The organism is Altererythrobacter sp. KTW20L (genome assembly GCF_023501975.1).
Classification (GTDB): Bacteria; Pseudomonadota; Alphaproteobacteria; order Sphingomonadales; family Sphingomonadaceae; genus Alteraurantiacibacter.
Window position 1 is genome coordinate 1 of sequence record NZ_JAMFLH010000002.1, and the last position, 112,760, is coordinate 112,760.

Here is a 112,760-nt window from a genome sequence, read left to right on the forward strand (position 1 = left end):
CTGATATCGCGCTTGGCAGTGCCGGAGAGCAGGACCGCAAAGCCGAGCGGCCAGAGCGAGCCAGGCCCAGCATCATCCACATTACCGGCGCGGGGCGCTTGCGGTTAGAAACTTCCGACCAGAGAAATTGGCGAAGTTGGGGCCCGCAAAACGTCTCGCAGATCCTTCTCTGCCCGCAGGCTTGAAGAGTTGGCCCCCGAAAGCCCGCAGAACTGCGCCATTCTTCCCCGAAGGGAGTGTTAAGTCATTGTTTCTGAAGGACTTTTAACTGTTTGGTGCGGTCGAGAAGACTCGAACTTCCACGGCCTTTCGGCCACAACGACCTCAACGTTGCGCGTCTACCAGTTCCGCCACGACCGCACATCGCACAAAGGGCGGCACGAAGCCGCCCCGGCAGGTAGGAGGGCGCCCTTAGCAAAGGCCCCCAGCCCCTGCAAGCGCGCTTGCTGCTTCTTTTGAAATGAGTGGCGCTATTGCGCCTTCCAGCCGATCTCGGCCACGCGGGCCGAGCGCGGGACATCGAGCACGGCGCGGGTGACCGCGACGCTTTCACCCGGCGCCAGGGTGGACTGCTCGGCGACGATTTCCAGCTCGAAAACCTTGCGCTCGCGCGCATCGCGCAGGATCACCAGGATCGGCGGCACGGGGCGCGCGGTGCTGCCGATATTGGTGATCGAGCCGTTGACTGCGAAATATTCCTGCCCGCCCGGCATCTCGCGCTTTTCCTGCTGGTCGAGCGGAAAATCGAGCTGCAGGTCGGGCTCGCCAACGGCGAAATCGGGGCGGGTAACAGGTACCCAGTCGGGCAGGCCCCAATAGCTGACGGCAAAGATGATGGCCGCGGCAAACACGGCGAAGATACCCGCCGCCCAGGTCCAGACCTTGAGCCAGTTGCGCCGCGGGCGAAACGGCGGCCCGGCATCGAACGGCGACTGGTCGGGCAGTTCTGGTTCCGGGGGGCGAGTGCGGTCGAACACCGGTGGCGGGGGCGGAAGGTCGGGATCGGCGGCCACCGGATCAGGTTGCGCTGGCGCAGGTGGCGGCGGCGGAGGTGGTGGCGGGGGTGGCGGCGCGGCTACCGGGGCCGCAGCGGCTTCCTGCGCCGGGGAAAGCTCCAGTTCGGCCGCTTCCTGGAACCAGTTGTGCCGGCATTTTGCGCAGCGCACCGTGCGACCGTCTGCCCCGATGGCGCTGTCGGGGACCACATATCGCGTTGCGCAGGCGGGGCACTGGATAATCATGCTATCGGGAGACCCTAGATACCCGCGAGAGGCGCAACAAGCTGTGGAGCAAGTTAGTTGCGACCGTCCGTGGCTTTTTTCCACATCGAACACTCGCTATAGCCCGCGCACGATGTGCATTTCGTCCCGTCTTCCGGCCCCCGAGCGCCTTTGGTCGAGGCGCCTGCGCTTCGGGCTGTCGCCCACATGAGCGGCGCGGGAGGGGGGATCGTCCAGTTCGACAATGTCGGCCTGCGCTATGGCAGCGACCGCGAGGTGCTGAGCGACGTGTCGTTTACGCTCTACCCCGGCAGCTTCTATTTCCTCACCGGGGCGAGCGGTGCGGGCAAGACCAGCCTGCTGCGCCTGCTCTACCTTGCCCAGCGGCCCAGCCGGGGGATGATTTCCATGTTCGGGCAGGACGTGATCACCCTGCCGCGCGCGCGCCTGCCCGGCTTCCGCCGCCGGATCGGCACGGTGTTCCAGGATTTCCGGCTGGTGCAGCACCTGTCCGCCTTCGACAACGTGGCCCTGCCCTTGCGCATTTCGGGCATGAGCGAGGATGCGATCAGGAAGCCGGTATCCGACATGCTCGAATGGGTCGGCCTCGATCACCGGGCCGAAGCACGGCCTGAAACGCTGTCGGGCGGCGAACAGCAGCGCGTGGCCATCGCCCGCGCGGTGATCGCCCGGCCCGAAGTGTTGGTGGCCGACGAGCCGACCGGCAACGTCGATCCCGACATGGCGCTGAAACTGCTGCGCCTGTTCGATTCGCTCAACCGGCTGGGCACCACGGTGGTGGTGGCGACCCACGATGTCCACCTGCTGCGCAAGGTGCCCGATTCGCTGATCATGCGGCTCGACAAGGGGCGGCTGTCGGATCCCACCGGCGCGCTCAAGTATCCGCCGCGGCGCGGGGGACCGAACACGTGAAGCCCCGGTGGCAGAGACCCCATGCGCGGATGACTGCACGGCTGGGCGGAGACGCCTCGCGCATCCTGCCCCAGGCGCGCCTGTCCGGCCCGATGCCCTGGGTCATCGCCATCATGACCGCGCTGACGGTTATCGCGCTGGCAGGCGGACTGGCGCTGGCCAACCTGGCCGACAATGCCCGCGCCGAAATATCCGGCGGCCTCACTGTCCAGGTGGTCGAGGCCGAACCTGCCGCACGGGACCGCCAGGCAGAAAATGCCGTCGCCCTGCTCAACAACCGCGACGACGTGGCCGAAGTGCGCCGGGTGCCGGAAGAAGAACTCGCCGCGCTGATCGAACCCTGGCTCGGCGCCGCTGGCACAGGCAGCACAAGCACTATCCCCACCCCTGCGCTGATCGACGTGAAACTGCGCGGTGCGGTGACCGATGCGCGGCTGGCCGACCTTGGCGCGGCGCTGGCCAGGGTGGCTCCGGCGGCGCGGGTCGATGCCCAGGCGAGCTGGCTGGCACCGGTATTCGGTGCGATCTCGTCATTGCAATTCCTTGCGCTGGGACTTGTGCTGCTGCTGGCGGCGACCAGTGCGGCGGCCGTGTGGCTGGCGGCCCGCAGCGCGCTGGGGGCCAACCGCGATACCATCGAGGTGATCCACCACCTTGGCGGGACAGACGGCCAGATCGCCAGCATCTTCCAGCGCTCGATCGCCATGGATGCGCTGGCAGGTGGGGCTGCGGGACTGCTGATGGCCCTGGCTGCGATCCTGCTTCTCGGTCAGCAGTTTGCCGGGCTGGGATCGGGGCTGGTGGCGGGCGGCGGACTGGACCCGATGGACTGGATCGTGATTGCTGCCGTGCCCTTTGCCGGCGTAATTCTCGCCATGCTGACCGCGCGGCTGACAGTGGTTGCGGCGCTGAGGAAAATGCTGTGAGAAATGCTGTGAGCTGGCAGCCATGATCGGACGGATCGCCTCATTGCTGGTCATCGCCTGGGCGCTTGGTTTCGTGTGGTTCGCCATGGCCCTGCCCCAGCCCGCCGGCTTGACCCATACCGATGCCATTGTCGTGCCGACCGGCGGCAATGGCCGGATCCAGCGCGGACTCGAACTGCTGAATGCCGGCGCAGCCGACCGGATGCTGGTGACCGGCGTCGATATCGACGTGCGCCCCCGCGAATTCATGGCGGAATACCAGGTCGACGATGCCACGATGGAATGCTGCATCACACTGGGCTTCTCCGCGCTCGATACCCGCGGCAATGCTCGTGAGACGGCCGAATGGATCGCCCGGCAGGAATTCACCTCGCTGCGGCTGGTCACGTCCGACTGGCACATGCGGCGCACGGCGATCGAACTGGCCGACCGTCTGCCCGATGGCGTGACCGTGCTGCGCGATGCCGTGCCGACCCAGCCCAGCTTCATCACCCTGTTCCGCGAATACCATAAGCTGCTGGCCGCCTGGCTGCTATCCCTGGCCTAGGAGCCCCTGATTGATGCACGTCCTGCGCAGCCTGCTGTTCTATCTTGCCTTCTATTTCGGGTCGATATTCTATGTCCTGGCGGCCTGGGCTTCGATCTGGCTGGTACCCCGCTGGGTCCAGCCGATCTGCAACGCCTGGTCAGGCTGGCACCATTGGTGCGTCGAGCATATCCTGCGCATCCGCATCGAGATTACCGGCCAGCGGCCCGATCATCCGGCGCTTTACGCGGTCAAGCACGAAAGCATGTTCGAAGCGATCGAGATGCCGCACCTGTTCCGGCACCTTTCGGGCTTTGCCAAGCAGGAGCTGTTCGACATTCCCGGCTGGGGCAAGGCGGCGAAGGCCTATGGTCTGGTGGCAGTGGCGCGCGACCAGGGGGCAACGGCGCTGCGTACGATGTTACGCGAGGTGCGCCCCTATATCGAGGAAGGGCGCCCGATCATCATCTTCCCCGAAGGCACGCGGGTAAAGCGCGGCCACCAGCCGCAGCTGCAATCGGGCTTTGCCGCGCTGTACAAGCTGCTTGGCCTGCCGGTGGTGCCGGTGGCGGTGGACAGCCGCCCGCAATATGCCCCGCGCTGGAAGCACAAGGGCACCATCCGCATCCATTTCGGCGAAGAAATCCCCACCGGCCTTTCGCGGGAGGAGATCGAGGCGCGGGTCCACGCCGCGATCAACCTGCTCGCCGGCCCGGCAGACGCAGTTTAGTCCATCAGAGCGAGCATGCGGTGCGCCCAGGTGTGGGCCTCCTCGTCATCTCCTGCATGGGCGACGAATTCCTGCCCCCGCGCCACGCTTTGCAGCAGGCCCCCGCCCTTCCAGCGTGCCGGACTAGCATGGAACGACAACCCGCTGCGCTCCATCCACTGCGGCACACGCCACAGGCTGGATCTTGCGCCTTCCACGGTCAGCCGCAGGTCTGGATGAGCAGTCCGCGCCAGTCCGCCCGGCCCGCACCACACGGCATCGTTGCGCCCGTGCGGCTCCACTGCGTGCGGATGACCGAGCCGGGCGAGTGCCGCCATGGCCGGATCGCCGGTGCGGACCAGTTCCTCCACCCACAGCCAGCCGAAGATCCGGTGATGGGCAGGCTCGCTCCCCTGGCAGAAGAGGCCGAAGAACAGGAACAGATCGCCCGGCCCCACACCCTGGTTTTGGAGATGGCTTTGCGCCGCGTGGCATTGCCCGAACAGGCAGCGGCCATCGGGCGTGAACAGCGGATCGTGATGGGCCAGCGCATCGGGTGCGATCCGCCCCCGGCTCGCCGTCGCCACATGGTCGCCCAGCCCCAGTGCTGCATAGCTTGTGCCCGGACGTCCGGCGCTGGCGGGAATCGGCAGACTGACCGGCACGCCATCGACAATGGGCGACGGCCCGCCGCCGCTGGTGGAATCGAAACCCTTGCGACTCAACACGATCTTCATCGTCGTAGAGCCTAGCGCAGGCGGATGTAGCGCACTAGGCTGACCGAAAAACGGGAGAGAACAATGCAGCCGATCCAGCTTGGCCGGATGACGATCCACAAGGTCGTCGAGATGGAATCGCCCACCCCGATGACGATGAACCTGCCCGGCGTGACATCGGCGGACCTCGCCCGGCTGATGCGCTGGTACGATCCCGGCGATGGCGAAATCACGCTCGACCCAGAAACCTCGCAGATGACCTTCTCGGTCCATTCGTTCGTGATCGAGGTGGATGGCCAGACGATCCTGGTGGACACCTGCGACGGCAATCACAAGAACCGCATGGTCGAGGCGGTCCACCAGCTCGATACCGACTACCTTGGCAACCTGCGCCGCGCGGGGTTCGAACCATCGGATATTGACTTGGTGATGTGTACCCACCTGCATTTCGACCATGTCGGCTGGAACACGCAGCTGGTGAACGGCAAATGGGAGCCGACCTTCGCCAATGCCAAATACCTGTTCGGCAGGCGCGACTACGAATACTTCAAATCCGGTCCGGCAGGCGAGGAACCGCACCACGAAAGCTTCGCCGATTCCATCGTGCCGGTGATGGAGGCCGGCCAGGGCATCATCGTGGAAGAGGACCATGTCGCCCACCGCGAGATCGGCAACGGCGTATGGCTGGAACCCGCCTTCGGCCATTCCCCCGGCTGCTGCACGATCCACGGTCGCGCGGGCGGCGAGGAAGCGATCTTCTGGGGCGATGTGATCCACCACCCGGTTCAGATGATCCGCTATGACCTGCCCTTCGCTTTCGATGCCGACCCCGCCACGGCCAGCATCACACGGCAGCGGGTGATGGAGAAGGCGGCGGAGGAAGACTTGCTGTGCTTCCCCGCCCACTTCCGCAAGACCTCCGCGGGCAAGGTGCGGATGGATGGCGACGCCTACCGTTATGAGTGGGTGCCGGAATAAGGGGATAAACCCCCTGCCCACTTGCCCCGCGCGGCTGCATCGGGAATCCCCGTTTCATGGCAATTCTCAGTGACAAATGGATTCGCGACCAGGCGCAGAACCACGGCATGATCGAGCCGTTCGTGGAAGCCCAGCGGCGCGACGGGTGCATTTCCTATGGCCTGTCGAGCTATGGCTACGATGCGCGGGTGGCGCCCGAATTCAAGATCTTCACCAACGTGAATTCAACCACGGTTGATCCCAAGCTGTTCGATCCCGACAGCTTCGTCGATCGCGAAACCGACGTGTGCATCATTCCGCCCAATTCCTTCGCGCTGGCCCGCACGGTGGAATATTTCCGCGTGCCGAGCGACGTGCTGGTGATCTGCCTGGGCAAGAGCACCTATGCCCGCTGCGGGATCATTGTGAATGTCACCCCGCTGGAACCCGGCTGGGAAGGCCACGTGACGCTGGAATTTTCCAACACCACGCCGCTGCCGGCCAAGATCTACGCCAACGAAGGAGCCTGCCAGTTCCTGTTCCTGCAGGGGAACGAACAGTGCGAGACGACCTATGCCGACCGCGCGGGCAAATACATGGGCCAGCGCGGGGTTACCCTGCCCAAGTTATAGGGTCCAAACTCCAGGGAGAAGCCGGATGCCGACAACCGAAGAACTGCTCGCAAGGATCGAGCGGCTCGAAGCCCGCGCGCAGGGTGCTGAAGATTACCGCGACCTCGTCAACCTGCAGGGTGCCTATGGCTACTATGTGGACAAGGGCCTGTGGGACAAGGCGGCAGACCTGTTCGCCACCGAAGGCACGCTGGAGATTGCCGGACGCGGGGTCTATGTCGGGCGCGAGCGGGTGCGGGCCTACCTGCGCCACCTGCCGCCCTATGGCCACGGCACGCTCTACAACCACATGCAATTGCAGCCGGTGCTGCACATCGACAGCGAAGCGGGCACGGCGCGGGGCCGCTGGCGCACGCTGATGATGGTCGGCTGGCTGGGCAAGGAAGGCCGCTGGGGCGAGGCGACCTACGAGAATTCCTATGTTCGCGAGAACGGCAAATGGCGCATCGCCAGCCTGCACGGGGTGATCAACTTCTACTGCGAATACGATGAAGGCTGGCACCGCGGCGGGGTCAAGCTCCTGCGCTCGATCGACGGGCTGGCGCCGGACCGCCCGCCGTCGATCGAATACGAAGCCTTCCCCGAGCCGGTGATCGCTCCGTTCCATTACGACGAGGTGTAGCTCCTCCCCGGCGCGGGGAGGAGCTGACCCGTCAGAACCGCGTGCGCAGGCTCGCCTTGAAGTTTCGACCGGCCAGCGGCACGAAATCCTTGGTATAGCTGGCGTGGCGACGGCCTTCGACATCGAACACGTTGTTGGCCTGCAGCATCAGGCTGATCCGCTGGTCGGAGAAGGGCCGGATGGTGGCCGACAGGTTGACATGGGTGAAGCCGTCGGTGGTGGTTTCGCCGGGCGAAACGCGGTTCTGTGCCGCGAACCGCTCCACCTCGCCGCGCAGGTCAAGCGCCTCGCCCTGCCATTCCAGCGCGCCCAGGACCGTCAGCGGCGGGATGCGCGGCACGGCTGAGTCATCGTCCAGCGTGGCGCGGATGTAGGAGCCGCGCAGATCGCCAACCAGGGTGCCGCCGACCAGGCGGGCCAGTGGGAAGCTCGCTTCACCTTCCACTCCGAACCAGTCGGTGTCCTGCTGCATGTACTGGAAGACCGGCAGTTCGTCTTCCTCGGCGCCGGTTTCGGACAGGTAGATATAGTCGTCGAACCAGTTCTGGTAGACCGCCAGCCTGAGGTCTGCACCGCCGAGTGTGGCGCGGACATAGGCTTCGGCGCCCCAGGCACCTTCCTTCGTAAGGAACGGATCACCCACTTCATACTGGCTGGTGGCCAGGTGCGGGCCATTGGCGAACAGTTCCTCGGTTGCCGGCGCGCGCTCGGCACGGCTGAGGTTGAGGCCGGCGCGCACGCCCTCATCGAAGCTCCACGACAGACCGAGAGCGCCAGAGAAGGTGTCGAACGTGCGCGACAAGGCGCGGGTATCCAGCTCCTGCTGGGTGCTTTCATAGCGCGCGCCCATTTCCACTTCGAATGGCCCCGAACGGACTTCCTGTAAGGTGAACAGGGCTACCGACTCGGTGAAATTTGCAGGCACGAAGGCTTCGGCGCCGATGGCGTCGAAATCGCGACGGAAGAACTGGAGGCCGAACGATCCGCGCAAGGTGGCATCGCCGCCCAGCTGCTGCTGGCCCTGGATCAGTTCGATCCGGCCTTCCACACCCGACACGTTGAACACCGTGCCCACTTCGTCGCCTTCCAGCTCGGTATGGGTGTAGTCGGAGTAGCCGATGCGGGTGACCAGGTCGTGGAAGAACCCGTCCGAGATGTGGAACTCGCCGCGCAGGTCGGCGCGGAACTGTTCCAGGGCGATCGAGACCGGCTCATCGCCGTGTTCGTGGCCATGGTCGTCGTGGTCATCATCATGATCATCGTGATCGTCGTCGTTATCCTCGTCCTCGTGGTGGCCATGACCGCCGGGACCGATCGGCACCCCATAGCGTGTATCGTAATAGCCCACCGATACACCGAAGCTGTTCAGGCCGGAAAACCAGGTAAGGCCGGTGCCGAGCGAATAGGTCCGCGTGTCGCTGTCCGGCAGGATGCCGCGCACATTGGCGCGTTCGATCAGTTCTTCGGCTTCTTCGTCGTGTCCTTCCTCGAACTCCTCGGCGGCATCGGCCAGGAGGTCGGCCCGCAGGTCGTCGCTCAGGGCAAAACCGGCGATCTCGAGGTTGTCCGTCTTGGTGAAGGAGCCATCGACATGCCACACGAAATTCGGTCCGACCGACAGGTCGAGCGATGCGCCGCCCTGGCGCAGGTTGCTGGCAGTATCGCCGGCCAGCAAGGCATCAAACCGCATGCCTCCCTCGGGCTTTACATGCGGGATACGGCGGTCGATCACATTGACCGCGCCGCCGATGGCCGAGGAACCATAGAGCAGGACGGCAGGGCCGCGCAGCACTTCGACGCTTTCGGCCGTCAGCGGATCGATGGTCACCGCGTGGTCGGCGCTGGTGTTGGATGCGTCGATAGAGCCGATCCCGTCCACCAGCACGCGCACCCGCTCGCCCTGGAAGCCGCGCAGGACCGGGCGGCTGGCGCCGGGGGCGAAGCCGGTGGCCGAAACGCCGGGCAGCTTCACCAGCACATCGCCGATCTGGCCGGCCATGTTGCGTTGAAGTTCGTCCTGCTCGACCACCGTGGCACCAGCCAGCATGTCCAGCCGCTCCAGCCCGCCCGCAGTGACGACGATCGTATCGCGCCCATGGGGATCATGGCTATGCGGGACCGGTCCTTCGACCTGCTGCTGGGCAAGCGCGGGTACGGCAGTGACCAAGGTGAGGGCAGAAGCCGACAGGGCCAGAATAGACAAGGCAGGGCGGCGGGCATTGGTAATCATGGGTGCAGGCATTCCCGTAGTTGGATATGAATGAAACGATGTAATGGTATAACATCAGCCTATAGCCACACAAGACGGCCTGCCAAGCCGGAAAGCGAGCACGCACGACCTGTCACTGCGCGGGTGTTGCGCGGATGGCACGGTCTGGATGTGGCGGGCGTCAACCGGTGGCGGCGTTTTCCAGCCGGGCGCGGGCTTCGGCAGCACCGATGAGGGGCAGCAGGCTTGGCATGTCGGGGCCATGGTCCATGCCGGTCAGCGCCTGCCGCAAGGGTAGGAACAGCACCTTGCCCTTGCGGCCCGTTGTTTCCTTCAGGGCGGAGGTTAGTGCCTGCCAGTCGGTGCCGGTCGCCTCGATTACCCGTGCCGCTTCGCCAAGGTAGGCCCGGTCCTCGGCCGTGATCGCGGGTGCGGAAATCGGACCCTTGATGACCGCCCACCAGCTTTCAACATCAGCCAGTCGCTCAAGGTTCGGCCGGATCGCCACCCAGGCGCCCTCATCCATCCCGGCAGGCAGGCGATCGGCCACCTCGGCATAGGGCAAGGCGTGGAGCAGCGCAGCGTTGATCCGGCCAAGTTCGTCCTCGTCGAACCGCGCAGGCGCACGGCCGAAGGTCGCAAGATCGAAGCTGGCGGCCAACACATCCCGGTCGGCAATGGGTTCGACCGGCAGCGATGTGCCCAGCCGTGCCAGCAGCGCCACCAGCGCCTGCGGCTCGATCCCCGCCTCGCGGAAATGGTCACAGCCGAGCGACCCCAGCCGCTTGGACAGCTTGCCTTCTGATCCTACCAGCAGGGCTTCGTGCGAGAACCGGGGAGGTGCAGCATCAAGTGCGGTAAACATCTGTATTTGCACGGCAGTATTGGAAACGTGATCCTCTCCCCGCAGCACGTCCGTCACGCCCATGTCCACATCATCGATCACGCTGGGCAGCATGTAGAGCCACGATCCGTCGGCCCGCCGCACCACCGGGTCGCTGAGCTGCGCAGCGTCGAACTTCTGCACCCCGCGCACGCCATCGACCCATACAATGGGTTCTGCATGGTCGAGCAGGAAGCGCCAGTGCGGCGCCTCACCCGCCGCCGCGCGTGCAGCATGGTCGGCTTCGGTAAGGGCCAAGGCCGCGCGATCATAAACCGGCGGCAACCCGCGCCCCAGGGCAACCTTGCGCTTGAGATCCAGTTCCTGCGCGGTTTCATAGCAGCGATAGACCCGGCCAGCGGCGCACAGCTTGTCGAACGCCTGCTCATAAATCGCCAATCGTGCCGACTGCCGCTCCTCGCCATCGGGATGAAGCCCGAGCCATGCCAGATCGGCGCGGATCGCCTCGACATATTCCTCGCGGCTGCGGGCCTGATCGGTATCGTCGATTCGCAACAGGAAGCGACCACTAGACCTCTTGGCAAGCAGCCAGTTGTGGAGCGCGGTACGCACGTTGCCGACATGCAGCGTGCCGGTGGGCGAAGGGGCAAAACGGGTGACAGTCATCGCCGCCCCGTTAGCCCAACCTGGGCTGGCAGGCCAGAGATCAGTCTAGCGTGGCGAGCGCAGCGGGATCGAAATCCTCGATCCTGCCCGCGTCCGATCCGGCCACCTTGGCCGCCCAGTTGGCGTCGGACAGCAGCGCTCGGCCGACCGCGATCAGGTCGAACTCGCCCTTCTCCATCCGCGCCACCAGCTTCTCGAGGCCGGCGGCCTCGGAGGCCTTGCCCTGGAAAGCCCCGAAGAAATCGCCCGACAGGCCGACCGAGCCGACGCTGATGGTCGGCAGGCCGGTGATCTTTTTGGCCCAGCCGGCAAAGTTCAATCCATCCTCGCCATCAACCTCGGGGAACTCGGGCTCCCAGAAGCGGCGCTGCGAGCAATGGAAAATGTCCACGCCTGCTGCGGCCAGCGGGGCAAGCCATTGCTCCATCTCGGCAGGAGTGGAGGCGAGGCGGGCCGCATAGTCCTGCTGCTTCCACTGGCTGAGCCTGAGGATGACCGGATAGTCCGCACCAACCTCGGCGCGGATCGCGGCCACGACCTCGGCGGCAAAGCGGCTGCGCTCGCCGATAGTGGCCCCGCCCCAGCGATCCTCGCGCCGGTTGGAGCCGTCCCAGAAGAACTGGTCGATCAGGTAGCCATGCGCGCCGTGGATCTCCACCGTATCGAAGCCCAGCGCCTGCGCATCCCTGGCCGCACGGGCAAAGGCATGGACGGTATCGGCAATGTCCTCCTCGCTCATCGGTGCGCCCACCGGTTCGCCCGGCTTGTTCAGCCCGCTGGGGGTGTCTAGCGCGCCGCGTTCGTAAGACGGGTCGGCCGAAGTACCGCCGGTGTGCCATATCTGCGGCCCCATCTTGCCGCCCGCATCGTGCACCGCGTCGATCACGCCTTTCCAACCCGCCAGCGCCGCATCGCCATGGAACAGCGGGATGTGCGGCAGGTTGCGGCTGGTGGGGCGATCCACCACAGTGCCTTCTGACAGGATCAGGCCCACCTGGCCTTCCGCCCGGCGGCGGTAGTATTCTGCATTGGCTGCGCCCGGCACGCCATCGGGCGACATGTTGCGCGTCATCGGGGGCATGACCACGCGGTTCTTGAGGGTCAGCTTGGGCGAGGTGAAGGGCTGGAAGAGGATCGAGGTGTCGGTCATGGTGCTGCGCTTTCGTTAGGCTTGACACCACAAGTGGGCCGACCAGGCGCTGCGCTCAAGGGGCGTTGGGGCGCCTAAAGAAAGCCTATTGGCTGAACAGGGTGACCGAGTGACCGCCACCGGTAAACTCGATGCCGTTGGCCGGAGTGCGCACCGCTCGGTCAACCACGTCGAACGCCGTCGCGAGCTCGTAGAAAGCGGGAGTGACAGCGGGCTGGCAGACGACAACGGTGCCATCGGGCCTGGGCTCAGGCTGGTAATCAAGGTGGCGCGCGATTTCGAGCAGACCGCGCTCACCGTCGGCCAGGGTCCAGACGAAACCCAGGCACTGTGGCTCGTAGGAAATGACCCCGTCGGCGATGGTGAGGCCGATACCCATGTCGCCTTCCACCTCGCCGCCATCGATCCCGGCTACCCGGTATTCGCCCGCAAGCTCCGTGGCAGACAGCGTCACTGTCTCCATTGGCGGTAGAGTCGCGGTGGGTGCGGTTGAGTCCGGCACAAGGGGCGGAGTTACATCCTCGCCACAAGCAGAGAGGAGCAACAGGCAGGGCAGGAAGGATCTCATCACGACCTGTAATAGATTGCCCGGCATCCTGTTCCGCAAGCACAAATGAAAAGCCCCGCCGGATCTCTCCGGCGGGGCTGTTTCATCGGCTGGGCATGAGCGGCTTATTCGCCGTCCTTCGCCTCGCCCTCGTCAGCCGCAGCGTCGAGCGCCTCTTCCGCCACGCTGCCATCATGGTCGGCCGCTTCGGGGTTGAGGTATTCGCCGGCATCGGCATCGGTGCCGTGGGTTTCGCCTTCGACCGCTGCCAGGGGATCGTCACCCATGGCGGCTTCGGCGCCGCGAGCCAGTTCGGCCTCGTGCTCCTCGGCTGCGGTGTTTGCTGTCGCCACTGCAGAGGCCGCCGCGATCGCATCGTTCATCTTGCGATACTGGGCGCGGAGCGCGGCATCGCGGCTGTTGGCGGTGACGCGCAGGCGGTTGAGCCCGGCGCCGGTGCCAGCCGGGATGAGCCGGCCCACGATGACGTTTTCCTTCAGACCGATCAGCGAGTCCTTCTTTCCTTCGACCGCCGCCTGCGTCAGCACGCGGGTGGTTTCCTGGAACGAGGCCGCCGAGATGAAGCTGCGGGTCTGCAGCGACGCCTTGGTGATGCCGAGCAGCACCGGGTTGCCGGCAGCCGGGCGTGCGCCCTTGGCCTGCTTGGCGTTGTATTCATCCATCTCGGCCCGATCGACCTGCTCGCCCGGCAGCAGCGTGGTATCGCCGCCATCGGTGATCTCGACCTTCTGCAGCATCTGGCGAACGATCACCTCGATGTGCTTGTCGTTGATCTTCACGCCCTGCAGACGATAGACCTCCTGGATTTCGGCCACGATGTATTCGGCCAGCGCCGCCACACCAAGCACTTCGAGGATGTCGTGTGGGTTGGGCGAGCCCGAGATGAGCGTATCGCCCTTCTTGACGAAGTCGCCTTCCTGCACGTCGATCACCTTGGTCTTGGGGATCAGGTATTCCACCGGATCGCCCTCTTCCGGGATGATCGCGATCTTGCGCTTGGCCTTGTAGTCGCGGACGAATTCGATGCGGCCGCTGATCTTGGCGATCACCGCTACGTCCTTCGGCACGCGGGCTTCGAACAGCTCGGCAACACGCGGCAGACCGCCGGTGATGTCGCGCGTCTTCGATGCCTCGCGGCTGGCACGGGCAAGGATGTCGCCCGCTTCCACTTCCTGGCCATCCTCGACCGACAAGGTGGTACCGGGGGCGAGCATGTAGCGCGCAGCTTCGGTATCATCGCCCTTCTTTGCGGCTTCATCACCCAAGAGGGTCATGCGCGGACGCAGGTCTTCCTTCTTGGAACGGCCGGCGGCACGATATTCGGTGACCACGCGCTGGGCGATACCGGTGGCATCATCCATGCGTTCTTCCAGCGTCTTGCCTTCGACCAGGTCCTGATAGCGCACGATACCGGCGGTTTCGGTGATGATCGGCAGGGAGAACGGATCCCATTCTGCCAGGCGATCACCTTCCTTAACCGAAGCACCGTCCTCGACCTTCAGCATGGTGCCGTAAGGCACGCGGTGGATGGCGCGTTCGCGACCCTCGGCATCGACGATCACCATTTCACCGGTGCGAGCCAGCGACAGCCGGCGGCCGTTCTTGTCCACGATGGTCGGCATGTCGCGGAACACGACCTTGCCGTCCGAGATGGCTTCGAGGTGGCTGGTTTCGTTGACCTGTGCCGCACCGCCGATGTGGAAGGTACGCATGGTCAGCTGGGTGCCGGGCTCACCGATCGACTGGGCGGCGATAACGCCGACAGCTTCACCGATGTTGACCGGGGTACCGCGTGCCAGGTCACGGCCGTAGCAGGTGCCGCAAACGCCCATTTCGGCTTCGCAAACCAGCGGCGAACGGATCTTGGCGACCTGAACTTCGGCCTCCTCGATCGCTTTCACCATCGGCTCGTCGACCAGGGTGCCGACCTTGACGATCACTTCACCGGTGGCGGCGTTGATGATGTCTTCGGCCACGGTGCGGCCAAGGATACGCTCGCCCAGTGAGGCAATCACGCTGCCGCCCTGGATGATGGCGCGCATTTCCAGCGCGTTCTCGGTGCCGCAATCCTCTTCGACAATGACGCAATCCTGCGACACGTCGACCAGGCGGCGGGTCAGGTAGCCCGAGTTCGCCGTCTTCAACGCCGTATCCGCGAGACCCTTACGAGCACCGTGGGTGGAGTTGAAGTATTCAAGGACGGTCAGGCCTTCCTTGAAGTTGGAAATGATCGGCGTCTCGATGATCTCGCCCGAAGGCTTGGCCATCAGGCCGCGCATACCGGCGAGCTGCTTCATCTGCGCGGGGGAACCACGCGCACCGGAGTGGCTCATCATGTAGATCGAGTTGATCGGCTTCTGCCGGCCGTGCTCGTCCTTGGGCTGGGCGCGGATCTTGTCCATCATAACGTTCGCCACCTGGTCGCCGCAACGGCTCCAGGCATCGATCACCTTGTTGTACTTTTCCTGCTGGGTGATGAAACCGTCCTGGTACTGCTGCTCGTAATCGGCAACCAGCGCCTTGGTTTCCTCGATCAGGCCTTCCTTTTCCTCCGGAATGATCATGTCATCCTTGCCGAAGGAAATGCCGGCCTTGCAGGCGTGCTTGAAGCCCAGCGCCATGATGGCGTCGGCGAACAGCACGGTGTCCTTCTGGCCGGTGTGGCGATAGACCTCGTCGATCACGTCGCCGATGTCCTTCTTGGTGAGCAGGCGGTTGACCGTTTCGAACGGCACCTTGTGGCTCTTGGGAAGGCATTCGGCGATCAGCATGCGGCCCGGGGTCGTTTCCACCCGGCGCATCACCTGCTTGCCCTGCTCGTCCGTCTGCGGAACGCGGGTGGTGATCTTGGAGTGCAAGGTCACCGCGCCCACGTGCAGCGCCTGGTGCACTTCGTTGATATCGCCCAGTATCTTGCCTTCGCCCGGCTCGCCTTCGCGGTCCATCGACAGGTAGTACAGGCCCAGCACCATGTCCTGCGAAGGCACGATGATCGGCTTGCCGTTGGCCGGCGACAGGATGTTGTTGGTGGACATCATCAGCACGCGCGCTTCGAGCTGGGCTTCCAGCGAAAGCGGCACGTGGACGGCCATCTGGTCACCGTCGAAGTCGGCGTTGAAGGCCGAGCAGACGAGCGGGTGCAGCTGGATTGCCTTGCCTTCGATCAGCACGGGCTCGAACGCCTGGATGCCGAGGCGGTGAAGCGTGGGTGCGCGGTTCAGCAGCACGGGGTGTTCGCGGATCACTTCGTCCAGGATGTCCCAGACTTCCTTGCGTTCCTTCTCGACCCACTTCTTGGCCTGCTTCAGGGTCATCGACAGACCCTTGGCATCGAGCCGCGCGTAGATGAACGGCTTGAACAGTTCGAGCGCCATCTTCTTGGGCAGGCCGCACTGGTGCAGCTTCAATTCCGGCCCGGTCACGATGACCGAACGGCCCGAATAGTCCACGCGCTTGCCGAGCAGGTTCTGGCGGAAGCGGCCCTGCTTGCCCTTGAGCATGTCGGACAGCGACTTGAGTGGACGCTTGTTGGCACCGGTGATTACGCGGCCACGGCGGCCGTTGTCGAACAGGGCGTCAACGGCTTCCTGCAGCATGCGCTTTTCGTTGCGCACGATAATGTCCGGCGCGCGCAATTCCATCAGCCGCTTGAGGCGATTGTTGCGGTTGATCACGCGGCGGTAGAGATCGTTGAGGTCGGACGTGGCGAAGCGGCCGCCATCCAGCGGCACCAGCGGGCGCAGTTCCGGCGGGATGACCGGCACGACATCGAGGATCATCCATTCCGGCTTGTTGCCCGAATCGATGAAGCTTTCGACGACCTTCAGGCGCTTGATGATCTTCTTGGGCTTGAGCAGCGACTTGGTGGTGGCGAGTTCCTCCATCAGGTCGTCGCGCTCACGCACGAGGTCGAGGTCCATCAGCATGGTCTTGACTGCCGCAGCGCCGATATCGGCGGTGAAGGCATCTTCTCCATACTCGTCCTGGGCTTCGAGCATCTCGTCTTCGGTCAGAAGCTGGAACTTCTCGAGCGGGGTCAGGCCCGGCTCGATCACCACATAGCTTTCGAAGTAGAGCACGCGCTCAAGCTGCTTCAACTGCATGTCGAGCAGCAGGCCGATGCGCGACGGCAGCGACTTCAGGAACCAGATGTGCGCGACGGGCGCTGCCAGTTCGATGTGGCCCATGCGTTCGCGGCGGACCTTGGTCACGGTCACTTCAACGCCGCACTTTTCGCAGACGACGCCCTTGTACTTCATGCGCTTGTACTTGCCGCACAGGCACTCGTAGTCCTTCACCGGGCCGAAGATGCGGGCGCAGAACAGGCCGTCGCGCTCCGGCTTGAAGGTCCGGTAGTTGATGGTCTCGGGCTTCTTGATCTCGCCGAACGACCACGAACGGATGCGCTCGGGCGAGGCAATGCCGATCTGGATCTGGTCGAAAGTCTCCGGCTTGGAGATCTGGTTGGTGAATTTCGAAAGTTCGTTCATTTCTTAAATCCCTTGGGGAGGGTTCAACAGGGGGTTTGGGGCAGTGGGGTGAGCCCGCAGGCTCACCCGCATCCCCTGTTATTCAGCAGCAATCTGCAATCCGTCGTCGTCCGCATCCTCGTCGCCGATGGATGACAGGTCGACGTTGAGGCCGAGGCTGCGCATTTCCTTGACCAGCACGTTGAAGCTTTCCGGAATGCCCGCCTCGAAGGTGTCGTCACCCTTGACGATCGCTTCGTAGACCTTGGTGCGGCCGACCACGTCATCGGACTTCACCGTGAGCATTTCCTGCAAGGTGTAGGCAGCGCCGTATGCCTGCAACGCCCAGACTTCCATTTCGCCGAAGCGCTGGCCGCCGAACTGCGCCTTGCCGCCCAGCGGCTGCTGGGTGACGAGGCTGTACGGCCCGATCGAACGCGCGTGGATCTTGTCGTCCACAAGGTGGTGCAGCTTGAGCATGTAGATGATGCCCACGGTCACCTTGCGGTCGAACATGTCGCCGGTCCGGCCATCATACAGCCACGACTGGCCCGAGCTGTCGATGCCGGCCTTGACCAGCATGTCCGACACGTCCTGCTCGCGCGCACCGTCGAACACCGGAGTGCCCATCGGAACGCCCGCGCGGATGTTCTCGACCAGTTCGCAGACCTCTTCGGTCGTGCGGCTGTCGATATCCTCGTGGTAGTTCTCGCCGTAGATGTCCTTCAGCTTCTCGACCACGGCGGCAGGCGGGGGGCCGGCCTCGGGGTTGGGATTGGCCAGGCGCCATTCGTCCAGAGCGCCGGCGACCTGGTGACCCAGGGCACGGGCGGCAAAGCCGAGGTGCGTCTCGAAGATCTGCCCGACGTTCATGCGCGACGGCACGCCCAGCGGGTTCAGCACCAAGTCGACCGGAGTACCATCCTCCAGGAAGGGCATGTCCTCGATCGGCAGGATGCGCGAAATCACACCCTTGTTGCCGTGGCGGCCGGCCATCTTGTCGCCCGGCTGCAGCTTGCGCTTCACCGCCACGAAGACCTTGACCATCTTGAGCACGCCGGGAGCCAGTTCGTCGCCCCGTTCGAGCTTCTCCTTGCGGTCCTCGAACTTGTCGCGGATCGCCTTGATCGCTTCGTCGTACTGGGTTTTCACGGCTTCCAGCTGGACCTGCATCCGGTCATCCGCGACGGCGAACTTGAACCACTCGTGGCGGTCAACCTCTTCCAGCGCGGCTTCATCGATGACAGAGCCCTTCTTGGCACCCTTGGGCGCAGCTGAAGCGGTCTGGCCGATCAGCATGTCCTTCAGGCGGTTGTAGGTGGCGCGGTTGAGGATGGCGCGTTCGTCCTCGCTATCCTTCTTGAGGCGTTCGATTTCCTCGTTCTGGATGGCGCGGGTACGGTCATCGATCTCGATGCCGTGGCGGTTGAACACGCGCACTTCCACGATCGTGCCAGCCACGCCCGGCGGCAGGCGGAGCGAGGTATCGCGCACGTCCGACGCCTTTTCGCCGAAGATGGCGCGCAGCAGCTTTTCTTCCGGCGTCATCGGGCTTTCGCCCTTGGGCGTGATCTTGCCCACCAGGATATCGCCCGGATGCACTTCGGCACCGATATAGACGATGCCCGCCTCGTCGAGGTTGCGCAGCGCTTCCTCGCCCACGTTGGGAATGTCGCGGGTGATGTCTTCCGGACCCAGCTTGGTGTCGCGGGCCATCACTTCGAATTCCTCGATGTGGATCGAGGTGAACACGTCGTCCTTCACGATGCGTTCGGAGATGAGGATACTGTCCTCGTAGTTGTAGCCGTTCCACGGCATGAAGGCGACGAGGCTGTTCTTGCCCAGTGCCAGCTCGCCCAGATCGGTCGAGGGGCCGTCGGCGATGATATCGCCCTTTTCGACCACATCGCCCACCTGGACCAGCGGACGCTGGTTGATGCAGGTGTTCTGGTTGGAGCGCTGGAACTTCTGCAGCGTGTAGATATCGACGCCCGACTGGCCGGGTTCGATCTCGCCGCTGGCGCGGATCACGATACGCGCGGCATCGACCTGGTCGACCACGCCGGCGCGCGATGCACCGATCGCCGCACCCGAATCGCGGGCCACGGTCTCTTCCATGCCGGTGCCGACCCAGGGCGCTTCGGCCTTGACCAGCGGCACGGCCTGGCGCTGCATGTTGGAACCCATCAGCGCGCGGTTGGCGTCATCGTTTTCCAGGAACGGAATGAGCGATGCGGCGACCGAAACGAGCTGCTTGGGCGACACGTCCATCAGCGTGACCTGCGCCGAGGGGCTCATCACGAATTCGCCATTCTGGCGGGCCGAGATCAGCTCTTCCACGAAGGTGCCGGCTTCGTCGAGCTCGGCCGAGGCCTGGGCAACGGTATGCTTCTGCTCTTCCATGGCCGACAGGTACTGCACCTCGCCGGTCACCTTGCCTTCCACGACCTTGCGGTACGGGGTTTCGATGAAGCCGTACTTGTTGACGCGGGCGAAGGTGGACAGCGAGTTGATCAGGCCGATGTTCGGGCCTTCCGGCGTTTCAATCGGGCAGATGCGGCCATAGTGCGTGGGGTGGACGTCGCGGACTTCGAAGCCCGCACGCTCACGCGTCAGACCGCCCGGTCCGAGGGCCGAAACGCGGCGCTTGTGGGTGACTTCCGACAGCGGGTTGGTCTGGTCCATGAACTGCGACAGCTGGCTGGAACCGAAGAACTCGCGCACCGCGGCCACGGCCGGCTTGGCGTTGATCAGGTCGTTCGGCATGACGGTGGACACGTCAACCGACGACATGCGCTCCTTCACCGCGCGTTCCATGCGAAGCAGGCCGACGCGGTACTGGTTTTCCAGCAGCTCGCCCACCGAACGGACGCGGCGGTTGCCGAGGTTGTCGATATCATCGACTTCGCCCTTGCCGTCCTTCAGGTCCACCAGTTCCTTCACCACGGCGAGGATATCTTCCTTGCGCAGCGTGGTGACGGTGTCCTCGGCATCGAGGCCGAGGCGCATGTTGAGCTTGACGCGGCCAACGGCCGACAGGTCATAGCGCTCGGCATCGAAGAACAGGCCTTCGAACAGGGCTTCTGCGGTTTCCTTGGTCGGCGGTTCGCCGGGACGCATGACCTTGTAGATCGATTCCAGGCCCTCGTCGCGGTTCTCGGCCTTGTCGACTTCCAGCGTGTTGCGGATCCACGGGCCGGTGTTGACGTGATCGATGTCGAGCAGCTGGAGCTGGTCGATCCCGGCGGCGTCGAGCTTGTCGAGGTTTTCCGGCGACACTTCGTCACCCGCTTCGATGTAGATGCGGCCGGTGCTCTCGTCGATCAGGTCGTTGGCGGCATAGCGGCCGAAGATTTCCTCGGTCGGGATCAGCAGGGTCTTGAGGCCGTCCTTTTCCGCCTTGTTGGCGGCGCGGGGCGAGACCTTCTGGCCGGCGGGGAACACTTCCTCGCCGGTGTCGGCATTGACCAGCGCGAAGCTGGGCTTGGACCCGCGCCACGATTCGGCGGTGTAGGGGATCTGCCAGCCGCCCTGGCCGCGCTTCCAGGTTACCGTCTCGTAGAAATGCGAGAGGATGTCCTCGGCCGTCAGGCCCAGAGCAAAGAGCAGCGAGGTAACCGGCAGCTTGCGCTTGCGGTCGATGCGGACGTTGACGATGTCCTTGGCGTCGAATTCGAAATCGAGCCACGAGCCGCGGTACGGGATCACCCGGGCTGCGAACAGGAACTTGCCCGAAGAGTGGGTCTTGCCGCGGTCATGGTCGAACAGCACACCCGGCGAACGGTGCATCTGCGACACGATCACGCGCTCGGTACCGTTGATGAAGAAGGTGCCGTTCTCCGTCATCAGGGGCATGTCGCCCATGTAGACGTCCTGCTCCTTGATATCGAGAACCGAGCGGGTTTCGGTTTCGCTGTCCACTTCGAACACGATCAGCCGCAGCGTGACCTTCATCGGGGCAGAGAAGGTAATGCCGCGCTGGCGGCATTCGGTCACGTCGAACTTGGGGTCTTCCAGTTCGTAATGGACGAAATCCAATTCGGCGGTGCCGGCAAAGTCGCGGATCGGGAAAACCGAGCGCAGGGTCTTTTCCAGGCCCGAGACATAGCCGGTGGCGCGGTCCGAGCGGAGGAACTGCTCGTAGCTTTCGCGCTGCACCTCGATCAGGTTGGGCATCTGCACCACTTCGTGGATGTCACCGAAGATCTTGCGGATGCGCTTCTGCTTGGTGCCGCCGTGCGCAGCTGCCTGCGGAGCCTTGGACTTGCTTGCCATGAAGGGAACGTGCCTCTTGCCAATAAGGCCGGCACTGATGAGCGCCGGCGGGATAAATCTGCTGGCGGTATGGTCCGCGAGACGCGAAAAGCCTGCACGGGTCGCGGCACCAGGGGCACCGGACGGCAGGTCTATCGTCATCTCGCAGGAGCCGCAGCTTCCATCCTGTGGCACACCCCCGCGATAAGGTGCGCCTTGCTCGAAGCAGTCGGCTGGGCGTGCATATAGGTGCGCAGGCACCTTGAGTCAAACACGCAAGGACGCCCGACACCTCCCAAACCCGCAGAATCCTGCCACTTTCGACAAACGATAAGGGCCATATTGTTTTTCGATATTATCGTTTGACAATATGCACGACTCGCCTTATTGATTTTCGATATCGGACGCATCGTGAACCGATAAGACACTTTTTAGGAGACCGACCAATGACCCGTATTGCAGACCACGCGCTGGCCCTCGCCGCCGCCATTCTCATCACCGCCACCGCCTTCCACCAGGCCACCGTGGTACCCGCCCACACCCCCGCCATGGCCCAGGGCTTCGACACGGTCCTGGCTGCTTGAGGCGGCCGTCAACGCAACGCTTGAAATAAGGACAGGCCAATGCAGTCTGCAGCCAAGGATCCCCTGCTGATGATCGCCAAGATCGGCACCATCATCGTGCGGATACTCCTGGTGATCGGCCAGATCGGCCTCGGCATTGCCATCGCCATGATGTTGCTCGGCACCTTGGGCTATCTGCCCGACGAGGTGACCGTCGTGCCAGATTCCGATCTCAGCAGTCTGGGTCTGTGGCTAGGCGTTCTGGCAATGATCGCGCTGATCGTTTCCTTGGGCCTGATGTACGATTTCGTCCGGCTGCTGGCCCGCATGATCGACACCGTAGCTGATGGCGATCCGTTCGTGATGGCCAATGCCGCGCGGCTGACCCGCATGGCCTGGCTTTCGCTGGGGGCCTGGCTGGTCGGCTGGGTCGCCAACGCCCTGGGCAAGTGGGGCGAGGCCCATCGCCCGCCGAGCGAATTCCGGCTCGACGTGGAATTCTCGCTCACCGGAGTGGGCATCGCTATCCTGCTGTTCATCCTGGCTCGTGTGTTTCGCGAAGGCGCCAAAATGCGAGAAGAGCTGGAAGGAACGGTGTAATGCCAAAGGACGATATACCGGAGACAGACACTACCCGCATCGTCGTCAAGCTCGACGACCTGCTCCACGAACGCCGCATGACGCTCACCGAACTGGCCGAACGGGTGGACCTGACGCTGGCCAACCTGTCGATCCTCAAGACCGGCAAGGCCCGCGCGATCCGCTTCTCCACGCTGGAGGCGATCTGCCGCGAACTGGACTGCCAGCCGGGCGATCTGCTGGGGTATCAGCCCGACTAGAGCGCTTGAACAAACAAAAGGGCGGCATCTCTTGTGCGAGATGCCGCCCTTTTGCTTGAATAGTGGCCGGGTCAGAACAGGAAGGCGACCACCAGCAACAGGACGATGAGGGTGCCAAGCCCGATGGTAAGGGGTCTGCCCATGAGGTAATTCCTTTGTGATTGCGATATGTGCTGGTCCAGCGAATGGCGGCGTGATGTGTTCCCGCAGTTGACTCCTGCCACGCATCGGCTAGATGGCCGCCCTGACCACGGGCCGGTGAACAAGCCTGCCTGCGGTCATCCGTCCGAGACAGCTGCCGGGGGTTTCCCCCTTAATCTGCAGCCTAGGCGGGGACAGAGATTTTTCGGCACCGGCTTTTGTCCGTGCCAACCGCGCTCCAATCAATCGGGCGCAGCTCCTTCCCCAACAACGGACTCGCCCGTGCCCTCATCCGGCATGGACAAACGTAGCCGTCCGCGCCGGTTCGCCGGGGCGGATAATGTGAAGGAGTAAGCATGGATCGTTCGCAGAAAGCCGATGCGGTCGCAGCTCTGAACGCAACCTTCAACCAGGTTGGCGTGGTGGTCGTCACCCGCAACCTGGGCATGACCGTGGAACAGACCACGGCCCTGCGTGTGAAGATGCTGGAAGCAGGTGCGTCGTTCAAGGTTTCCAAGAACAGTCTTGCCAAGCTGGCCATCGCCGACACTGACTATGCTGCGATCGACGACCTGCTCGTCGGTCCGGTTGCCCTGGGGACTTCGGTCGATCCGGTAGCCGCGGCAAAGATCATTGTTGAATTCGCCAAGACCAACGACAAGCTCGAAGTGGTCGGCGGCGCGATGGGTTCGCAGGTACTCGATGCCGACGGGATCAAGGCACTCGCCTCGATGCCTTCGCTCGACGAACTGCGCGCCAAGCTTATCGGCCTCGTCCAGGCACCGGCGACCAAGATCGCCCAGGTTGTCGTGGCACCGGCTGGCAAGCTCGCCCGCGTCTTTGGGGCCTATGCCACCAAGGAAGCTGCATAAGACTTTTCTACCGATCATGCCCGGTTTCACCGGGTGCCCTAATCTTGTGAATGGAGTGAATTATCATGGCTGACATTGCCAAGCTCGTTGAAGAACTGTCGAAGCTGACCGTCCTCGAAGCCGCCGACCTCGCCAAGGCCCTGGAAGAAGCATGGGGCGTTTCGGCCGCTGCTGCCGTTGCCGTTGCCGGCCCGGCCGCCGCTGCTGGCCCGGCTGCTGAAGAGCAGACCGAATTCGACGTCATCCTGACCGGTGACGGCGGCAAGAAGATCCAGGTCATCAAGGAAGTCCGCGCCATCACCGCGCTGGGCCTGACCGAAGCCAAGACCCTCGTTGAATCGGCTCCCAAGGCCATCAAGGAAGGCGTCAACAAGGCCGAAGCCGAAGAGATCAAGGCCAAGATCGAAGCCGCTGGCGGCACGGTCGAAGTCAAGTAAGCTTCAACAAACCAGTTTCGCGGGTGTCTTGAAGCGCCTGCGGATGGGAGGGCGGTACCGCAAGGTGCCGCCCTTTCTCGAGGCTCCGACTTTGGGCCACCGTTCTGGCTTGCCCGATTTGCTCTTGCTGCATCGCAGCATCGCTGCGATAAATGGATCTAGGTGTTCTCTCTGGCTGAGGATACCTGCTCGGGTTAGCCATGTGGGGCCTTGATCTATGCAAATGTTGCGCGCTCCCGATGAAACATTCGGATCCCATCGCATCGCCGCCGCCCCTGGCACCCACGCCATACTGGCCGAAATCGTCTCGGCAAAGGTCGAAGCGAAGGACAGCAAGATCCTGGACATGGGGGCCTATACCGGCGCGCTCATTTCCCGCCTGCGCGCCCATGGCTACGAGAACCTTCTGGCAGCGGATTTGTCCAACCATCTGACCGAAAAGGTCGAGAAGGTGTGGGCCTGCGACTTCAATGGTGATTTCCCCAGTGTCATCGCCGAGCGTGACTTCGATTGCATCATCGCCAGCGAGGTGATTGAGCACCTAGACGATCCCCGCGCGTTCATGCGCCGCTGCCGCAGCATGTTGCGGCCTGGCGGCGTGCTGATTATTTCGACACCGAATATCGCCTTCTTCGAGGGGCGGATAAAGTTCGCGCTGACAGGCGAAATCTGGGCGTTTGGCGCCAAGAACTACAAGAGCATCCGCCACATCACGCCGATATCGGCCCGCCATTTACCGATGATGATGGCAGAATGCGGTTTGCGGTGCGATCTGGTCGAGACGGGTGCATCCTATGCGTCTACCCTGCGCAAGATACTCACCGCTCCCATCTGGTTACCGATGCGCCTGGCGTTCGGAGAGTCCACCCTTGGCGAGACCCTTTTCGCAGTAGGCATTGCCGATGTCGTCAGCGGAAACGTAGGCCTGGAATCGTGGGAAAGCCAGACTGCCGCACAAGCCTGAGCTCCGCTAATCTGCGGTATTTTGAACGGCCCTGAAGCCGTTCCACGCAGGTTTCCAGCCCTACAGCGTCTTCATGTAGGCGATGATCGCGGCGCGCTGGGTGGCGTCGAGCGGGCCGATGGCCATGGTCGTGCCGGGCACGGTGCCCTGCGGATCGGTCAGGTAGCGGTTGAGGTTGGCATCGTTCCAGGTGAGGCCGGAATTCTTCATGCCGTCGGTATAGGTGAAGCCTGCGACCTGTCCTGCGCGGTTGCCGTGGATGCCCGCGAGCGAGGGGCCGATGCCGTTCTGGCCCGGCGCGACGGCGTGGCACACGCGGCACTGGTTGAAAGCGGCCGGCGGGGCCATGGCGACAGGCGTGGCGACAGGCGCTGCCGCAGGCGCCGCACTGGCCGTGGCGGTGGGGGTCGGCGTCGGGCTGGCTCCATCCGCCGGGGTTTCTTCGGCTGCCGGGGTTTCCTCGCCCGCTTCGGCCAAGGGATCGACGGTCTCTGCCGTATCGACCACTACATCGTCGGCGGCCAAATCGGCCTCGTCCAGTTCAGGCTCTTCCGCCGGACCGCAGGCGGCAAGGGCAAGGACGAAGGCCGAAACGGCGGCGAAACGGACGGTATGGCGCATGGAACTGGGTTTCCCTCAGGCGTGAATCTCGCTTGGCTCCTAGCTTCAAGTGCGGCGAAGGGGAAGTGCCTGTAACCGCCTTGCCATAGTGGCGCGGCAAATTTCATCTGCAACCAATCCGCCCTTCCCCGTGCCGCCCCGCGCGGCTAACCGGGCCGGCTGTTTTGACCACATCCGCAATACGCCATTCGACCACCATCCAACCACCATGCAACCCGTAGCCCATCCCCAACCGCTCGGCTGGAAAGCTGAAAGCTCCGAGACCCTGCGGCTGGCGGGGCCGCTGGCGCTCGCCAACCTGCTGCAGATGATGACCTATGCGGTGGACGTGATCTTCATCGCGCGGCTGGGCACGGCGGAACTAGCTGCATCGGCGCTGGCCGTGGCGATATTCGGCGTGCTGATTTCGGCCATGGCCGGGCTGGCGAGCGCGGTATCCCCCATGGTGGCGGCAGAGCTTGGCGCGCGGGCCCCGGCCCTGCGACCCATTCGCCGCACGGTGCGCATGGCGCTGTGGATGGCGCTGGGCGCAGGGCTGATCGGCATGGCGATCTGCACCCAGGCTGCCCCCATCATGCTGGCGCTGGGGCAGGATCCGGAGATTACTGCGCTCGCCGCCAGCTACATGGACGTGCTGCTGTTCAGCCTGCCGCCGATGGTCATGGCCATCGTGCTGCGGCACTTCGTGGCGACGCTGGGCCGCCCGGTCTTTGCGACAGCAATCACCGGGGCCGGCGTGCTGGTGAATGCGCTGGCGAACTACGCCTTCATCTTCGGTAACCTCGGCGCGCCGGCCCTCGGCCTGCCGGGCGCGGCGATTGCCACGATCATCTCCACCCTGTTCAGCCTGGGCGCCTATGCCCTGGTGATCCGACTCGACAAGCGATTGAACCGCTATCACGTGTTCGGCCGCGTGTGGCGGCCCGACTGGCAGCGCCTCATGTCGCTGCTGCGCATCGGCACACCGATTGGCCTGACCGTGATGGCAGAGGCCGGCGTGTTCGGCGCGGCGGCATTCCTGATGGGCCTGATCGGGCCGGAGGAGCTGGCGGCGCACACCCTGGCAATCCAGGTGGCGGCGATCGCCTTCATGGTGCCGATGGGCGTGGCCCAGGCGGGCACGATCCGCGTCGGCTATTTCTTCGGCGCGCGCGAGGCCCTAGGCGTCCACCGCGCGGGCTGGACCGCCATTGTCCTGGGAACGGTCTTCATGGTGCTGACCGCCAGCGCGATGGTGCTGGTGCCCGAATGGCTGCTGTGGCCGTACCTCGACCCCTGGGCGCCGGAAAACGCCACGGTGATCGGCCTTGCCCTCACCTACCTCACGGTCTGCGCCGCATTCCAGCTGTTCGACGGGCTGCAGGTGGTCGCCGCCGGAGCCCTGCGCGGCCTGCAGGACACCCGCGTACCGATGTGGATCGCGATCTTCTCCTACTGGGTGCCGGGCTTCGGTCTGGCCGCCGGGCTTGGCTTGGCGACCCGGCTGGAGGGCCTTGGCGTGTGGATGGGGCTGGCCGCGGGGCTGGTCTTCGCCTCGGTCCTCCTGCTGCGCCGCTGGCACCGGCGCGAGGGGCTGGGGCTGGTGGCAAGGGTTGTCGTGCGGGATTGAGTGACCGCTATCCCGTTTTTGCGGGCAGAAGCCGTCTGTCAGCAAGCGACCCCATAGCGGACCTTAGCGATCAACTCGCCTGTAGCTGATCCTAACGCCTAAAACTCGCTCGTCCTGTTCGAAGATGCGGGAGTTTGCAGCGTAGCGCACCAATAGATGATCGCTCGCGATCCAGACGATTTCAGCCCACGGGCCGCCCCAGTCGCCTGCAGTTGCAGCACCGTGATCGGTGTCAGCAACGAAAGCGTTACCACCACCGGAAAGCTCCTCGCCCGCCGTCAACACCGATGCTTGGGTTGAGAAGCCACTGGTCGCGCCGCAATCACGTTGAAACAGGATCGCCGTGTGAAGGCCGTCGGGGGCTTCGAGCATAGTGACGGGCGTATTGCTACAAGCATCGGAACATCCGGCCAAAAGCAACAATCCGACGACAGCTACGGTCCCGCTTCGCATGAGTGATGCTAACCTGCGCGCAAGTTCGGGGTCAATGACAGCTTTCCACCCTCAAATCGGAAATGGCGCAGTTCCACTGACCCGCCCAACAGCGGACTGAACGGACAGGCCATCCGAAAGACCTACCAGCTCATCCCGGCAAAAAAATTTTTCCCAGCGCGAATCCTTGACGCTTGGCAACCCCCGGACCATATGCCGCCTCGTTGGCACTCTCGTGAGGGGAGTGCCAAGCCCATCAACCGTTATAACTGGAAGAGGTCATCATCATGACATTCCGTCCGCTGCACGACCGCGTTGTGGTCCGTCGCATCGAAGCCGAGGAAAAGACCGCCGGCGGCATCATCATTCCCGACAGCGCCAAGGAAAAGCCTTCCGAAGGTGAAGTCATCGCCGTGGGTGAAGGCGCCCGTGACGACAGCGGCGCGCGCGTCACGCCCGACGTCAAGGTCGGTGATCGCGTGCTGTTCGGCAAGTGGTCCGGCACCGAAGTGAAGATCGATGGCGAAGACCTGATCATCATGAAGGAAAGCGACATCATGGGCGTGCTGGGCTGAACGCTCGCACCCCCTGAACGCATTTCCCCCTAAGAAAATTCGCAAAAGGAACTGAACAATGGCTGCCAAGGACGTGAAATTTTCGCGTGACGCACGCGAACGCATCCTGAAGGGCGTCGATACGCTCGCCAATGCGGTGAAGGTTACCCTGGGCCCCAAGGGCCGCAACGTGGTGATCGACAAGAGCTTCGGTGCGCCCCGCATCACCAAGGACGGCGTCACCGTCGCCAAGGAAATCGAACTGAAGGACAAGTTCGAGAACATGGGCGCGCAGATGCTGCGCGAAGTCGCTTCGAAGACCAACGACATTGCCGGCGATGGCACCACCACCGCCACCGTGCTGGCCCAGGCCATCGTGCGCGAAGGCATGACTTCGGTCGCCGCCGGCATGAACCCGATGGACCTGAAGCGCGGCATCGATCTGGCCGTGACCGCCGTGGTTGCCGATCTGGTCGCCCGTTCGAAGCCCGTTTCCGGCACCCAGGAAATCGCCCAGGTCGGGATCATCTCGGCCAATGGCGACCGTGAAGTCGGCGAGAAGATCGCCGAAGCCATGGAAAAGGTCGGCAAGGAAGGCGTGATCACCGTGGAAGAGGCCAAGGGCCTCGAATTCGAACTCGATGTCGTCGAAGGCATGCAGTTCGACCGCGGCTACCTGTCGCCCTACTTCGTGACGAACCCCGAAAAGATGATCGTCGAGCTGGATAACCCCTACATCCTGATCCACGAGAAGAAGCTGTCGTCGCTCCAGGCGATGCTGCCGATCCTCGAAGCCGTGGTGCAGTCGGGCCGTCCGCTGCTGATCATCGCCGAGGATATTGAAGGCGAGGCCCTCGCCACCCTGGTGGTCAACAAGCTGCGTGGCGGCCTGAAGATCGCTGCCGTCAAGGCTCCGGGCTTCGGCGATCGCCGCAAGGCGATGCTGCAGGACATCTCGATCCTGACTTCGGGCGAGATGATTTCCGAAGACCTCGGCATCAAGCTGGAATCGGTGACCCTGGGCATGCTGGGCGAAGCCAAGCGCGTCACCATCGACAAGGACAACACCACCATCGTCGATGGTGCCGGTGCGGCCGATGACATCAAGGCCCGGGTCGAACAGATCCGCGCCCAGGTCGAATCGACCACCAGCGACTATGACCGCGAGAAGCTGCAGGAACGCCTGGCCAAGCTCGCCGGCGGTGTTGCCGTGATCAAGGTCGGCGGCGCTTCGGAAGTCGAAGTGAAGGAACGCAAGGACCGCGTCGATGATGCGCTCCACGCGACCCGCGCTGCGGTTGAAGAAGGCATCGTCCCCGGCGGCGGTACCGCTCTCCTCTATGCCACCAAGGCACTGGAAGGCATGAAGGGCGCGAACGACGACCAGACCAAGGGCATCGATATCGTCCGCAAGGCGATTACCGCTCCGGTCAAGCAGATCGCGCAGAACGCGGGCCACGATGGCGCCGTGGTTTCGGGCAACCTTCTGCGTGAAGGTGACGAGACCCAGGGCTTCAACGCCGCAACCGACACCTACGAAAACCTCGTGGCTGCCGGCGTGATCGACCCGACCAAGGTGGTGCGCACTGCACTGCAGGACGCAGCTTCGGTTGCCGGCCTGCTGATCACCACTGAGGCTGCCATTGCCGATGCGCCCGAAGACAAGGCTGCTCCGGGCGGCGGCATGCCCGATATGGGCGGCATGGGCGGTATGGGCGGCATGGGCTTCTAAGCCTTACCCCCATCATCGAACACCTGAAGGGGCCGGGGGAGCAATCCTCCGGCCTTTTTGCTTTGTCGCTGGTGCTAGGCTGCCGCCTGCCTGCGCGGGAAGATCATGGCCGAACCCTGCGCCTCGCCGGTTTCATAGCACAACAGGTCACGGCCCGAATTCTTGGCCTTGTAGAGCGCGCGATCGGCGGCGCGATAGGCCGCCACCACGCCATCGGCCCCGATCCGCGCCAGCCCGCCGCTGAGCGACAGGGGTTCCGCCATGACGGCAACGGCGGACTGCACTGTTGCGCCCAATTCATGCCGCAGCCGGTTGACCGCCAGCGCTGCCTCGTCACTCGATTGGGCCTTGACCAGCACGGCGAATTCCTCGCCTCCCAGCCGGAAGGCAGCAAGGAACGGGCCAGGCTCGGCGACGACGCGCGCCAGGTGGCCGCCGATCGCGCGCAGCACCTCGTCGCCCGCCTGGTGTCCGAGGCGATCGTTGATGCGCTTGAAATGATCGGCATCGATGATCGCCAGGTAATCGCCCTCGCGCCATTCGCGAGTGTCGAAGGCGCGACGGTTGGGCACGCCGGTGAGGCCATCGGTCAGGGCCAGTTCTCCCAGAGCCTGTTCCTGCGCCCGCGCCAGGTCGCGCTCGCTCCTGATCTGGCCGATCCGCCAGGTGATCGCGGCGGCCATGACCACCGCTTGCCAGGCCATCGAGGCATAGAAGGCAAAGTCCCATTCGGTCGGCAGGACATAGAGGTTGAGGCCGCGCGCGGTCCGGTCGATCCCGACCAGAACCGGCATCGACCAGGCCAGCGCCACCATGCCGATCGTCTTGCTGCCGCGATACCATGCCAGCGGACAGAAAATGGCGAAGCTCAGCAGCGCCGGAATGAAGCTCGCATGATACAGCGGCCGCGCCAGGAAGGGGAGCTGGTGGGCCAGCAGGACAAAGCCGATCCCGCCCGCGGCAATCAGCAGGCTTGCCCCTATCATTGTCCGCCTGGCCCAGCGCGGCAGGGCGAAGGGTTCAAGGAAAGTCAGGAAGAACGGCGTCACCAGCGACATCGACAGCGCCAGCAGCAAGTAGGACCCTGCGGAGCGCTGCCACAGCGTCAGGTCGGGCAGGACCATGAACACCAATGAACTGGCACAGACCGTATAGCCAAGGAACAGCGAGACCAGCAGCCCGTGCCACAGGGCAAAGCCGCTGCGCAGCGTGATCGACAGCGACAGCGAATAGATCACCACCACCAGCAACATGCCGACAAACAGCGCGAAGGCCGCCATGCCGTAAAGCTTCTGGACATCGTCGTCGGCCACGGTGACGATGCTGGCGAGGGTGGCCGTATTGCGATCGAGCGGCTTATCGATCCGCACCCATACCCGGTCTGCCCGTTCGCCCGCATAGAGCAGTGGCACGGCAATCCGCGTGCCAAGCGTCCAGTACTGGCCAAGGCCTTCGCCGCCATAGCCGAGCATCCGCTGGCGCCCGTCGGCCAGTTCGGTGACTGTGGTCAGTTGCCCGAAGCCGAGCGAATCGGTGCGCAGCAACAGGTCCTCGCCCGGCGCGATCCGGTCGCCTTCGACCCTCAGCCAGACATGGTCGAATGCAGTGTCCTCGGCAGTCGGGTTGCAGTTCCAGCCCGTTGCCTCGCGTGCATCGTCATAGGAAAGCGGATGTTCCGTCACCAGCAGACAGGCGTGGGGCAGCAGCATCTGGGTGGCGGCAGCGGGCACGGCCCACAGGCTTGCGAGCATGGCAAGCAGCAGCGCCCCAAGCGCTTTGAAGAGAGGCCGCGTCATGCCCGCAGGCATAGGCCGCGGCATATTGCGATCGCGTAAATGCCCAAATAGCGCCTTGTCAGCTGGCGGGTCGGGCTGCCCCGATGCGGGTGACCACCTCTGCTTGCCCGGCATTTGGCCCAGCATTTGGCCAGGTGACGGGGAACTGGGTCTGCGGGTTGAAGCTGCCGCCCTGGTCCGCCGCTTCGGCAGCAGCAATTTCATCTGCCGTCAGGAACTCGCTCGGTTCCAGCGCAAATACGTCGAGCCCGCGGGTGCTCTCGGTTGCGTAGATGCGGCCCTGGTACCAATAGGCCGACCAGTACCCCCCGAACACCAGCTGCTCGTCATCGATCGGGCCGCGGTCGAAATAGGCGATCTCGAACGGGTTGGCGGCATCGGTGAAATCCATCACCGAAATCCCGCCCTGATACCACGCCTGGACAAAGATATCGCGGCCCGGAACCGGAATGATCGAGCCGTTGTGGGCCACGCAGTTTTCCTTGTCCCCCTGCGGTGCGGGGAGCTTGTAATGGCTGCGGAATTCCAGCTTGCCATCGACAATCTCGTAGATCGCATTGGCGCCCCAGTGGCGCGGATCGGTGGCCTGGCAACGCGGCCGCCCGCCGCCGCCCCATTCGTCGGTGAACAGCACCTTGGTGCCATCGTTGCTGAACGTGGCCGAGTGCCAGTAGGCAAAACCGGTATCGATCACTTCGTCGATCCGCACCGGATTGAACGGATCGGCAATATCGAACAGGATGCCATTGCCCGAACAGGCGCCGGCCGCGATCTGCAGGGTGGGGAACACGGTGATGTCGTGGCAGTGGTCAGTCGCATCGGCGGCCTGCGTGCCGTCACCGTGATCGCCGCCTTGCCACAGACCGGCCAGCCGCCCGGTAGCCGGATCGGCAAAGACCGCCGGGCTCGAGGTGATGCGCGCGGCGGCAGGATCGGCCAGCGGGATCTCGATCACGTCGATCCGGAACAGGGCAGTGCGGTCATCGCCGGGGTTTTCGCCCACACATCCGGCCAGCTCCTCGCCCTCGCGTATGCGGCTGGTCCCCGAGTTGTAAACCACCAGGCTAGTGTCCGTCTGGGCGACCACCGAATGGGTGTGCGAACCACGACAGGTCTGCACCTGGCCGACCTGGACCGGGCGGGTGATGTCGGAAATGTCGAAGATGCGCAGGCCGCGGAACCGCTCCTCGCTCACCCGCTGTGTCACACCTTCGCGCCCGCAATCGACCCGGCCGCGGGTTTCCTCCACGCTCATCAGCAGCAGGTTGCCGACGATTGACACATCGCCCTGCCCGCCCGGACAGACCACCGAGGCGATGAGCTGCGGCATGCCATCGTCACCCAGCCGATAGGCGTTGAAACCGTGATAGTTGCCCGCCACCAGCACGTCGCCGGCGAAGGCCAGGTCGGTATTGGCAAAATCGAGCAGGCCCGACCGTTCGGCAAAGCGCGGCTCTGCGGGTTCAACCGGCTCTGCCGGATCGGCGGCGGCCATATGCCCGGCGTGATCTGCGTGACCGGAATGGGCATCGGCCACCCCCTCCTCCGCCTCTTCGGGCGGCAGCTTGGGCAGCATCCCCGAAGGATTGGCCGGATCGAAGAACCCGGCGGGCTTTTGCAGGAAAGCCACGTGGCGCATGTTGCTGATCGCCTCGCCGGCATCAAGGAAGCCGGCCATAAGCGTGGCGCGCGGATCGTCCGACAGGCTGGCGAGCGCGGCATTCATCCGCTCGATCTCGGCGGTCTGGTCGTTGGTGATTTCGGTGGTGAAGTCATAAAGTACGGGATCGGCTGCCGTGCCGCCCAGTTCGAGCAGGTCATCGACCATGGTGATCGCGCCCTGGTGGTGCGCGACCATCAGTTCGAGGAACAGGCGGTCGAAATTGGTGCCCCGTGCACCGCGCAGCCGCTCCAGCTGTTCGGGCGAGGCCATGCCCTCCATGCCGGTATGATGCGCGTGGCCCATCGCGGGCATCTCGGTCGGCTCGCCGCGTTCGGTGAGCCACTGCTGCATCATGCTGATCTCGTCGGCCTGCGAGGCGGTGATGCGCCCGGCCACCGCCACGATCACGGGGTCGTTGGTGCGGTCTGCCACCAGCGCGGCCATCTCCACCGCTTGCTGGTGGTGCACGATCATGCCTTGCATGAAGGCCACATCCGCCGGCGAATAGCTGTTGCGGGCGAGCGCAATCGCTTCTTCCTCGGTCAGCACGCGGGCAGGCTGCCCGGGCGCTCCCGGCTGCACGATGGAGACCGGCTGGGCCAGGGCCGCGTTCGGAGCCAGGGCCGATCCCGCAAGCAGCATGGCCGCGAGTGAAATGGAGGCCAATGGCCGGGTGGAAAAGGCGCGGTTCGGCGTCATGTCAGTTGTGATTCCATCTGGTTACAGCTGCGACCAATCCGGCCAACCACCCTTGCGGTCAAGCCCGGCAAAAGGGATAAGTGCGGCAAGAAGCAAAAAATGAGGGGGAGAATCGACCATGCGCCTGTTCCTTGCCGCACTGCTGGCCGCCACTGCACTGGCCGGATGCAACCAGGCCGAAACGCCTGCCGCCGAACCGCAAGCCACCTATTCCGCCAGCGCCTACAGCGCCGCGATAAACGACATCGCCCGTCCCGAAGCAGACCGCGCGGCCGATGCCACCCGCCTGCCCGGCGACCTCCTCGCCTTCGCCCAGATCGACGAGGGCGACGTGGTGGGCGATTACATCATGGGCGGCGGCTATGTGACGCGGCTGCTCGCCATGGCAGTGGGATCCAGCGGCAGGGTCTATGCGGTCCAGCCCGACGAATTCATCGCCTTCCGCGCCGAATATGGCACCGAACAGGCCGATGCCGTGGCCCCCTATGCCGACAATGACGGCAATCCGGTGCGGGTCTTCCCGCTCAACGGATCGATCACCGCCCCGCCCTTTCCCGAACCGCTCGACACGATCATCACGGTGATGAACCTGCACGATCTCTATCTGGGCGCGATGCCGGAAGGCACGGCCGACAGCGCCATCGCCGCGCTTTATGCCGCGCTCAAACCGGGCGGTTCGCTGTTGGTGGTCGATCACCGCGCCGCGCCGGGCAGCGGGGCCGGGGCGGCGGACACCCTGCACCGGATGGACGAGGAACTGGCGCTTGCCGCGCTGACCGCCGCCGGCTTCGTGCTGGAGGAGGAAAGCGAGCTCTACGCCCGTCCCTCAGACCCGCGCACCGCCAACGTGTTCGACGAAGCGATTCGCGGGCAAACCGACCAGTTCATGTGGCGCCTGCGCAAACCGGCAGATGTCGTTGCAGGCGGATAGGTGCGGGAAATGGCCGATTCCTAGGTAAATTTCCTCAGGTGAGCGCCCTGACGAGTCCGTTCATCGCGCAAGCAATTGCCAGCGGACGGCGTCTTGTTAAGTTTTCCACAAGCATAATCCAGATAGCAGGGGGGTCATGAAAACCCGAATCGTCACAAGGCTCATTGCCGCAGTCGCAGCCCTCGCGCTGGTCCCTGCCACGCCTGTCATGGCGAACGACGATCTGGGACTCGAAACCGCGTTCGACAGTTATTTCGGCACCGAAGTCCGCGCGCCGGTCAATTACAACCCGACCTATTCCACCCCGCTTGAACAACTGGTGGCGCAGGTGGCCGACGGCCGCCAAGGCCGCATCGGCGTAGCCGCGATCGACCTGTCCACCGGGGAGTCGGTCTCGATCCTGGGCGACCAGGCCTTTCCCATGGCCAGCACCAGCAAGATCGCCATTGCCGCCACCTACCTCGAAATGGTGGACCAGGGCCGCGCCAGCCTGACCAGCGAATATCCGCTGTTGATGCCGCTCCGCTCCGCACGCTTTTCCTCGCCCGCTGCCCCGGTGCGTGAAGGCGAATACATGACCGCGGCGGAACTGATCGACATCATGATTACCCGCAGCTCCAACCCGGCGACCGATGCCATGCTGGCCGCTGTCGGCGGGGTCTCGGCGGTCAATGACTGGGCCCGGCGCGCCGGGATCAGCAATTTCAACCTCACCCGCGACATTGCCACCCTGGTGCGCGACGATGGCGAGTTCGATCCGGCGGTGCACGTGGACCTGCGCGACAGCTCCACCCCGCGCGCCATGGTCGAACTCCTCGCCGGAATCTACCAGGGCCGCTGGCTGTCGCCCGCCAGCCGTTCGCTGATGATCTCGACGATGGAGCGGACCCGTACCGGTGCCCGCCGCATTCGCGGGCTGATGCCGGGCGACGTGACCGTGGCGCACAAGACCGGGTCGCTTAACAATACCTCCAGCGATATCGGCATCATCACTGCGCCTGATGGGAGGTCAATCGCCGTGGCGATCTATGTCACCGGCCAGGGCACCCGCGCCAACCGCGAAGCGCGCATCGCGTCGATCGCCCGGGCAATCTACGATGGCTATACTGCGCGGGCGAACGATGGCCGGGTCTATGCCAGCGCGGAGTATCCCGTCGCCGGATCCTGATTTGCTGCTGAACCTGGCGATCCGTCGCCACGTGAAGTGCAGGCAAAAGAAAAGGGCGCGGCCGGATGGCCACGCCCTTTCTTGTTGCGAAAAGCGCGAAGCTTATTCGGCAGCAGCTTCGACTTCGTCGGCAGCGGCTTCGAGGTCTTCGATCGCACCGTCAACCGAAGCTTCGGCATCGGCCACAGCGGCGTCAACGCCATCAACGGCGGTGTCCATGGCGGCATCGGCATTGGCTTCGGCATCGGCCATCGCGCCTTCGGCGGCGGCGTCAGCGGATTCTTCGGTGCCTTCCGAGCAGGCAACCAGGGTCAGAGCGGCGCCAGCAGCGGCAGCGGCGAGAATGATCTTGCGCATGAAACAATTCCTTACACATCAAAGTGATGGACCTTGGCGATGTGCCGCGGGCCAAAGCTGGCCTTCAGGGCCTGCTTGCCGCCTAATTACTGCCACAATTGAAGCCGCGCAAGCGAAATATGGCGAGAATGCGGCGAGCTGAAGCACAGTCCCGGGCACAACTGCCCCAATTCTGCCCGCACATCGCCGATGACCGCGCTGCGCAACACTGCTAGCACGCCCCATATGAGCGAAAAGCAGCATCTCTACCTGGTCGATGGATCATCCTACATCTTTCGCGCCTATCACCGCCTCCCGCCGCTGACCAATCCGGAAGGCACGCCGGTAGGCGCGGTCTATGGCTATACGACCATGCTGTGGAAGCTGGCGACCGATCTCGACAAGGCCGAAGGGCCAACGCACCTGGCGGTCATCCTCGACAAGGCGAGCCATTCGTTCCGCAATGATATCTACGACCAGTACAAGGCCAACCGCCCACCCCCGCCCGAAGACCTGGTGCCGCAGTTCCCGCTGATCCGCGATGCCACCCGCGCCTTTTCGCTGCCCTGCATCGAGGAAGAGGGGCTGGAAGCGGACGACCTGATCGCCTCCTATGCCCGCGCCGCCACCCGCAAGGGCTGGGACGTGACAATTGTGTCCAGCGACAAGGACCTGATGCAGCTGGTCGGCAAATGTGCCGAGCCGGATGACGGAGTCGAAGGCGGCTGCATCGACATGCTCGACACGATGAAAAACCAGCGGATCGACATTCCCGAAGTGGTCGAGAAGTTCGGCGTGGGGCCGGAGCTGGTGGGCGACGTGCTGGCGCTGATGGGCGATTCGGTGGACAATGTGCCCGGCATCTTCGGCATCGGCCCCAAGACCGCCACCAAGCTGATTCAGGACCACGGGAGCCTGACAGCCGCTCTCGATGCCGCGCAAGCCATGAAGCCATCGAAGCTGCGCGAACGGCTGATCGAGCACCGCGCCGATGCAGAGATGAGCCGTATCCTCGTGCAGCTGAAGGAAGACGCGCCCCTTCCCCAGCCATTGGACGAATTCAAGCTGGACGGCGTGCCGCCCGAACCGCTGGCTGCGTTCCTTTCCCGCCACGGTTTCACCAGCCTGTTGAAGCGGCTCGATGCTGGCGCGGGCAGCCCGTCGCGAACGACCGACCTCAATCCGGCCAGGCAGGATTTGGCAGGTGCGCCGGTCTCGCCCGCGGGCAACCGCCAACCGATGCCCGAATGGCCGGCCATCGACCTTTCCGCCTATGAATGCGTGCAGACGATGGAGCGGCTGGAACACTGGATCGCGCGGGCCTTTGCCGCGCGTGTGGTTGCGGTCGATACGGAAACCAGCGCGCTCGATGCCATGTCCGCCCGGCTGGTGGGCATCAGCATGGCACTGGGGCCGAACGATGCCTGCTATATTCCGCTGGGCCACGGCGGGACCGACATGTTCGCCGAAAAGCCGGAACAGGTGCCGCTGGACCAGGCGATTGCCGCGCTCAAGCCCTTGCTGGAAAGCGATGCGGTGCTGAAGGTCGGGCAGAACATCAAGTATGACTTGAACGTGCTCGCCCGCCACGGGATCGCGGTGGCGCCGATAGACGATACGATGCTGCTCAGCTTCGATCTCGATGCAGGGCGCTCGGAAGATGGCATTGGCGGCGGCCATGGCATGGACGAGCTGGCGCAGCGCCACCTCGGCCACACCTGCATCGCCTTCAAGGACCTGTGCGGTACGGGCCAGAAACAGATCTCCTTCGCCGAAGTGCCGCTGGAAAAGGCCACGCCCTATGCGGCGGAGGATGCCGAGGTGACCTGGCGACTGTACAAGCTGCTCAAACCGCGCCTCGCACTGGAAGGGTCGACGCGGGTTTACGAGCGGGTCGACCGCCCGCTGATCCCGGTGGTTGCCCGCATGGAGCGCGAAGGCATCAAAGTTGATCGCGCGGCACTGGCCCGCCTGTCCGAACAGTTCGCCACGCGCATTGCCGGGGTAGAGGGCGAAATCCACGAAATCGCGGGCGAACCTTTCACCATCGGCAGCCCCAAGCAGCTGGGCGACGTGCTGTTCGACAAGCTTGGCTACAAGGGCGGGCGCAAGGGCAAGAGCGGGCAGTATTCGACCGACCAGACGATCCTCGAAGGGCTCGCTGCGCAGGGTGCCCCTATCGCCGACAAGGTGCTGGAATACCGCCAGCTGTCGAAGCTGAAGAGCACCTATACCGATGCGCTGCAGGCGGCGATCAACCCCGCCACGGGCCGCGTCCACACCTCCTATTCCCTCTGCGGGGCGCAGACCGGGCGGCTGTCCTCCACCGATCCCAACCTGCAGAACATCCCCATCCGCACCGAAATCGGGCGCGAAATCCGCAAGGCCTTCGTGGCCGAGGAAGGATGCGTGCTGCTGGCGGCCGACTATTCGCAGATCGAACTCAGGCTGGCGGCCCACATGGCCGATGTCGATACATTGAAAGAAGCCTTTGCCGCCGGCGAGGACATCCACGCCCGCACCGCGCGCGAAATGTATGGCGATGTCACCCGCGATACGCGTGCGGCGGCCAAGACCATCAACTTCGCCATCCTCTACGGCATCTCGCGCTGGGGGCTGGCCGGGCGGCTGGGGGTCGAGGCGGACGAGGCCCAGGCCATGATCGACCGCTATTTCCAGCGCTTTCCCGGCATCCAGCGCTATATCGTCAGCACGCTGGAGCAGGTGCGCGAGCAGGGCTATTCGCAGACGCTGTTCGGCCGCAAGACCTGGTTCCCGCGCATCAAGAGCGCCAACCAGGCCGAACGGCAGGGTAGCGAACGCGCCGCGATCAATGCGCCGATCCAGGGCACCAGCGCCGACATCATCAAGCGTGCCATGGCCCGGATGTTGCCTGCCCTCGCCGATGCCGGCCTGCCGCAGGTGCGCATGCTGCTGCAGGTGCACGATGAACTGGTGTTCGAATGCCCGGCGGGCGATGTTGCTGCCGCCAGCCCGGTCATCCAGCGGGTCATGGCCGACGCCGCCTTGCCTGCGGTAAAGCTGGACGTGCCGCTGGGGGTAGAGATCGGCCACGGAACAAGCTGGGACGACGCGCACTGATGCCAGAGCCAATGCAAAACCTGATCGACCGCCTGCCCGCGTGGTTCCCCGATGTGGCCTTTGCCCTGCTGCTGGTCGGCTTGGGCGTGTTCGCGGCGCTGCTGGTCCACCGCATTGCCTTCAGAATCCTCGACCGGATCACCGGCGAGAGCGAGACCAGTTCGGACGGCATCGTCGTCGCCCATATCCGCCGCCCCGCCCGCTGGGCGCTGGTGGCGCTGGGCATAGTGCTGGCCGCGCGCGAGACTGCGCTGGTGGACGATGCCTGGCACAAGGTCGCGGGCTTCGTGATGCCTGCGCTGGTCGGCTGGATGGCGCTGTCGATCATGAAGGCGCTGGTCGAGGCGGCCGTCCTCAAGGCCGATATCACCGTGTCCAACAACCTCGAGGCACGACGCAAGCGCACCCGGCTGGCGATTTTCAGCCGCATCGGCGCCTTCCTCATCATCTTCGTGACCGTCGGCCTGATGCTGCTGTCGATCCCCGGCGTGCGCGATGTGGGCGTGACCTTGATGGCTTCGGCGGGCCTTGCCGGCCTGGCAGTTGGCGCGGCGGCGCAACCGGCGCTCAAGTCCCTCATATCGGGCCTGCAGATGGCGCTGACCGAACCGATCCGCATCGACGACGTGGTTATCGTCGATGGCCAGTGGGGTCGCATCGAGGATATCCGCACGACCTATGTCGTGGTGAAGATCTGGGACGAGCGGCGGCTGATCGTGCCGTCCAATTTCTTCCTCGAACAGACATTCCAGAACTGGACCCGCCACGGCGCCGAACTGCTCGGCACGGTGTTCCTGCACCTCGATCCGCTGGCCGAGATTGCCCCCCTGCGGGCTGCTTTCGAGGACATGGTGGAGAACCATCCGCTGTGGGACGGGCGCGCCAAGGCCATGCAGGTGACCGAAACCGGCCCCAGCTCGATCGAGGTGCGCCTGCTGATGAGCGCGGCCAATTCGGCCAATGCCTTCGACCTGCGCTGCGCGGTGCGCGAAGGCATGCTCGAATGGATCCGCGTCAACCAGCCGCGCGCCATCGCCCGCCAGCGGGTGGATGCGCCCGATGCAGCGGGGCTCGAGATGGATGCCGCCCCGCCGATCGAACCGGCGGGGTGAAGATGATGCCACCGCTTCAAGCCCAGTAGCAAACCTCCGTTCGCCTCGAGCGAAGTCGAGAGGCCGGGCGCGGTGTCTCGACTTCGGAGCCTTCAGCTCCGAAGTTTATCCTGAGCGAAGTCGATGGGCTCGACACGAACGGGATCAGCCAACGAGTTTGCCTCTCAGTGCTTGGAATCGCGGGTCGATTCCACCATGCCTTCCCACAGGAAGCCGATGGGCTTCACTTCCAGCGCTTTGCGCTTCAGTTCGCCCTTCATCTTGGCATATTCGGCTTCCATCTGCTCGGTCACCGTGGCGCGGCTGTCGGCCAGGGCCTCGGTGAAATCGGCGGCGGTCACGTTGTCTGGCGCTTCCTTGCTGCGGCGGATGGCGTTGAGGCCCGCTCGGCGGACCACATCCTCCAGGTCCGCGCCGGTATAGCGCACCGTGTCCGCTGCGATCTTTGCCAGGTCCACGTCGTCTGCCAGCGGCATGGCCTTGGTATGGATCTTGAGGATATGCTCGCGCCCGCCCTGGTCCGGCGGGCCGACATAGATCAGTTCATCGAACCGGCCGGGACGCAGCAAGGCCGGATCGATCAGCGCCGGGCGGTTGGTCGCCGCGATCACTACGATGGAGTTCAACTCCTCCATCCCGTCCATTTCGGCCAGGATCGTGTTGACCACGCGGGCGGTCACTTGCGGCTCCCCGCCGCCAGACCCACGCGCCGGAACCAGCGAATCGATCTCGTCGATGAAGATCACGCAAGGGGCCACGGCTCGGGCGCGGGCGAACATGCGGGCAATCTGCTGCTCGCTTTCGCCGTACCATTTGCTGAGGAGGTCGGAGCTTTTCATCGAGATGAAATTGGCTTCCGATTCCTTGGCCACGGCCTTGGCCAGCAGGGTCTTGCCGGTGCCGGGCGGGCCATAGAGCAGGAAGCCCTTGGCCGGACGGATGCCCAGCCGCTCGAAGGCAGCGGGGTTCTTCAAGGGCAGTTCCACCCCTTCACGCAGCCGTTCTTCCGCCTCGCCCACGCCGCCGATGTCCGACCAGCCGACCTTGGGGGCCTGGACCATGACTTCGCGCATGGCCGATGGCTGGACGCGCTTCAGCGCCTCGCGGAAATCGTCCTTTTCCACGCAGAGGTCTTCGAGCACGTCAGCCGGAATCTCGCGCGCGTCAAAATCGATGCGTGGCATGATCCGGCGCACGGCCTCGATAGCGGCTTCCCGCGCCAGGGCGGCAAGATCGGCGCCGACGAAGCCATGGGTGCTGCGGGCCATTTCAGCGAGGTCCACCCCGGTCCCCAGCGGCATTCCACGGGTGTGGATGGCGAGGATCTCGCGCCGCCCGCTTTCGTCGGGCACGCCGACCACGATCTCGCGATCGAACCGGCCGGGGCGGCGCAGCGCCTCGTCAATCGCGTCCGGGCGATTGGTGGCGGCGATGACCACGATGTTGGATTTGGACAGCCCGTCCATCAGGGTAAGCAATTGTGCCACCAGCCGCTTTTCCGCCTCGCCCGAAACGTTCTGCCGCTTGGGCGCGATGGAATCGATCTCGTCGATGAACACGATGGCCGGCGCGGCGCGCTCGGCCTGCTCGAACACTTCGCGCAGCCGCTTCTCGCTCTCGCCATAGGCCGAGCCCATGATTTCCGGGCCGTTGATGGTGAAGAATTCGGCGTCGCTTTCGTTCGCCACGGCCTGGGCCAGCCGGGTCTTGCCGGTGCCGGGCGGGCCGTGCAGCAGCACGCCCTTGGGCGGATCGACCCCCAGACGGGTGAACAGTTCAGGGTAGCGCAGCGGCAGTTCGACCATTTCGCGCAACTGGCGGATGGTGTCCTCCATCCCGCCGACATCGTCATAGTTGACCGTGCCGCGTCCGCCCTGCGGTTCCTCGAACTCGGCGCGCAATTCCACCACGGTGTCCTCGTCGATCTGGACGATCCCCTTGGGCACGGTGGACACCACCTGCAGGCGGATTTCGGTGAGGGCATAGGCAGGCGCGTTGAACAGGCGGCGTACTTCGGGCGGCATGTTCTGCACCGGCTGCTGGCCGTGGGTGGCGACAAGGTCGCCCGCGCTCAAGGGATGCTTGAAAAACACGCGCTTCAGTGCCTCGGTCGGGCCCTGCAGGCGCATTTCGGGGCGCGCCGGGGCGAAGACCACGCGGGTGGCCGGCTTGGGGCTGGCCCGGCGCACGATCACGTGTTCACCGGAGGATGTGCCCGCATTGCCGCGCTGCAAGCCATCCAGCCGGACGACTTCGAGCGCCTCGTCCTCGGGATAGGCAGGCAGGGCAATAGCGGCAGAGGCGCGCTTGCCGGTGATCTCTACCGGATCGCCTTCGGTAATGCCCAGCGCCTGGAAGGCGGAACGCGGCAGGCGGGCCACGCCACGGCCCGATTCTTCCTGGCGGGCGGCGGCCACCTGCAACCTGACCGTGCCTGCTTCCAGCTCGCCCGCACCTGCATCTGCCATCCAAAGCTGTCCTGTCCTGCTAACTTGTCAGCAGAAGCTAGGAAGCGGCAGGACTGAATGCAAACCGCCATTGCGGTCGCCGGCCAGCGGCGGGGCAAAAAGAGAGGCCCGGTTGTTGCCAACCGGGCCTTGGAAAGTTTTGGGAGAGGATGCCTGAAAGGCCCGATCTTTATGCGCAAATCGCATTCTTCTCGCAAGTGCGAAATATGCAACGTCAGTTGATATTTTTGCAATCCAATGTAAATGCCCGTGTTTTAAGGTATTATGTTCCAACCGGGGGTCAGAATAGTTACATCCGCCCCCGGATTGGGCGGCGCGAACCCTGGAAATGGTGCAGCGCAACATATCGGGAGCGGGGTGACAAACCCCGGTCGACCGCCTATTCCCGCATGAACAATATCCCAGCGAAAGACCGGCCGCTTATGAAGAAGCTTTATCCCGATGCAGTCAGCGCGCTCGATGGCCTGCTGTCCGACGGGATGACCATCGCCAGCGGCGGGTTCGGCCTTTGCGGTATTCCCGAACGGCTGCTCACCGCAATCCGCGATTCCGGGGTGAAGAACCTGACCTTTGCCAGCAACAATGCCGGGGTTGATGGTGAAGGCATCGGCATGCTGCTGCGCACGCGGCAGGTGGCGAAGATGATCTCCTCCTATGTGGGCGAGAACAAGGAGTTCGAGCGGCAGTATCTGGCAGGCGAGCTGGAAGTGGAGTTCTGCCCGCAGGGCACCCTGGCCGAACGCATGCGCGCCGGCGGCGCGGGTATTCCGGGGTTCTACACCAAGACCGGCGTCGGCACCCAGGTAGCCGAGGGCAAAGAGGTGAAGGTGTTCGATGGAGAGGACTATATCCTCGAACGCGGGATCTTTGCCGACCTTGCCATCGTCAAGGCATGGAAGGCGGATGAGACCGGCAACTGCGTGTTCCGCAAGACCGCGCGCAATTTCAACCTGCCCGCCGCCACCTGCGGCAAGACCTGCGTGGTCGAGGTGGAGGAAATTGTGCCCGCTGGATCGCTCGACCCCGACTGCATCCACCTGCCCGGCGTCTATGTGCAGCGGATGATCGTCGGCGCGCCCTATGACAAGAAGATCGAGTTCGTGACGACGCGGGCCAGAGAGGCGGAGAAGGAGCAGGCCTGATGCTTGAAGGGGGACACCGGGGGCTTCGGCTGGTAGCAGCGCTGCTGGCAGCCAGCGCGCTGCAGGCCTGTGCCAACAACCCGCTGGCCATGATCGACGGGCCGTTCATTCCCGCCTTGGAGCGCGCCGCCGCAGCGGCAGCAGCGGCGGCCGAGCAGCAGGCAAGCGCGGCACCTGAAGCTGCACCGGTGATCGCGGCCGCTGAACCGGTGCAGGTCGCTGCCCCCGCGCCCCGGCCTGTTGCCCCCGCTCCGATCGAGCGTCCCTTGGCCGAACAGGTCCCGCCCGAGGATCTTGCCTATCCCGACCAGGCTTTCGTCGGCCCGGTTCTGACCGCGCCAGAGATGGCTGCGCTGACGGCGAGCACCGATGCTGCACCCGCCGGGGACCTGCCCGATGCCGTCGATGCGGACTTCCTGCCTCCCCAGCACGAACCCCTGCCCGCGCCACCTGTGCGGACAGTCGCCGCAGCGCCCTCCGCCAGTGGCCTGGTCGGCCCTGCCTCCGGCCCCGCCGAGCCGCCGGTGGAACTCGCCACCCGCCTGCCTTCCGCCTTCGACTTCGCCCCCGAACCGCCGCCCCGCGTGAGTGCTCCGCGCCCTGATGGCGCAGCCGCACCCATGGCTTCCGGCTTTGCCGCGTTCCACAATTTCGCCGTCGCCCGCCTCGCCGCGCCCGCGCCGCGCGGTGGCCGGGAATCGATGCTGCTGGCCGATCCGCCCAGCCTCGACCCGGCGCTGGTGACCTGCGCCAACCGCCCGCCCGCCGTGCTGCTCGACCTTGACCCCGCCAATGCCCTGGCCCCGCTGGTCGAGGGCGGCGCCACGCCGAACAGCATCGAACTGGGATCCTACCTTGCCGACCTGCGGCAGCGCGGGGTGACGGTGTACTGGATTACCGGCCACGGCCCCGATGCGGCCAGCGCAATCCGCCGCAGGCTGGTGGCCAGCGGCCTCGATTCCACCGGTCGCGACCCGCTGATCGTCACGCGGTTTGCCGGCGAGAGCAAGCAGGCCCGCCGACGGGCCCTGGGCGAAACCCACTGCCTTCTGGCCATCGCGGGCGACCAGCGCGCCGATTTCGACGAGCTGTACGATTTCCTGCTCGACCCAGCAGCAGCAGCCCAGCTGGAACGGCATGTCGACAACGGCTGGTTCCTCACCCCTCCCCCGCTCGATTGAAGGAGCAACCATTTCGATGACCACGCAAGACGGGCTAACCGCCGGCTGGACCCGTGAGCAGATGGCGCAGCGCGCCGCGCGCGAATTGCAGGACGGCTTCTACGTCAACCTCGGCATCGGCATCCCTACGCTGGTGGCCAACCACATTCCGCCGGGTGTGGAGGTGACGTTGCAGAGCGAGAACGGCATGCTCGGCATCGGCCCTTTCCCCTATGCGGATGAAGTCGATGCGGACCTGATCAATGCCGGCAAGCAGACCATCAGCGAACTGCCGCACTCTGCCTATTTCGACAGCGCGGCCAGCTTCGCCATGATCCGCGGCGGGCATATCGACCTCACCGTACTGGGCGCGATGGAAGTGAGCGAGGGCGGCGACATCGCCAACTGGATGATCCCCGGCAAGATGGTCAAGGGCATGGGCGGCGCGATGGACCTGGTCGCGGGCGTGAAGAAGATAATCGTGGTGATGGAACACACCAGCAAGCACGGCGAACCCAAGTTCATCCCCCGGTGCACCCTGCCGCTGACTGGGCGCAACGTGGTGGACATGATCATCACCGACCTGTGCGTATTCCAGCGGCCCGACCACGCCAGCCCGTTCCGCCTGGTCGAACTGGCACCGGGTGTCTCAGCCGAGGATGTGGCGGCGAAGACCAGCGCGCACTATGTGAGCTGAGGGCATGGCCCTCACCCTCCTCACCGCCAACCGCAACTATTCGAGCTGGAGCCTCAGGCCCTGGCTGCTGATGAAGGTCCTGGGCATTCCGTTCGAGGACCGTATCGAGCTGTTCGCCAAGCCCGCCAACTGGGCCGAGTTCCGCGCCTTCTCGCCCACCGGACAGGTGCCGGTGCTGATCGATGAGGACGCGCAAGGGGACCGCACCGTGTGGGATTCGCTCGGCATCGTGCTCTACCTGGCCGACCGCGACGACAGCATCTGGCCGCAGGACGAGGACGCCCGCGCCTTTGCCATGTGTGCGGTGACAGAGATGCACGGCGGGTTTGCGGCCCTGCGCAACCAGTGCACGATGAATGTCGGCGTGCGGGTCAGGATGGCACCGCACGACGCCGCCCTGGCGCGCGACGTGGCGCGTATCCGCGAGCTGTTCGAGGAAGGGCTGGACCGTTTCGGCGGGCCGTGGCTGGCCGGGCCGGACTTCACCGCAGTGGACGCCTTCTATGCACCGGTTGCCTTCCGGGTGCGGACCTATGGCCTCGATGTCGGACGCGGGCAGGCCTGGGTCGATCACGTGCTCGCTCACCCGGCCATGCTGGAATGGGAAGCGGCGGCCTTGCAGGAGCCGTGGCGCGAGGAAAGCCACGAGGCGGAACTGGCGGCGGCGGGTTCGATTGTGGCGGATTACCGGATGGGAAGCAAAACATGACCGAAGATCGCAAGTCCCACTGGGAAGATGTCTACACCACCAAGGCCGATGACAGTGTGAGCTGGTTCGAGGATAGCCCGGCCCTGTCGGTCAGTCTGATCACCCGGGCAGCGCCAGCACGCGGAGCGGCGATCGATATCGGCGGCGGTGGATCGCGCATGCCCGAAGCCTTGCTGGACCTGGGCTTTACTGATGTTGCCTGCCTCGACCTGTCAGCCGCCGCGCTTGATGTGGCGCGGCAACGGATGGGTGAAGCGGCAGGACGGGTGCGCTGGATCGTGGCGGATATCGCCGCCTGGCAGCCCGATCGCCAATACGACCTATGGCACGATCGCGCGGTGTTCCATTTCCTCACCCGGCCCGAGGACCAGGCGCACTATGCCGCAGCAGTCGCCAAGGGTCTTGCGCCCGGCGGCATTGCCATCATCGGCACTTTCGCCCCGGACGGGCTGGAGCGGTGTTCGGGCCTGCCGGTCATGCGGCACGACGGGCATAGCCTGTCAGCCATCCTCGGCCCCGGCTTCACCCTGCTGTCCGAATTGCGACATGACCATGTGACACCCGGCGGCATGGTCCAGAAATTCCAGTTCAGTACCTTTCGCAAGGACTAAGCCGAGCCGCTTGACAGTCGTGCTTCCACCGCTTATTTCTGAAATTACAGAAATAGGATAAACGATGCGACTCACCGATATCCCCGAGGCCCAGGCCTTCATCCTCCACTGGGGAGAGATGGGTAGCCATTGGGGAGTGAACCGCTCGGTCAGCCAGGTCCATGCCCTGCTCTACCTGTCGGATCGCCCGCTCCATGCCGAGGAGATCTGCGATACGCTGGGCCTCGCCCGCTCCAATGTCTCGACTGCGCTCAAGGAATTGCAGGGTTATGGCATCGTCCGCCGCCAGCACGTGGCAGGCGACCGGCGCGACCATTTCGTTGCCGAACTGGACCTGTGGGACATGCTGATGCGCATCAGCGCCGAGCGCAAGAAGCGCGAGATCGATCCGACCATCGCCGTCCTGGCCGAGCTGGCCGCCAAGCTGGAGCAGCGCGACGACGTGCCTGCCCATGTGAAGGAACGGATCGGCCGGATGCACCAGTTCATCGGCACGCTGGCCCACTGGTACGACGATGTCCGCCGCCTGCCCAAATCTACCCTCGTCACCCTGATGAAGCTGGGCGGCCGCGTGGCGCGCCTGATCCCAGGCAAGGGTAACCCCAACTAGCAGCCGCAAAGGAGACAACCCCGCCAAGGCACACCCGCGACCATGAGTTTCTGTTTTTACCGAAATAACAGGAGGACACGATGCTGATCGAACTGAGCTATGCCACCTATCTCGCCGCAGCCCTGGGCATGACCGTGTGGGTTGCCCGCACGCTGCGCACCAATGGCGAGATCTTCCTGATCGACTGCTTCGGCCATGACGAGAAGCTGGCGCGCAGCACCAACCACCTGCTGGTGACGGGGTTCTACCTCGTCAACATCGGCTTCATCCTGCTGGCGCTGCAACTGGGCCGCGAACCGCAAACCGCGCCCGAAGCAATCCGCTTCGTTGCCACCAAGGTCGGCCTTGCCGTGCTGGTGCTGGGCCTGTGGCACTTCTTCAACATGCACCTGATCGCGAAGTTCGGCCGCAAGGTGGGCCGCTGGCTGCGCGAGGCTGCGGTGCTGAACGGATAGGCTTGGCAGCGCAGGGGGCGGGCTGCGGCTCGCCCGATGCGCGAATGATGGAAGTTCCAATGGAAGACAACAGAGACGGACTGGCAAGCGCAATCCTGTGGGGCGGCCTCGCCACTGCGGGTTGCTACATGGCAATGCTGTTTTTCCCGTTGGTGGTGGACGAGCTGCTTCTGGCCGTCACCGCTGCCGGGTTCGTTGGCCTTATTGCGTGGATCATCGGGACCATCTGCGTCGCCATCGGAATGGTTGTGATCGGCTTGCCGACAAGCTTCATCCTCCGCAAACTCGAATGCGAAGACCCCCTGGTCTATGGCCTCGCGGGCGCACTCGCCGGATTCCTCGTGCCTTGCCTGCTGGGTTTCATCCTTGAAAGAACCATCAGCGAAGGAACCCTGTTCTTCGCCTTTCCCGGCCTTGTCGCCGGTGGAACTGCGGGCTTCGTCTGGGGCCGCGGGCTTCAACGGGCGGCTGATGAGGCCGAAGATGTTGAAGAGCTGATCGCGCATGATCGCGGGGAGCGCTGGCTGAGGTAAGCAAGGCCCTTCTTTCCTTCGCGCCTTCGCGCCTTTGCGTGACCAATAATCTCGCGCAAAGGCGCAAAGGCGCGAAGAGGTGAGCCAACGCCCTTCCCAGACTTCAACCTCACCCCTTCCCCTGTCACCCCGGCCTTGTGCCGTGGCGAGGCGTGATCCCGTTTGCCTATAGAGAAGCTCCGTCATCCTGAACTCGTTTCAGGATCCATCGGGCAGCAGGCGCAGCGTTGGCAAACGGCAGGTCACCGTGCGGCACCGTTGGCGTCCTAGCCCCCGCTCCGTGCGGGCGGAGGAATGGATCCTGAAACAAGTTCAGGATGACGTATTGGGTTGGGGCACGCCCAAACACCTTTCCTACAACCCGCCCGTCATGGCAGGCCCGATCCCCAACCCGTCAAAGGACCACCCATGCGCCCGCCAGCCACCTGCAAGCCGGCGATTTCTCCCGGACCCCTGTCACTTTGTCCGCTCGCCGCCATCCATATGAATAACAACACAAACATACCCCCAAACGAAAGTGATACCCTGTCACTTGTGTCACCTTTGTCCGCCACTCCCCCCGCTGTTTTCGCTTCCACCCGCCGCGATGTTGCGCTCTAACCTGCAGCCTGGGAGTGGAGAGCCTCACAACAATGGACATGCGCAAGAGTTCGCCGTGGTTCGCGCTGATCGTGCTGGCCATGATCAGCACCGTCGGCTTCATCGACCGGATCGTGGTCAACGTACTGGTCGAGCCGATCAAGACCGAATTCGGCCTGTCGGACAGCCAGGTTTCGCTGATGGGCGTGGCGTTCACCGTGCTCAATATCGGGCTGGCGCTGGTGGTGGCGCGGCAGGCGGAGCGGGTGCGGCGGCTGTCGTTGATCTCGTTCGGCACGCTGGCGTGGTCCGTCGCCACAGCGCTATGCGGCTGGGCGGGAAGCTGGATCCAGTTGCTGGTTGCCCGCATGGGCGTGGGCGTGGGCGAGGCGATCGGCCTGCCCAGCCTGCAATCGGTGATCTCCGACTATTTCCCCGCCAACAAACGCGGCATGGCGATCTCGGTTCTGATGCTGGCACCGGCCATGGGGGCGCTGATCGGCTTCATGGGGGGCGGCTGGATCGCGCAGGAATTCGGCTGGCGCGAGACCTTCCTGGTCGCCGCCGTGCCCGGCATTGTGCTCGCCGTGGTCGCCTGGTTGTGGGTGGCAGAACCCCGGCGCGGGGCGCACGATGCCGTGGCCGCCGATGACGAAACCGTGCCGCCGGTCAGCGCGGTGCTGAAGCGCCTGTTCGCCCTGCCCTCGGCGCGCCAGTTCGTGATCGCTTCGGCCTTTGCCGCCATGCTGGGCTTCGGGGTGAATTACTTCTTCACCTCGCTGATGATCCGCAAGTTCGACCTGGGGCTGGGCGAGGCCGGGATGTATGCCGGGCTGATCGCCAGCGCGCCTGCCGCCCTGTCGGTCATCATGCAGGGCATGCTGGGGGACAGGCTGGGCGAGAAGAACCCCGCCGCCTATGGCCTGATCCCGGCGGTCTGCCTGCTGATCGGCGGGCCGCTCTATGTCGTGGCGATCATGCAGGACGATCTGGTGCCGCTGCTGGTGCTGGTGAGCGTGGCGACCTTTTTGAACTTCGGCTACCTCGGCATCACCTATGCCGCGCTGCAGAACCTGATGCATCCGCGCATGCGGGCGACCTGTTCGGCCGTGCTCAACGTGGTCTATGGCGTGGCAAGCGCGCTGGGGCCGATCCTGGTTGGCCTGTTGAGCGACAGCTTCGCAGAGAGCCGGGGCGAAGTGGGCGGGCTGGCCATAGCCATGGCGATTACCGGCGCGCTCTATTTCTGGGCCGGGGTGCACTACCTGCTGGCAGCGCGGCGCTATGGCGCCGACCTGGCTTCCACCCGGTCGGCGCCTGTGCAGGTTACTTCAGGGCAGCCTTGAGGTCGTCCACCAGGTCGGTCTTTTCCCACGGGAAGTGATCGCCTTCGGCCTTGCGGCCAAAGTGGCCGTAGGCGGCGCTCTTGCGGTAGATCGGCTTGTTGAGGCCCAGGTGCGTGCGGATGGCGCGCGGGGTCAGGCCGCCCAGCTTGGCGATGCCCATGATCGCGGCTTCGATCGCGTCGTCGCCCACGGTGCCGGTGTCATGCGTATCGACATAGAGCGACAGCGGCTTGGACACGCCGATGGCATAGGCCAGCTGGATGGTGCAGCGGGTGGCAAGGCCGGCCGCGACAATGTTCTTGGCGAGGTAGCGGGTGATATAGGCCGCGCTGCGGTCCACCTTCGTCGGGTCCTTGCCGCTGAAGGCACCGCCGCCGTGAGGCGCGGCACCGCCATAGGTATCGACGATGATCTTGCGGCCGGTCAGGCCCGCGTCGCCATCGGGTCCGCCGATCTCGAAGGAGCCGGTGGGGTTGATGTGATACTCGGTCTCGCGCAGCAGGACCGGGGGGATCACGTCGGCCACCACGGCCTTCACATAGGCGTGGAGTTCGGCCTGCTTGTCGCCCTCGTCATAGCCCGGCGCGTGCTGGGTGGAGACGACCACCGCAGTGCAGGCTACCGGCAGGCTGCCTTCGTACTTCAGGGTCACCTGGCTCTTGCTGTCAGGCTCGAGGAAGGGGGCCTTGCCCGAGTGGCGGTCGGCCGCCATCCGCTCGAGTATCTTGTGGCTGTAGTACAGCGTGGCCGGCATCAGGTCGGGCGTCTCGTCGGTGGCATAGCCGAACATGATGCCCTGGTCGCCCGCGCCTTCATCCTTGTTGCTGCCCGCATCGACGCCTTGGGCGATGTGCGCCGACTGGCCGTGGAGGCGGTTGATGAATTCGAACTTGTCCCAGTGGAAGCCGTCCTGCTCGTAGCCGATTTCCTTGACCGTCTTGCGCACGGTCGCCTCGATCTCGGCCTGGGCGCCATCGGCCCAGGCGCCGTTCTCGTAGACGCCCTTGCAGCGGATTTCGCCCGCCAGCACCACCAGCTGCGTGGTCGTCAGCGTTTCGCAAGCGATGCGCGCTTCGGGATCTTTCGACAGGAACAGGTCGACGATGGCATCGGAAATCTGGTCCGAAACCTTGTCGGGATGGCCTTCGGAAACGCTCTCGGACGTGAAGAGATAGGATTCGCGCATGGTGGTCGGCTGCCCCCTTGGGAGTGTTGAGGTAAACTGCGTAGTGGGTCTATCGACGACTTTGCCGCATTGCAACAAAAGCGAGAAGCAGGAACAGGAAAGCCCAGCCAAGGGCAAGTGCATTGCCGGTGCGGGCAAACAGCGTCGAAGGCGCGGCTGGCGGCACGACTGCATCGATGCGGCCCGCCTCGTGCATCGGCAGCATGTGCCGGACCACGCCGCGCGCGTCGATGATGCCGGATATGCCGGTGGTGGTGGAGCGCAGGACCGGCAGCCCTTCCTCGATTGCCCGCATCCGGCTTTGGGCGAAATGCTGCGGTGGCCCTGCCGCGCCGAACCAGCCATCGTTCGACCCGGTGTAGATATAGTCGGGCCGCGCAGCCCGGTCGGTCACCTGGCCGGAGAAGATGATCTCGTAGCACACCTGGATCCCCGCCTGGCCATAGTCCCCCAGGTCGAGCGTCTGCGGTCCCGGCCCCGGCAGGAAATCTACGGCGCCCGGCACCAGCCGGCTGAGGCCCAGCGGTTCGAGCAGCCAGCGCATCGGCAGGTATTCGCCGTAAGGCACCAGATGCGCCTTGGAATAGATCGCGCGGATTTCGCCATCGTCGCCCAGCGCCAACACTGAATTGTAAGCGCCCGCCAACCGACCCTCGTCATTGATCTCCAGCCGCTGGCCACCGGTCAGCAGCAGGCTGTCCGGGCCAATGGTGCGGGCCAGCAGTGCGCGGGCAAAGGCCGGGCTGCCGAGCGTTGTGGTGCGATCATAATAGCGTTGCGGATAGCCGTCCTCGAGGTAGTCGGCCATGCCCGACTCTGGCCACAACACCAGCCGCGGCCCCTCCTGCCCTGCCAGCCGATGCGAACGTTGCAGCAGGCGCACGAGGTTGGCCTCGTAGAACAGCGGATCGTTGATGCGCGGCTGGCGGATATCGGGCTGGACCAGCGTGACCGCCAGCGTCCCATCCTCGCCCTCGCCCGCAGGCCAGTGCATTCCGGCGACCAGCAGCAGGCCGCCAAGCACGCCCGCCACCACCCGCCGTTCTAGCAGGGCGGCGACCCAACCTGCGGCAAGCAGCACGGCAAGGCCCGACAGGGCATAGGTTCCCATCCATGGCGCCAGCGCAGCAAGGCCGGGCCGGTCCATCGGGCCCAGCAGGACCATTCCAAAGGGGTTCCACGAATAGCCGGTGAAGACCCAGCTCCGCAGCCATTCGGCCACGATCCACATGGCGGCAAAGGCCAGCGCCATCGCTGTTCCGCGAACCCCTCGGGTAACTGCTCGCGCGGCCCCGGCGGCCAGCGCGGGATAGATGCCGAGATAGACCGCGATCAGCGGCACCGCCGCCCAGCCGAGCACGGCGGGCATGTTCGCCTGGTAGGTGAAGGCCGTCGCGATCCAGCTGTTGCCGAGGGTGAAATGACCGAGGCCAAACAGCCAGCCGAGCCATAGCGCCTGCTTCCAGCTGCGGGTGGCGGGGAGCAGGGCGGCAAACAGTCCCATCGCCAGCAGGGCAAGCGGCCACAGACCGATGGGCTGGAATCCGGTAGCGGCAACCACGCCCAGGCCGAGGGAGGCCAGCGCGGCGCGGCGCGGCATCGTGGCCGGATCGGGCAGCAGCGCTCTTATCGCGGCAGGGCGGATGGCAACGGGGCTGGCGGAAGGAAGTGCGGCCATCGCGCGCTATGCGATCAATCGACCGCTGCGAGTTCCTCTTCATCGCCCGAGCGGGCGCGCGGCATCTTCAGCCGGCGGCGTGGCTTTTCGGCGCTATCGTCCGATGCCTCATCACCACGCGGAGCGGGTGCATCTTCCGCAGGCTCGCTCTTGCTGCGGGCAATCGAGGGCGGGAGCAGCGAGGGATTGAAGCCCGCGTCGCCGCTGTCTGCTGTATCGTCATCAACCGGCTTGCGGGCGCGGGTCTTGCGGCGCGGCTTGCCCGAGAACGGGTTGTCGCCCTGGTCCTCGTCACCCTCGGCACCGGGCCGAACCTCGAACACGGCTTCGGCGGGAGGAGTATCGGCGCGTTGTTCGGCCTGCTGGTCATTGCGCGTGTCCTTGCGCGGACGGCGTTCCGGACGGCGTTCGCTGCGGGGCTCGCGCTGTTCGGAGCGGTTCTCGCTCTCGCCGCGATTATCACCCCTGCTCTCGCCCCGATCCTCGCCATCATCGTCCGAAGTTTCGTTGCGACGCGGCTGCTGTTGCTGGCGGTTCCGCCCCTCATCGCGACGCGGCTCGTCACGGCGGGATTCTTCCCGGCGACTCTCGCCCTGCTGCTGGTCTTCGCGATCATCGTCGTCGTCGCCATCATAGCCACTCTGTTCGCGGCCCTGCTGCGGGCGGCCATCGTCCTTGGTGGCGCGGCCATCGGCGATGACGCGGAAGTAGTGATCGGCGAACTGCAGGTAATATTCGGTCTGCACCCGGTCATCGTTGAGCTGGGCTTCCTGCGCCAGCTTGCGATATTTCTCCAGCATCTGCGGCGCATTGCCGCGCGCGCGGCTGTCGATCCGGTTGCCCTGGTTCCCGCCGCCGCTGTTGCCGCTACGATTGTTACCGCGGCCACGCCGACGGTTGTTGTTGTTATTGCGTTGGTTGTTCAAAGGAAATCCGTTTCCTTGATTGGGACCGGCAAGGCATTGTCGCCCCGGTCGCATGACCCCTCGTCACAGCGCGTCTTGCGCTTGTGGCTTCTCCGATCTGTGCCAAGCAAAGGACGTTGATCGCCACTTACAGAGCAAATTTAGGAGTTAGACCGCTGTGCCGGCAAAGTGCCTTGCGCCGCTGGTCTGGATTTGAGGTAGCTACTCGAAAAAGGTTTGCCAAGTGCTAATGTCATTATTGCCGCAGGATCAAGGCCCGCGGCCTTCCGCCCAGATCGCGGCGGCAACTTGCTGAAAAGCCGCAGGACGCCGCGATGGCCGAGACTGGTTCGGCTTGGCTCGCCCCGATTTCCAGCACCGCCACGCCACCGGCGTTGAGCAGGGCGGGAAGCTGCGGGATGAGCACGCGGTAGTCGTCGAGACCCTCGGGCCCGGCAAACAGCGCGCTGGAGGGTTCATGGTCGCGCACGCTGGCTTCGAGCGGGGCGTCGTCCTCCACATAAGGCGGGTTGGCGAGAATCAGGTCGAAGGTGCCCAGGCCCACGTCCCAGCCAGGTTGCGTCCAGTTGCGCTGGAGCATCTGCACCCGACCGTCCAGATCGAGCGCCACCGAATTGGTCCGCGCCACGTGCAATGCAGCGTGTGAAGCATCGATGCCCACCCCTCGCGCTTCAGGCATTTCGTGCAATACGGCCAGCAGCAGCGCGCCCGAGCCGGTGCCGCAATCAAGGACAGCCAGCGCGGCAGGGCAGGCTTCAAGCGCGGCATCGACCACGCATTCGCTATCGGAGCGCGGGATGAGGACGGCGGAATTGACAGCGAGGTCAAGCCCGCGAAACTCCTGTTTGCCGAGGATATAGGCCACCGGCTCATGCTCCGCCCGGCGGTCCACCAGAGCGGCGAAACTCTCCGGTTCCCCCTCGCCCATGTGGTGCAGCAACAGGTCCGAGCGGGTGCAGCCGAGGGCATGGGCCATCAGCAGTTCGGCATCGAGGCGGGCGGTATCGCTGCTGGCCGACAACCGCCCGGCTGCCACGCGCAGGGCTTCGGCGATGCTCAATTCACTGCCCCATTGCGGCCAGGCGCTTGGCTTCGTCCTCGGCGGTCAGTGCGTCGATCACTTCGGCCAGTGCCGGCCCGGCGAGGACTTCTTCCAGCCGGTGGAGGGTGAGGCCGATGCGGTGGTCGGTCACGCGGCCTTGCGGGAAGTTGTAGGTACGGATGCGTTCTGAGCGATCGCCGCTGCCGACCATGGCGCGGCGGGCGGCGGCTTCCTCGCCCTGGGCCTCGTCGCGCATCTTTTCATAGAGGCGCGCGCGCAGCACCTGCATGGCTTTCGCCTTGTTCTTGTGCTGGCTGCGCTCGTCCTGGCAGATCACCACCAGGCCCGATGGCAGGTGGGTGATGCGCACGGCAGAATCGGTGGTGTTGACGTGCTGGCCGCCGGCTCCACTCGCCCGGTAGATGTCGATCTTGAGGTCGCCGTCGTTGATCGTGACGTCCACCTCGGTCGGTTCGGGCAGGACGGCCACGGTGGCAGCGCTGGTATGGATGCGCCCGCCGCTATCCGTCACAGGCACGCGCTGGACGCGGTGGACGCCACTTTCGAACTTCAACCGCTGGAACACGTTGGTGCCGGTAATGTTCGCGACGATTTCCTTGAACCCGCCCACTTCGCTGGCGTTGAGGCTGACTGGCTCGACCTTCCAGCCCTGGCTGGCGGCGAAGCGTTCGTACATGCGGTAGAGGTCGCCGGCGAACAGCGCCGCCTCGTCACCGCCGGTGCCCGCGCGGATTTCGAGCATGGCGCTGCGGCTGTCGGCCTCGTCACGCGGCAGCATGGCGATGGCAAGCGCGTGTTCGGCTTCGGGCAGGTGCTGCTTGAGATCGGCCAGCTCGTCCTCGGCCATGGCCTTCATTTCGGGATCGGCGAGCATTTGCGTCAGGTTGCCGATTTCCTCGCGCATGGCCTGGACCGCGATGGCGGCGCGGGCGACGGGCTCCAGCTCGGCATAGTCACGGCTCGCCTGCACAAACGCCTCGCCCTCCAGCTGGCCTGACGCCATGCGCGCTTCGAGCTCGGCGAAGCGGTGGGTGATCTGGGCCAGGCGTTCGGTGGGGATGGTCAAAACACTGCTCTCATTTCCACGTCATCCCGGACTTGATCCGGGATCCCGCTTCTTTGTGACCCGTCGCGAGAAGAAAAGCGGGACCCCGGGTCAAGCCCGGGGAGACGGCAAGGGGTTGATTGCGGCAACAATACGATCCGTGCTGCCCTCACCGGAAATACCATAATATCCCGTCTCGTTCACACGCAGAATGTGCTGTGGCCCCAGTTTGACTGCCCTGTCATAACGCTTCTTGACTGAACCACTTGCAACGATATCGGCAATCACGCCGCCTCGGCGCAGGTCGGCAAGGAGTGTATTTGCCACTGCAAGTCCGTCCTCATGCTCCACGAGGACAACAGCTTCCAGCACCGGATTTGGCCGATCCCCTACCAGCATCGCCAGCCGCTCGATCCCCGCAGCCCAGCCGACCGCCGGGGTCGGCGCGCCGCCGAGCGATTCCATCAGCCCGTCATAGCGCCCGCCGCCGAGCACGGTGCCTTGCGCGCCCAGCCGGTCGGTGACGAATTCGAACGCGGTGTGGCGGTAATAGTCGAGGCCGCGCACCAGCGCCTGGTTGCGGGTCCAGGCGACGCCTGCCGCATCCAGGCCCGAAGTGACCGCGCCGAAGAAGTCCCGCGCCTCTGCGGAAAGGAACTGGTCGATCATCGGCGCAGTTCCGACATGGGCCTTGTCGCGCGGGTCCTTGCTGTCGAGGATGCGCAGCGGGTTCTTCTCCAGCCGCTCCTGCGAATCCTCGGACAATTCCCCGCGCACGGCAGAGAAATGCTCGACCAGCGCCGAACGCCACGCCTCGCGGCTGTCGCCATCGCCCAGGGTGTTCAGTTGCAGCGTCACGCCGTCTGCAAGGCCCAGTTCCTTCAGCAACTGGTCGGCCATGGCGAGCAGTTCCACGTCCGCCTGCGGCTCGCCCGCGCCGATGATCTCGGCATCGAGCTGGTGGAACTGGCGATAGCGGCCCTTTTGCGGGCGTTCATAGCGGAACAGCGGACCGTGTGTGGCCACTTTCAGCGGCGCGTGCTGCTGCCAGCCGTCGGTGAGGAAGGCGCGCGCAATGCCCGCAGTGAATTCAGGGCGCAGGGTCAGCGATTCGCCGCCCCTATCCTCGAACGAATACATTTCCTTCGACACCACGTCGGTCGTCTCGCCCAGCGAACGGGCGAAGACCTCGGTCTTCTCGAACACCGGCATCTCGATGCGGCGGAAGCGGTACAGCTTGCGTACGCGCTCGAAGGTTTCCACCACGAAGGCGAAAGCCTCGGCCTCGGCGCCGAAGATATCCTGTGTTCCGCGCACCGGGCGCGGGGTTTCAATCTTGCTCATGGGAGCGGCGTTTAGGCCGCGCCTGCAAAAGCCGCAACTGTTCGGCAACTTCGCGGAAACACCCACCGCTGCTGGCAATTCCTGTGGCATCGCGCGCGCGCCTGCGCTATCGGCGCGTACCTTGGGAGGGGATGCCGCCTACACTCGCAAAGAGGGACGCTTGCATCCATGCGTATCGAATTCATTCCGGTGGGCGACAATCCGCCCGAAAACCTCAACGTGATCATCGAAGTGCCGACCGGCGGCGAACCGGTGAAGTACGAGTTCGACAAGAAGTCGGGCGCATTGTTCGTTGACCGCATCCTGCACACCCCGATGCGCTATCCGGCGAACTACGGCTTCGTGCCGCATACCCTGTCGCCCGATGGCGATCCGCTGGACGCGCTGGTGATCGCCCGTTCGCCGTTCATGGCCGGCTGCGTGGTGCGCGCCCGGCCGATCGGCGTGCTCAACCTGGAAGACGAGCATGGGGGCGACGAAAAGCTGATCTGCGTGCCGGTGGATTCGACTTTCCCCTATTATTCGGATGTGGGCGAAACCAAGGACCTGCCGTCGATCATCTTCCAGCAGATCGAGCACTTCTTCACCCACTACAAGGATCTGGAGCCCGAGAAGTGGGTCCGCATCGGCGCCTGGGGCGATGCGTCCGAGGCGCGCCGCATTACATTGGAAGCGATCGAGCGTTACGAGGCCGACAAGGCCAAGGCCTCCGCCTGATCGGCCCGACCAATTGAAAAGGGGCGCGCGGATTGCTCCGTCGCGCCCCTTACCTTCTCCCCCCAGAGAAGGCCGGAAATCTCGCTTGCTTGCTTGTCAGCCGAGCAGGGCTTCGACCCCGGCAAAGAATGCCGCCAGAGCAAAGGGCAGGCCCAGCGCGCTGAGCCACAGGGCCAGCCGGTCGCGCGCGAAGGCGCTGGCGAGCGACGGTTCGGCCGCCTGCGCATCGGATAGTTCGGACCAGCGAGATTCGAACAGCCGGGCGGCGGGGATGATCGCCGCGATCAGCAGGACCAGCGCGAAATAGGGCATGATCGAGCCGCTCGAGCCCTTGAGCATCGTCATGGTCACGCCGATCTGCAGCCCGGTATAGGTCAGCAGCGCAAAGGCGACATTGTCGCTCATCCGCTTGCGCCAGTCGATCGCATCGCTCTTGTGCGAAGCTTGAATAACCGTGCGGCCCTCCGTACGATCAAGCGCCTTGCCCATGCGCCAAACTCCTCTTCCAGTCCCCGGCCTGTATACGGCCTTGTTACACTTTATTACACTTCGCGCTGCTCCCTGCAAGTGCGGTTACCATATGTTGAACCGGGCCTGCGACAGGTTCAGGCGATGTCTGTCATGCACGAATCTTGCCAATCGCCCTTCAAAGCCGCGCCGAAGGTGCTAGAGATCAGCTCATGACCACGCTCGACGAGACCACTACCGATCACCAGGCTGAACTGGCGCACACGCTGGAACAGGCTGCGGCCAACGCATCCCCGCCGATCAACGGGCAGGGGCTGGAAGTCGTCTCGATCGCCAAGAGCTATGACAAGCGCGCCGTGCTGACCGACATTTCGCTGTCGGTGGCCAAGGGCGAAGTGCTGGGCCTGCTGGGGCCCAACGGCGCAGGCAAGACCACCTGCTTCTATTCGATCATGGGCCTGGTGCGGCCCGATTCCGGGCGCATCCTGATGGACGGCGTCGATGTCACCCGCCTGCCGATGTACCGCCGCGCGATCCTCGGCCTTGGCTACCTGCCGCAGGAAACCAGCATCTTTCGCGGCATGACGGTGGAACAGAACATCAACTGCGTGCTCGAAATGGTCGAGCCCGATGCCAAGGTGCGCGCGGCCGAACTGGAGCGGCTGCTGGAGGAATTCCACATCACGCGCCTGCGCGACAGTCCGGCCATGGCGCTGTCCGGCGGTGAACGCCGCCGCTGCGAGATCGCCCGCGCCCTGGCGGCCAACCCCTCGATCATGCTGCTGGACGAACCCTTCGCCGGGATCGATCCGCTGTCGATCAGCGATATCCGCGAACTGGTGCGCGACCTCAAGCGGCGCGGCATCGGCGTGCTGATCACCGATCACAACGTGCGCGAAACGCTCGATATCGTCGATCGCGCCTGCATCATCTATGGCGGGCAGGTGCTGTTCGCCGGTAGCCCGCAGGAACTGGTGGCCGACGAGACCGTGCGGCGGCTGTACCTCGGCGAGAGTTTCACCCTGTAATGCGCAGGTGGGGGGACTAGGCCATGTCGCTGGGACCGAGGCTCGACCTCCGGCAGACCCAGTCGCTGGTCATGACGCCGCAGTTGCAGCAGGCGATCAAGCTGCTGGCGCTGTCGAACCTCGAGATTGAAACCTTCATCGGCGAGGCGCTGGAAGCCAACCCGCTGCTTGAAGCAGGCGAGGTACGGCGCGAGGATGGTGAAGTCGTGGCATCGCCAGGCGCGGAAGCCAGCCCCGAAGCACCAACGGCCGATGAACTGATCAAGGCAGGGGCAGGCGAAGCCGATGCACCGCTCGACATCGATCCCGATACGTTGGACCGCGACCGCGACACCGGCGACTGGTCGGCCCACAGTGGCGGCGGCGGCGGCGAGGATGGCCCCGACATATCCGAACATGGGGGCGAGGCACCGAGCCTGGCCGATCACCTGGAGGCGCAGGTCGGCCCGGCATCGCCCGATGCCCGCACCGCCTTCATCGCCCGCCACATCATCGGCCTGCTGGACGAGGCAGGCTACCTGCCGGTCCACTTGCGCGAAGTGACGCTCGATCTCGGCATTGCCATGGCCGAAGCCGAGGCCGCCCTCGACCTGGTGCAGTCGCTCGACCCCACTGGCGTGGGCGCGCGCGCGCTGGGGGAGTGCCTCGCCCTGCAGGCGAAGGAAGCGGACCGCTACGATCCATGCATGCAGGTGCTGATCGCCAACCTCGACCTGTTGGCCAAGGGCAGCTTCGCCCAGTTGAAGCGCATTTGCGATGTGGACGACGAGGACTTCGCCGACATGCTGGCCGAACTGCGCGGCTATGATCCAAAGCCCGGTCTCAAATTCGGCGGCGGCGGACAGGCGCCGATCGTGCCCGATATCCTGATTTCGCCTACGCCCGGTAACGGCTGGGACATCCAGATCAACCAGGCCACCCTGCCGAAACTGGTCATCAACCGCAAATACTATGTGAGCCTGCGCGGCGGCTGCACTGACAAGCAGTCCAAAGGCTGGCTGAGCGAGAAACTGGCCGATGCCAACTGGCTGATCAAGGCGCTCGACCAGCGGCAGAAGACGATCCTCAAGGTCGCCGCCGAAATCGTGAAGCAGCAGGACGGCTTCTTCCGCAAGGGCGTGTCCGAACTGCGCCCGCTCACCCTGCGCACCGTGGCCGAAGCGATCGAGATGCACGAGAGCACGGTCAGCCGCGTGACCAGCAACAAATATCTCAATTGCGAGCGCGGCACGTTCGAGCTCAAATACTTCTTCACCAGCGGCGTGGGCGGCGGGGCCGACGGCGAAGGCGCCAGTGCCGAAACGGTGAAAGCCCGCATCAAGGCCCTGATCGACAGCGAGGGTCCGAGCGACATCCTGTCCGACGATACACTGGTCGACCTGCTGAAGAAGGAAGGCTTCGACCTGGCCCGCCGCACCGTGGCGAAATATCGCGAGGCTATCGGCATCGGGTCCAGCGTACAGCGGCGCAGGCAGAAGAAGCTGGCGGGGGTGAGCTAGGTCTTCTGTTTTCCGCACCCCCATCCGGGGGCGCGGTCCTCGGTGCTGATCCCTTCGCTTCGCTGCGGGGCACCTGCGGGCGGCCGGCCGGCCTATGGTTCGGCTGATCGCCGAACGATCCCGGCACCGGCAATGCGGTTGGCATGTCGCCCAAAGCGCGGATGCGCCTTCGCAAGGCAAAAAAGACCTGTGACTCAAAAGACTCAGTGCAAAAGTGTTAACGCATAAACCTGTTATTAACCTTTTTTGGTGAGAAGTTGCGTGGTTAATTCACGGCAATCTCTCCTAAGGGGACATTACCGCAGGGACTATAGGGGACACCCAGATGCGCGTGCTGCTGATCGAAGACGAGCCGACAACCGCTAAGGCAATCGAGCTGATGCTCACGGCCGAAGGCTTCAACGTCTATTCCACCGATCTGGGCGAGGAAGGCCTCGATCTGGGCAAGCTGTATGATTACGACATCATCCTGCTCGACCTGAACCTGCCCGACATGCACGGCTATGACGTGCTTAAGAAACTGCGCGTCGCCAAGGTGCAGACGCCGGTGCTCATCCTGTCGGGCATTTCGGAAATGGACAGCAAGATCCGTTCGTTCGGTTTCGGTGCCGACGATTATGTCACCAAGCCGTTCCACCGTGATGAACTGGTCGCCCGCATCCACGCCGTTGTGCGCCGTTCCAAGGGCCACTCGCAGTCGGTCATCCGTACCGGCAAACTGGCGGTCAACCTCGACGCCAAGACTGTCGAAGTCGATGGCGCCCGCGTCCACCTGACCGGCAAGGAATATGCCATGCTGGAACTGCTTTCGCTCCGCAAGGGCACTACCCTCACCAAGGAAATGTTCCTCAACCACCTCTATGGCGGGATGGACGAGCCCGAACTCAAGATCATCGACGTGTTCATCTGCAAGCTGCGCAAGAAGCTTTCCAGCGCCTGCGGCGGCGAGAACTACATCGAGACCGTCTGGGGCCGCGGCTATGTGCTGCGCGATGCCGAGACCGAGATGGAAGCCGCCTGAACGTTCCTCCAATAACCTGAACGATCCGGGCCGGCCGTCGCAAGACTGGCCGGCCCGTTCGTTTTCACAAGCCTAGTTGTCGTACTGGCGCTCAAGTTGGTCGGCCAGGCGTTCGCCTTCGCGCACTTCGGCCCGGCCGCGTTCGATCACCGCACGGGTCTGCGGGTCGAGGCTATCGGTCTCAAGCGCGGCATCGAACTTGCCAGCGAGGTATTCCTCGCCCTCGTCGACGCGTTCGACAGCGGCTTCATCGCCGTTCTCGAACATGGCGGTGAGGTTGAGCCACAAGCGGTGGAGGCCGCCCGCCGCCGTGCCCTTGGTTACCAGCTCGCCGCCGAGGCGAACCAGCTCCTGATTCATCACATCGAGCGTCTGCTGGCGCTTGTCGGCCTGGCTCATCAGCACCTGCTGCAGCTGGGGCGATTTCGCCAGTTCGGCGGCCTTGCGGTAGCCGGTTACCGAATCGTAGGTCGTATCGATCAGCGTTTCGAGAGTGGTCTTGCCGGAAGTCATTGGGGGCATCCTATCGTTGGGGGGACTCCCGGAACGACCAATGAAAGGCCATGTTCCGCCCTCCGTGCGACTGATGCCGGTCGCCGCATGGGCAAACCCCGCCTTCCCCGCCCAATTGGGGTCAACCGTTTTCGTCAGGGTTGAACCGCCTTTCCTCCGGTCAACCCCTCCACCACGCGCTGCCCCAGCCCGTGCGCCAGGTCGAGCCCGCTCGGCTGCTGGAACAGGCGCAGGTGGAATTCCGGCAGGATGGCGATCAGATGGTCGAAGATGTCGGCCTGGATGCCTTCATATTCGGCCCAGCTGGTGGTGTTGGTGAAGCAGTAGATCTGCAACGGCAGGCCCTCGGGCGTCGGGTCAAGCTGGCGGACCAGCAGGGTGAAGCTGTCCGTCGCCAGCCGCGGATGGGCTTTCAGGTAGGCGCTGATATAGGCGCGGAAAGTGCCGATGTTGGTGATCCGGCGGGCGTTGACCGGGTTCCGCTCGCCTTCCAGTTCGCGCGCGTTCCATTCGCGCAGCTCGGCTTCCTTTTTGCCGAGGTAGTCTTCCAGCAAGCGGAAGCGGCAGAGGTCTTTCGCCTCCTCGTCGGTCAGGAAGCGCACCGAATTCTGGTCCAGCGGCAGGGCGCGCATGATCCGCCGCCCGCCCGCCTCGCTCATCCCGCGCCAGTTGCGGAAACTGTTGGCGATCAGCATGTGGGTGGGGATGGTGGTGATGGTCTTGTCGAAGTTCTGCACCTTCACCGTGTGCAGCGCGATGTCGATCACGTCGCCATCGGCATTCATGCCGGGCATCTCGATCCAGTCGCCCACCCGCAGCATGTCGTTGCTGGAAAGCTGCACCGATGCCACCAGCGACAGGATGGTATCCTTGAACACCAGCATCAGCACGGCGGCCATGGCACCCAGCCCCGACAGCAGCAGCAGGGGCGACTGGTCGATCAGGACCGAGATGATCAGGATGACCGCGGTGCAATAGACCAGGATCTTGACCACCTGGACATAGCCCTTGATCGGCCGACTGTTGGCTTCTGGCCGCCGGCGATAGAGCTCCTCGACGTAATCCAGCCCCTTGCTGATCGCCATGGCGATCGACAGCACGATCGAGGCCCGCGCCAGGTTGGCAATCAGGGCGATTGCTTCCTCCGGCAGGTGAGGCACAAATTCGATCCCGCGCGAGACGATCAGCAGCGGGAAGACTGTTGCCAGCCGGGCGGCGGCCCTGTCGGCCGTCCGCGTGCGGGTATCGAGGAACGGCGCGGCAAAGCGCAGGATCACATGCTTCAGCAGCCAGTTGACCGCCAGGGCGAGCAGGAGCAGCAGTGCCAGCCCGATCAGGGACTGCACCCACAGCGCCTGTTCGGCGAAGTTCGTAGCAAGTTCATTGAGCATGGGCGGTGCCCTACCCGCTCTTGCCCCTGCACCTCAAGGCTTGCGGCGCGGGGCTTGCAGACCGGAGGCGCTGGACAAGTGCCCCCGCCCGCGACTAGCGCCCCTTCCCATGACTGCGCACAAACCCGGTGATCCGACCACTCTCAACCGCCTTTACGGGCGCAGCCAGGGCAAGACCCTGCGCGCCGGGCAGCAGGACCTGGTGGACAATTTCCTGCCAACCATCTCCCTGCCCGAAGAAGGCCCGATCACCAGCCGGGTGCTGTTCGGCGACGATCGCCCGCTGCATTTCGAGATCGGTTTCGGCGGGGGGGAGCACATGGCCTACCGGGCGGACCTATTGCCCGACCATGGCTTCATCGGTGCCGAACCCTTCGTCAACGGCGTGGCCCAGGCGCTGACCCATGTGCGGGATGGCACGCTGGGTAACGTGCGCATCCACCACGGCGATGCGTTGCAGGTGCTGGCCCGCGTACCCGATGGCGCGCTGACCATGCTCTACCTGCTCCACCCCGATCCCTGGCCCAAGGCCCGCCACGCCAAGCGCCGGATGATGAACGACGGGCCGGTCAACATGTTTGCACAAAAGCTCAAGCAAGGTGGAGAGTTCCGTTTCGGCACCGATCACGCGGTCTATCTGCGCCATGCGCTGATGGTGATGCGGCGGCACACCGACACATTCGAATGGCAGGTGGACGGCCCGCAGAACTGGCAGGTCCGCCCCTCCGGCTGGCCCGAAACCCGCTACGAACACAAGGCCCGCACGGTTTACGGGCATGAGGTGTGGTACTTCCGCTACCGGCGGCGCTAACCGGCACAAATTGCGAGATAGGAATGCTTCCTGCCGGCAAGCGCAGATTTGGTGGACAGGAGAGCGCTTTCGATTGCAGTTAGCCAGCGGACGAGACCTGATATCGGGTCTCGTGCCGACCTATTGTTACTGGCGCCGCTCGGGGGATCAGACCGGATATGACGATAGCGGCATTTCTGGCAGACTATTCGGCCGAAATCGGGGTAGCCCTGCTGCTGCTGGTATTCATCGCCTTTGCCGCAGAGCGCCGCCCTCCGGTGGTGATCGCCATCCTGGCAGCGGCCGTGGCAGTAATACTGGGCTTCCTGTCACCCGACGAGATGCTGGATGTGTTCGGCAATTCCGCGCCGGTGACCATCGCTGCCATGTTCATCCTGACCGGCGCGCTGATGCGCACGGGGGCGCTGGAAGCCGTATCGGGCTGGGTGATCCACCGGACGCTGCGCAAGCCGCGGCTGGCGCTGGCAGAGATCGTGGGCGGCACATTGCTCGCTTCGGCCTTCATGAACAATACGCCGGTCGTGATCGTCATGATCCCCGTTGTCCGCCGACTCGCGCGCGTCATGCAGGTTGCCGCAACGCGCTTGCTGATCCCCCTGTCCTATCTCACGATCCTGGGCGGCACGCTGACCCTGATCGGCACTTCGACCAACCTGCTGGTTGACGGGGTGGCGCAGGAAGCCGGGCAGGAAGCCTTCGGCATATTCGAGATCACCGGCGTCGGCCTGGTGGCGGTTTTTACCGGCCTGCTGGTCATCGGCCTGCTTGGTCCCCTGCTCCTGCCATCACGCGGGCCGCGCAAGATGGACGAGGAGCGCGAAAGCGATCTCTACCTGTCGCAACTCACGCTGGCGCCCGAATCGAAATTGCATGGTCGGCGCCTCGACGAGACCGGCTTTTTCCACCGGCCCGGTCTCAGGTTCCTGGCCCGTGTGACCGCCGTCGGGTGGGAGCGCGATGCAATCGGCAGCCACGTGATGGCAGTTGACGACAGCTTCATCATCGCGGCCTCTCCCGAAGAGCTGGCATCGCTGGCCGAAGACATCGATTTCAAGACCGGGCTGGTCGGGCTGGGCGATGGTGTCGTCACCATGCGCGGGCGACGGCCAGACGACCTGCGGATCGTCGAGGCGGTGATTTCCGATAGCCACCCGATCGTGGGCAGGCGGCTGACTGAAATCTCGATCCTCTCGCGCCTGCATGTCCGCGTGCTAGGCCTGTCGCGGCCACGCAATCTGGCGGGTCCTAGCCTGTCCGATGTGCGTGTACGGGCGGGCGACCGCCTGCTGATTGCGGCTGCAGGAGATGCGGCAGAGGCCCTCCAATCCAACGTGCAGTTGACCCATGTGTCCGAATCGGCGGTCCGCTCGTTCAAGCGGCAGATGGCTCCTGTGGCCCTGGCGACCCTGGCCGCCGTGGTGATCGGAGCATCGGTGTTCGGCGTGCCGATCGAGCTGATGGCGATACTGGGCGTCGGGATCGTCCTCTTGACGCGGTGCCTCGAACCCGACGAGGCCTGGTCGAGCCTCGATGGCAATACTTTGGTGCTGATCTTCGCCATGCTCGCCTTCGGACGGGGGCTGGACAATGCCGGCTCGATCACCCTGATGGTCGAGTGGCTGGCACCGCTGCTGAATGGCAGTTCACCATTCTTCACCCTGCTGCTGGTCTATGCCATCACCAGCTTGCTGACCGAAACGGTCACCAACAATGCCGTGGCGGTTATCATGACGCCGATCGCCATCGGACTTGCTGAGGCCTCGGGGATAGATGCGCGCCAGCTGATCGTGGCGGTGATGTTCGGTGCCAGCGCCAGCTTCGCCACGCCGATCGGCTACCAGACCAACACGCTTGTCTATGGCGCGGCGAACTACCGCTTCATGGACTTCGTGAAGGTCGGCGTGCCGATGAACCTCATCGTCGGCGTGGCTACGTGCCTGGCCATCAGTGCCTTTTTCTGAGCGGGCAGCCTAGCCAACCACTCCCGCAGCAGCCAGCACCGACAGGGTCAGCAGGTCAGGCGCGCTCGCCGTCATCGGGGCGATCTGGACCGGGTGCTCCATGCCGATCAGCATCGGGCCGATCGTGGCATTGCCAGCCAGTTCGCGCAGCAGCTTGGCCGACAGGTTGGCCGATTGCAGCCCCGGCATCACCAACACATTGGCCGGACCCGACAGGCGGCTGAACGGATACATGCCCATGACCTTGGGATTGAGCGCGGCATCGGGTGCCATCTCGCCTTCGTATTCGAAACCGGGGTCCTTGGCATCGAGGATCGCCACGGCATCGCGGATCCCTTCCAGCCAGCGGCCGGGAGGATTGCCGAAGGTGGAATAGGACAGGAAAGCCACGCGCGGTTCATGCCCCAGCCGCCGGGCGACCGCCGCGGTCTCGCAGGCGATATGGGCCAGGCCAGCGGCATCGGGCCGCTCGTTGATCGTCGTATCAGCCAGGAACACGGTGTAGTTCTTGCCGATCATCATGTGCACGCCGAACGGGATCTGGCCCTTCTTCGGCTCGATCACCCGGCTGACTTCGCGCATGGTCTGGGCGAAGGGCCGCGTGATGCCGGAGATCATCGCATCGCCATGGCCCAGCGCCAAGAGCAGGCTGGCAAAGGTGTTGCGATCCTGGTTGACCATGCGGCGCACGTCACGCTCGGTATGGCCGCGCCGCTGCAGGCGTTCGTAGAGGTAATCGACCATGCCGGGCACCAGCGGCGAATCGACCGAATTCTGGATTTCGAAACTGTCCGGGTCGTCCACGCCCAGTTCCACCAGCTTTTCCACCACCGGCTGGGTGCGGCCAACCAGCACCGGGGTGCCATAGCCGAAATCGCGGTACTGAATGGCGGCGCGCAGCACCACTTCCTCTTCCGCTTCGGCAAAGATCATCCGCTTGGGATTGTCCTTCACCTGGGCATAGACGCTGGTCAGCACCGACGTGGTCGGGTTGAGGCGGCTCTTCAGCTGGTGGCGGTAGGCATCGAAATCGGCGATCGGCTGCTGCGCCACGCCGCTGTCCATCGCCGCCTTGGCAACGGCAGCCGACACGGTCTCCATCAACCGCGGATCGAACGGGGCGGGGATGATATAGTCATGCCCGAACACGTGGTTGATGCCATAGGCGGCGGCCACTTCTTCCGGCACCGGCAGGCGGGCCAGATCGGCAATGGCCTTGGCCGCGGCAATCTTCATTTCCTCGTTGATGGCGGTCGCCCGCACATCCAGCGCACCGCGGAAGATGAAAGGGAAGCCCAGCACGTTGTTGACCTGGTTGGGATAGTCCGACCGGCCGGTGGCGACGATGGCATCCGGGCGTACGCGCTTGGCATCGTCGGGTGTGATTTCCGGATCGGGATTGGCCATGGCAAAGATGATCGGCTGGGGGGCCATCTTGGCCACCCATTCGGGCTTCAGCGCGCCAGCTGCGGATAGGCCGAGGAAAATGTCCGCGCCTTCCAGCGCCTCTTCCAGTGTGCGGCGGGGGGTATCGACCGCGTGGGCGCTTTTCCACTGGTCCACGCCATCGCGGCCCACATGGATCACGCCCGACCGGTCGCACATCAGGACGTTGTCGTGCCGCACGCCCATGGCCTTGATCAATGCGGTGCATGCGATGGCGGCAGCGCCCGCGCCATTGACCACGACCTTCACGTCCTTGAAATCCCGCCCGGTCAGGTGACAGGCGTTGACGAGGCCGGCGGCGGAGATGATCGCAGTGCCGTGCTGGTCATCGTGCATGACCGGGATCTTCATCCGCTCGCGCAGGGCCTGCTCGATCACGAAGCATTCCGGCGCCTTGATGTCTTCCAGGTTGATGCCGCCGAATGTCGGTTCCATCAGCGCCACGGCATTGATGAAGGCTTCGGGATCTTCGGTGTCGAGTTCGATGTCGATCGAATCGACATCGGCGAAGCGCTTGAACAGCACCGCCTTGCCCTCCATCACCGGCTTGGAGGCGAGCGCGCCGAGGTTGCCGAGGCCGAGGATGGCCGTGCCGTTGGAGATCACCGCCACCAGGTTGCCCTTGGCGGTATAGCGGAAGGCATCGGCGGGGTTTTCGGCGATGGCCTTCACCGGAACGGCGACACCGGGCGAATAGGCGAGGCTGAGGTCGCGCTGGGTGGCCATCGGCTTGCTGGCGACGATCTCGATCTTACCGGGCCGGATTGTCTCGTGATAGAACAGCGCCTCGCGCGCGGTGAAGTCGTTCGTCTTTTCGGCCAAGTGATCCTCCCAAGGGTTCGGCAATGCCTTAACTTCCATTGCCCGTGCGCGATAGGGGAAAGAGCCGCTCTGCCCCTTCCCGAATCGCCTTACTGCCCGTTACCTGCCGCGCAGCCATGAACGCACCCGCAACCCCCATGATGCAGCAGTACCTCCTGCTGAAGGAAGAGGCGGGCGATTGCCTGCTGTTCTATCGCATGGGCGATTTCTTCGAGCTGTTCTTTGACGACGCGCGCATAGCGGCAGGAGTGCTCGATATTGCCCTCACCAGCCGGGGCCATCACGGCGGCGAGGCGATCCCGATGTGCGGCGTGCCGGTCCATTCGGCCGAAGGCTATCTCGCCCGGCTGATCCGCGCCGGATGCCGGGTGGCGATTGCCGAACAGGTCGAAACGCCCGAACAGGCCAAGCAACGCGCCAAGCGCGAAGGCACGCCCACTTCCAAGGCATTGGTGGCGCGCAGCATTGTGCGGTTCGTCACCGCCGGGACGCTGACAGAGGAAGCCCTGCTCGAACCCCGCCGCGCCAATGTGCTGGCGGCCCTGTGTGAGGTGCGCGGGCAATGCGGGATCGCGGCCTGCGACATCTCGACCGGACGGATGGAGCTGGAGGAATGCGAGGCGGGCCAGGCAGGCGCCGTACTCGCCCGCATCGGCGCCAGCGAACTGGTCGTGCCCGAAGGGTGGGAGCACGGGCCCCTCGATGCCATCCCGCGCCCGCGCGGCACTTTCACCAGCGATGAAGGCGAAGCGCTACTGAAGCGCGTCCACGGCGTTGCCACGCTGGATGGCATGGGCAGCTTCACCCGCGCCATGCTGGCGGCGGCAGGCGGCTTGGTGGCCTATCTCGACCATGCCGGTCGCGGCAAGCTGCCCTTGCTGCTGCCGCCAGTGGCCCGGCAAAGCGGCGGCACCATGGCGATGGACGAAGCCACGCGGGCCAGCCTCGAAATCACCCAGGCCCAGAACGGCGGGCGTACCGGGTCGCTGCTGGCCGAAGTGGACCGCTGCGTGACCGGTGCGGGCGCGCGACTGCTGGCTGAAGACCTGTCCTCTCCCCTTACCGACCGGCTGGAAATCGAACGGCGGCTGGCGCTGGTGGGCGAGTTTCACCGCGATCCGCTGCTGCGGGCCGACCTGCGCGGGATACTGCGCGCCATTCCCGATCTGGGGCGCGCGCTGGGCCGGATAATGGCCGAACGTGGTTCGCCGCGCGATCTGGGCCAGGTGCGCGATGGCCTGATCGAAGCGCGGCGGCTGCACGGCCTGCTGGGTTCGCGACAGGATCGCCCCGCCTTGCTCGACGGGCTGCTGCCACAACTGACGGGTCACGGCGCGCTGACCGACCTTTTGTCCCGCGCCCTCGTCCCCTCACCGCCGACCGAACGCGGCCAGGGCGGCTATATCGCGCCGGGATACGATCATGCGCTGGACGAATTGCGCGAAGTGTCTGGCGATGCCCGGCGGGCGATTGCGGCGATGGAAGCGCGTTACAAGGCGGAGACCGGCATCGCCGCGTTGAAGATCCGCCACAACGGCGTGCTCGGCTATTTCATCGAAGTGCCCGCCGCCAAGGCCGATGCCCTGATGGCGCCCGACAGCGGCTTCATCCACCGCCAGACAATGGCGGGGGCCGTGCGCTTCAACTCGCTGAAACTGCACGAGGAAGCCAGCCGCATTGCCGAGGCGGGCGGCCGTTCGCTGGCGGCCGAGGAATCCCATTTCGAGGAGCTGGTGGCCGAAGTCGGCAAGAGCGCCACCCGCATCGCCGAAACGGCCGCCGCCCTTGCTCGGCTGGATGTGGCGGCAGGGCAGGCCGAGCGGGCGGCAGAAGGCCACTGGTGCCGCCCCGAAGTGGTCGAGGAGCCGGTGCTCGACATTGTTGGCGGACGCCATCCCGTGGTCGAGGCGGCGCTGGCGAAAGCGGGCGAGCGGTTCGTGGCCAACGACTGCGCCCTTTCATCGCAGGACCGGCTGTGGCTGGTCGGCGGGCCGAACATGGGCGGCAAGTCCACTTTCCTGCGGCAGAACGCCCTGATCGTGCTGCTGGCCCAGGCGGGCGGCTTCGTTCCGGCACAGAGCGCCACTCTGGGGCTGGTGGATCGCCTGTTCAGCCGGGTGGGCGCATCGGACAACCTGGCGCGCGGCCGCTCCACCTTCATGGTCGAGATGGTCGAAACCGCCGCGATCCTGGCCCAGGCGGGGGAGCGCAGTTTCGTAATCCTTGACGAGGTCGGGCGCGGAACATCAACCTACGATGGCCTCGCGCTGGCCTGGGCCGTGGCCGAGGCGATCCACGAGACAAACCGCAGCCGCTGCCTGTTTGCCACCCATTACCACGAAATGGCGCGGCTGGCTGAAACCTGCCCCGCCCTCTCGCTCCACCATGTTCGCGCGCGCGAATGGAAGGGCGAACTGGTGCTGCTGCACGAACTGGCAAAGGGCGCGGCGGACCGCAGCTATGGCCTTGCAGTAGCGCGACTGGCGGGCGTTCCCGCGCCGGTCGTGGCGCGGGCGAAGTCCGTGCTCGACAAGCTGGAAAAGGGCCGCGCCGAAACCGGCGGGCTGGCAGCGGGCCTTGGCGACCTGCCGCTGTTCGCCGCTGCCGCTCAGGCGCAGGAGGAGGAATACGACACGCTGCGCGAGGAATTGGGCAGCCTTGATGTCGATGCCCTCACCCCGCGTGAGGCGCTGGACCTGCTCTACCGACTGAAGCGAGAAGCGGGGGAAGCCTAGCTGCCGTCGGACGGTAGATCGGGATCGACCTTCGATCCGGGACCGAACTTGTCCTCGTTGTCATCGTGATTGTCCTCGCCGCGGAAGGCGTCGAAGTCGATCCGGCCCGATTGCTCCATGTCACGCATGTGATCGACGATATCCTGCGTGGAATCGTCGCTCAGGTCGGCTTCGGACTTGTGCTTGGTGCTGTCGAGCGGGCTGCCCTGGACGCCGCCCAGCGCCTCTTCGGCAACCGACTGGGTCTGCTCCTGCTCGTCATCCTGTTCGGAATTGTGATTCTCGGGGGCGAGGTTGTCTTGCTTGCGGTCGGCCATGGAAATCTCCTTTGCCGTTCAACCATCAGCCAGCCTTCACGGTTCCGACCTACCGGTTCGCTCCGGGCCGCCACAGCACGTCGCCCGCGCCGCCATCGTTGACCGCGCGGGAGAGCACGAACAGGTAATCCGACAGGCGGTTGATATAGGCCAGCGCGGCCGGATTGACCGGTTCTGCCGCTGCCAGCGCGGTCATCGCCCGTTCCGCCGCGCGGGCGCTGGTGCGGGCAAGGTGAAGCCGCACGGCCGCCTCGCTGCCGCCGGGTAGGATAAAGCTGGTCAACGGGGCAAGTTTGGCATTCACCGCGTCGATCCGCTGTTCCAGCCAGCTAACCTGGGCAGGCACGATCCGCAGCACCATGTCGGACGGGGTAAAGTCTTCACCCGGCGTGGCAAGATCGGCGCCAAGGTCGAACATGTCGTTCTGGATGCGGACACAATCGGCAGCGTGTTCGCCTTCCAGCGCCAGCACCGCCAGGCCGAGCGCGGCATTCGCCTCGTCCACCGCGCCTACCGCGACCAGCCGCGGCGCGTGCTTGGGCAGGCGAGAGCCATCTACCAGGCCGGTTGTGCCATCGTCGCCGGTGCGGGTGTAGATGCGGTTGAGCCTGACCATCGACTGCGCCGCTCAGGCGGTCACTGGTTCACGGCCAGCAGGATCGCCACGACCACGATGGCCAGCGCCTGGTACTTGATGCGGGCGAACATCATCTTGTTCTGTTTCGCCTGCATCTCGCTGGCGCGAACCATGTCCTGCTGGTTGTTCAGGTCCAGCTTGGTAGTCTGCAGGAAAGCCACGATCCCGCGCACCAGCGAGACCAAGACCATGATGGCGAGGCCGATGACGACCAGGGCGAGAAACCAGTTCATGCCACGCTATGTAGGGGGGCGGACAAGGTAATTCCACCCGGCATTTGTCCCGTGCGCAAGGCCTGCGCCAAAGCCAGCCCGTCCTCGCCCGCCCGGCGCCGGTCGGCCAGCGATGGCGAGCCACGCCGCTTGGCGAGCTTGGTGCCGCTGTCGTCCAGCAACAGGGTATGGTGATGCCAGCGCGGCACCGGCAGGCCGAGCAGGTCCTGCAGCAGGCGGTGCACATGGGTCGCCTCGAACAGGTCCGCCCCGCGCGTGACCAGGGTGACCCCATCGGCGGCATCGTCCAGCGTGACGGCAAGGTGATAGGAGGCCGGCGTATCGGCATCCTTGCGCACCAGTACCACGTCGCCCGCGAGGTCGGGCCGCGCCGCCTGCTCGCCAGCCAGCGCGTCTATCCAGTTGAGCGGGCCGGTGCGGGCTAGGGCCTGGGCCACATCCAGCCGCCAGGCCACAGCCGTGCCCGGCAACGGCGGATCGGCCTTGCAGGTGCCGGGATAGATGCCTTGCGTGCCGGCAAGGTCGGCGCGGGTGCATTTGCACGGATAGAGCAGGCCCATGGCCGCCAGTGTGGCGGCGGCCACCTCGTAGTGGTCGATCCGGCTCGATTGGGCGGGAACCTCCTCCCACGACAATCCCAGCCAGGCGAGATCATCCCGGAATTCTTGCGCCAGTTCGGGCCGCGACCGCGCGCCGTCGATATCCTCGATCCGAAGCAGGAAGCGCCCGCCCGCCGCTACCGCCAGATCGTGCGCGACGATAGCCGAAAAGGCATGGCCCAGGTGCAGCGAGCCGTTGGGGCTGGGCGCGAAACGGGTCACCTCCAACAGACTTCTCCTGCCCCCACTTGCCAAAAATGCTGTGGATTCGCCCATTGTAACAGGCTTGACGCTGTTTTGCGCAAATGCTCCATTTGAGGCAATCAGGGAGGACACCGCACGTGTTCAAAGCCGAACTGATCGATCGCGCCGCGCATTTCCGCCTGGCTGAGGACGATCCGCAGCGCCGCCTGGAAAGCTGCCCCGCGCTGGTGCTCAACGCGGATTACACCCCGCTGTCCTACTATCCGCTCAGCCTGTGGCCGTGGCAGACCGCGATCAAGGCGATCTTCCTCGAACGGGTGGACGTGGTGGCGAGCTACGAACGGCAGGTCCACTCCCCTTCGCTCGACATGAAAATCCCCAGCGTGATCGCGCTCAGGCAATATGTCCGCCCCAGCGAATTCCCCGCCTTCACCCGCTTCAACCTGTTCCTGCGCGACCGGTTTACCTGCCAGTATTGTGGCAGCGGCCAGAACCTGACCTTCGACCACGTCGTGCCGCGTCGGCTGGGCGGGCGGACGAGCTGGGAGAACATCGCCACGGCCTGCGCCCCGTGCAACATGAAGAAGGGCGGGCGGCGGCCGAAAGAAGCCGGGATGCGCCTGCAGGTCGAGCCGATCCGCCCGACCAGCTGGCAATTGCAGCAACACGGCAAGAGCTTCCCGCCCGGCTATCTCCACGAAACCTGGCGCGACTGGCTCTACTGGGACATCGAGCTCGAAGAGTAGGATGTGTCAGTTCAGCCGTCGATGATCCGCTGGGCCGGATGGTGCTTGTCGAGGTGGCGCTTGATGATCCTGAGGTTGCGGGTGTTCGACCGGAACATGAAGTCGAACAGGTCGCCTGCTACCGGCACTGCGCCCACGGCAGTATCGAAAGCAATATTGCCCGCCATGCGCCACAGCTTCCACTTGGGAAGGCCGAGGTTGCGCGCCTCCCACACGATGTAGGCCCCCATGGCCCCTGCAATGAGGTCGCCCACCACCGGGATCAGCCCGATGAGCGCATCGAGGCCGACCGGCCGGTTGATGCCTGGTATCACGAAGGCTCGTTCAAGGATCACTTCCATCGCTTCCACGCGCTTGCGGATCGCGACCGGATCATTCCCCATTGGCAGTTCCATGACCAGCGGCCGCGGACGTATCGGTTCAACCATCGACCATTCCTCCAATGCCTGCCCGGCTTATGCCAGACCGGCAATCAGTGTATTATCTAGGTAGGACGGCCATGTCCGGCAAGGGGTGGAAGGCCCAGCGGTTGCTGGCGAAACCTTCGACATTGCCGCGCACCAGGGCCCAGCGCAGCGGCGAGCCGAAGGGGATATAGATGTTGGACGAGGTCAACGCGGCCTCAGCCTCGCCCAGCAGCAACGCGCGGCGGACCGTATCGCGTTCATCCAGCGCGCGTCCGGCCATGCGGTCGGCTTCCTCGCTGCACAGACCGCGATCAAGCTGGCAATTGAACTGGTTGAGGAACCAGCGGGCCGAGCCATAGCGCGCAATCCGGTCAACCAGTTGCAGGTCCGCCTCGGCGGCGCTTTCCGCCCGCACCAGTCCTACCCCGACTTGCGCCAACTGGCTGCGCAACTCGGCGAACAGCAATCGGTGCCCGGGCGTATCGGGTATAGCGACAGACAGTCGCGGCACTTCGCCCGGCGCGGCACCGGCCAGCCGCGCGGCCGCCACATTGCGGCGTTCCTCCATCGACAGACCGGTCCACCGTTCGGTGACAAGGCCAGGATCATCCGACAATCCCGGCGCGACCAGCCGCGATGTCGGCACCCAGCCGCCGATGTTGAACGCCGAGGCCAGCGCGGGCCGGTCGATCGCCAGAGCTATCGCCTCGCGCAGTTCGGGTGTCGCCAGCAGTCCACTGTCGCGCATCACCTGCAGGCCGAACAGGCCGATTACCGGATCGAGCCGCACGGTTCCGCGCGACAGCGGCCCGGTATCGGCCAGTGGCAGCGAAGCGAGATCGCCGCCCAGCACCACTTCTATCTCGCCATCGCCGAACCGCTCGATCGCCTCTGCCGCATCCAGCGCGTGCAGGTGGATGTCGCGCACGCGGCTTTGCCACTCCTCCTCATCGGGCAGGCCGCGTTCGCGCGGGGGGCGCATGGACAGGACCGCGCCATTCTCGTCGCGCACCAGCACCATCGGCCCGGTCTCGCCCTCGCCGCTGACCAGGCCGAGTTCGGGCTGGGCCAGGAGTTGCAGCAGGTCCGGCATCGGGCTGGCAACGCGGATTTCGACCACCCGGCCAGCCATGGCGCGTACTTCGTCCACCGGTGCAAGGTCGAGCCCCAGTGATGTGCCGCGCAGGCTCCTGATCGCCCGGTTAAGCGCGGTCCGCACGCTTTCGGCGGTCAACTCCTCGCCATTGGGCCAGGTGCCATCGCGCAGCCGGAAGACGAATATGCTGCCGCCATCGGTGACATTCCACCGGTCGGCCAGTGCTGGCACCACTTCGCCCTGGGCATTGAGTGCGACAAGACCCGAGCGCGTGGCGGCCAGGACATGCTGCCCGCTTTCCGACAGGCGCACGCCGGTGTCGAACAGGTTGTCCTCGCTGTCCATGAAGGCCACGTCGAAGGACCCGTCCGAACCGGAACAGGCGGCAAGGCCGAGGCACCCGGCCAGGAAGCACGAACGCAGGACAGGCAGGAACGGGCGACGGGCCATGGCAAGAGGCTTAGGCCCGGCGCGGCCCGGCATCAACCGGCGAGGAACAGGATAAAGCGGCTAGAGCTTGCGCAGCCGGTTCTTGTCCACCGGAGCAGGCTGAGGCTGGATTATCGCCCGGTGCATCAAGCTCACGCCAGAAGGTTCTTCCACAGTCTGCTGCGGGGCGCGGGCGCGGGTGGGGTCGATCTCGTCGATGAAGGCGATGCCGAAGCGGTCATCCTGCTTCCATGCGACCGAGCCCTTGACCCAGCCGATGTTGCGCAGTTCGACGTGCACGAGCTGGCCACGAGCCACTTGGGCGGCTCCTTCGGCCATCATGCCACCCGCCGACAGGTTGCGCACCTTTACCCGGTGCACCGCTTCCTGCCCGTCCACGCTAAGCTGGGCGAGGAGGAACAGGCTGTCACGGTTGACTTGGCGGGTATCGACATTGTTCATTTCGGCAAGCGGATCCTTCAGGGCCTACCCAATCGGCAGGCGCGCGAGACACAGCAGCATGTCTGCCCCGCAATGGATAACCGTTCGTTAATAGACCGCACCGGAGGCGCACAGTGTCCCGAAACGGGTCAGTCGTCGCGCGAAATCTTTTCGCGTCGTTCGTGGGCCTGCTGGGCCTCCACCGTCATCGTGGCGATGGGGCGGGCGATCAGGCGGTTGATGCCGATGGGATCGCCGGTCACTTCACACCAGCCATATTCGCCCTCGTCGATACGCCGCAGGGCCGAATCGATCTTGGCAATCAGCTTGCGCTGCCGATCACGGGTGCGCAGTTCGATGCCCCAGTCGGTTTCCGACGAGGCGCGGTCATTGAGATCGGGCTCGCGGATCGGGCCGTCCTGCAGGCTTTGCAAGGTGCCGACCGATGCTTCCAGGATCGACTTCTTCCATTCGAGCAGCAGCACGCGGAAGTAGTTCATCTGCGCGTCGGACATGTACGTCTCGTCCTCGGACGGCGCATAGTCGCTGGGCAAGGCGCGTTTGGCCTTGGCAAGAATATCGATGTCGCCTCGGGGAACCGACGCCATTATGCACTCCGCATCCTGATCCACCCCGGCCTGTCCTGCGTCGCATGGCGCCTGCCCCTTTGGGGTCTGTAGCAGCCTTAAACCAGGCGGGATTTGAGGCGCGCCTATAGTGGGGGTGAAACCTGCGCACAAGCGCCAAATAGGGAGAATCCCGTCATATCCCGGACTTGGACAGTTGGCCGCCACCCTGCGCCGCGAAGTTCTTGGCGCCTGCGTTAACCATTCCTTGACCATGTTCGTCAAAACATCGGGCCATGGAGACCCGGGCACATGGGGAGCGCGGGCAAGTATGGGGGTACACGATCATGGAACTGGCCAAGATCGAAACGTTCGCAAAGATAGTTCCGGCAACCAACATGGGGGCCGACCTGCTGGTAGCGGAATGCCTGGCAGCCGCTGCCGCCGGGGATACCGCCGCCTATTTCGACCTCGGGGTGATCTACTCGACTGGCAGCCATGGCGTGGAAGCCGACCTGATTGATGCCCACAAGTGGTTTAACCTGGCCGCCAGCCGGGGCCATGAAGAAGCCGCCTGGTGCCGCGCCGACATTGCGGAGGAAATGACCGCCCGCGAAATCGCCGAAGCCCAGCGCCGCGCCCGCGAATGGCTCAGCGCCGGATCGCGCCGGGCAGCCTGACTGCTCAGCCCTTCCTGAACGGCGTCCGTTCGCTCAGCCGCAGGGTGTCGATGGCGACGCCGCGCCGCTCGCGATCAAGGTAGTCGGCCACAGCCGCGCGGAAGCCCGGATCGGCGATGTGGTGCATTGAGGTGGTTGCCACCGGTTCATAGCCACGTGCCAGCTTGTGGCCGCCCTGTGCGCCCGCCTCTACCCGTTTCAGCCCCCGCTGGATCGCGGCATCGATGGCCTGGTAATAGCACAGCTCGAAATGGAGGAACGGCCGCTCCTCCACACAGCCCCAATAGCGGCCATAGAGCGCTTCATCGCCGATGAAATTGAGCGCGCCCGCCACCGGTGCGCCGTCTGCCTCGGCCAGCACCAGCAGGACAGCATCGCCCATTCTTTCACCAATCATGTCAAAGGCTTGCCTGGTGAGGTAGGGCGTCCCCCATTTGCGCGCGCCGGTATCCTGATAGAACACCCAGAAGGCATCCCAGTGCTCGGGCCGGATCCGGCTCCCCGACAGGTGGCGGATCGTCACCCCGTACTGGGCCGCTTCCCGCTCCTTGCGGATAGCCTTGCGCTTGCGGGAAGACAGCGCGCCCAGGAAATCATCGAAGCTGCCAAAGTCGCGGTTGGTCCAGTGAAACTGGATATCCTCGCGCCGCAGCCAGCCCGCCGCCTCGAACAGGGCGTGCTGGGCTGGCTCGATGAAGGTGGCGTGGGCCGATGACAGGCCATTGGCACTGCACAGTTTTTCCGCCGCCCGCATCAGTGGCAGGGCATAGGCTTCGTCGCGCAGCAACAGGCGCGGTCCGGTGGCCGGAGTGAACGGCGCGGCAATCTGCAGCTTGGGATAATAGTCGCCGCCCGCCCGCTCCCAGGCATCGGCCCAGGCGTGGTCGAACACATATTCGCCCTGGCTGTGGAACTTGGCATAGGTCGGCAAGGCAGCGAGCAGGTGCCCTGCCCCATCCTCCAACACCAGCGGCAGCGCCTGCCAGCCAGTGCCCTCGCCCACGCTGCCCGAATCCTCCAGCGCCGACAAAAAAGCGTGGCGCATGAACGGATTGCCGCCGCCGGTCAGCGCGTCCCATTCCGCCGCGTCGAGCGTAGATACGCCTTGCGCAACCCTGATGGTGATATCGCCTTCGGCCATTGCCCCTAACTAGGGGTGGCCGCAGGCTTTTGCGAGAGACCCGGACCTTCGGCTATGGGTGCATCGGCATATTCCATCGCCCGCTCCCGCAATGATGGGCTGGAAACGGTCCAGGTGAGCAGCGGCAGGCCGCGCTTCTTCTGGCGGGCAGCAAAGGTGCTCGGCAGGTCGCGCACGTCATAGGCGAGAAACTGGGCGCGGGCGTGCCACAGTGCCATGTGCCGCTTGACCGTGCCGGAGAAGGTCCGGCGGTTTTCCTCGGTCACCACCAGCCCGCGCAGGACATGGGGCACGCGGCTGGCGAACCAGGCCCCTACCCGCGGATCGAAGCTCATCACCGCCACGGGTCCGCGATAGCCTTCAAGGTCACGCCGCACTGCGCGGCACAGGCGATGGACAGAGCGGTTGCGGTCGGCTTTCAGTTCGAGCAACAGGGGTACCTGTCCCGCCACCTGATCGAGCACGTCGCGCAAGGTCGGCACCAAGTCGCCGCCGATGGCGAGCGGAACCTGCGTGATCTCGCCAATTGCCATGCGGTCGAGCCGCCCTTCGCGCCCGGCCAGCCGGTCCAGCGTGGCATCGTGGAACACCACGGCACGCTCATCCGCCGTGCGGCGCACGTCGCATTCGATGCCCAATCCGGCCGCGATAGCTGCGGCAAAGGCGGCGGGCGAATTTTCGCAGACCTGGGCATTGTGCAGGCCCCGGTGGGCGTAAACATGGTTGCGCAGCCAGCCCGCTACCTGCGGGTCGGGCGGCGGCGCGCGCCAGACGTCAACCAGCGCGAAGGGCAAAGATCCCGTCCACTTCGACCGCCGCGCCCAGTGGCAGGACCGGTACGCCGACCGCGCTGCGTGCATGGCGACCGGCATCACCGAACACCTCGGCCATCAGTTCCGATGCCCCGTTGGCGACCTTGGGCTGGTCGGTGAAATCCGCGGTCGAGCTGACAAAGGCGCCCAGCTTGACGACCTGCTCCACCCGTTCCAGCAGGCCTGCCGCGCGCAATTGCGCCAGCAGCATAAGCCCGCAGGCGCGCGCCGCCTCATAGCCCTGGTCCACGGCAACATCCTCGCCCAGCCTGCCGGTGACCAGTTTGCCTTCGACGAACGGCAACTGGCCGGAAACGTAGGCGCACCCGCCCGACACCACGACGGGCACATATGCCGCGACCGGAGCGGCGGCGGCAGGCAGGCTGAGGCCCAGTTCTTCAAGGCGGGCTTCGACAGTCATCGGGCTTCTCCATGCAATGTTTCAATGAGCCACGGCAAGGCCTCGTCCCACCTGTCGATCCGCGCGTGGGCGTGGCCTGCAAGCCGGGCGCAGGGGATCTGCGGGGAGATCGATGGCTCGCCACAGAAATGCAGCCGGTGGACATGCGGCACGTGTTCGAGCGCCGAAGCGTGGTGGGCGGCGATATCATCGATGAACACGGCGCGCTCGGCCCCGAACTCGCCAACGATCCGGGCCAGGGCGCCGCCCTTGGGCCCCAGGTTGGTGAACACCTGCGCGTCGATCCCCAGATCCCGCAGCTGGCGGCCCCGCGCTTCGTTGCGCTTGTCGGGCAGGTTGGTGAGGATCACCACATCGGCCTCGCGCTGCAGTTCGGTGATGGCGTTCACTGCCCCTGCGATCGGCACCTGGCGATGCATCTCGGTTTCGAAGAACAGGTCGAGATAGGACCACATCTGCTCTTCGCTCATCGGTTCGGTCTGGCCGCGGTGGCGCATGGAATCGCGGAAGGCCTGGCCTTCCAGTACGAAATCGACAGCGTGCTCTTCGTCCAGCCATTCGCGGAAATGGCGCACCATGTGCAGCAGCACCTCGTCGCAATCGGTGATGACCAGTGGGCGTGTCACATGTGCTCCTGTCCGCCGGCGCGCAAAAACTGTTCCGGCTTCACCCCGATCGCTCCGGCGGCAGCGACGAGATCCGGCTCGTGACTGCAGAGGAAATCGATCACCGCACGGTGGGTGCTTTCCTCGGCCAGGGCGGCGCGCAGGGTGTCCGGTGTCAGGCCCGTCAGGTCGAGAAACCGCTGCGCGCGGCGCTCGTCTTCAAGAATCCAGCCGAGCGCGGGCAGCGCCAGCGCGGCTGTCTCTTCCGCCGTGGGAGGGGCCTGGTAACGAATTGTCAGTCTTCCGATAAGAAGGTAAAGGCCGTGGCAAGCCTGCCGTTGGGGGACGGCCGGCATCTGGGAATGCAATGACCAAACGAATCCTCGTTGTCGAGGACAACGATCTCAACCGGAAGCTTTTCTGCGATGTCCTGCGGGCCGGCGGTTTCTCGGTCGAGCCCGTGGCAGACGGCAACATGGCGTTGGAACGGGCGCGGTTTTTCCTGCCCAACCTGGTGGTCATGGATATCCAGTTGCAGGACGTGTCGGGCCTCGACCTGATCGCCAGCATGAAGGGTGATGCGCAACTGTGCGAAGTGCCGGTGCTGGCCGTCACCGCCTATGCCGGCAAAGGCGACGAAGAGCGCATCCGCGAGATCGGGGCCGAAGGCTACCTGTCCAAGCCGGTGTCGATCGGACCATTCATGGCCGCCGTTCGCGGATTGATCGACGCGACTTGATCGAAGGGGCGACCTGATAGTCGGGCCGGTACCGCCGGTCAGATCATCAGCCCGAATTCCACCAGGAAAGATGCCAGCGTGGCAAACAGTCCGCCGATGAATATCCGGTAGGCGAGCGACAGGAAGCGGTACTTGCGCCGCTGCAATACCTGCCCGTTCTGGTAGATATCGTGCAGCATCATGCGGAAAACATGATCGTCGTGATGGAGGTTCTCCAGCACGCTGGCTGTCCATTCGTCCTCGTCCAGCTCGCTGAAATGGCCGAAGAACATCAGGTTTGGCCGCACCCCGGGCGGGGCCTTGCCGACAGAGGGGATCACTGCCAGCACCGCCATCAGCGAACTGAGGAAGGCAAACACCGCCAGCAGCGCCAGCGACCACGGCAGGTCTCCCGCCAAGGACCGGCTGACCGCGATCGAAAACACCAGGAAGGTGGCGCCCATCAGGATCGACGCTTTCTGGTCCGCCATCTGCGACAGCATCAGCGAATTGACCTGCACGGTGCGCAACATCTGCACGGCCTGAGGCGTATAGACCGGCATCGGTGACCCGGCCGGCACTTTGCCGCCGGATCCACCACCTGTCGTGCCTGGATGCCCTGTCATCGCGCTTTCCACCCCTGTCCGGTTGCCCCTCTCTAGACTGCGGCAGGCGCGAGCGCTTGACAAGCGGATGAAAGACCCGCTTTCCGAGACCCATGACGGGCTGCTAAGGGTCGGCCGGCAACGAATATGGGAATTTCCGGCATGAACCGCGAAGAGATTGACCGCACCATCCTCTCGATCATCGAGCCTTTCAACAAGAAGGGCGTGCAGATCACCGACAGCACGACCTTTGCCGGCGACCTGGAATTCGACAGCCTGACGGTGATGGATTTCGTCGCCGAGATCGAGGATTCGTTCGACATCATCATCTCGATGAACCAGCAGGCCGAGATCGAGAACTACGGCCAGCTGGTCGATGCCGTGAACAAGCTGCAGGGCGAGTAACCCCACCATGAGCGACACCGCAACTCCCGAACTCACAATCGAACGCGACCTGTTTTCCAAGTTCGACGAGATCATCGCCGTGCGCGAGAACCTGCTCTCCAGCGGGGTCACCGACCCCTTCAGCCTGGTGATGGAAAAGGTCCTCTCGCCCACCCGTGCGATCTGTAACGGGCGCGATACGATCCTGCTCGGCACCTACAACTACATGGGCATGACCTTCGACCCCGATGTGATCCAGGCGGGCAAGGATGCGCTGGACCAGTTCGGCGCAGGTACCACCGGAAGCCGCGTTCTGAATGGCACCTACCAGGGTCACCGCGAATGCGAGCAGGCGCTGCGCGAATTCTACGCCATGGACCATGCGATGGTCTTCTCCACCGGCTACCAGGCGAACCTCGGGATCATCTCGACCATCGCTGGCAAGGATGACTATATCATCCTCGACATCGACAGCCATGCGAGCATCTGGGACGGCTGCGCGCTGGGCAATGCCCAGGTCGTGCCGTTCAAGCACAACGATATCGAGGCGATGGAAAAGCGCCTCAAGCGTGTTCCCGAAGGCGCGGGCAAGCTGGTCATCCTCGAAGGCGTCTATTCGATGCTGGGCGATGTCGCGCCGCTGAAGGAAATGGTCCGCGTGGCCAAGGAACATGGCGCCATGGTGCTGGTGGACGAGGCCCACTCGATGGGCTTCATCGGCGAGCACGGGCGCGGCGTGGCAGAGGCGCAAGGCGTGATCGACGATGTCGATTTCATCATCGGCACCTTCTCGAAAAGCGTTGGCACCGTTGGCGGCTTCTGCGTGTCGAACCATCCCAAGTTCGAGATCATGCGGCTGGTCTGCCGCCCCTATGTCTTCACCGCCAGCCTGCCACCCAGCGTGGTGGCTACCGCCGCCACCTCGATCCGCAAGCTGATGCACGGCGCGGACAAGCGGGCGCACCTGTGGGAGAATTCCCGGCGACTGCACGGTGGCCTGACGGCGCTTGGCTTTACCCTTGGCACCAGCGAACCGCAAAGCGCGATCGTGGCGGTAATCATGCCTGATCTGGAGCGCGGTGCCGGCATGTGGGAAGCCCTGTTGCATGAGGGGCTCTACGTGAACCTGGCGCGTCCTCCGGCAACACCGGCCAACATGACCCTGCTGCGCTGTTCGCTGTGTGCCGAACACAGTGCAGAGCAGGTCGAGACCATCCTCGGCATGTTCGAGCGGGCGGGCAAGGCGGTCGGGATTATCTGACCGCGCGAGTTTTTACCGCAGGTCTTCGATCGTCGCTGCGGCGCAAGGATCGGAGCTGTTGTCCTCGCTCGGATCGAGCTGTGTCAGAATCACGAAACCGCCGATTACCAGCACCACGAACAGCGTGGTGAGCAGGCCGAGGTACTTGTCGATCATGGCCTTGATCGGCGCGCCGAACAGCTGGAACAGCACGCCCACGGTCATGAAGATGAACCCGCGCCCGGCCACGCTGGCGAGGAAGAACGTGGCCAGCGACATTTCGATGAAGCCGGCCGTGATAGTCAAGAGCTTGAACGGCACCGGCGTAGTCCCGGCGATCACGATCACTTCCCAATCGTATTCGCGCAGGTGGCAGGCGGCCACCGGGAAGGCATCGGTCAGGCCTAGCACCCCGATCAGCCACTGGCCGACCGCCTCGTAGAGAAAATAGCCGATGGCATAGCCGAACAGGCCGCCCAGCACCGAAAAGGCCGTGCAGATGAAGGCAAAACGCAGCGCCTTCGTCGGTTCGGCCAGGCACATCAGGCCCAGCAACGGGTGCGGCGGGATCGGAAAGAAGCTCGATTCGATAAAAGCGAAGAAAGCCAGCCAGCGCTCGGAAAAGGGATGCGCCGCCTTCTCCATAGTCCAGTCGTAGAGCGCGCGCAGCCACTTCATCCCGGTGTTCCCCGATGCTGAGATCCGCCTGAGCGGTTAGGCGAGGGCGTGAACCAGCGCAAGCGGGATGATTTAACCATTCTGGCACTTTATCATTGACATTGTGACGCTCTTTGGTTAGAGACATGGAACATCGCGATACACCGATTCGAAACGGGGTGGTCCTGCCGGGGCCGCCCTTTTTTGTGCCCGGACCACACCGGACTATCGGTGCGCTCAAGCCAAGAGGGCCCATGGGAACGACAACTCATCTCAGGACTGTCCAGAAGACCGGCGAAAAGCCCGGGCTCGATCGCCACTGGCGCGGCCTGTTCCTCGATACGCTGGCCGAAACCTCCAATGTCAGCGCCGCAGCGCGCGAGGCCGGGATCAATCCCAGCCGCGCCTACAAGGTCCGCCGCGAAGAGCCCGCCTTTCGCGCCAAATGGTACGAAGCCCTGCTCGAAGGCTATGAACTGCTCGAACTGGAAACGCTCCACCGCCTCCGCATGGGGGTCGATGCGGGCAAGGAAGACCGCAAGTTCGATATCGCCAACGCCCTGCGCATCCTGATGATGCACCGCGAGACCGTGGCCCGCGAACGCGCGCAGCACAGCCACGGCTGCCGGACAGGTGCAGAAGGAGTTCTTCGTCAACGAGGCCCATGCCCGGGCCGACATGCTGCTCCATCCCGCCGTACTGGGCGAAACGGACGCTCCGCCCGCCGACGCAGCTGAAGGCGATTGTTGGCTCGTCGGAGCGGGGGCAACCGGAGTCTGGGCTGGCCATGCGGGTGAGCTAGCCTGTATGCAATCGTCCAACTGGCTGTATGCCGCTCCGCGTAACGGCATGATAGTCTATGACGAGGCCGCAGGCCAGAACCGGCGCTATGCGGACGGTTGGCAGGCGGCCGCCCCGGTTGCCGAGCCCAGTGGAGGGCTTACTGTTGACGCCGAAGCGCGCAGCGCTGTGGCGGGATTGATAACTGCCCTGGTCGCTGGCGGCATCCTGCCTGGCAGCTAGGCGGCTGCAGCAAACGCACGGCCGTATCGCCGGACCACAAGCGTCAGCGCGACAAGGCCCGGCACCACGGCGACCAGTGATGACATGACGCCGAGTGATAACTCACCGGAACTCGTCGAGATATATCCGGCAACGAACGGGCCCAGACCCAGTCCGAGCAAGGTTGCGCCCAGCAGGAATATCGCCGTCGCAGTCCCCCGCATGTGCGGCTTGACCAGCGCTTGGCTAGCTGCCGCGCATGCGCCCAGCGCAGAGGCCGTGGCGGCCTGCGCGAGGAAGTTGCAGACCAGGAATACCGTGCCGGAACTTGTGCTGTAGCCGACCAGGATCAGCGGAACCGATCCTACCAGGGCGATCAACGAAACCATGACCCGCCCGCTTGCATAGTGCCGCGAAAGTCTGTCGGCCAGCCATCCCCCCAGGATTACGCCAATGAATCCGCCGAGCGCGTTGGGCGCGCCAACAACCATGCCAAGCTCGGTCTTGCTGAAAGCAAACGTCCGCTCGGCATAGGGAGCGGCCCAATAGGTTATCGTGTAGCCGATGTAACAGACTGCGGCATAGACCAGCACAATGCCGGTGAAAGCTGCGGAACCCCAGGTAAAGGCGAAAGTCTCCCGGTCGCTCGATCGCAGCGCGCTAGCCCAGCTGAAGGTGGCGTAGAAACCGACCCCCACGAAGATGAACTGCGCCAAGTTGCCAAAGATCGCAGAAGCCAGCCAGGCCACGATGGCCAGCAACAGCGCCACGGCCAGATTGATCGCCAACGCCCGGTGCCCACGCCTCGCCGCCCCGAGCAAGGTGAATGGCGGCACAATCTGCACGGTCTGGCTGAGGAATTCCTGCCATGCACGCGGATTATTGCCGCTGACGCTTGCGCCTCCATCGAGCGCCCCGCGCACCGGCTCTTTCAGCGTCAAGACCCATATCGCCAGCAACAGGCCGGGCAGTCCAACGATGACGAAGGCCGCCTGCCATCCGACAAGGCCCAGCGGGCCGCCCATGGGCCAGGCAGAATTCCATGTCTCGACGATGGCGCCGCCGATAACCAGCGACAAGCCACTCCCCACGAACAGTCCCGACGCATAGAGGGACAGGGCCGTGGCGCGCAGCCGCGCAGGAAACCAGTCGGAGATCAGCGAGTAGGCGCAGGGATTGGCACTCGCCTCGCCCACGCCCACCCCGATCCGCGCGACTGTCAGGGTAGTGAAGTTCTTCGCGGCACCCGACAGGATGGTCATGGCAGACCACAGTGTAAGCCCCAGGCTGAGCAGGCGCAGGCGATGCCAGCCATCGGCCAGCCGTCCGAGCGGGATACCGAACAGGGCATAGAATATCGCAAAGGCCGTCCCGTAAAGGAAGCCCAGCTGGGCATCGTCAATGCCCAGATCACGGCCAATGTCGTTCGCCAGGATCGACAGGATCTGCCGATCAACGAAGTTGACCAGGTAGACCAGGAACAGGACCCCCAGCGCGTACCAGCTATAGGCCGGGACGCGATCCGATACCTCGTGCTGATCCTCCTCCCGAGCCTCCATCAACCGCCATCCGGCAACGCAGCGTAAGCCGTGGGATCGATCAGCCCTGCCTCGGCAAATCCCTTCTGGCGCAACCGGCAGCTGTCGCACAGGCCGCAGGCTCGGCCATCGAGCGCAGGATCGTAACACGACCAGCTCATTCCCGGATCTAGGCCCAGTCGGGCCGCTTCGGTCGCTATCCGCGCCTTGTCCCAGTATTGGAGCGGGGTGTGGATCGTAAACGGCCTGCCTTGGACCCCGTCACGCGTGGCTAGCCGCGCGCATTCCTGGAAACTGGCGATAAAGTCTGGCCGGCAATCGGGATAGCCGGAGTAATCAAGCGCATTCACTCCGATGAAAATGTCGTGCGCGCCTACAGCTTCGGCCCAGGCCAGCGTCAGTGACAGGAAAACCAGATTGCGCGCCGGTACATATGTGACCGGAATGCCGTGTGCCTCCACTCCGCCCTTCGGCACGGGGATCTCATCCGTCAGCGCCGATCCGCCGAATCGCGACAGATCGAGTGGGAGGATGACGTGGCGCTCCGCCCCCAGTGCTGCAGCAATCTCAACCGCCGAGGCAATCTCGCGGCGATGGCGCTGGCTGTAGTCGATGGTCAAGGCATTCACGGCAAAGCCCTGCTCGCAAGCAATTCCCCCGGCCACCATTGAGTCGAGCCCTCCGGAAAGGAGGATTACGGCCTTGGGTTGCTGCTGCGCCATGCGCCACGGCTAGGCACGTAGCGCGCAATCGGCAAGACTTCTTGCTTCGCAAAATCAGCAGGGGCCGGTTCGCCTCGCCTCACCTTCGATCGTGAACGGCATTCCGCCCTGCGTCCCTTGGCTCCGGATCTGGACCAGCCCGGCACTTTCACGGCGGATTGTCGTCCGGCCATAGCCATCACCGCGACAGGTGTACTGCACTGTCACCACTGATGCGCTGTCTTCCACGATATAGGAGGTGCAGCCCGACTGCCGGTGCTGCAACTGGATCAGCTCGCGACCCGTTCGCACACAGATGGTGCGATGACTTCCGTCGGCCCGAGAACGCAGGTCCCAGCTGCCCTTGCTGAGTGTCTCGAGCATGGCCAGTTCAGGCGCCTGGGCGGAAGCTGGCCAGACCGCGCCAAGCAATGCGGCGGCGGCAAGCACGCTGAAACGCCTTTGCAATTTCCCCATCACTCCAGCCTCCTGTTCGCGGCCAACCGGCGCATCCGTATTGGCAGAACCTCATACCACACCGGACATGAACGCCCAATTGCCCTGCACGTGCGACGAGCCGATGAAGCACATCAATCCAGGATGGGGAATTTCCTCGAGCAGAACGCGCAATCGACCACGATCACACCGTTCTCATCGGCCATATCGCGCCGCTCGTCCTTGGGGAACCGCGCCAGTACCTGTTCGAAATGCAGGACACTGCAACGGCACCCCTTGGTCAGGTGTTCCCCCTGGACCACCCTTACTTCCGGTTCCTCGTGATAGAGCCGCCAGACAAGTTGCTCCAGTGACAAAGACTGTTCGAATATTTCTTCGGGGCGAAGAGAAGCGCCAAGAATGCTGATATGCTCCCACTCGGGTTCGTCAAAGCGGACATGCAGTCTTTCGCGCCCTTCCTCGCCGTCGGGCAAGTGCTGGATCAGCATCCCGCCGGCCACGCACCCGCCTGCGCCCGACCTAACGGCGGTGCGGATCAGGGTCGGAACCTGCTCGCTCTGGGCGAAATAGGCTTCTACCGCGTGGGTCAGCGACGCGCCTTCGAGCGGAACAAGGCCCTGGTACCGCTGGTCGCTGGTCGGGATGTCGAAGGTGATCGCCAGATACCCCTGGCCGAACAGATCGGCCAGTGACGGGTCAGCCCCAAGCCGGTCGAACTCTGCGGGGTCGTGGCTCAGATAGCCGCGCAATTCGCCATTCCGGTAATCGCAGACCAGCAGAGAGATCACCCCGCCTTCAGACTGGGCCTGGATGGTAAGCTGGTCATCCCGTTCTTTCAGCAGCCCACCCATCAACGCGGCGAGGACCAGCGCTTCGGCCAGGACGTGCTTGATCGCAGGGGGATAATCGTGCGCGGCGAGGATATCGTCGAGCACCGGGCCGAGCCGCACCATCCGTCCACGACAATCGCGCGCCGGGATGGTGAAACCGAGGATCCGGTCGAAGTTCGTTTCGGGCGAGTCGGGATGCTGCTGGGCCATGAGGCGCGATATAGGCAGCCAAAGCGGGAAGTTAACCCGCCGGGGTCGATCCCAGCAGGCCGAAACACCACAACAAGACGGACTTCTGGGCGTGTAGGCGGTTTTCCGCCTCGTCAAACACGACCGATTGCGGGCCTTCGAACACCTCTTCCGAAACTTCCTCACCGACATGAGCGGGCAGGCAGTGGAGGAACTTGGCATCGGGCTTCGCCTGCGCCATAAGTGCAGCATTGACTTGGAATGGCGCAAGCTCTGCCAGCTTTTCGTCGGCGTGGGCCTGGCCCATCGAAATCCAGGTGTCAGTGACAACAACGTCCGCCCCCGCTGCCGCCTCGGCAGCATCCTGCGTGACCGTGATCGCCGACCCTGCAGCGCGCGCGCCAACCAGATAGCGCGCTTCGGGCACATAGCCCTGCGGGGTGCCGATGCGCATATCGAACTTCATCAGCCCGGCTGCTTCGACCAGCGAATTCATCACGTTGTTGCAATCGCCCAGCCAGGCCAGCTGCAATCCGGGCAGGGGTTTGCCGTGTTCGATAATGGTGAGCAGGTCCGCCATGATCTGGCACGGGTGCGACATGTCAGTCAGGCCGTTGATGACCGGCACCCCGGCATGGCGCGCCATTTCCTCCACCTTGGCGTGATCGTCGGTCCGCACCATGATCGCATCGACCATGCGGCCCAGAACCCGCGCCGTATCTGCCACCGATTCGCCGCGGCCCAGTTGCGAGGTGCCTGAATCGAGCACGAGCGGCGAGCCGCCAAGCTGGCGGATGGCGATGTCGAAGCTCACCCGGGTGCGGGTCGAATTCTTCTCGAACACCATTGCCAGCACGCGTCCGGCCAGCGGCGCATCGGCATCGGCCTTGCCCTTGGGCCAGCCCGCTCGCGCCTTCTTGCGATCAATCGCATCGCCGATCATGGCGGCGATATCGTCACCGCCGGCATCGGCCAGGTCGAGGAAATGCCGCATCGCCATCATCCTGCTGCGGGCGGCTGGTAATCGGCTGCAGCAGCCGACAGCTTCTCGAAGAACTCGTCGATCTCGGCATCGCCAATGACCAGCGGAGGCAGGATCCGCAGTGTCTCGTCACCCGCCGCCACGGTCAGTAACTGATGGTTATCGCGCAGGTGGACCATGAACGGGCGCGGCTCGCTCTTCATTTTCAGGCCCAGCATCAGCCCCATACCGCGCACGCTGTCGAACAGTTCCGGATAGTTGCCGATGAACTGTTCCAGCCGCGACCGCAACCGATCACCCTTGTCGCGCACTTCGGCCAAGAATGCGGGATTGGCCACGGCATCCATGACCGCCGTGCCTGCCGCCATGGCCAGCGGGTTGCCACCATAGGTCGATCCGTGGGTACCGAAAGTCATGCCGCGCGCAGCCTTTTGGGTGGCAAGACAGGCGCCGAGCGGGAAGCCGCCACCGATGCCCTTGGCCGTGGCGAGGATGTCCGGCTCCATGCCGTATTGCTCGTAGGCATAGAAAGTGCCGGTCCGTGCTACGCCGCACTGAACTTCGTCAAACGCCAGCATCAGGTCATGTTCGTCTGCCAGTGCGCGCAGGCCGCCGATGAATTCTGGCGTACCGACGCGGATGCCCCCCTCACCCTGGATCGGCTCTACGAGGAAGCCAGCGGTCTGCGGGCCGATCGCGGCCTTCACGGCCTCGAGATCGTTGAATTCGACATAGCGGAAGCCGGGCAGCAGCGGGGCAAAACCCTTGTGCATCTTTTCCTGGCTCGACGCGCTAATCGTGGCCAGAGTGCGCCCGTGAAAGGCATTGTTGAACGTGATCAATTCGTACCGCGTGGTGTCGCCACCGGCCTGGTGATAAGCGCGCGCCGTCTTGATCGCGGCCTCGACCGCTTCGGCACCGGAGTTGGTAAAGAACACCGTGTCGGCGAAGCTGGCATCGACCAGCCGCTGCGCCAGTTCCTCACCCTGCGGGCTGCCATAGAGGTTGGACACGTGCATCAGCGTTGCGGCCTGGCGCTGGATCGCGCCGATCAGACCTTCGTGCGAATGGCCAAGCAGGTTTACCGCGATACCCGAGGCAAAATCGAGGTAGCGGGTGCCGTCCTCGGTGATCAGGTGGCAATGCTCGCCCTTGACGGGCCGGACGCCGCACCGGGGATAGACCGGCATTAGCGGGGTGATGGACATGGTTGAAATCCTCGAATTCAATTCTGAAACGACAAGTGGCGGCCGATTGGCCGCCGCGTGATGTCCATCGTGTAGGATGGAGGCAGCGGCCGGTCAAACCCGGCCGCCAGCCCCATACCAGCCTGCGAATCAGTCGCGGACAGGTGCCAGGTTGACAGCCGAGTGCTTGCCTCGTCGGTCAACTTCCAGGTCGAATTCGAAACGATCGCCTTCCTGGATGCCGGGAAGGCCCGAGCGTTCGACCGCGCTGATGTGCACGAAAGCATCTTCCTTGCCATCATCGCGGGTGATGAAGCCGAAGCCTTTCATCGCGTTGAAGAACTTGACCGTGCCGACAGCCTTTTCGCCCGTCAGTTCACGCTGCGGAGCGGCGCGTTCGGGCGCAGCGATGACATCGCCCACCACCTGCAGATCGGCTGCGGAAACCTTGCCGCCGCGATCCACCAGGTTGAACTGCAGCTCCTGACCTTCGGCCAGCGCGGCAAGACCTGCGCGTTCCACCTGGCTGATGTGAACGAACACGTCCTCGCCGCCTTCATCGCGCTGGATGAAACCGAAACCCTTGGCAGCGTTGAAGAATTTTACCTTGCCCTTGCCGGTGCCGACTACCTGGGCCGGCATGCCGCCGCCGCGGGGAGCGCCATCGCCGCCGCCGGGACCACGGCTGGCGAAACCGCCGCCACCGCCGCCCGAGCCGCCGCGCGAACCACCGCCGCTGTAGCGATCTCCGCCGCCGCCGCCGCCGCCGCCGAAGCGATCACCACCGCCTCCGCCGCCGCGCCAGTCATTGTCGCCAAACGATGGCGGAGTGCCGCCACCGAACGGGTCGAACGCCTCTTCCCCGAAACCATCCCGCTTGTCGCGCCCCCGGCCGCGACGACCTCTGTCGTAACCCATGTATTCGATAAACCTTCAATTCCGCCCTTGTCGTTCACCCGGCGGCCCGGACGCAATCCGGCCGAGTGGAAGCGAAGGTCCTGCCCACCACTTCGTGCCCTCCCCTATATCCTAGATTTTCACAGGTGGCGAACGATTTAAGAATCGATAGCCGGAGCGGTTTGGCCGCCTACCTTGCGAAGGGTCTTGGCCGCTTGCCAATTGTTGTGCAGGGTCGCCTCGAAGCGTGCTGCAGGATAAGATGGAACCGGTGGAGAGAGCGAAATGAGCGATTTCAGGCAATTGTCCGATGCGGTCTGGGCCAGCCCGCAGATCACGGTCGAGGACGTGGAGCTTGCGGGTGCCCAGGGCTTCTCGCTGATCGTCAACAATCGCCCCGAAGGCGAAAGCGGGGACCAGACCGACGGCGAGACAATTGCCGAAGTCGCCCGTTCGCACGGCATGGCCTATTGCGCCATCCCCATCAGCCATAGCGGCTTCAACCAGGACCAGGTGGACCGGATGGCCGAAGTGCTGGAAACGGCTCCCGGGCCGGTGCTGGCCTACTGCCGCTCCGGCACCCGCTCCACCCTGCTGTGGGCCCTCGCCCGGGCCAGCAGGGGCGCCAGTGTGGAAGATCTCGCTGCTGCTGCGGCTGCCGCAGGCTATGACTTATCGCCTATCGCCCCGGCGCTGCACCACTATGCGGCGCAGGCCAAGCCTGCGGGCTGAGCCGGTGGACGGCCTGCTGCCCCTGTTTGGTGCAGGCGTGGCAGTGTTGGCGCTGATCGGACTATCGGCCTGGCTCGGGTTCGGCGGGCGGCAGAGCCTTGAAGGACCGGACGAAGCGCTTGCCCTGGCCGGGGAGCTGCGCGGGTTCACGCCAAACAGGCTGGTCCTTGATCGCGATGGCGGGGCCGCGCTGGTCGGCGACACGCTCGGACGGATTGCGCTGGTTGCCCCGCACGGAGCGCACTTCATTGCCCGCGAGATCGGCCCGGAAGCCCGGCTGGATCGCACCGATGGCGAACTTTCGATCGCAATCGGAGCCATGCGGGTGATCCTGGCTCTGGGCGACGAGGCCGCCAGCTGGGAAAGCCTCGTTTCGCGGGCCATCGCGCCTGCGGAGACCGGCCCATGAGCGGCTTCGATCCCCTGCCATACGCCATCCCCCTGTTCGTGCTCCTGATCCTGGTTGAAATGCTTTGGGCACGGGCGTGCAAGAGGGCGCGGGCGTATGAAGTGCGCGACACTGCAGTCTCACTCGGCCTCGGGCTTGGCTCGATCGTGGCCGGAGCCCTGGCGGCTGGTGCGACAGGCGCCCTGCTGGTCCAGGCCCACGATTTTGCCCTGTTCGAGATCGGCTGGGCATGGTGGGCATGGGGCCTTTGCTTTGTGCTCGATGACCTGGCCTATTACTGGCAGCACCGCTTCAGCCACCGGGTGCGCTGGATGTGGGCCAGCCACGTCAATCACCATTCGAGCCAGCACTACAACCTGTCCACCGCACTACGCCAAACATGGACGGGCTTCATCGCGCTCAATTTCGTTTTCCGATTGCCGCTGGCTGCCGCAGGGTTCGAGCCGGCCATGATCCTGACCTGCGCCGGGCTCAATCTGATCTACCAGTTCTGGATCCATACCGAGGCGATCGGCCGCATGCCGCGCTGCTTCGAGGCGGTGATGAACACCCCGTCGCACCACCGGGTCCACCACGCGAACAACGCGATCTATCTGGACCGGAACTATGCCGGCACCTTCATTGTCTGGGACCGGGTGTTCGGCACCTTTGCACCGGAGGAAGAGGCAGTACCGATCCGCTACGGGCTGGTTCACCAGCTGGGATCGTTCAACCTCCTGCGCGCGGCGTTCCACGAATGGGTAGCTATTGCCCGGGACGTGAGACAAGCGCCGTGGCGGCATAAACTATCTTATCTTTGGCGCGAACCTGGCTGGAGCCACGATGGCAGCCGCGAAACATCGGACATGATCCGTGCGCGGACACGAGGAAGCCTGCCTCCCTCCACTTGATCCGGTTTTGATAGCATCGCCGCCGCTCTATCATTCCGTTCAGGCGGGGCCACGGTCGCAGCGCGCCGAAGGACCACGAAAAAGGGGCCGGAGGTTTCCCCCCGGCCCCTGTTTTCTTGACCAGATGGTCGTCGCTTAGTTGCCCGAACCGGGACCGTAGGTGACTTCCACGCGGCGGTTCTGCAACTCGCGGACACCGTCGGCGGTGGGCACGCGGTTCTGGCTTTCACCGAAGGCTTCGCTCGAGATGCGAGCAGCCGGGATGCCGCGACCGGTCAGGTACTGCTGGACCGAAGCGTTGCGACGTTCCGACAGGCCGACGTTGTAGGTCGCCGAGCCCGAGCGGTCGGCGTGGCCGGCCAGCATGATCGAAGCCGTGCCGCAGTTGCCATAGGCCGTGACTGCCGAATCAAGCACCGTGGCTGCTTCCGGCGTGATGTTCGACGAATCCCAGTCGAAGAACACGATGTACGGGCCCTGGTTGCACTGCACGACCGGCGGCGGAGGCGGAGGCGGAGGCGGAGGGGGCGGAGGAGGGGGCGGAGGAGGCGGCGGCGGAGGCGGCGGGGGCGGCGGAGCAACCGACGATCCGCCAAAGTTGTAGATCAGGCTGATCAGTGCCGAGTGCGTCGCCAGGCTGAACTGGTTGACGCGGCCTTCGGTGTCGCGGATATCGAACTGGTTGGTGTTGAGATACTTGTACTTCAGGCCGATGTCGAAGTTCTCGCTCGCCGGGACGCGCAGGGCGGCAATGGCCTGCCATGCCCAGGTGTGATCGTTATCGTCATAGACGAACGGGCCCGCCTGTCCGATGATCTGCTCACCGCTCATCCAGACGTGACCGTAGCCACCGCCGACCGAGAAGCCGACACCGTCATCGCCACCAAAATCGAGCAGGGCGTTGGCCATGACCGTTACCAGGCGGGTTTCGCCATCAGCGTTGAAGGTACCGGTGACCAAGGTCCCACCGGCGCCACGGGGCACACCAACAACGGTAGTCGAGAGAATCTCGGGATCCCATTCCTTGTAAGCCACTTCGACTTCGGTGCGGATCATGCCGAAGTCATAGCCGAGCTGACCGCCCAGCTCCCAACCGGTTTTGCCTTCCAGCAGGATTGCATCTTCGACCGGACCGTTGGGCGTGAACACCCGGAGGTTGGTCTCATTCGGGAACACGGCACCGACATCAACGCCGAAGTAACCCTGTCCATCCCGTGCCATCGCAGGAGCTGCAATAGCAGCCGCCGCAACGCCGAGGCAGAGCGCAATTTTTCGCATGATTAATTTCCCCTTTGAACCTTTGACGTGCTTCATAAATGCACAGTGTGCCGGTGGCAACCGCAAGTAATATGTGGGGCAACCAAATTGCTGGCATGAAGCGTCATTTTTGCCCCTCATCCCTCAAGGGGCCAGCAGCCGAATAGTTCCTTAACGCCGTCGAATATGGCACTTTTCGCGCTAAAGCTTGTCACAATCAGCCTGGATGGTTGCACAATTGCAACATATTGCCGGGCAATGGCCAAATTCACTTTGCCGACGCAACTCACAAGCCTGCGAGCCGGATTCGTTGTGCGCTTGCAGGAATTCTTTGAATTACAAGGCCAGCTCGCCGGATTCGCCAGTGCGGATGCGGACGACCTCAGGCAGGTCGAGGACGAAGATCTTGCCATCGCCGATGGTGTCGGTGCTGGCTGTGACGCGGATGGTTTCGACGACCTGCGGCGCCAGGGCATCGCTGGTGGCGATTTCCAGCCGGACCTTGGGCAGCATGTTCACCGCATATTCGGCTCCGCGATAGATTTCGGTCTGGCCCTTCTGGCGGCCGAAGCCCTTGGCTTCCGATGCCGTCATCCCGGCCACGCCGATTGCGGCCAGCGCCTCGCGAACCTCTTCCAGTTTGAACGGCTTTATCACCGCGATCACCAGCTTCATCGCCAACCCCTTTTGTGTTCGTCCCATCGGCATGAGGCCGACAGCAGCTTCTCTCTATAATGGGCCTGCCCCTGCGGGTGGCAACAAAAAAGGGCCGGAGCGGCTGGCTCCGGCCCAATAGTTTGTACGTTCGCAGGAGGAACGTGGTGAGGCGGAACCGGGGGGAGAGAAGGAGAAGGTCCCGGTTCCGCCAAACTTGGTATCAGTTGTAGGCGCGCTCGCCGTGTTCCGAGATATCGAGGCCGTTGACCTCTTCCTCTTCGGTGACACGCAGCCCGATGGTCAGCTTCACGATGTAGCCGGCGATCAGGGTGCCGATACCGGCCCAGGCGACCGTAACCAGGACGCTGTAGGTCTGGATCCAGAGCTGTGCACCCATCGCGGTCGATCCATCGCCAGGTCCACCAAGGAACGGCTGGTAGACCACCGCCGTGCCGATGGCGCCGACGATGCCGCCGATGCCGTGGATGCCGAAAGCGTCAAGCGAGTCGTCGTAGCCGAACTTGGCCTTCATCTTGGCGACGAAGATGTAGCAGACGATCGACGACAGGATGCCGAGCAGGATCGCACCGAACGGGCCGGAGTTGCCGGCTGCCGGGGTTACCGCCACGAGACCGGCGATGATACCCGAGGCGAAGCCCAGGGCCGAACCCTTGTGACCGGCCAGCTTTTCCATCACCATCCAGGCAAGGGCAGCAGCTGCCGTCGCGACGAAGGTGTTGATCATGGCCAGGCCGGCGAAGCCATCGGCTTCCAGCGCCGAACCGGCGTTGAAGCCGAACCAACCCACCCACAGCAGGCCAGCGCCCACCAGGGTCATGGTCAGGCTGTGCGGAGGCATGGGTTCCGACGGGTAACCACGACGCTTGCCCAGCAGGTAGGCGAGCACCAGGCCGGAAATACCGGCATTGATGTGCACCACGGTGCCGCCGGCGAAGTCGAGCGCGCCGTCTTCGAACAGCAGGCCACCACCCGCCCACACCATGTGCGCGATCGGGAAATAGACGATGGTCAGCCAGATCGGCACGAACATCATCAGCGCGGTGAACTTCATGCGCTCGGCCGTCGCACCCAGGATAAGGGCGGCGGTGATCGCGGCGAAGGTCATCTGGAAGCTGATGAAGACATACTTGCTGATGACCTCATCGCTGAAGGTTGCCGCCGTGCTGCTCGCATCGGTGCCAGCCAGGAAATAGCTTCCACCGCTGATGAACAGGCCAAGCGTGCCATCATAAACGGTATCGCCGAACGCCAGCGAATAGCCCCACATCACCCACACCAGCATGGCGAGGCAGGCGGTGGCGCCTACCTGCGTCATGGTGGAGAGCATGTTCTTGGAACGGGTCAGGCCGCCATAGAACAGTGCCAGGCCCGGCAGAATCATCAGCAGCACCAGCAGCGTGGCAGTCATCATCCAGGCGTTATTGCCGGGATTGGGAACGGCAGGAGCGACCTCGGCCACCTCCTGCGCGAAGGCCGCCGTGGCGACCATCATTGAAGTACCGATTGCACCGGCACTGTAGATCAGTTTGCGGATCATAGTATTACCCCTCTGTCCGAAAGCGCCGCTCAAAGCGCGGTCTCGCCGGTTTCGCCGGTGCGGATCCGCGTGGTCGACATCAGGTCGAGGACGAAGATCTTCCCGTCGCCGATGCTTTCCGTGCTGGCAGTTGCCTGGATGGTTTCGACGACCTTGGGCATCAGCTCGTCGCTGACAGCGATTTCGAGCTTCACCTTGGGGAGCATGTTCACCGAATATTCGGCGCCGCGATAAATCTCGGTCTGCCCCTTCTGCCGGCCGAAGCCCTTGACTTCGGACACTGTCATGCCCGCGACGCCCAAGGCGCCGAGTGCTTCACGCACTTCGTCGAGCTTGAACGGTTTGATGATGGCGATGATGAATTTCATCACTGACCCCTGTTGCTTACCGGAGACACTCCCGGCCAGGGAACTACAACGCAAACACCGTGCCAGTTTCCCCCAGCGAGGCGTTTACCGCGCGTTAACGATTATGACGGGGGTGGGGGGCCTTCTGCTCCGCCTGAATCTTGGGCAGTTGCCTAAATACTAGGCATCGATCTCCAGCTCGGCACGTACCGGGAGGTGATCCGATGCGCTGACGGCCAGGGCGCTGTGGTGGACTTCGACCTTGTCGCAGGACCAATGGGCCGAGTGGACGATCCGGTCGAGCGCGGCGAGCGGTCGGCGGCCGGGGAAGGATCGGCCGGGTTCGAGCACGGTCCAGTCATGGGCATCATCGGCAAAGGCGCGCAGGGATCCACCTCGTGGCGACCATTCGTTGAGGTCGCCCATGATTACCGCCGGGCCCTGGCCCAGTTTCATCACGTCGCAGACCGCTTCGATCTGGCGCCGCCTGAGCAGGCCTGACAGGTCGAGATGCAGTCCCACCACGTCGAATTCCTGCCCGTCCTTGGACAGCCGGGCATGGACCGCGCCGCGCGGTTCGAGCGAGGGCAGCGTAATGGGCGCGGCATCGATGATGTCTATCCCCCGCCGAACCAGGATGGAGTTGCCGTGCCAGCCCATGCCACCTGCACGAGTGACCAGCGGCACGATCTGCCAGTGCGATTCCACCACCATGTCGCGCGGCAGCACGGCGGCGCGGGTGCCGAAACGCAGGTCGGCCTCCTGCAGCGCCACCACATCGGCATCCATCTCGTGCAGCACGCGCACGATCCGGTCGGCATCGCGCCGACCGTCGATGCCCACTGCCTTGTGGATGTTGTAGCTGCCGAATGTGATGCGCATGGCTTAGCTCTTGGCAGGCTCCGGCGCTTGGCCCGCGATAAAGCGGTCCGTCTGGCGCGTGGGCAGGCCATCGATGCTCTGCCGCCGGTTGCGGTGCTTGTAGGCCCATTCCTGCGGATCGGCCTTGGCATGGAGCTTGACCAGCGTCTGCCGCTCGGCCTCCAGGGTCATAAGAGGGACGCCATAGCCGCAACTGGTCTGGACACTCTCTACCGCGATGTCGAAGATCTGGCGGGTACCGGGCAGCAGGGTGAAGTGGGAGGCGAGCTCATCCCATCCGCGCTCCCACGGCAGGACCGGCTCGCCCCGGCCATAGATGCGCAGGATCTGTGCAGGCTGGCGGAAATTGCAGAACATCAGCGTGATGCGCCCATCCGCCAGCAAGTGGGCATTGGTCTCGTTGCCCGATCCACCCAGGTCCAAATAGGCGACGCGGGTGGGCGAGAGGACTCTGAAGGCGTCGTACCCCTTGGGGCTGAGGTTGATCCGCGCCCCTTCGGCCGCCGTGGCAACGAAGAACACCGGCTGGGCAGCGATCATCGCCTGGTGCGCAGCGCTCAGTTCGTCGGAGAATTCGGCCATGGGACCAACTTATGGGCGAGCAGAGGAGTTGTCACCTCTCCTTGGTGGCGCTGAATGTCAGGTCGGGGTTCTTTTCGGCTGCATAGTTCACGTCCCACGGGCTGCGGGCCATGAACACCAGGTCGCCGTCACGATCGCGCGCCAGGTTGTTGCGGTTGAATTCGGCGAAGGACTGCTGCGCCGCATCCGACCCTTTCAGCCAGCGCGCCGTGGCAAAGGGCGAGGCTTCGAGCACGGCCTCGACCTTGTATTCGGCCTCCAGCCGCGAAACGAGAACTTCCAACTGAAGCTGTCCGACCACGCCGACAATCCACTGCGCGCCGAATTCGGGATAGAACACCTGGATCACCCCTTCTTCCGACAGGTCGTCCAGCGCTTTCCTCAACTGCTTGGTCTTGGTCGGATCGACCAGCTGCACCCGGCGCAGGATTTCCGGCGCGAAGTTGGGCAGGCCGGTGAAGCGGATCTGGTTCTTCTCGCTCAGCGTATCGCCCACCCGCAGCGTGCCGTGGTTGGGGATGCCGATGATGTCGCCGGCTTCCGCCGTATCGGCCAATTCGCGGTCCTGCGCGAAGAACAGGATGGGGCTGTGGATGGCGATCGGCTTGCCGAGGCCCGATGGCACCAGCTTCATGCCGCGTTTGAACGTGCCCGAGACCTGCCGCATGAAAGCGATCCGGTCACGGTGATTGGGGTCCATGTTGGCCTGGACCTTGAAGATGAAGCCGGTCACCTCGTCGCGGCTCGGGTCGATCATGACCTCGCCCGCCGGTTGCGGTCGCGGTGGGGGCGCGTGCCGGGCGATGGCGTCGATCAGGTCGGTGACACCGAAGTTCTTCAGGGCGGAACCGAAATAGACCGGCGTCAAGTCGCCATTGCGGTAGGCCTCTGCATCGAATTCGGGATAGCCGATCTGCGCCAGCTCGATCTCCTCCGCCCATTGGTCGGGGATTGTTGCGCCCTCATCCACCTTGCCGAGGAATTCGCGGCTGGGCCCTTCAGGCCGGGCGATGTTGCCGGTGGCGAAATCGAGCACGCCTTCGAACTGCCCGCCCATGCCGATGGGATAGGCCTGCGGGCTGACATCGAGCGCCAGCATGTCGGCAATCTCGTCGAGCAGTTCGAACACCGGGCGGCCTTCGCGGTCCACCTTGTTGACGAAAGTGATGATCGGCACAGAGCGCAGGCGGCAGACCTCGAACAGCTTGCGGGTCTGCGGCTCGATGCCCTTGGCCGCGTCGATCACCATCACGGCTGAATCGACCGCGGTCAGCGTGCGGTAGGTATCTTCCGAAAAATCCTCGTGCCCCGGTGTGTCGAGCAGGTTGAAGGTAATGCCATCGCGCTCGAAGGTCATCACGGAGCTGGTGACCGAGATGCCGCGTTGCTGCTCGATCTTCATCCAGTCGCTGCGCGCCCGCCGCGCCGCGCCGCGCGCTTTCACCTCGCCCGCAAGGTGGATCGCGCCACCTTGCAGCAGCAGCTTTTCAGTCAGGGTCGTCTTGCCCGCGTCAGGGTGCGAGATGATGGCGAAGGTGCGGCGATTGGAAGTCATTGTTGCTCTCTTCTCCCCTCCCGCTTGCGGGAAGGGCCGGGGGTGGGCCTGTCACTATCGCAGCGTCAGGAGCAGGCCCACCCCTAACCCCTCCCGCAGGCGGGAGGGGGACTAACCCCGCAGTTCCCCGCCGAGTTTCGCCGCAGCCGCGACAACCTTGTCCGAGATCGCCTTCAGTTCCGCATCGGTGAAGCTTTTCTCGCCCGGCTGTAGCGTCACTTCCACCGCGAGCGACTTCTTGCCCTCCGGCACGCCTTGACCGGCGAACAGGTCGAACAGGCGGACATCAACGATGCTGGCCTTGTCCGCACCCTTGACCGCGCGCAGCAGGTCGGCGGCGGGGAGGTCGGCCGGCACCAGGAAAGCAAAATCGCGGCTGACTGCTTGGAGCGCCGCGGGTGCATAGGCGATTCGGGCAAAACCGGCGGCCTTGCGCTGCGGGATCGCGTCGAGAAACAGTTCCACCGCCATCACCGGCCCGTCGATATCGAACTCCGCCAGGGTTGCCGGATGGAGCGCGCCGAAGCGGGCCAGCACGATCTTGGGGCCGAGCCGCAGGGTGGCCGACTGGCCGGGGTGAAACTGGTCGCCTGCCTCCCCCATCACCATCAGGTTCCCGACCGGCGCGCCAGCTTCGGCCAGCAAGGCAAGGGCTTCGGCCTTGGCATCGAAGGCATGGAACATCGCCGCCTTGCCTGTGGACCAGCCGCGCGGGGTCTTTTCGCCCGCCAGCACCACGCCCAGCGTTGCCCGCTCGTCACTGCTGCCGTCGGCTGCGCGCAGGTAGCGGCGGCCGATCTCGAACAGGCGCAGGCCAGCCGCACCGCGATCGCGGTTGCGTTTGGCGGCGCTGAGCAGGCCGGGGATGAGCGAGGGGCGCATGGCCTTCATGTCCTCGCTGATCGGGTTGTCGAGCACCCAGAGGGGGCCTGATGCAAAGTGCTCGGCCTGGGAAACCGGGAGGAAGGACCAGGTCACCGCCTCGTTTAATCCGCGCCCGGCCGCCGCACGCCGCAAGCGCCGCTCCAGCACCTGCGCCGCAGTGGCCGTGGGCCGCGCCACGCCGACATTCCCGGTCAATGGAACGCTGGCCACATGGTTCAGCCCGTGGATGCGGACGACTTCCTCCACGATGTCAGCCGCGCCTTCGATGTCGTGGCGCCGCAGCGGAACAGTGACCTGCCAATCGTCAGAGACGGCGAAATCGAGCGCTATCAGGACGCGACGCTGTTCAGCCTCGCTCACGGCCACCCCGCCCAGCTTCTGCGTCAATTCGGGGTCGTATGACACCACCTTGGCCTTGGCTGGCGGGCTGCCTGCACGAACTACATGGCTCGCCTCGCCGCCGCAGATGCGCTGGATCAGGCTGGTCAGGCCGTCGAGCCCGCCCTCGAGCCAGGCCGGATCGACCCCGCGCTCGAACCGCGTCCGGGCATCGGTGGCAAGGCCCAGCTTGCGGCCGGTCACGCCGATGGTCTCGGGGTTGAAGTAGGCGATTTCGAGCAGCACGTCGGTCGTGCCCGGCTGGACGCTGGAATGCTCCCCGCCCATGATCCCGGCGATGTCGTGGACGCCATTGTCATCAGCGATCACGGTCATCGTGGAATCAAGGATGTAGGTCTTCTCGTTCAACGCTAGCACCTGCTCGCCATCGCGTGCGCGGCGGGCGGCGACTGGCCCGCTGAGCTTGGCGAGGTCATAGACGTGTGCCGGACGCCCGAAGGCGAGCATCATGTAATTGGTGATGTCCACCAGCGCGCTGATCGGCCGTTGCCCAGCCGCCTTGAGCCGCGCCTGCATCCAGTCGGGCGAAACGCCATTGGTCACGCCCTTGATCACCCGGCCATAGAACGCCGGGCAGCCCTCGGGATCGTCGGTGCGGATTTCGACGGGACAGGGGAAATTGCCCTCGATCCGGTCATCGCGCAGCGGCTTCAGCGTGCCCAGCCCAGCCGCCGCGAGATCGCGGGCAATGCCGTAGACGCCCATGCAATCGGGCCGGTTGGGGGTGATCGCCACATCGAACACCGGGCTGGTGCCGTGGTATTGGGCAAAGGGGGTGCCCACCGGCGCATCGGCGGGCAGTTCGATGATGCCTTCATGATCGTCACCCAGCTCCAGCTCGCGGGTCGAGCACATCATGCCGTTCGATTCCTGGCCGCGGATGGCGCTCTTCTTCAGCAACATGCCGTTGGCCGGGACCACCGCGCCGGCGGTGCCGAGCACGCCCTTCATGCCCGCGCGGGCATTTGGCGCTCCGCAGACCACCTGCAAGGGATCGCCCTCGCCGGTATCGACGGTCAGCACTTGCAGCTTGTCGGCATCGGGGTGGGGTTTGGCGGTCAGCACATGGGCCACGCGGAAGCCGGCCAGCCTGTCAGCCGGATCCTCGATCCCCTCCACTTCGAGGCCGATGGCGTTCAGCCTGGCCGAGATTTCCGCCACGCTTGTCTCTGTGTCGAGGAAATAGCGCAGCCATTCGAGCGAGAACTTCATGGCCGCGCTCCTACACCGGCGGAAAGCGTCGGCTGGTCGTAGGCCGAGAAGCCGTAATGCTGTAGCCACCGCACGTCGCCATCGAAGAAGGCGCGCAGGTCATCCATGCCGTACTTCAGCATGGCGAGGCGATCGACGCCCACGCCGAAAGCGAAGCCCTGCCATTCATCAGGGTCGAGGCCCGACATTTCGATCACCTTGCGGTTGACCATGCCGCTGCCCAGCAGCTCCATCCAGCCATGCCCCGGCGCATCGCCGCTGCCGCCCAGGACACGCCTGCCGTTCTCGATGGCAAAGCCCACGTCCACTTCCACGGACGGTTCGGTAAACGGGAAGTAGCTCGGGCGCAGGCGCAGCACGATATCGTCAGTTTCGAAGAAGGCCTTGAGGAAGGTTTCCAGCGTCCATTTCAGGTGGCCGAGGTGGATATCCTTGTCGATCACAAGCCCTTCGACCTGATGGAACATCGGCGTGTGGGTGGCGTCACTATCACTGCGATAGACCCGGCCCGGCGCGATGATGCGGATCGGCGCGCCTTCAGCCAGCATGGTGCGCACCTGCACCGGGCTGGTATGGGTCCGGAGCAGCATCCGCCCTCCCTTGGGGGCGGTGTCGGGGAAATAGAATGTATCATGCATCGCCCGCGCCGGATGGCTTTCGGGCATGTTGAGCGCGGTGAAATTGTACCAGTCGTCCTCGATCTCCGGCCCGGTGGCGACAGCAAAGCCGAGGTCGGCGAAGATTTCCGCCAGTTCGTCCATCACCTGGCTTACCGGATGGACCGTGCCGCACGGCGCATCGGGCGCGGGAAGGGTCAGGTCGGCCTTCTCGGTGGCAAGGCGGCGGGCAAGCTCGTCCGCCTCGAACGCGGCCTTCCGGTCTGCAAGGGCATCGGCCACAGCCTGACGCAAGGCCTGGATCGCAGGCGCCTTCTCCTGCCGTTCCTCCGGGCTCATGCCGCCCAGCGTCTTGAGCAGGCCGGACACGCTGCCTTGCTTGCCCAGCAGTTCAACGCGCAGGGTTTCCAGCGTGGCAAGGTCGGTGGCAGCGGTGATCCGCTGCAGCGCATCGGTGGTCATGGATTGGATATCGGACATCGGACTTCGGTTTTCCGCTCGGGCAGACAAAAGGACAGGCGCGCCTGTTAGCGGCCAAGCGCCCGCCACCCAAGTGCTAATCGCTGCAAGTTCCTGGTCGGCTAGCCTTGCCCGTGCGCCCCATAGCGAAGCACGGTGGGCATGTCGGTTTGCGGTGCGGCACCCTGGTCGGCCATGCGCTGGGCCATGATCCGGTCGAGGATGGGATGCGGGGTCTCGGCATATTCGGTGGGAGTCATACCCATGAAACTGCGGAAGTCGCGGACGAAATGGGCATGGTCATAGTACTGCACGTCGAGCGCAGTGGTCCATTTGTGGGGTGCCTTGGCATCCGGACCGGCGAGCATGAACCGCGCCAGGCTGCGCAGGAACCGCTGACGCCGCAGCAGCAGCTTGGGGGGAAAGCCGAAATAACGCGAGCACAGCCGCTCAAGCGACCGACGACCGATATCGAGACCAAGCGCCAGTTGTTCGACATCTGCAATCTCGGGGTCACGCAGCGCTTCCTGCAGTGGCAGCACACGCTCTGGCAGCGGCGGAGCCCGGCAATCAAGCTCGAGCAATCGGGCATTTATCCGCCCCGCTGTCTCGTCGGCATCCCCTCCAGCGCGTTCGATCTCCCGCAAAACGGTCAGGAACGGTGCAAAGCCGGGCAAACTGGCGGCGTCGAAGATCCCGTCGGCGAGCGTACTGGCCGGTGTCTCGACATATCGCGCCCAGCCAGCCGGTTGCAGCCCCAGCCCCCATATGCGCGAACGGTGCAGGGCAAACTTTATCGCCCGGCTGGTCGGCCCGCTGAGCACAAACTGCGAAGTAGAACCAAGCTCGTCCGGCGTGATCGCCGCCATCGGCGACTTGCCGTACTGAATAAAGCGCATGGCGGCCCATTCGGGATGCAGCAGGTCATGAATCATCGCCGCATCGCCGCAATCGATCTCGAACAGATAGAGTGCCGTAAAGTAGGGTTGCAGTTCCTCCGACAGGCGGAAAAAGCGCACATCTATGGCGAATTGTCCCGTCATCGGATGCGACCAGCCCCCTGCACGTTCGTCCCTCCCTTGTTGGATCGGACGTAACGCGATTACGCGCGAAAGTAACACTTGGTTCCCGATTGCGCGAAATGTTGCGCGGATTCCATGACAATCGCGAGCAGAAAATGACAAGGCCGGTTAGGTGCTTCCCGGCATCTTGCCTCTTCCCCTCCAGCGGTCGCTTATCGGCTCCAGCAGGCGCGCAGTCAGCGCCTGAAGCGGCTGAAAGCCTGCTGCAAGCGATTGAAAGGGGGAACCATGTACAGGAATCTCATAACATTGGCCCTGGCGGCAGGGTGCGCCAGCGCAGTGGCCAGCGTCCCGGCACTGGCCAACGACGTAGAGCTGGTGCGCTGCGAACAAAGCCTGGGCAGCGTGGCGCTGGTCGATGGCGCCGGAGCCGGTTGGCAGCAGTGGAACCTTGGCAGCCCGCGCGCCCTGCTGATGCGGCTGGCCAGCGAATCGGGCTGCTTCACGCCGCACGCCGGTGGCGCAGAACCCGCCCGGTTCCTGATGACCGCAGTGGCCGGGACCGAGGAAGAGGTGGACCAGGGTGTCAACCTTGCCACTACCGCCGCCACCGAGGCCCTGGTCCGCAGCGGAGCCGCTGCCAGCGTATTGCGCAGCGTGCCATTCGGCGGGTCGGCACTTGGCATGCTGGGCGGGCTTGGCGGCACGCGCCGCACCGTCGCCGCGGGCCTCACCGTGGTCAGCCCGGCCACTGGCCAGCCGATCGCGTCGGGCACCGGGACGGTCCGTTCGTCGAGCCTCAGCTTCCGGGGGTCCAGCGGCGGCTGGGCGCGCGGCGTGGCAGAGACGACCGGCTATGCCGACAGCCGCGATGGCCAGAAACTGACCGAAGCCTTCATCATCGCCTTCAATGAAGTGGTGGCGCAGAACGCAGCCTTGGCTGCCGCGCCGCAGCCGGGCGCGGCCATGGCGGCAGCTGACCCTGCAGCCGGTCCCTCTGCCGTAGCTGCAGTCGATACCGTGATGCGCGCAGCAGCCGCAGCCGATGCCGCCGAAGTCCGCAGCCTGCGCGCTGGCACTGAACTGGTGCCGACCGGCAACCGTGATGGCCTGTGGGTCGAGGCGGCCGACAACTTCGGCACCAAGGGCTGGGTCTCGGTCGAAGACCTGCGCTGACAGGACCATTCCCCCGGAGCCTGGCGGTGTCACGACCCTTCATCGCCCGGCTCCGGACAAGGGAAGGGCGCGGATGGCCCAAACCATCCGCGCCCTTTTTGATTCCCCTGGTCCGTTGCCGGACCACCTACGCAAGGCCGGTCAGGCCGGAAGCGCGTCCTTGGCCTGCTTGATGATCAGGCCGAAAGCTTCAGCCTGGTTCATCGCCAGGTCGGCCATGACCTTGCGGTCAAGCTCGATCCCGGCCAGCTTGGTGCCGTGCATGAACTGCGAATAGGTCAGGCCTTCGGCCCGGACTGCCGCATTGATGCGCTGGATCCACAGGGCGCGGAAGTTGCGCTTGTTGATCTTGCGGTCGCGATAGGCGTACTGGCCGGCCTTCTCGACCGCCTGGCGCGCAACGCGAATGGTGTTCTTGCGGCGGCCGCGATAGCCCTTGGCCTGTTCGAGTATCCGCTTGTGCTTGGCGCGCGTGGTGACGCCGCGTTTGATGCGTGACATGCCTTATACTCCTCAGCTCAGCCCGTAGGGCGCCCACAACTTGATCGTCCGTGCATCGGGCTCGGAGATCACCTTGGTGCCGCGGTTCTGGCGGATGTACTTGGCATTGTGGCTGATCAGGCGGTGGCGCTTTCCGGCGACACCATGCTTGACCTTGCCGTTGGCGGTGATCTTGAAGCGCTTCTTCACACCGCTCTTGGTCTTCAGCTTGGGCATTTTCGTCTCCTTCAAAAGGGACACGTCCAACCAGCCCTGGCAGCCCTTGTGGCCAGACCGGCAGATGAATCACGTGTCAGTGAAGCGCGGGCGTTTAGGCAGGAGTCGGAGAAAAGGCAAGGGGCTGGTGCAGAGCATGACCCCGGCCCCCGATTCCGCCTATCCTCCTACGAACACGAAGGGTGCCCAGATCGCCGGATGGGCCGCGCCGTCAACCGAAGCGTCGGCGATCAGCGCAAGCTTGGCCTGGCGCAGGGCCTCTGCCGGATCGAGACCCCGTGCAGCCCCTTCGGCCGTAGCCACGCTGAGCCGCGCCGCCACATCGTCGCGCACCCGCCAGTGCGAGGCGAGCAGGCTTTGAGCCCCAGCATAGAGAAAGGCCTGGGCCAAGCCGCCGAAAGCAGCATCGTCCATGCTGTTGCCCGAGGCCGAATTGCAGGCCGACAGCACCACCCAGCGCGCCGTCAGGTTCAGCGCGGCGATCTCGGACGTTGTCAGCAGGCCATCGCCCGCCTCCCCCGGCAACGGCGGCGAGAGGACCAGCGCGGCCTCCTCCAGCCCGTCGAGCTCCCCTGCCATCAGGCCGTGGGTGGCGAAGGTAATGATGTCGGCGGAGTCCAGGCCAAGCGAGCCAAGCGCCGCTTCGGTCGCCTCCGGCCCTGCCAGGATACGCGATTCCCCGGCGTCTACCGCTCTTGCCATGGCCGCCAGCTCGCCCGCCGCCAGTCCGAGCGGCCCGAGATCGGCAATGCGCCGTGCATTGTCCGGGCCACGAAAAGCCAGCGTCGTCGTCGCTGTCGGCAGGGCGGCATCGGGAAGTGCTGGCGCACCGACCCCGACAAAGCGGTCGTAGGACCGCTCCCACTGGCCCGCATCGCTCCGGCCTGCCCGCGCCGGATCGATCGGGTAGGCAAAGGCATGGCGTTCCAGCGCGAACCGTCCCGCCGCACCACTTTCCTTCAGAATCGAAAGCGGCAAGCGCGCCAGTTCGCCCCGCGCAATCACGTTGACCCGCGACTTGCTGTCCAGCACTGCTCGGATCGCGGGAGTGAAGAGCGCATCGTGCAGCACCTCGCTCGCCTCGCTGTCGAACGGAGCCAGGCCCGCCAGCCCGGCATCGAGATTGGTCCGCAGCCGGGTCACCAGTTCGCCGATTTCCAGGGTGCTCAGGCCCGCATCATCTGCCACCACGCCATCGGACGTGACCGCAAAGATGCGCGTCTGCACATCCGCTTCGACGATGAACAGCAAGGCGGCGTCGGCGCCCAGTCGCTGCTGCATCTCCGCCAGTCCGACCGGGCGCAAAAGCGGCGCGGCCAGGTCGCCCTGCCGAGCCAGTTCCTCCGACAGCTCACTGATCGAGGCTTCGATCGCGGCCATGGCCCCCTGGTCTCCGGCCAGGGCCGCCCGCTGGAACGAGGCAAGCGCCGCCTCGCGCCGCTCCAGCAAGTCCTGCCGCACCCGCAAGGCGGCCGCCACTGCCGGATCACCCGCCTCGTCGCGCTGGACTGCACGCAGCAATGAGCGTTCCGAAGCGCCGATGCCCTTGTACTGCGCCAGGTCGAAGGCAAGCGCACCATCGCCAAGGTCGCCGGCTGCCAGCATGGCCCAGCCGAGCGCCAGTTCGATATCCCCGTCGCGCCCTCCGCCGGCTCCTTCGCCTTCGACCTGCCCGCGCCAGGTGGCGAGCAGGTGGGGCACGGTTTCGTCGAGCAGGCGCCGCGCCAGCGCCGCGTCACCCGCGCGCGCCTCGGCGAGGGCGCGCAGGGCCTGCCCTTCCTGTGCAGCGCTGGAAAATTGTTCCGGCCGGTCGGCAAAGCCTTCGTCCAACTCGGCCAGCAGGGGCAGCGCCTCGGCCCAGCGGTTCACACGGCCAAGTTGCAGCGCCAGCATCTGCAAGTAGTATTGCCGGTCGTAGTGTCCCTGCGGCCGGTTGGCGCGGAAGAAATCGAGCACCGCGCGGTATTCGGCCAGCCCTTCGTCCACCCGGTCGAGCGAGATGAGGATACCAGCCAGCTTCAAGCGGGCCTCGAGGGTTTGCGGAGCGGTCGCCCCCTGGCTTTCGGTCAGCACACGGGCGGTATATTCGGCCAGCGGCAGGGTGTCCGCGGCCCGGTGCTGGGCCGTCAATGCGGCGATGAGGTTCAGCCGGGCCTCTGCCGCGGCGGGCGATTCGGGTCCGAATGCCTCCTCGCGGATGACAAGCGCACGGCGGGCCAGCCCTTCGCTCTCGGCCAGCTGGCCGCTGCGCAATAGCAGGTTGGAGCCGTTGAGCATGATCGTGGCGAGGCGCGGATGATCGGGCCCCATCAGCGGCCCGAACCGCACCAGCGCGGCACGCAAGACCTGCTCACCCTCGCTCCGCCGCCCGGCTTCGATCAGGGTATAGATGCGGTTGTTGGCATTGACCGCCAGGGCATCGTGCAATTCGGCATTGCCGGGATCGGCGGCGAGCAGCCGTTCGCCGATCTCCAGCGCCTCGTCCCCCAGTTCCAGCGCACGGTCGATGTTGCCCTGGCCGCGTTCGGACCAGGCAAGGTTGTTGAGGCCCGTCACCAGCGCCGGGGTGCCTTCGGGGGCATCCTCGCGCCACAGATCCACCGCCCGCCGCTGGTATTCCAGCGCCTCGTCATTGCGTCCGAGCGCCTGCATGACCACGGCCAGGTTGTTGGTGTTCTCGATATAGTCCTGCCGGTACTGCGGCCCGGCGGCGGCATAGATGTCGATCGCGGTACCCAGCAGGCCGGCCAGCGGCTCGATCTCCCCCATGATGAAGTAGGTGAAGGCCAGCTCGCCTTTCAGCTTTTCCAGTTCCGGGTGCGGATCGGGATAGATCGTGGCCGCATAGTCCACCACCGCGCCATAGGCAGCGCGATAGGCGCGTGGATCGACCATCTTGTCGATGGCGTTGGCTGCTTCGAGCAACCCGTCCAGCCGCTCCTGCTGCTGCGGATCGAGCTCGATTACCGGAAAGGCGCCGGCCTGTTCGGTGACGGCATCCTGGGCGAAGGCGGCAGGGGCACAAAATGCCCCAAGGCACATCGCCGATACCGCCAGCCCTCGCAGACGGACCTTGCGCAACCGATCACGCATCTTGGCAATCCTCCCCGCAGAATTCCCGCCCCGGCCTGGTGCGACCGGAGCAGTCTAGCGCGAAAGGCGGGACGTGCCAGACCCTATGAGGGCGGAGGTGGCCTCAGCCCTGCCCGCCCATGGCCTCCAGCACGTCCTCCAGCCGCGCCGGATCGCCCAGCGCCAGTACGTGGCCTTCCGATCCCGCATGGAGAGGGTCGCCGTTCCAGTCGCACATCAATCCGCCTGCGCCTTCGACCACGGGCACCAGGGCGGCAAAATCGTGCAGCTTGAGGCCCGCTTCGCAGACCACGTCGATATGGCCGCTCGCGAGGCAGGCGTAGTTGTAGCAGTCGCCGCCCATCACCATGCGCTTGTGATCGGTCTTGGCGGCGAGCGCCATGAACACCTCGCCTTCCTGCTGGCTGAAGTACTGCGGGCCGGTGGTCGCAACGGTGGCGCCAGCGAGTTCGCGGCATGAGCGGGTGGTGACCGGCTGGCCGTTGAACGTGGTGCCCTGCCCCGCCACGCCCAGCCAGCGTTCGCCCTGCACCGGCTGGTCGATCATGCCCAGCACCGGGAAACCATCGACCAGCAGCGCGATCAGCGTGCCGAAGGTGGCCCGCCCCGCCAGGAATGCCGTGGTGCCGTCGATCGGGTCGAGCACCCACTGGCG

The 112,760-nt window shown here is 64.6% G+C and carries 108 protein-coding genes and 1 tRNA gene (1 of these 109 running past the window's edge); 48 read left to right on the top strand and 61 right to left on the bottom strand.

What is annotated here, in order from left to right; translation table 11 throughout:
- A partial coding sequence (locus M3P36_RS01530; RefSeq protein WP_249699091.1) for a hypothetical protein occupies positions 1-185 on the top strand: 185 nt, incomplete at its 5' end.
- Between the two features lie 88 nt (positions 186-273).
- On the opposite strand, the gene M3P36_RS01535 is transcribed toward M3P36_RS01530, so the two are convergent.
- Together M3P36_RS01535 and M3P36_RS01540 are read right to left on the bottom strand one after the other, a co-directional pair.
- Positions 274-360, bottom strand: a tRNA-Leu gene (locus M3P36_RS01535).
- Between the two features lie 110 nt (positions 361-470).
- The gene (locus tag M3P36_RS01540; RefSeq protein WP_249699095.1) at positions 471-1,241 is read right to left on the bottom strand and encodes a zinc-ribbon domain-containing protein; all 771 of its coding nucleotides are present in this window, start codon (positions 1,239-1,241) and stop codon (positions 471-473) included.
- Positions 1,242-1,427: 186 nt separating this feature from the next.
- Here M3P36_RS01540 and ftsE point away from each other — a divergent pair, with 186 nt between their 5' ends.
- Genes ftsE through M3P36_RS01560 form a run of 4 tightly spaced genes read left to right on the top strand, consistent with a single transcriptional unit; the run spans position 1,428 to position 4,335 of the window.
- Positions 1,428-2,153 (top strand): cell division ATP-binding protein FtsE, encoded by a 726-nt coding sequence (ftsE, locus tag M3P36_RS01545; protein WP_249699107.1) that lies wholly within the window; start codon positions 1,428-1,430, stop codon positions 2,151-2,153.
- Positions 2,154-2,182: 29 nt separating this feature from the next.
- Positions 2,183-3,079: a cell division protein FtsX gene (locus tag M3P36_RS01550; RefSeq protein ID WP_249699111.1), complete on the top strand. Its 897-nt coding sequence runs from the start codon at positions 2,183-2,185 to the stop codon at positions 3,077-3,079.
- Between the two features lie 22 nt (positions 3,080-3,101).
- Positions 3,102-3,626: a YdcF family protein gene (locus M3P36_RS01555; protein WP_249699120.1), complete on the top strand. Its 525-nt coding sequence runs from the start codon at positions 3,102-3,104 to the stop codon at positions 3,624-3,626.
- 13 nt (positions 3,627-3,639) lie between these two features.
- On the top strand, positions 3,640-4,335 hold the full coding sequence (locus tag M3P36_RS01560; RefSeq protein WP_249700608.1) for a lysophospholipid acyltransferase family protein: 696 nt from the start codon (positions 3,640-3,642) through the stop codon (positions 4,333-4,335).
- Here M3P36_RS01560 and M3P36_RS01565 read toward each other — a convergent pair.
- A complete protein-coding gene (locus tag M3P36_RS01565) occupies positions 4,332-5,051 on the bottom strand; it encodes an Nmad3 family putative nucleotide modification protein (protein WP_249699121.1) in 720 nt (239 codons plus the stop codon). The genes M3P36_RS01560 and M3P36_RS01565 overlap by 4 nt on opposite strands.
- A gap of 63 nt (positions 5,052-5,114) precedes the next feature.
- Between M3P36_RS01565 and M3P36_RS01570 the strand changes: the two genes are divergently transcribed.
- From M3P36_RS01570 to M3P36_RS01580, 3 genes are read left to right on the top strand one after another with little or no spacing between them, the layout of a single operon-like run.
- A complete protein-coding gene (locus M3P36_RS01570; protein ID WP_249699122.1) occupies positions 5,115-6,008 on the top strand; it encodes an MBL fold metallo-hydrolase in 894 nt (297 codons plus the stop codon).
- Between the two features lie 56 nt (positions 6,009-6,064).
- Entirely contained in the window at positions 6,065-6,619 is a 555-nt protein-coding gene (dcd, locus tag M3P36_RS01575; protein ID WP_249699123.1) for a dCTP deaminase, read from the top strand.
- 25 nt (positions 6,620-6,644) lie between these two features.
- Positions 6,645-7,241 (top strand): nuclear transport factor 2 family protein, encoded by a 597-nt coding sequence (locus M3P36_RS01580; RefSeq protein ID WP_249699124.1) that lies wholly within the window; start codon positions 6,645-6,647, stop codon positions 7,239-7,241.
- Positions 7,242-7,272: 31 nt separating this feature from the next.
- On the opposite strand, the gene M3P36_RS01585 is transcribed toward M3P36_RS01580, so the two are convergent.
- The 6 genes from M3P36_RS01585 to rpoB form a co-directional block, all read right to left on the bottom strand.
- Entirely contained in the window at positions 7,273-9,471 is a 2,199-nt protein-coding gene (locus M3P36_RS01585) for a TonB-dependent receptor (protein WP_249699125.1), read from the bottom strand.
- Between the two features lie 160 nt (positions 9,472-9,631).
- Positions 9,632-10,960 (bottom strand): glutamate--tRNA ligase, encoded by a 1,329-nt coding sequence (gene gltX / locus M3P36_RS01590; protein WP_249699133.1) that lies wholly within the window; start codon positions 10,958-10,960, stop codon positions 9,632-9,634.
- A 40-nt stretch (positions 10,961-11,000) separates the two neighbouring features.
- Positions 11,001-12,110, bottom strand: a complete 1,110-nt coding sequence (locus M3P36_RS01595) for an NADH:flavin oxidoreductase (RefSeq protein ID WP_249699135.1) — start codon at positions 12,108-12,110, stop codon at positions 11,001-11,003.
- A gap of 85 nt (positions 12,111-12,195) precedes the next feature.
- A complete protein-coding gene (locus M3P36_RS01600; protein WP_249699138.1) occupies positions 12,196-12,573 on the bottom strand; it encodes a hypothetical protein in 378 nt (125 codons plus the stop codon).
- A gap of 209 nt (positions 12,574-12,782) precedes the next feature.
- Positions 12,783-17,168 (bottom strand): DNA-directed RNA polymerase subunit beta', encoded by a 4,386-nt coding sequence (gene rpoC, locus M3P36_RS01605; RefSeq protein WP_249699146.1) that lies wholly within the window; start codon positions 17,166-17,168, stop codon positions 12,783-12,785.
- A 78-nt stretch (positions 17,169-17,246) separates the two neighbouring features.
- Positions 17,247-21,422, bottom strand: coding sequence for a DNA-directed RNA polymerase subunit beta (rpoB, locus tag M3P36_RS01610; RefSeq protein ID WP_249699155.1), 4,176 nt, complete (start codon positions 21,420-21,422; stop codon positions 17,247-17,249).
- Positions 21,423-21,847: 425 nt separating this feature from the next.
- On the opposite strand from rpoB, the gene M3P36_RS01615 reads away from it, so the two are divergent.
- The 6 genes from M3P36_RS01615 to M3P36_RS01640 all read left to right on the top strand — a co-directional run bounded on the left by M3P36_RS01615 (position 21,848) and on the right by M3P36_RS01640 (position 25,217).
- The gene (locus M3P36_RS01615) at positions 21,848-21,985 is read left to right on the top strand and encodes a hypothetical protein (protein WP_249699157.1); all 138 of its coding nucleotides are present in this window, start codon (positions 21,848-21,850) and stop codon (positions 21,983-21,985) included.
- Positions 21,986-22,024: 39 nt separating this feature from the next.
- Complete coding sequence (locus tag M3P36_RS01620; RefSeq protein WP_249699161.1) at positions 22,025-22,564, top strand: DUF2975 domain-containing protein; 540 nt, start codon at positions 22,025-22,027, stop codon at positions 22,562-22,564.
- Positions 22,564-22,803 (top strand): helix-turn-helix domain-containing protein, encoded by a 240-nt coding sequence (locus M3P36_RS01625; RefSeq protein ID WP_249699174.1) that lies wholly within the window; start codon positions 22,564-22,566, stop codon positions 22,801-22,803. The genes M3P36_RS01620 and M3P36_RS01625 overlap by 1 nt, the downstream gene beginning before the upstream one ends.
- Before the next feature lie 497 nt (positions 22,804-23,300).
- A complete protein-coding gene (gene rplJ / locus M3P36_RS01630; protein WP_249699185.1) occupies positions 23,301-23,816 on the top strand; it encodes a 50S ribosomal protein L10 in 516 nt (171 codons plus the stop codon).
- Positions 23,817-23,881: 65 nt separating this feature from the next.
- Positions 23,882-24,253: a 50S ribosomal protein L7/L12 gene (gene rplL, locus M3P36_RS01635; RefSeq protein ID WP_249699197.1), complete on the top strand. Its 372-nt coding sequence runs from the start codon at positions 23,882-23,884 to the stop codon at positions 24,251-24,253.
- Between the two features lie 217 nt (positions 24,254-24,470).
- Positions 24,471-25,217, top strand: coding sequence for a class I SAM-dependent methyltransferase (locus M3P36_RS01640; RefSeq protein WP_249699200.1), 747 nt, complete (start codon positions 24,471-24,473; stop codon positions 25,215-25,217).
- A 60-nt stretch (positions 25,218-25,277) separates the two neighbouring features.
- Here the strand turns inward: M3P36_RS01640 and M3P36_RS01645 are convergent, their stop codons facing one another.
- Positions 25,278-25,838, bottom strand: a complete 561-nt coding sequence (locus M3P36_RS01645; protein ID WP_249699201.1) for a c-type cytochrome — start codon at positions 25,836-25,838, stop codon at positions 25,278-25,280.
- Between the two features lie 208 nt (positions 25,839-26,046).
- Between M3P36_RS01645 and M3P36_RS01650 the strand changes: the two genes are divergently transcribed.
- Positions 26,047-27,447, top strand: coding sequence for an MATE family efflux transporter (locus M3P36_RS01650; RefSeq protein WP_249699211.1), 1,401 nt, complete (start codon positions 26,047-26,049; stop codon positions 27,445-27,447).
- A 63-nt stretch (positions 27,448-27,510) separates the two neighbouring features.
- Here the strand turns inward: M3P36_RS01650 and M3P36_RS01655 are convergent, their stop codons facing one another.
- Positions 27,511-27,819, bottom strand: coding sequence for a hypothetical protein (locus M3P36_RS01655; RefSeq protein ID WP_249699214.1), 309 nt, complete (start codon positions 27,817-27,819; stop codon positions 27,511-27,513).
- A 347-nt stretch (positions 27,820-28,166) separates the two neighbouring features.
- On the opposite strand from M3P36_RS01655, the gene groES reads away from it, so the two are divergent.
- Both groES and groL read left to right on the top strand, forming a co-directional pair.
- The gene (gene groES / locus M3P36_RS01660) at positions 28,167-28,454 is read left to right on the top strand and encodes a co-chaperone GroES (protein ID WP_249699225.1); all 288 of its coding nucleotides are present in this window, start codon (positions 28,167-28,169) and stop codon (positions 28,452-28,454) included.
- A gap of 58 nt (positions 28,455-28,512) precedes the next feature.
- Positions 28,513-30,165 (top strand): chaperonin GroEL, encoded by a 1,653-nt coding sequence (gene groL, locus M3P36_RS01665; protein ID WP_249699237.1) that lies wholly within the window; start codon positions 28,513-28,515, stop codon positions 30,163-30,165.
- Positions 30,166-30,239: 74 nt separating this feature from the next.
- Here the strand turns inward: groL and M3P36_RS01670 are convergent, their stop codons facing one another.
- Both M3P36_RS01670 and M3P36_RS01675 read right to left on the bottom strand, forming a co-directional pair.
- The gene (locus tag M3P36_RS01670) at positions 30,240-31,961 is read right to left on the bottom strand and encodes a GGDEF domain-containing protein (protein WP_249699239.1); all 1,722 of its coding nucleotides are present in this window, start codon (positions 31,959-31,961) and stop codon (positions 30,240-30,242) included.
- Positions 31,962-32,019: 58 nt separating this feature from the next.
- A complete protein-coding gene (locus M3P36_RS01675; protein ID WP_249699250.1) occupies positions 32,020-34,323 on the bottom strand; it encodes a DUF305 domain-containing protein in 2,304 nt (767 codons plus the stop codon).
- Positions 34,324-34,441: 118 nt separating this feature from the next.
- Here M3P36_RS01675 and M3P36_RS01680 point away from each other — a divergent pair, with 118 nt between their 5' ends.
- Positions 34,442-35,254: a class I SAM-dependent methyltransferase gene (locus M3P36_RS01680; protein WP_249699252.1), complete on the top strand. Its 813-nt coding sequence runs from the start codon at positions 34,442-34,444 to the stop codon at positions 35,252-35,254.
- A gap of 136 nt (positions 35,255-35,390) precedes the next feature.
- Positions 35,391-36,422: a serine hydrolase gene (locus tag M3P36_RS01685; RefSeq protein WP_249699262.1), complete on the top strand. Its 1,032-nt coding sequence runs from the start codon at positions 35,391-35,393 to the stop codon at positions 36,420-36,422.
- A gap of 102 nt (positions 36,423-36,524) precedes the next feature.
- On the opposite strand, the gene M3P36_RS01690 is transcribed toward M3P36_RS01685, so the two are convergent.
- A complete protein-coding gene (locus tag M3P36_RS01690; RefSeq protein ID WP_249699264.1) occupies positions 36,525-36,779 on the bottom strand; it encodes a hypothetical protein in 255 nt (84 codons plus the stop codon).
- Positions 36,780-37,004: 225 nt separating this feature from the next.
- Here M3P36_RS01690 and polA point away from each other — a divergent pair, with 225 nt between their 5' ends.
- Positions 37,005-39,860: a DNA polymerase I gene (polA, locus tag M3P36_RS01695; RefSeq protein WP_249699276.1), complete on the top strand. Its 2,856-nt coding sequence runs from the start codon at positions 37,005-37,007 to the stop codon at positions 39,858-39,860.
- Between the two features lie 11 nt (positions 39,861-39,871).
- Positions 39,872-40,972, top strand: coding sequence for a mechanosensitive ion channel family protein (locus M3P36_RS01700; protein WP_249699279.1), 1,101 nt, complete (start codon positions 39,872-39,874; stop codon positions 40,970-40,972).
- Positions 40,973-41,136: 164 nt separating this feature from the next.
- On the opposite strand, the gene M3P36_RS01705 is transcribed toward M3P36_RS01700, so the two are convergent.
- Positions 41,137-43,440, bottom strand: coding sequence for a CDC48 family AAA ATPase (locus M3P36_RS01705; protein ID WP_249699292.1), 2,304 nt, complete (start codon positions 43,438-43,440; stop codon positions 41,137-41,139).
- A 422-nt stretch (positions 43,441-43,862) separates the two neighbouring features.
- On the opposite strand from M3P36_RS01705, the gene M3P36_RS01710 reads away from it, so the two are divergent.
- From M3P36_RS01710 to M3P36_RS01750, 9 genes are all read left to right on the top strand, one after another.
- Positions 43,863-44,582: a CoA transferase subunit A gene (locus tag M3P36_RS01710; RefSeq protein ID WP_249699302.1), complete on the top strand. Its 720-nt coding sequence runs from the start codon at positions 43,863-43,865 to the stop codon at positions 44,580-44,582.
- A complete protein-coding gene (locus tag M3P36_RS01715) occupies positions 44,582-45,763 on the top strand; it encodes a hypothetical protein (protein ID WP_249699306.1) in 1,182 nt (393 codons plus the stop codon). The genes M3P36_RS01710 and M3P36_RS01715 overlap by 1 nt, the downstream gene beginning before the upstream one ends.
- A gap of 16 nt (positions 45,764-45,779) precedes the next feature.
- A complete protein-coding gene (locus M3P36_RS01720; protein WP_249699310.1) occupies positions 45,780-46,439 on the top strand; it encodes a CoA transferase subunit B in 660 nt (219 codons plus the stop codon).
- A 4-nt stretch (positions 46,440-46,443) separates the two neighbouring features.
- Positions 46,444-47,148: a glutathione S-transferase family protein gene (locus M3P36_RS01725; RefSeq protein WP_249699312.1), complete on the top strand. Its 705-nt coding sequence runs from the start codon at positions 46,444-46,446 to the stop codon at positions 47,146-47,148.
- Positions 47,145-47,759, top strand: coding sequence for a class I SAM-dependent methyltransferase (locus M3P36_RS01730; RefSeq protein WP_249699314.1), 615 nt, complete (start codon positions 47,145-47,147; stop codon positions 47,757-47,759). The genes M3P36_RS01725 and M3P36_RS01730 overlap by 4 nt, the downstream gene beginning before the upstream one ends.
- A gap of 64 nt (positions 47,760-47,823) precedes the next feature.
- Positions 47,824-48,369 (top strand): GbsR/MarR family transcriptional regulator, encoded by a 546-nt coding sequence (locus tag M3P36_RS01735; RefSeq protein ID WP_249699321.1) that lies wholly within the window; start codon positions 47,824-47,826, stop codon positions 48,367-48,369.
- Positions 48,370-48,449: 80 nt separating this feature from the next.
- Positions 48,450-48,824: a hypothetical protein gene (locus M3P36_RS01740; protein ID WP_249699323.1), complete on the top strand. Its 375-nt coding sequence runs from the start codon at positions 48,450-48,452 to the stop codon at positions 48,822-48,824.
- Positions 48,825-48,883: 59 nt separating this feature from the next.
- Positions 48,884-49,357: a hypothetical protein gene (locus tag M3P36_RS01745; protein ID WP_249699324.1), complete on the top strand. Its 474-nt coding sequence runs from the start codon at positions 48,884-48,886 to the stop codon at positions 49,355-49,357.
- A 638-nt stretch (positions 49,358-49,995) separates the two neighbouring features.
- Complete coding sequence (locus M3P36_RS01750) at positions 49,996-51,282, top strand: spinster family MFS transporter (RefSeq protein ID WP_249699327.1); 1,287 nt, start codon at positions 49,996-49,998, stop codon at positions 51,280-51,282.
- Here the strand turns inward: M3P36_RS01750 and metK are convergent.
- The 6 genes from metK to hisS form a co-directional block, all read right to left on the bottom strand.
- Entirely contained in the window at positions 51,263-52,468 is a 1,206-nt protein-coding gene (metK, locus tag M3P36_RS01755) for a methionine adenosyltransferase (protein WP_249699336.1), read from the bottom strand. The genes M3P36_RS01750 and metK overlap by 20 nt on opposite strands.
- Positions 52,469-52,517: 49 nt before the next feature.
- Entirely contained in the window at positions 52,518-54,146 is a 1,629-nt protein-coding gene (gene lnt / locus M3P36_RS01760; protein WP_249699347.1) for an apolipoprotein N-acyltransferase, read from the bottom strand.
- A gap of 14 nt (positions 54,147-54,160) precedes the next feature.
- Positions 54,161-55,072 (bottom strand): DUF4167 domain-containing protein, encoded by a 912-nt coding sequence (locus M3P36_RS01765; protein ID WP_249699349.1) that lies wholly within the window; start codon positions 55,070-55,072, stop codon positions 54,161-54,163.
- A gap of 235 nt (positions 55,073-55,307) precedes the next feature.
- A complete protein-coding gene (prmC, locus tag M3P36_RS01770; RefSeq protein ID WP_249699360.1) occupies positions 55,308-56,132 on the bottom strand; it encodes a peptide chain release factor N(5)-glutamine methyltransferase in 825 nt (274 codons plus the stop codon).
- A gap of 1 nt (position 56,133) precedes the next feature.
- On the bottom strand, positions 56,134-57,201 hold the full coding sequence (gene prfA / locus M3P36_RS01775; protein WP_249699372.1) for a peptide chain release factor 1: 1,068 nt from the start codon (positions 57,199-57,201) through the stop codon (positions 56,134-56,136).
- 90 nt (positions 57,202-57,291) lie between these two features.
- Positions 57,292-58,524, bottom strand: coding sequence for a histidine--tRNA ligase (hisS, locus tag M3P36_RS01780; RefSeq protein ID WP_249699383.1), 1,233 nt, complete (start codon positions 58,522-58,524; stop codon positions 57,292-57,294).
- Positions 58,525-58,692: 168 nt separating this feature from the next.
- Here hisS and ppa point away from each other — a divergent pair, with 168 nt between their 5' ends.
- The gene (gene ppa, locus M3P36_RS01785) at positions 58,693-59,241 is read left to right on the top strand and encodes an inorganic diphosphatase (RefSeq protein WP_249699392.1); all 549 of its coding nucleotides are present in this window, start codon (positions 58,693-58,695) and stop codon (positions 59,239-59,241) included.
- Positions 59,242-59,337: 96 nt separating this feature from the next.
- Here the strand turns inward: ppa and M3P36_RS01790 are convergent, their stop codons facing one another.
- Entirely contained in the window at positions 59,338-59,730 is a 393-nt protein-coding gene (locus M3P36_RS01790; RefSeq protein ID WP_249699394.1) for a hypothetical protein, read from the bottom strand.
- 191 nt (positions 59,731-59,921) lie between these two features.
- On the opposite strand from M3P36_RS01790, the gene lptB reads away from it, so the two are divergent.
- The 3 genes from lptB to ctrA all read left to right on the top strand — a co-directional run bounded on the left by lptB (position 59,922) and on the right by ctrA (position 63,257).
- Positions 59,922-60,737 carry an LPS export ABC transporter ATP-binding protein gene (gene lptB, locus M3P36_RS01795; protein WP_249699404.1) on the top strand — a complete coding sequence of 272 codons (816 nt, stop codon included), beginning with the start codon at positions 59,922-59,924 and terminating at the stop codon, positions 60,735-60,737.
- A gap of 23 nt (positions 60,738-60,760) precedes the next feature.
- Positions 60,761-62,236, top strand: a complete 1,476-nt coding sequence (gene rpoN, locus M3P36_RS01800; RefSeq protein ID WP_249699414.1) for an RNA polymerase factor sigma-54 — start codon at positions 60,761-60,763, stop codon at positions 62,234-62,236.
- Positions 62,237-62,561: 325 nt separating this feature from the next.
- On the top strand, positions 62,562-63,257 hold the full coding sequence (gene ctrA / locus M3P36_RS01805; protein WP_249699417.1) for a response regulator transcription factor CtrA: 696 nt from the start codon (positions 62,562-62,564) through the stop codon (positions 63,255-63,257).
- A gap of 72 nt (positions 63,258-63,329) precedes the next feature.
- On the opposite strand, the gene M3P36_RS01810 is transcribed toward ctrA, so the two are convergent.
- Both M3P36_RS01810 and M3P36_RS01815 read right to left on the bottom strand, forming a co-directional pair.
- Entirely contained in the window at positions 63,330-63,770 is a 441-nt protein-coding gene (locus M3P36_RS01810) for a ferritin-like domain-containing protein (RefSeq protein ID WP_249699419.1), read from the bottom strand.
- A gap of 134 nt (positions 63,771-63,904) precedes the next feature.
- Positions 63,905-65,161: a mechanosensitive ion channel family protein gene (locus M3P36_RS01815; RefSeq protein ID WP_249699421.1), complete on the bottom strand. Its 1,257-nt coding sequence runs from the start codon at positions 65,159-65,161 to the stop codon at positions 63,905-63,907.
- 109 nt (positions 65,162-65,270) lie between these two features.
- On the opposite strand from M3P36_RS01815, the gene trmB reads away from it, so the two are divergent.
- Together trmB and M3P36_RS01825 are read left to right on the top strand one after the other, a co-directional pair.
- Entirely contained in the window at positions 65,271-65,972 is a 702-nt protein-coding gene (gene trmB / locus M3P36_RS01820) for a tRNA (guanine(46)-N(7))-methyltransferase TrmB (protein ID WP_249699423.1), read from the top strand.
- Between the two features lie 158 nt (positions 65,973-66,130).
- Positions 66,131-67,933, top strand: coding sequence for an SLC13 family permease (locus M3P36_RS01825; RefSeq protein WP_249699426.1), 1,803 nt, complete (start codon positions 66,131-66,133; stop codon positions 67,931-67,933).
- A 9-nt stretch (positions 67,934-67,942) separates the two neighbouring features.
- Here the strand turns inward: M3P36_RS01825 and M3P36_RS01830 are convergent, their stop codons facing one another.
- Positions 67,943-70,201 (bottom strand): NADP-dependent malic enzyme, encoded by a 2,259-nt coding sequence (locus M3P36_RS01830; protein ID WP_249699428.1) that lies wholly within the window; start codon positions 70,199-70,201, stop codon positions 67,943-67,945.
- A 116-nt stretch (positions 70,202-70,317) separates the two neighbouring features.
- Here M3P36_RS01830 and mutS point away from each other — a divergent pair, with 116 nt between their 5' ends.
- Positions 70,318-72,936 (top strand): DNA mismatch repair protein MutS, encoded by a 2,619-nt coding sequence (gene mutS / locus M3P36_RS01835; RefSeq protein ID WP_249699442.1) that lies wholly within the window; start codon positions 70,318-70,320, stop codon positions 72,934-72,936.
- On the opposite strand, the gene M3P36_RS01840 is transcribed toward mutS, so the two are convergent.
- Genes M3P36_RS01840 through gluQRS form a run of 4 tightly spaced genes read right to left on the bottom strand, consistent with a single transcriptional unit; the run spans position 72,933 to position 74,950 of the window.
- Positions 72,933-73,253 carry a hypothetical protein gene (locus M3P36_RS01840; RefSeq protein WP_249699444.1) on the bottom strand — a complete coding sequence of 107 codons (321 nt, stop codon included), beginning with the start codon at positions 73,251-73,253 and terminating at the stop codon, positions 72,933-72,935. The genes mutS and M3P36_RS01840 overlap by 4 nt on opposite strands.
- Before the next feature lie 49 nt (positions 73,254-73,302).
- The gene (locus M3P36_RS01845; RefSeq protein ID WP_249699457.1) at positions 73,303-73,869 is read right to left on the bottom strand and encodes a cob(I)yrinic acid a,c-diamide adenosyltransferase; all 567 of its coding nucleotides are present in this window, start codon (positions 73,867-73,869) and stop codon (positions 73,303-73,305) included.
- Between the two features lie 20 nt (positions 73,870-73,889).
- Positions 73,890-74,123, bottom strand: a complete 234-nt coding sequence (locus M3P36_RS01850) for an HIG1 domain-containing protein (protein WP_249699473.1) — start codon at positions 74,121-74,123, stop codon at positions 73,890-73,892.
- Positions 74,120-74,950, bottom strand: coding sequence for a tRNA glutamyl-Q(34) synthetase GluQRS (gluQRS, locus tag M3P36_RS01855; RefSeq protein ID WP_249699486.1), 831 nt, complete (start codon positions 74,948-74,950; stop codon positions 74,120-74,122). Before gluQRS ends, M3P36_RS01850 begins: the two co-directional genes overlap by 4 nt.
- Positions 74,951-75,063: 113 nt before the next feature.
- On the opposite strand from gluQRS, the gene M3P36_RS01860 reads away from it, so the two are divergent.
- Positions 75,064-75,672, top strand: coding sequence for an HNH endonuclease (locus tag M3P36_RS01860; RefSeq protein WP_249699489.1), 609 nt, complete (start codon positions 75,064-75,066; stop codon positions 75,670-75,672).
- A gap of 11 nt (positions 75,673-75,683) precedes the next feature.
- On the opposite strand, the gene M3P36_RS01865 is transcribed toward M3P36_RS01860, so the two are convergent.
- The 4 genes from M3P36_RS01865 to dksA all read right to left on the bottom strand — a co-directional run bounded on the left by M3P36_RS01865 (position 75,684) and on the right by dksA (position 78,653).
- A complete protein-coding gene (locus M3P36_RS01865; RefSeq protein ID WP_249699502.1) occupies positions 75,684-76,100 on the bottom strand; it encodes a DUF4112 domain-containing protein in 417 nt (138 codons plus the stop codon).
- Between the two features lie 52 nt (positions 76,101-76,152).
- Positions 76,153-77,625 carry an ABC transporter substrate-binding protein gene (locus M3P36_RS01870; RefSeq protein WP_249699504.1) on the bottom strand — a complete coding sequence of 491 codons (1,473 nt, stop codon included), beginning with the start codon at positions 77,623-77,625 and terminating at the stop codon, positions 76,153-76,155.
- A gap of 60 nt (positions 77,626-77,685) precedes the next feature.
- Positions 77,686-78,066 carry a PilZ domain-containing protein gene (locus M3P36_RS01875; protein WP_249699517.1) on the bottom strand — a complete coding sequence of 127 codons (381 nt, stop codon included), beginning with the start codon at positions 78,064-78,066 and terminating at the stop codon, positions 77,686-77,688.
- Positions 78,067-78,194: 128 nt separating this feature from the next.
- Positions 78,195-78,653: an RNA polymerase-binding protein DksA gene (gene dksA / locus M3P36_RS01880; protein ID WP_249699534.1), complete on the bottom strand. Its 459-nt coding sequence runs from the start codon at positions 78,651-78,653 to the stop codon at positions 78,195-78,197.
- 305 nt (positions 78,654-78,958) lie between these two features.
- Here dksA and M3P36_RS01885 point away from each other — a divergent pair, with 305 nt between their 5' ends.
- Positions 78,959-79,291, top strand: coding sequence for an SEL1-like repeat protein (locus tag M3P36_RS01885; RefSeq protein ID WP_502798348.1), 333 nt, complete (start codon positions 78,959-78,961; stop codon positions 79,289-79,291).
- A gap of 4 nt (positions 79,292-79,295) precedes the next feature.
- Here the strand turns inward: M3P36_RS01885 and M3P36_RS01890 are convergent, their stop codons facing one another.
- Genes M3P36_RS01890 through M3P36_RS01910 form a run of 5 tightly spaced genes read right to left on the bottom strand, consistent with a single transcriptional unit; the run spans position 79,296 to position 82,626 of the window.
- Positions 79,296-80,432 carry a GNAT family N-acetyltransferase gene (locus M3P36_RS01890; protein WP_249699537.1) on the bottom strand — a complete coding sequence of 379 codons (1,137 nt, stop codon included), beginning with the start codon at positions 80,430-80,432 and terminating at the stop codon, positions 79,296-79,298.
- Between the two features lie 5 nt (positions 80,433-80,437).
- Positions 80,438-81,226 (bottom strand): glycerophosphodiester phosphodiesterase family protein, encoded by a 789-nt coding sequence (locus tag M3P36_RS01895; RefSeq protein WP_249699539.1) that lies wholly within the window; start codon positions 81,224-81,226, stop codon positions 80,438-80,440.
- Positions 81,207-81,665: a RidA family protein gene (locus M3P36_RS01900; protein ID WP_249699541.1), complete on the bottom strand. Its 459-nt coding sequence runs from the start codon at positions 81,663-81,665 to the stop codon at positions 81,207-81,209. Before M3P36_RS01900 ends, M3P36_RS01895 begins: the two co-directional genes overlap by 20 nt.
- Positions 81,662-82,291: an HAD family hydrolase gene (locus M3P36_RS01905; protein ID WP_249699544.1), complete on the bottom strand. Its 630-nt coding sequence runs from the start codon at positions 82,289-82,291 to the stop codon at positions 81,662-81,664. The genes M3P36_RS01900 and M3P36_RS01905 overlap by 4 nt, the downstream gene beginning before the upstream one ends.
- Positions 82,288-82,626, bottom strand: coding sequence for a DUF3572 domain-containing protein (locus tag M3P36_RS01910; protein ID WP_249699546.1), 339 nt, complete (start codon positions 82,624-82,626; stop codon positions 82,288-82,290). Before M3P36_RS01910 ends, M3P36_RS01905 begins: the two co-directional genes overlap by 4 nt.
- A gap of 11 nt (positions 82,627-82,637) precedes the next feature.
- Between M3P36_RS01910 and M3P36_RS01915 the strand changes: the two genes are divergently transcribed.
- Positions 82,638-83,009, top strand: coding sequence for a response regulator (locus M3P36_RS01915; RefSeq protein ID WP_249699556.1), 372 nt, complete (start codon positions 82,638-82,640; stop codon positions 83,007-83,009).
- Positions 83,010-83,047: 38 nt separating this feature from the next.
- On the opposite strand, the gene M3P36_RS01920 is transcribed toward M3P36_RS01915, so the two are convergent.
- Positions 83,048-83,614, bottom strand: a complete 567-nt coding sequence (locus M3P36_RS01920; RefSeq protein WP_249699559.1) for a Pycsar system effector family protein — start codon at positions 83,612-83,614, stop codon at positions 83,048-83,050.
- 141 nt (positions 83,615-83,755) lie between these two features.
- On the opposite strand from M3P36_RS01920, the gene M3P36_RS01925 reads away from it, so the two are divergent.
- Positions 83,756-83,998, top strand: coding sequence for an acyl carrier protein (locus M3P36_RS01925; RefSeq protein ID WP_249699562.1), 243 nt, complete (start codon positions 83,756-83,758; stop codon positions 83,996-83,998).
- A 7-nt stretch (positions 83,999-84,005) separates the two neighbouring features.
- Positions 84,006-85,238 carry a serine palmitoyltransferase gene (spt, locus tag M3P36_RS01930; protein WP_249699564.1) on the top strand — a complete coding sequence of 411 codons (1,233 nt, stop codon included), beginning with the start codon at positions 84,006-84,008 and terminating at the stop codon, positions 85,236-85,238.
- Between the two features lie 12 nt (positions 85,239-85,250).
- Here the strand turns inward: spt and M3P36_RS01935 are convergent, their stop codons facing one another.
- Entirely contained in the window at positions 85,251-85,895 is a 645-nt protein-coding gene (locus M3P36_RS01935) for a YqaA family protein (protein WP_249699567.1), read from the bottom strand.
- A 233-nt stretch (positions 85,896-86,128) separates the two neighbouring features.
- Here M3P36_RS01935 and M3P36_RS01940 point away from each other — a divergent pair, with 233 nt between their 5' ends.
- A complete protein-coding gene (locus M3P36_RS01940) occupies positions 86,129-86,611 on the top strand; it encodes a hypothetical protein (RefSeq protein WP_249699569.1) in 483 nt (160 codons plus the stop codon).
- The gene (locus M3P36_RS01945) at positions 86,553-86,897 is read left to right on the top strand and encodes a DUF2793 domain-containing protein (RefSeq protein ID WP_249699572.1); all 345 of its coding nucleotides are present in this window, start codon (positions 86,553-86,555) and stop codon (positions 86,895-86,897) included. The genes M3P36_RS01940 and M3P36_RS01945 overlap by 59 nt, the downstream gene beginning before the upstream one ends.
- Here M3P36_RS01945 and M3P36_RS01950 read toward each other — a convergent pair.
- The 7 genes from M3P36_RS01950 to M3P36_RS15120 all read right to left on the bottom strand — a co-directional run bounded on the left by M3P36_RS01950 (position 86,894) and on the right by M3P36_RS15120 (position 93,677).
- Complete coding sequence (locus M3P36_RS01950) at positions 86,894-88,435, bottom strand: MFS transporter (RefSeq protein ID WP_249699584.1); 1,542 nt, start codon at positions 88,433-88,435, stop codon at positions 86,894-86,896. The genes M3P36_RS01945 and M3P36_RS01950 overlap by 4 nt on opposite strands.
- Positions 88,435-89,136, bottom strand: a complete 702-nt coding sequence (gene queC, locus M3P36_RS01955) for a 7-cyano-7-deazaguanine synthase QueC (protein ID WP_249699593.1) — start codon at positions 89,134-89,136, stop codon at positions 88,435-88,437. Before queC ends, M3P36_RS01950 begins: the two co-directional genes overlap by 1 nt.
- A 54-nt stretch (positions 89,137-89,190) precedes the next feature.
- Entirely contained in the window at positions 89,191-89,592 is a 402-nt protein-coding gene (locus M3P36_RS01960) for a DUF3617 domain-containing protein (protein WP_249699597.1), read from the bottom strand.
- Between the two features lie 113 nt (positions 89,593-89,705).
- Positions 89,706-90,611, bottom strand: a complete 906-nt coding sequence (gene hslO / locus M3P36_RS01965) for an Hsp33 family molecular chaperone HslO (RefSeq protein WP_249699600.1) — start codon at positions 90,609-90,611, stop codon at positions 89,706-89,708.
- A 31-nt stretch (positions 90,612-90,642) separates the two neighbouring features.
- Complete coding sequence (gene argF / locus M3P36_RS01970; RefSeq protein WP_249699612.1) at positions 90,643-91,584, bottom strand: ornithine carbamoyltransferase; 942 nt, start codon at positions 91,582-91,584, stop codon at positions 90,643-90,645.
- Positions 91,585-91,589: 5 nt separating this feature from the next.
- Positions 91,590-92,780: an aspartate aminotransferase family protein gene (locus M3P36_RS01975; protein ID WP_249699616.1), complete on the bottom strand. Its 1,191-nt coding sequence runs from the start codon at positions 92,778-92,780 to the stop codon at positions 91,590-91,592.
- Positions 92,781-92,909: 129 nt separating this feature from the next.
- The gene (locus M3P36_RS15120) at positions 92,910-93,677 is read right to left on the bottom strand and encodes a cold-shock protein (RefSeq protein WP_283773295.1); all 768 of its coding nucleotides are present in this window, start codon (positions 93,675-93,677) and stop codon (positions 92,910-92,912) included.
- A gap of 264 nt (positions 93,678-93,941) precedes the next feature.
- Between M3P36_RS15120 and M3P36_RS01990 the strand changes: the two genes are divergently transcribed.
- From M3P36_RS01990 to M3P36_RS02000, 3 genes are read left to right on the top strand one after another with little or no spacing between them, the layout of a single operon-like run.
- On the top strand, positions 93,942-94,388 hold the full coding sequence (locus M3P36_RS01990; RefSeq protein ID WP_249699627.1) for a protein tyrosine phosphatase family protein: 447 nt from the start codon (positions 93,942-93,944) through the stop codon (positions 94,386-94,388).
- On the top strand, positions 94,360-94,797 hold the full coding sequence (locus tag M3P36_RS01995; protein WP_249699629.1) for a hypothetical protein: 438 nt from the start codon (positions 94,360-94,362) through the stop codon (positions 94,795-94,797). Before M3P36_RS01990 ends, M3P36_RS01995 begins: the two co-directional genes overlap by 29 nt.
- Positions 94,794-95,687, top strand: coding sequence for a sterol desaturase family protein (locus M3P36_RS02000; protein ID WP_249699632.1), 894 nt, complete (start codon positions 94,794-94,796; stop codon positions 95,685-95,687). The genes M3P36_RS01995 and M3P36_RS02000 overlap by 4 nt, the downstream gene beginning before the upstream one ends.
- A 135-nt stretch (positions 95,688-95,822) precedes the next feature.
- Here M3P36_RS02000 and M3P36_RS02005 read toward each other — a convergent pair whose 3' ends face one another.
- The 10 genes from M3P36_RS02005 to M3P36_RS02050 form a co-directional block, all read right to left on the bottom strand.
- The gene (locus M3P36_RS02005; protein ID WP_349630533.1) at positions 95,823-97,001 is read right to left on the bottom strand and encodes an OmpA family protein; all 1,179 of its coding nucleotides are present in this window, start codon (positions 96,999-97,001) and stop codon (positions 95,823-95,825) included.
- Positions 97,002-97,280: 279 nt separating this feature from the next.
- Positions 97,281-97,619 (bottom strand): P-II family nitrogen regulator, encoded by a 339-nt coding sequence (locus tag M3P36_RS02010; protein WP_249699636.1) that lies wholly within the window; start codon positions 97,617-97,619, stop codon positions 97,281-97,283.
- Between the two features lie 202 nt (positions 97,620-97,821).
- Positions 97,822-99,159 carry an ammonium transporter gene (locus M3P36_RS02015; protein WP_249699639.1) on the bottom strand — a complete coding sequence of 446 codons (1,338 nt, stop codon included), beginning with the start codon at positions 99,157-99,159 and terminating at the stop codon, positions 97,822-97,824.
- A 29-nt stretch (positions 99,160-99,188) separates the two neighbouring features.
- Complete coding sequence (locus M3P36_RS02020; RefSeq protein WP_249699641.1) at positions 99,189-99,527, bottom strand: P-II family nitrogen regulator; 339 nt, start codon at positions 99,525-99,527, stop codon at positions 99,189-99,191.
- A 159-nt stretch (positions 99,528-99,686) separates the two neighbouring features.
- Complete coding sequence (locus M3P36_RS02025) at positions 99,687-100,388, bottom strand: endonuclease/exonuclease/phosphatase family protein (protein ID WP_249699651.1); 702 nt, start codon at positions 100,386-100,388, stop codon at positions 99,687-99,689.
- A gap of 3 nt (positions 100,389-100,391) precedes the next feature.
- A complete protein-coding gene (locus M3P36_RS02030; protein ID WP_249699653.1) occupies positions 100,392-100,970 on the bottom strand; it encodes a pyridoxamine 5'-phosphate oxidase family protein in 579 nt (192 codons plus the stop codon).
- Between the two features lie 31 nt (positions 100,971-101,001).
- Positions 101,002-102,525: a peptide chain release factor 3 gene (locus tag M3P36_RS02035; RefSeq protein ID WP_249699662.1), complete on the bottom strand. Its 1,524-nt coding sequence runs from the start codon at positions 102,523-102,525 to the stop codon at positions 101,002-101,004.
- A gap of 111 nt (positions 102,526-102,636) precedes the next feature.
- Positions 102,637-105,021 (bottom strand): phenylalanine--tRNA ligase subunit beta, encoded by a 2,385-nt coding sequence (pheT, locus tag M3P36_RS02040; protein WP_249699672.1) that lies wholly within the window; start codon positions 105,019-105,021, stop codon positions 102,637-102,639.
- Entirely contained in the window at positions 105,018-106,118 is a 1,101-nt protein-coding gene (gene pheS, locus M3P36_RS02045; protein ID WP_249699681.1) for a phenylalanine--tRNA ligase subunit alpha, read from the bottom strand. Before pheS ends, pheT begins: the two co-directional genes overlap by 4 nt.
- 101 nt (positions 106,119-106,219) lie before the next feature.
- Entirely contained in the window at positions 106,220-107,140 is a 921-nt protein-coding gene (locus M3P36_RS02050) for a helix-turn-helix domain-containing protein (RefSeq protein WP_249699683.1), read from the bottom strand.
- Between the two features lie 267 nt (positions 107,141-107,407).
- Here M3P36_RS02050 and M3P36_RS02055 point away from each other — a divergent pair, with 267 nt between their 5' ends.
- Positions 107,408-108,295 carry an SH3 domain-containing protein gene (locus M3P36_RS02055; RefSeq protein ID WP_249699686.1) on the top strand — a complete coding sequence of 296 codons (888 nt, stop codon included), beginning with the start codon at positions 107,408-107,410 and terminating at the stop codon, positions 108,293-108,295.
- Positions 108,296-108,436: 141 nt separating this feature from the next.
- Here M3P36_RS02055 and rplT read toward each other — a convergent pair whose 3' ends face one another.
- From rplT to M3P36_RS02075, 4 genes are all read right to left on the bottom strand, one after another.
- Positions 108,437-108,796, bottom strand: a complete 360-nt coding sequence (gene rplT, locus M3P36_RS02060) for a 50S ribosomal protein L20 (RefSeq protein ID WP_249699693.1) — start codon at positions 108,794-108,796, stop codon at positions 108,437-108,439.
- Positions 108,797-108,808: 12 nt separating this feature from the next.
- A complete protein-coding gene (gene rpmI, locus M3P36_RS02065) occupies positions 108,809-109,012 on the bottom strand; it encodes a 50S ribosomal protein L35 (RefSeq protein ID WP_249699705.1) in 204 nt (67 codons plus the stop codon).
- Positions 109,013-109,171: 159 nt separating this feature from the next.
- Positions 109,172-112,105, bottom strand: a complete 2,934-nt coding sequence (locus M3P36_RS02070; RefSeq protein ID WP_249699713.1) for a CHAT domain-containing tetratricopeptide repeat protein — start codon at positions 112,103-112,105, stop codon at positions 109,172-109,174.
- Between the two features lie 103 nt (positions 112,106-112,208).
- Positions 112,209-112,760, bottom strand: partial view of an inositol monophosphatase family protein gene (locus tag M3P36_RS02075; protein WP_283773297.1) — the 3' portion only. Its footprint extends 243 nt past the window's final position; only the last 552 of its 795 coding nucleotides appear in the window; its start codon lies beyond the right edge, outside the window — the gene reads right to left on this strand; the stop codon is at positions 112,209-112,211.

Bases quoted from the DNA above. Each gene is read 5' to 3' on its own strand.
- M3P36_RS01540 (WP_249699095.1), bottom strand. From the start codon at position 1,241: ATGATTATCCAGTGCCCCGCCTGCGCAACGCGATATGTGGTCCCCGAC.
- ftsE (WP_249699107.1), top strand. From the start codon at position 1,428: ATGAGCGGCGCGGGAGGGGGGATCGTCCAGTTCGACAATGTCGGCCTG.
- M3P36_RS01550 (WP_249699111.1), top strand. From the start codon at position 2,183: ATGACTGCACGGCTGGGCGGAGACGCCTCGCGCATCCTGCCCCAGGCG.
- M3P36_RS01555 (WP_249699120.1), top strand. From the start codon at position 3,102: ATGATCGGACGGATCGCCTCATTGCTGGTCATCGCCTGGGCGCTTGGT.
- M3P36_RS01560 (WP_249700608.1), top strand. From the start codon at position 3,640: ATGCACGTCCTGCGCAGCCTGCTGTTCTATCTTGCCTTCTATTTCGGG.
- M3P36_RS01565 (WP_249699121.1), bottom strand. From the start codon at position 5,051: ATGAAGATCGTGTTGAGTCGCAAGGGTTTCGATTCCACCAGCGGCGGC.
- M3P36_RS01570 (WP_249699122.1), top strand. From the start codon at position 5,115: ATGCAGCCGATCCAGCTTGGCCGGATGACGATCCACAAGGTCGTCGAG.
- dcd (WP_249699123.1), top strand. From the start codon at position 6,065: ATGGCAATTCTCAGTGACAAATGGATTCGCGACCAGGCGCAGAACCAC.
- M3P36_RS01580 (WP_249699124.1), top strand. From the start codon at position 6,645: ATGCCGACAACCGAAGAACTGCTCGCAAGGATCGAGCGGCTCGAAGCC.
- M3P36_RS01585 (WP_249699125.1), bottom strand. From the start codon at position 9,471: ATGATTACCAATGCCCGCCGCCCTGCCTTGTCTATTCTGGCCCTGTCG.
- gltX (WP_249699133.1), bottom strand. From the start codon at position 10,960: ATGACTGTCACCCGTTTTGCCCCTTCGCCCACCGGCACGCTGCATGTC.
- M3P36_RS01595 (WP_249699135.1), bottom strand. From the start codon at position 12,110: ATGACCGACACCTCGATCCTCTTCCAGCCCTTCACCTCGCCCAAGCTG.
- M3P36_RS01600 (WP_249699138.1), bottom strand. From the start codon at position 12,573: ATGGAGACAGTGACGCTGTCTGCCACGGAGCTTGCGGGCGAATACCGG.
- rpoC (WP_249699146.1), bottom strand. From the start codon at position 17,168: ATGAACGAACTTTCGAAATTCACCAACCAGATCTCCAAGCCGGAGACT.
- rpoB (WP_249699155.1), bottom strand. From the start codon at position 21,422: ATGGCAAGCAAGTCCAAGGCTCCGCAGGCAGCTGCGCACGGCGGCACC.
- M3P36_RS01615 (WP_249699157.1), top strand. From the start codon at position 21,848: ATGACCCGTATTGCAGACCACGCGCTGGCCCTCGCCGCCGCCATTCTC.
- M3P36_RS01620 (WP_249699161.1), top strand. From the start codon at position 22,025: ATGCAGTCTGCAGCCAAGGATCCCCTGCTGATGATCGCCAAGATCGGC.
- M3P36_RS01625 (WP_249699174.1), top strand. From the start codon at position 22,564: ATGCCAAAGGACGATATACCGGAGACAGACACTACCCGCATCGTCGTC.
- rplJ (WP_249699185.1), top strand. From the start codon at position 23,301: ATGGATCGTTCGCAGAAAGCCGATGCGGTCGCAGCTCTGAACGCAACC.
- rplL (WP_249699197.1), top strand. From the start codon at position 23,882: ATGGCTGACATTGCCAAGCTCGTTGAAGAACTGTCGAAGCTGACCGTC.
- M3P36_RS01640 (WP_249699200.1), top strand. From the start codon at position 24,471: ATGCAAATGTTGCGCGCTCCCGATGAAACATTCGGATCCCATCGCATC.
- M3P36_RS01645 (WP_249699201.1), bottom strand. From the start codon at position 25,838: ATGCGCCATACCGTCCGTTTCGCCGCCGTTTCGGCCTTCGTCCTTGCC.
- M3P36_RS01650 (WP_249699211.1), top strand. From the start codon at position 26,047: ATGCAACCCGTAGCCCATCCCCAACCGCTCGGCTGGAAAGCTGAAAGC.
- M3P36_RS01655 (WP_249699214.1), bottom strand. From the start codon at position 27,819: ATGCTCGAAGCCCCCGACGGCCTTCACACGGCGATCCTGTTTCAACGT.
- groES (WP_249699225.1), top strand. From the start codon at position 28,167: ATGACATTCCGTCCGCTGCACGACCGCGTTGTGGTCCGTCGCATCGAA.
- groL (WP_249699237.1), top strand. From the start codon at position 28,513: ATGGCTGCCAAGGACGTGAAATTTTCGCGTGACGCACGCGAACGCATC.
- M3P36_RS01670 (WP_249699239.1), bottom strand. From the start codon at position 31,961: ATGACGCGGCCTCTCTTCAAAGCGCTTGGGGCGCTGCTGCTTGCCATG.
- M3P36_RS01675 (WP_249699250.1), bottom strand. From the start codon at position 34,323: ATGACGCCGAACCGCGCCTTTTCCACCCGGCCATTGGCCTCCATTTCA.
- M3P36_RS01680 (WP_249699252.1), top strand. From the start codon at position 34,442: ATGCGCCTGTTCCTTGCCGCACTGCTGGCCGCCACTGCACTGGCCGGA.
- M3P36_RS01685 (WP_249699262.1), top strand. From the start codon at position 35,391: ATGAAAACCCGAATCGTCACAAGGCTCATTGCCGCAGTCGCAGCCCTC.
- M3P36_RS01690 (WP_249699264.1), bottom strand. From the start codon at position 36,779: ATGCGCAAGATCATTCTCGCCGCTGCCGCTGCTGGCGCCGCTCTGACC.
- polA (WP_249699276.1), top strand. From the start codon at position 37,005: ATGAGCGAAAAGCAGCATCTCTACCTGGTCGATGGATCATCCTACATC.
- M3P36_RS01700 (WP_249699279.1), top strand. From the start codon at position 39,872: ATGCAAAACCTGATCGACCGCCTGCCCGCGTGGTTCCCCGATGTGGCC.
- M3P36_RS01705 (WP_249699292.1), bottom strand. From the start codon at position 43,440: ATGGCAGATGCAGGTGCGGGCGAGCTGGAAGCAGGCACGGTCAGGTTG.
- M3P36_RS01710 (WP_249699302.1), top strand. From the start codon at position 43,863: ATGAAGAAGCTTTATCCCGATGCAGTCAGCGCGCTCGATGGCCTGCTG.
- M3P36_RS01715 (WP_249699306.1), top strand. From the start codon at position 44,582: ATGCTTGAAGGGGGACACCGGGGGCTTCGGCTGGTAGCAGCGCTGCTG.
- M3P36_RS01720 (WP_249699310.1), top strand. From the start codon at position 45,780: ATGACCACGCAAGACGGGCTAACCGCCGGCTGGACCCGTGAGCAGATG.
- M3P36_RS01725 (WP_249699312.1), top strand. From the start codon at position 46,444: ATGGCCCTCACCCTCCTCACCGCCAACCGCAACTATTCGAGCTGGAGC.
- M3P36_RS01730 (WP_249699314.1), top strand. From the start codon at position 47,145: ATGACCGAAGATCGCAAGTCCCACTGGGAAGATGTCTACACCACCAAG.
- M3P36_RS01735 (WP_249699321.1), top strand. From the start codon at position 47,824: ATGCGACTCACCGATATCCCCGAGGCCCAGGCCTTCATCCTCCACTGG.
- M3P36_RS01740 (WP_249699323.1), top strand. From the start codon at position 48,450: ATGCTGATCGAACTGAGCTATGCCACCTATCTCGCCGCAGCCCTGGGC.
- M3P36_RS01745 (WP_249699324.1), top strand. From the start codon at position 48,884: ATGGAAGACAACAGAGACGGACTGGCAAGCGCAATCCTGTGGGGCGGC.
- M3P36_RS01750 (WP_249699327.1), top strand. From the start codon at position 49,996: ATGCGCAAGAGTTCGCCGTGGTTCGCGCTGATCGTGCTGGCCATGATC.
- metK (WP_249699336.1), bottom strand. From the start codon at position 52,468: ATGCGCGAATCCTATCTCTTCACGTCCGAGAGCGTTTCCGAAGGCCAT.
- lnt (WP_249699347.1), bottom strand. From the start codon at position 54,146: ATGGCCGCACTTCCTTCCGCCAGCCCCGTTGCCATCCGCCCTGCCGCG.
- hisS (WP_249699383.1), bottom strand. From the start codon at position 58,524: ATGAGCAAGATTGAAACCCCGCGCCCGGTGCGCGGAACACAGGATATC.
- ppa (WP_249699392.1), top strand. From the start codon at position 58,693: ATGCGTATCGAATTCATTCCGGTGGGCGACAATCCGCCCGAAAACCTC.
- M3P36_RS01790 (WP_249699394.1), bottom strand. From the start codon at position 59,730: ATGGGCAAGGCGCTTGATCGTACGGAGGGCCGCACGGTTATTCAAGCT.
- lptB (WP_249699404.1), top strand. From the start codon at position 59,922: ATGACCACGCTCGACGAGACCACTACCGATCACCAGGCTGAACTGGCG.
- rpoN (WP_249699414.1), top strand. From the start codon at position 60,761: ATGTCGCTGGGACCGAGGCTCGACCTCCGGCAGACCCAGTCGCTGGTC.
- ctrA (WP_249699417.1), top strand. From the start codon at position 62,562: ATGCGCGTGCTGCTGATCGAAGACGAGCCGACAACCGCTAAGGCAATC.
- M3P36_RS01810 (WP_249699419.1), bottom strand. From the start codon at position 63,770: ATGACTTCCGGCAAGACCACTCTCGAAACGCTGATCGATACGACCTAC.
- M3P36_RS01815 (WP_249699421.1), bottom strand. From the start codon at position 65,161: ATGCTCAATGAACTTGCTACGAACTTCGCCGAACAGGCGCTGTGGGTG.
- trmB (WP_249699423.1), top strand. From the start codon at position 65,271: ATGACTGCGCACAAACCCGGTGATCCGACCACTCTCAACCGCCTTTAC.
- M3P36_RS01825 (WP_249699426.1), top strand. From the start codon at position 66,131: ATGACGATAGCGGCATTTCTGGCAGACTATTCGGCCGAAATCGGGGTA.
- mutS (WP_249699442.1), top strand. From the start codon at position 70,318: ATGAACGCACCCGCAACCCCCATGATGCAGCAGTACCTCCTGCTGAAG.
- M3P36_RS01840 (WP_249699444.1), bottom strand. From the start codon at position 73,253: ATGGCCGACCGCAAGCAAGACAACCTCGCCCCCGAGAATCACAATTCC.
- M3P36_RS01845 (WP_249699457.1), bottom strand. From the start codon at position 73,869: ATGGTCAGGCTCAACCGCATCTACACCCGCACCGGCGACGATGGCACA.
- M3P36_RS01850 (WP_249699473.1), bottom strand. From the start codon at position 74,123: ATGAACTGGTTTCTCGCCCTGGTCGTCATCGGCCTCGCCATCATGGTC.
- M3P36_RS01865 (WP_249699502.1), bottom strand. From the start codon at position 76,100: ATGGTTGAACCGATACGTCCGCGGCCGCTGGTCATGGAACTGCCAATG.
- M3P36_RS01870 (WP_249699504.1), bottom strand. From the start codon at position 77,625: ATGGCCCGTCGCCCGTTCCTGCCTGTCCTGCGTTCGTGCTTCCTGGCC.
- M3P36_RS01875 (WP_249699517.1), bottom strand. From the start codon at position 78,066: ATGAACAATGTCGATACCCGCCAAGTCAACCGTGACAGCCTGTTCCTC.
- dksA (WP_249699534.1), bottom strand. From the start codon at position 78,653: ATGGCGTCGGTTCCCCGAGGCGACATCGATATTCTTGCCAAGGCCAAA.
- M3P36_RS01885 (WP_502798348.1), top strand. From the start codon at position 78,959: ATGGAACTGGCCAAGATCGAAACGTTCGCAAAGATAGTTCCGGCAACC.
- M3P36_RS01890 (WP_249699537.1), bottom strand. From the start codon at position 80,432: ATGGCCGAAGGCGATATCACCATCAGGGTTGCGCAAGGCGTATCTACG.
- M3P36_RS01900 (WP_249699541.1), bottom strand. From the start codon at position 81,665: ATGACTGTCGAAGCCCGCCTTGAAGAACTGGGCCTCAGCCTGCCTGCC.
- M3P36_RS01910 (WP_249699546.1), bottom strand. From the start codon at position 82,626: ATGCCGGCCGTCCCCCAACGGCAGGCTTGCCACGGCCTTTACCTTCTT.
- M3P36_RS01915 (WP_249699556.1), top strand. From the start codon at position 82,638: ATGACCAAACGAATCCTCGTTGTCGAGGACAACGATCTCAACCGGAAG.
- M3P36_RS01920 (WP_249699559.1), bottom strand. From the start codon at position 83,614: ATGACAGGGCATCCAGGCACGACAGGTGGTGGATCCGGCGGCAAAGTG.
- M3P36_RS01925 (WP_249699562.1), top strand. From the start codon at position 83,756: ATGAACCGCGAAGAGATTGACCGCACCATCCTCTCGATCATCGAGCCT.
- spt (WP_249699564.1), top strand. From the start codon at position 84,006: ATGAGCGACACCGCAACTCCCGAACTCACAATCGAACGCGACCTGTTT.
- M3P36_RS01935 (WP_249699567.1), bottom strand. From the start codon at position 85,895: ATGAAGTGGCTGCGCGCGCTCTACGACTGGACTATGGAGAAGGCGGCG.
- M3P36_RS01940 (WP_249699569.1), top strand. From the start codon at position 86,129: ATGGGAACGACAACTCATCTCAGGACTGTCCAGAAGACCGGCGAAAAG.
- M3P36_RS01945 (WP_249699572.1), top strand. From the start codon at position 86,553: ATGCTGCTCCATCCCGCCGTACTGGGCGAAACGGACGCTCCGCCCGCC.
- M3P36_RS01950 (WP_249699584.1), bottom strand. From the start codon at position 88,435: ATGGAGGCTCGGGAGGAGGATCAGCACGAGGTATCGGATCGCGTCCCG.
- queC (WP_249699593.1), bottom strand. From the start codon at position 89,136: ATGGCGCAGCAGCAACCCAAGGCCGTAATCCTCCTTTCCGGAGGGCTC.
- M3P36_RS01960 (WP_249699597.1), bottom strand. From the start codon at position 89,592: ATGGGGAAATTGCAAAGGCGTTTCAGCGTGCTTGCCGCCGCCGCATTG.
- hslO (WP_249699600.1), bottom strand. From the start codon at position 90,611: ATGGCCCAGCAGCATCCCGACTCGCCCGAAACGAACTTCGACCGGATC.
- argF (WP_249699612.1), bottom strand. From the start codon at position 91,584: ATGCGGCATTTCCTCGACCTGGCCGATGCCGGCGGTGACGATATCGCC.
- M3P36_RS01975 (WP_249699616.1), bottom strand. From the start codon at position 92,780: ATGTCCATCACCCCGCTAATGCCGGTCTATCCCCGGTGCGGCGTCCGG.
- M3P36_RS15120 (WP_283773295.1), bottom strand. From the start codon at position 93,677: ATGGGTTACGACAGAGGTCGTCGCGGCCGGGGGCGCGACAAGCGGGAT.
- M3P36_RS01990 (WP_249699627.1), top strand. From the start codon at position 93,942: ATGAGCGATTTCAGGCAATTGTCCGATGCGGTCTGGGCCAGCCCGCAG.
- M3P36_RS01995 (WP_249699629.1), top strand. From the start codon at position 94,360: ATGCGGCGCAGGCCAAGCCTGCGGGCTGAGCCGGTGGACGGCCTGCTG.
- M3P36_RS02000 (WP_249699632.1), top strand. From the start codon at position 94,794: ATGAGCGGCTTCGATCCCCTGCCATACGCCATCCCCCTGTTCGTGCTC.
- M3P36_RS02005 (WP_349630533.1), bottom strand. From the start codon at position 97,001: ATGAAGCACGTCAAAGGTTCAAAGGGGAAATTAATCATGCGAAAAATT.
- M3P36_RS02010 (WP_249699636.1), bottom strand. From the start codon at position 97,619: ATGAAGCTGGTGATCGCGGTGATAAAGCCGTTCAAACTGGAAGAGGTT.
- M3P36_RS02015 (WP_249699639.1), bottom strand. From the start codon at position 99,159: ATGATCCGCAAACTGATCTACAGTGCCGGTGCAATCGGTACTTCAATG.
- M3P36_RS02020 (WP_249699641.1), bottom strand. From the start codon at position 99,527: ATGAAATTCATCATCGCCATCATCAAACCGTTCAAGCTCGACGAAGTG.
- M3P36_RS02025 (WP_249699651.1), bottom strand. From the start codon at position 100,388: ATGCGCATCACATTCGGCAGCTACAACATCCACAAGGCAGTGGGCATC.
- M3P36_RS02030 (WP_249699653.1), bottom strand. From the start codon at position 100,970: ATGGCCGAATTCTCCGACGAACTGAGCGCTGCGCACCAGGCGATGATC.
- M3P36_RS02035 (WP_249699662.1), bottom strand. From the start codon at position 102,525: ATGACTTCCAATCGCCGCACCTTCGCCATCATCTCGCACCCTGACGCG.
- pheT (WP_249699672.1), bottom strand. From the start codon at position 105,021: ATGAAGTTCTCGCTCGAATGGCTGCGCTATTTCCTCGACACAGAGACA.
- pheS (WP_249699681.1), bottom strand. From the start codon at position 106,118: ATGTCCGATATCCAATCCATGACCACCGATGCGCTGCAGCGGATCACC.
- M3P36_RS02050 (WP_249699683.1), bottom strand. From the start codon at position 107,140: ATGACGGGACAATTCGCCATAGATGTGCGCTTTTTCCGCCTGTCGGAG.
- M3P36_RS02055 (WP_249699686.1), top strand. From the start codon at position 107,408: ATGTACAGGAATCTCATAACATTGGCCCTGGCGGCAGGGTGCGCCAGC.
- rplT (WP_249699693.1), bottom strand. From the start codon at position 108,796: ATGTCACGCATCAAACGCGGCGTCACCACGCGCGCCAAGCACAAGCGG.
- rpmI (WP_249699705.1), bottom strand. From the start codon at position 109,012: ATGCCCAAGCTGAAGACCAAGAGCGGTGTGAAGAAGCGCTTCAAGATC.
- M3P36_RS02070 (WP_249699713.1), bottom strand. From the start codon at position 112,105: ATGCGTGATCGGTTGCGCAAGGTCCGTCTGCGAGGGCTGGCGGTATCG.